The following is a 115,343-nucleotide window of genomic DNA, read 5'->3' as shown; positions in this document are numbered from 1 at the left end:
CAGGTGGAGCCGCGTCGCACACCGGGTCCACGATCCGTCGCAGTCCAGGAAGGCCTCCAGCGTCGGGATGAGCTCCGCGCGGTGGCGCCGGTCGTAGTCCCGCAGCGGGTCCAGCAGCCGGGCCGTGAAGGCGCGGCGTACGTCGTCCGGGACGAACGGCAGCAGCAGTACGTGCGAGGCGAGCTCGTGGTGACCGGCCGCGCACACCCGCCCCGGGCGGGCCGCGGCCACCCGGCGGGCGTGCCGGGCCTCCTCCAGGGCCCCGCGCAGCCCCTCCGCGGAGTGCACGGCCGCGCTGACGCCCAGCGTGAGCCGGCCGTCGCCGTCCAGGCCCGCCTGCAGGGGGTCACGTACGGACGCGAGCAGCAGGTCGGCGTGCAGGGCCGATTCGGGGCCCTTGTCCTCCCCGCCCTCCCCGGACAGCGAGGGCAGCGGTACGAGGGCGATGGCCTCGTCCCCGGCGTGGGCGACGGCGATCCGGTCCGAGGGTTCCGGCCCCGACACGGACGGGTCGACGAGGATCTCCTCCAGCAGCGACTGGGCCACCGGGCCGCCGGGGATGTCCCCGCCGTCCCAGTCCACCCGGGCCACGACGACCTGCCAGTGCGGCGCCGACCCGAGCCCGGGCAGCAGCACCGGGGCCGCCACCCGCAGGCGGGCGGCGATCTCGGCGGGCGGTGCACCCGTCTGGACCAGTTCCAGGACCTCCTGTGCGAGGCGGCGGCGCACGGTGCGGGCCGCGTCGCGCCGGTCCCGCTCGACGGCGATCAGCTGGGTGACGCCCTGGAGCAGGTCCAGGCGCTCGGCGGGCCAGTCGCCCGCGTCCGCCTCCACGGCCAGCAGCCAGTCCGACAGCACGCTCTCGCGGACGTCGCGGGAGCCGGGACCGGCCGCGCCGCGGCCGTGTCCCCTGATCGGGAAGAGCGAGTAGGTAATACCCTGGATGGAGATCCGGTGCGGTCCCCTGCGGCCCGTCCGGACCGCCGCGAGGTGCTCGCTCGCCAGTGCTGCGCACACGCCCGGCGCCAGCGGCTCGCCCGCCCCGGCGATCTGCCGGCCCGTGGGGGACAGCACCCAGGCCCGGAGATCGAGGTCGGTGGTGAGCAGATCCAACACCACGTCGGGGCCGCCACCGGCGGGCCCCGAGGTCATGAGGCGACGGTGCCGGTCCACGACGGCCGCGAGGTCCCCGGCACGCTCACCCGACACCTGGCGCACCACGTACTCGGTGATCGTGGCGAATGCAACGTCTTCGTTCACCGCGAACAGTGGCAGGCGGTTGCGCAAACAGGCCGAGACCAGATCGTCGGGGATGTCCCCGAGCTCCGCCTCGCCGGCGGCCAGCCCCGCCACGCCGGCGCTCGCGAGGATTCGTACGAACGGCTCTGAGTCGGCTGAATTTCGCCGCCAGGCCAGGCCGGTGAGGACGAGTTCGCCCCCGGAGAGGTATCGGCTGGGATCCCTCAGGTCGGTCGTCATGACCCCGCGGACCGTCCGGTCGAGTTCTTCCTCGCCGCCCAGCAGCCGCAGCCCCAGCGCCTCGGTTTCCAGCAGTGCGCGCAGCCGCATGATGTCGCCGCCGATCTGTCTCGAATGTTGCCGTTGGAAATCGGGCAGGTCGTCGCATCCTGCCTTTCATACGAATCTACAAGACGAGGGAGGCCCTCAGCCAACTCCTTCATGGTTTCGGTGACTGCACCCGGGGGACGCGCGGCTTGTGTACTGACTCCACACCGCGTTAACGGCAGATGAACGACCGGTCGAGGGACTTCGTCTCCTGGCTTGAAGTGAACGACACGAGGAAGAGGAAGAGAGCCGCTCATGGACTTCCTTCGTCCCGCCAGCTGGGAGGAGGCACTCGCCGCCAAGGCCGAGTTCCCCACCGCTGTGCCGATCGCGGGTGGCACCGACGTCATGGTCGAGATCAACTTCGACCACCGTCGGCCCGAGTACCTCCTCGACCTGAACCGCATCGACCTGCTGCAGGAGTGGGAGGTCGGCCAGGACGTCGTCCGGCTCGGCGCTTCCGTCCCGTACACACGGATCATGGAGGACCTCCGCGCGGAGCTGCCCGGTCTCGCGCTCGCCTCGCACACGGTCGCGTCCCCGCAGATCCGCAACCGCGGTGGTGTCGGCGGCAACCTCGGTACCGCCTCGCCGGCCGGTGACGCCCACCCCGCGCTGCTCGCGGCCGGCGCCGAGGTCGAGGTGGAGTCCGTACGCGGCTCCCGGCTGATCCCGATCGACGACTTCTACACCGGTGTGAAGCGCAACGCGCTCGCCGCCGACGAGCTCATCAAGGCCGTCCACATCCAGAAGGCCGACGGCCCCCAGCAGTACTCCAAGGTCGGCTCCCGCAACGCGATGGTCATCGCGGTCTGCGCCTTCGGCCTGGCCCTGCACCCGCAGACCCGTACGGTCCGCACCGGCATCGGATCGGCCGCGCCGACCCCGATCCGTGCGAAGACCGCCGAGGAGTTCCTGAACGCCGCGCTCGAAGAGGGCGGCTTCTGGGAGTCCGGCAAGGTCGTCACGCCCTCGATCGCCAAGCAGTTCGCCGACCTCGCCTCCGGCGCGGCCAACCCGATCGACGACGTCCGCGGCACGGCGAAGTACCGCCGTCACGCGGTCGGGGTCATGGCCCGCCGCCAGCTCGTCTGGACCTGGGAGCAGTACCGCGGTACCGGCAACGGCGGCCGCTCGCTGGAAGGGGCTGCGTGATCATGCGCGTCAATTTCACGGTCAACGGCCGCCCGCAGGAAGCCGACGACGTCTGGGAAGGCGAGTCCCTCCTCTACGTCCTGCGTGAGCGCCTGGGCCTTCCTGGTTCGAAGAACGCCTGTGAGCAGGGCGAATGCGGTTCCTGCACCGTCCGTCTCGATGGCGTGCCGGTCTGTTCCTGTCTGGTCGCGGCCGGTCAGGTCGAGGGTCGCGACGTCGTAACCGTCGAGGGCCTGGCGGAGTTCACCAAGCAGCGCGCCGAGCACGGCCACGGCGGTGCCTGCGGCACCGGCGGCGGCTGTGGCGGCGAGGGCGGCGTCCCGCTGGACGCGGCCAGGCAGTGGCAGGCGCACGGGCCCGACGGCGAGCCCGGCTCGCGGGCGGCCGACTCGCAGACCGGCGAGGGCGTCGAGCTCTCCACCATCCAGCAGGCGTTCATCGACGCCGGCGCGATCCAGTGCGGTTTCTGCACCCCGGGTCTGCTGGTCCAGGCCGACGCCCTGCTGGAGAGCAACGCCGACCCGTCCGACCAGGACATCCGTGAGGCCCTGTCCGGCAACCTCTGTCGCTGTACGGGCTACGAGAAGATCCTCGACGCCGTCCGCCTCGCGGCGGCCCGTCAGGGAGAGGCGGTCTGACCATGGGGCAGAACACGCGCACGGCTCCGGCGGGCACTCCGACCAACGTCACCCAGAAGCACACCAAGGGCGGCATCGGCGAGTCCACGCTCCGCCCGGACGGCACCCTCAAGGTCACCGGCGAGTTCGCGTACTCCTCGGACATGTGGCACGAGGACATGCTGTGGGGCCAGGCCCTTCGCAGCACCGTCGCCCACGCGGAGATCGTCTCCATCGACGTCTCCGAGGCCCTGGCCATGCCGGGCGTCCACTCGGTCCTGACGTACGACGACCTCCCGGCCGCGATGAAGAACTACGGCCTGGAGATCCAGGACACCCCGGTCCTCGCCCACGGCCGGGTGCGCCACCACGGTGAGCCGGTCGCCCTCGTGGCCGCCGACCACCCGGAGACCGCCCGCCGCGCGGCCGCCAAGATCAAGGTCGACTACCGGGAGCTGCCGGTCGTCACGGACGAGGCCTCCGCGCTCGCCCCCGACGCGCCGCTGATCCACGAGAACCGCCACGACCACCACTCCGCTCACGTCCCGCACCCGAACATCGTGCACCGCCAGCCGATCATCCGCGGCAACGTGGAAGAGGCCCGCAAGCGCGCCGACGTCATCGTCGAGGGCGAGTACACCTTCGGCATGCAGGACCAGGCCTTCCTCGGCCCGGAGTCCGGCCTCGCCGTGCCCGCGGAGGACGGCGGGGTCGACCTCTACGTCGCCACCCAGTGGCTGCACTCGGACCTCAAGCAGATCGCCCCGGTCCTCGGTCTCCCCGAGGAGAAGGTGCGCATGACGCTCTCCGGCGTCGGCGGTGCCTTCGGCGGCCGCGAGGACATCTCGATGCAGATCCACGCCTGCCTCCTGGCCCTGGCCACGAACAAGCCGGTCAAGATCGTCTACAACCGGTTCGAGTCCTTCTTCGGCCACGTGCACCGACACCCGGCGAAGCTCCGCTACGAGCACGGCGCCACCAAGGACGGCAAGCTCACGCACATGAAGTGCCGGATCGTGCTCGACGGCGGCGCCTACGCCTCGGCCTCCCCGGCCGTCGTCGGCAACGCGTCCTCCCTCTCCGTCGGCCCGTACGTCCTCGACGACGTCGACATCGAGGCGATCGCGCTCTACACGAACAACCCGCCCTGCGGCGCGATGCGCGGCTTCGGCGCCGTCCAGGCCTGCTTCGCCTACGAGGCCCAGATGGACAAGCTGGCCGCGAAGCTGGGCATGGACCCGGTCGAGTTCCGCCGGCTGAACGCCATGGAGATGGGCACGATCATGCCCACCGGCCAGGTCGTGGACTCCCCGGCCCCGGTCGCCGAGCTGCTGCGCCGGGTCAAGGCCCGCCCGCTGCCGCCGGAGCGCCAGTGGGAGACCGCCGGCGAGGGCGCGGACATCCGCGCGCTGCCGGGCGGCCTGTCCAACACCACCCACGGCGAGGGCGTCGTCCGCGGCGTCGGCTACGCGGTCGGCATCAAGAACGTCGGCTTCTCCGAGGGCTTCGACGACTACTCCACCGCCCGCGTGCGCCTCCAGGTCATCAACGGCGAGCCCGTCGCGATGGTCCACACGGCCATGGCGGAGGTCGGCCAGGGCGGTGTCACCGTCCACGCCCAGATCGCCCGCACGGAGCTGGGTGTCACGCAGGTGACCATCCACCCGGCCGACACGCAGGTCGGCTCCGCCGGTTCCACGTCCGCCTCGCGGCAGACGTACATGACCGGTGGCGCCGTGAAGAACACCTGCGAGGCCGTCCGCGAGGCCGTCCTCGAGATCGGCCGCCGCAAGAACGGCTCCTACCACCCCGCCTGGGCGACGGCCGAGCTGCTGCTGGAAGGCGGCAAGGTCGTCACCGACGGTGGCGAGGTCCTCGCGGACATCGCGGAGATCCTCGAGGGTGAGGACGCGATCGACATCGAGCTCGAGTTCCGGCACCGTCCGACCGCGGCCTTCGACCCGAAGACCGGCCAGGGCGACGGCCACGTCCAGTACAGCTTCGCCGCGCACCGCGCGGTCGTCGAGGTGGACACCGAACTCGGCCTGGTCAAGGTCGTCGAGCTGGCGACCGCCCAGGACGTCGGCAAGGCGCTGAACATGCTTTCCGTGGAGGGCCAGATCCAGGGTGGCACCACCCAGGGTCTCGGCGTGGCGATCATGGAAGAGATCATCGTGGACCCGAAGACCGCGAAGGTGCGCAACCCCTCCTTCACGGACTACCTGATCCCGACCATCCTCGACACCCCGACCATCCCGGTCGACGTCCTGGAGCTGGCCGACCCGAACGCGCCGTACGGTCTGCGCGGTCTCGGCGAGGCACCGACCCTGTCGTCCACCCCGGCCGTCCTCGCGGCGATCCGGCAGGCGACGGGTCTGGAACTCAACAAGACCCCGATCCGTCCGGAAGCCCTGACCGGGACCCTCTAGGACGACACGGTTCGGGGGCCGAGAGGCCCCACCCCCACAGACTCTCCGGGCGGTGTGACACGGGAACGTCACACTTGCCGGTCGCGCCGCCCGGAGTACACGAAGTACCGCACCGCTCGCGGTCCTTTACCGGCAGTACCAGGCAGTACCCCTGCAAGAAACGAAAAGTAGTACCAGCGGTCACCCCCGCACTACCCGCAGTACGCAGTGCACCATCGCGTCGCCTCGGGCCGTCACCCCGGGTCGTGCAGCCAACGCAATTTTCCCAAATCCCGCGTCTCCAATCTCCATGCGGGTGCCCCTTTGAACCTTGGGAGTCAGGCACCATGACCCAGTCGTCAGTGGAGCCCAAGACCACCGCGGAAGAAGCCGGCGACGGCTCTCTCACCCCCGCCGGACGGTCTTGGCTCGATCGGTACTTTCACATAACCCACAGAGGGTCCAACGTCGGCAATGAAATTCGTGGCGGAGTCACGACGTTCATGGCCATGGCGTACATCCTCCTGCTCAACCCGCTGATCCTCTCCGGCAAGGACGTCGCCGGAGACACCATGAGCCAGAAGGCCCTGATCACGGCCACGGCCTTCGCCGCGGCCCTGACCACCCTCCTGATGGGCTTCGTCGGCAAGGTGCCGCTCGCACTCGCCGCCGGACTCTCCGTCTCCGGTGTGCTGTCCTCGCAGGTCGCCCCCCAGATGACCTGGCCGCAGGCCATGGGCATGTGCGTGATGTACGGCGTCGTGATCTGTCTCCTGGTCGTCACCGGCCTCCGCGAGATGATCATGAACGCGATCCCGCTCGCGCTCAAGCACGCGATCACCATGGGCATCGGCCTGTTCGTGGCCCTCATCGGCCTGGTCAAGGCCGGCTTCGTCGGCAACGGCGGGGAGTTCGCTCCGCCCGTGACGCTCGGTGCCGCGGGTGAGCTCGCGGGCTGGCCGGTGTTCCTCTTCTGCGTGACCCTCCTCGCGATCTTCATGCTGCAGGCCCGCAAGGTCCGCGGCGCGATCCTGATCGGCATCGTGGGCGGCACCGTCCTGGCGGCCATCCTGAACGCCGTCGTGGACATCGACCCGAAGGCCTGGAAGAACGGCCCGCCGGAGCTCGCGGGCTCCGCCATCTCGATGCCCGACTTCTCGCTGTTCGGCAAGGTCGAGTTCGGCGGCTGGGGCGACGTCGGCGTCATGACGATCGGCATGATCGTCTTCACCCTGGTGCTCGCCGGCTTCTTCGACGCGATGGCCACCATCATCGGCGTCGGCACCGAGGCCAAGCTGGCCGACGACCAGGGCCGCATGCCGGGCCTGTCCAAGGCCCTGTTCATCGACGGTGCCGGTGGCGCCATCGGTGGCGTCGCGGGCGGCTCCGGCCAGACCGTCTTCGTAGAGTCCGCCACCGGCGTCGGTGAGGGTGCCCGCACAGGTCTCGCCTCCGTCGTCACCGGTCTCTTCTTCGCGGCCTGCCTCTTCTTCACCCCGATCACCCAGATCGTCCCGGGTGAGGTCGCGTCCGCGGCCCTGGTGGTCATCGGCGCGATGATGATGCAGAACGCCCGCCACGTGGACTGGGCCGACAGCGCGACCGCGATCCCGGTCTTCCTGACCGTCGTGATCATGCCGTTCACCTACCAGATCACCGCTGGTGTCGCCGCCGGTGTCATCTCCTACGTGGCCATCAAGGTCGCGCAGGGCAAGGCCCGCGAGGTCGGGGCCTTCATGTGGGTGCTGACCGGAATCTTCCTGGTCTACTTCGCCCTCCACCCGATCGAGGGATGGCTCGGCGTCAATTAACCGGGCAGTGATCGGACGCTGATCCTCCACGCATCCGATACTGGAATCCGAACCATCCGAGGAGGCCGCAATGCTTGACATCGCCGAAGAACTGAACCGGTGGGTCGAGCAGGGGCGTGACTTCGCCGTCGCCACCGTCGTGGCGGTCGGCGGGAGCGCCCCGCGGCAGCCCGGGGCCGCCCTCGCCGTCGACGGCGAGGGCACGGCCATCGGCTCGGTCTCCGGTGGATGCGTGGAGGGCGCGGTGTACGACCTGTGCCGGCAGGCGCTCGAGGACGGCAGGACCGTGCGCGAGCGCTTCGGCTACAGCGACGAGGACGCCTTCGCCGTGGGTCTGACCTGCGGCGGGGTCATCGACATCCTCGTCACCCCCATCCCCGCGGACTCTCCCGTACGGAAGGTGTTCGCGGCCGGACTGGCCGCCGCCGCCGGTGGGGAGGCGGCGGCGGTCGCCCGGATCGCCGAGGGCCCGGCCGAGCTGATGGGCGGCCTCCTGATCGTCCGTACCGAAGGCCCGTACGAGGGCGGCTTCGGCGGACACCCCGACCTGGACCGCACCATCGCCGAAGAGGCCCGCGCCATGCTCGACGCCGGCCAGACCGGCGTACTGGAGCTGGGCGCCGACGGCCGGCTCTGCGGAGAGCCGCTCACGGTGCTGGTCGAGTCCAGCGTCCCGCCCCCGCGGATGATCGTCTTCGGCGCCATCGACTTCGCCTCCGCGCTCGTGCGGATCGGCAAGTTCCTCGGCTACCGGGTGACCCTGTGCGACGCGCGGACCGTCTTCGCGACGAAGACCCGCTTCCCCGAGGCGGACGAGATCGTCGTCGACTGGCCGCACCGCTACCTGGAGTCCACCGAGGTGGACGGCCGGACCGTCTTGTGCGTGCTCACCCACGACGCGAAGTTCGACGTCCCGCTCCTCCGGCTGGCCCTGCGGCTCCCCGTCGCCTACATCGGCGCCATGGGTTCGCGCCGCACCCACGAGGACCGCAACGAGCGGCTCCGCGAGGTCGGCGTGACCGAGCTGGAACTGGCCCGGCTGCGCTCCCCGATCGGCCTGGACCTCGGCGCCCGCTCCCCGGAGGAGACCGCGCTGTCCATCGCCGCCGAGATCGTCGCCAGCCGCCGCGGCGGCAGCGGCGTCTCGCTCACCGGCGCGCACATCCCGATCCACCCCGACACCTCGAAGACGGTGATCGGCCGGATCGGCTCCGTCGCATGAGGCGCGGACGCCCGGGGGTGAGTACCGGGGCCCGGGGCCGGTAAACCGAAGTTCGGAAAAGGGTGCGCCCCGTAGGGGTTGCGCCCTTTTGGCGTTCCGCCTATTTTACCGGCCGGTAACAGGAGGCACCCTCTCCATCCCTTCCCCCCACCGGAGTTGAACGGATGTCACGTACCCTGCGCACCCTGGGCGTGCTGGCCGCGGCCACCCTGCTGACCGCCTTCGCACCCGCGCAGGCCGCGCCCGGAGGCGGACTGCGCGAGGTGCTCTTCGTCGGGAACAACTGGGAGGGGACCGCCGATGTCCTCGCCTCCACCGGCGATCTCGCCAGGATCGGCAGGATCAACGTCATACCGGACAAGGAGGAGCGGCTCCGGGAGATCTACCTCAACCCCGTGAAGCTCGGCTTCTTCCTGGGCATCCGCGCCACCGCGGGAGAGGGCCACGACCAGTTCGTGGACGACATGTACACCACCCCCGACGGCTCGGCCGTCGTCGCTTCCCGGCCCAGCTTCGCCGACGTCGTCTCCATCGACGTACGGACCGGCCGGGTCAACTGGCGCTTCCCCGTGGCCGGTTACCGCGCCGACCACATGGCCGTCTCGCCCGACGGCACCCGGGTCGCGGTGTCCGCCTCCACCGCCAACACCGTGCACGTCCTCGACATCGCGACCGGCCGGCAGGTCGGCTCCTTCGCCACCGGCGACAAGCCGCACGAGAACTCCTTCACCCGCGACGGCCGCTTCCTGTGGAACAGTTCCATCGGTGACGTGACCTCCGCCCTGGACGCGCCCTGGCTGGACTGGACGAAGGGCGACCGGAAGATCACCGTGGTCGACGCGCAGACCTTCGCCCCGGTCCGGGTGATCGACATGCGCGAGCGGCTGGACGCCTTCGGCCGCAAGGACCTCTCCGACGCCGTACGTCCCGTCTCCTTCAGCCCCGACGAGTCCAAGCTCTACTTCCAGGTGTCGTTCTTCAACGGCTTCCTGGAGTACGACGTGGCCACCGACCGGATCACCCGCCTCAAGACCCTCCCCACCAACCCCGCCACCAGCACCGACCGGACCAAGTGGGTCAACGACTCCCGCCACCACGGCATGTCCATGAGCCCCGACGGGGCCAAGCTCTGCATCGCGGGCACGATGGACGACTACGCCACCGTCGTGGACCGGGCCACGCTCACCGAGGGGCCGCTCGTGCCCGCCGACAAGCCGTACTGGGCCACCGTCGACGGCGACGGCACCGCCTGCGTCATCTCCGAGAGCGGCGCCGACCGGGTCACGGCCATCGACTTCGCCACCGGCACCAAGCGGGTGTCCGTCCCCGTCGGAGACCACCCGCAGCGCGTCCGCCTGGGACACGTCCCGACCGGCTGGAGCGGCCCCGGCGCCCGGTAGGGGGTAGCGTGGGAAGTGGCACCACTCGCATCGGGCCCCCGGCGGCGAACGATGGTGCCACCGCCCGCCGGTCGGCCGCGCCCCACGCTCTGTGCAAGGAGAGCCGCGCGCATGTCCAGACTGCCGCAATCACCGCAACCGCTTCCGTCCCCAGGGTCCCCTGCGTCGCGTACGTCCCGCCGAGGGCGAAAGGGCAAGGGCCGTGCCGCCCCGCCCGTCACCGTCCACAGCGCCGCGCTCGTGTGCGCGCTGCTCCTCGGGCCCTTCGGGGCTTTCGGGGCCCTCGCACTGCCGGCCCAGGCCCAGCCGTCTTCGCAGAGCATCGCCCAAGGCCGGTTCTCCGGCCCGCTCTTCGGCGACGTGGACGACCTCAAGGTGGGGGACTGCTTCAACACCGACGACGAACTGAAGGACTACGAGGGCGAGGACCGCAAGGCGCCCCTGTCGGTGGACGTCGTCCCCTGCGACGAGTCGCACCAGTCGGAGGCGTTCGCCGTCTTCGACCTGAGGGGCGGGCCGTACCCGGGCGACAAGGAGATCGACGCGATGGCCGAAGAGAAGTGCGCCGGCAAGGCGCTGACTGACTACGTGGGCGCCGACGCGAAGCTTCCCGAGACCATGACGGTCTACTACTACGCTCCGCGGGAGGGCAGCTGGTCCTCCAGCGATCGCGTCATCACCTGCTTCCTCGGCGACACCAACGGCCCCAGTACCGGTTCGGTCCGCGCGGCCGGCTCCTGAGCCCGCCACCGTCCGGTCAGCGCGCCACCGCCCGGTCAGCCGGGCAGGGAGATCCGCGCGGCCGACATGCCGAAGCCCGGGCTCCGGACGCCGGCGGACAGGCCGTTGCCCGGGCGGTGCAGGTCCTCCTCCCGGTAACGCCGGCACCCGCGGTGCCAGTTGAGGATCCCGGCGAGCCAGTCCCGGAGCTCGCCGACGTAGGCGTCGATCCCGGCGCGGGCGCCGGCGTCCAGCTTCCGGTCGTCGTAGAGCACCGGCAGCAGGCTTCCGGCGGTGTGCTCGAACTCCTCGGTGCGCTGGGTCATCAGCGCGTGGCAGATGTGCAGGGCCTCCGGGTAGCCGATGTCGAAGAAGTTCCGGGTGACGAGGACGTGGTTGTGCACCTCGCCCTCGACCTCCACCTCCTTCTGGTAGGAGAAGATGTCGTTCATCAGGCAGGCGGCGTCGGCCGCCGCGTTCTCCAGCGAACGCATGGTCCCCGACCGGTAGATCTCCTCGGGGATGCCGCGGCCCCCGTGGCCGAGCCGGCACATGTACATCGTGAGGTGCGAGCCGAAGGTGTGGCGGCGCATCTCGGCGTAGTCCACCGGGTCCGGGATGCGGTTCAGGATCTGGTTCTCCACCTCCCACACCCAGCTCTCCAGCATGCTGACGAGCGTGGCCCGGAACTCGGCGCGGACGGCCGCGGTCATGTCCCGGCTGGTGCGCACCCACAGGTCCGCGAGTGAACGTTCCATCGCCGTGACCGGCACCGGCTGATCGGAGTGGTCGACCGGAACCATCGACACCAGCCGGGCGGTGGTCGCCTTCGCGGCGGAGAGGTTACGGGACTGCGCGAAGACCACCGGGTAGTAGTCGTCCCCGTACGTGCCCCAGGTCAGCCAGCAGGCGTTGAGCAGCAGCGCCTCCGGCGTGGCGTCGGGGTCGATGCCGGCCGAGCACAACGCGAAGTCGTAGCCGCGCAGCCGCTCCTCGTTCCAGATCGCGGAACCCGGGTCGCCGGGCTGCGGTTCCAGCAGGCCCATGCGCCGGGCCCAGGCGATCGAGCCCTCGCGCGCGTGCTCCAGGTGCGGGCTCAGGGAGAGCGGGAACGGCATGTAGATGTCCGGGATCACGGACGGGCCGGTGCGTTCGTACGGGACGTGGGTGAAGGAGCGGCGGCGCATTTCCATCGAGCGCCTGGTGAAGACGGAGCCCAGGTCGAGGGCGGTGGTGCCGAGCCCGGTCGGGAGGAAGGGCAGGGTGAGCGGGGCGGTGGCCTTGGCGTGCTCGTTCATGTAGCGGCTGGAGACCGTGTGCCACTCGTGGCCGCCGGACTGCCAGTCCTGGAGGCCTTTGGTGTAGGCGAGGACGGCCGCGATCTCGCGCGGGTCCATGGCATGGTCGGTGAAGAGCTGGGGGAGCTCGGCGAGCGCGGTCTGCTCGAACTGCTGGAGGCGGGAGGTGAGCAGGTCGTTGGCCGCATCGGCGGCCTCCTGGGTGGTGCAGCCGAGGAAGGTCTCCAGGACCAGGACCGCGTTGGACAGCTCTCCCTCGTCGGTGACCTCGCGCTGGTAGGAGAAGATGTCGTTCCTGATGTGCACGGCGTCGGAGAAGGAGTCGCGCAGCACGCCGAGCGGGCGCGAGCGCGCCACGCGCGCCGGGACCTCGGCGGAGACGTACTCGATCAGGCCGGCCGACCAGGGGGCCCCGCCCACCTTGCGGCGCATCTCGATGTATTCGAGGGGGTTGGCCACGCGCCCGATGTTGATGTTGGCGAGCTCCCACATGGACTCGTCGAGGAGGTTCCTCGTGGACTCGGAGAACCGTTCCCTCCAGGCGGCGGACATCGCCGGAACCGTCCGCTCCCACAGGTCGGCGAGGCCCGCCTCGACCGGGTTGGTGGGTTCCGGGAAGCCGTCGGCCAGGTCCATCGGCATGAAGGCGGCCAGCCGGTCCAGGTACGCCCGGGCGCCGTCGCGGTCCTGCGAGCGCTTGTACGTCTCCAGGAAGTGGTCGTCGAAGAAGAACACCCAGACGTACCAGTCGGTGACCAGCGACAGCGCCTCGCCGTCGCAGTCGGGGTGGGTGTACGAGCACAGCAGCGCGTAGTCGTGCGAGTCGAGGTCGCGCTCCTCCCAGACGCCGGACCCCTCCAGCATCCCCAGGGCGCGCGCCCACTGCTTGGTGTGGACCCTCGCGTCCTCCAGATGAGGGTTCAGTCGCGCCGGATAGGGCACGTAGAAGTCCGGCAGTTGGAACGGCTGCGTCACGGCGGGTCCGGCCTTTCGTCCTGGGTGCGGGGACCGGTGCGCCCGGCCCCCGCACGAGATCAGCAGTGCCCTACCCCCGGTGGCCCTGGGACAAGGGGGAGTTCACTGCTTCAGGTGACAGACGGGTCGTTCCGGGGCGCGGTGGCCTGCCGGGGGATAGGTGCCGCCTTCGGTGCGTACTGCTCGGCCTGGAGCCGGAACATGGTCGCGTAGCGGCCGCCCCGCGCCAACAGCTCCTCGTGGCCGCCCTGTTCGACGACCCTCCCCTCGTGCAGGACGTAGATGACGTCGGCGAAGCGCACCCCCGACATCCGGTGCGTGACGAGGACGACCGCCCGCTGCGGCCCGGCCAGACCCCGGATGCTGTCGAAGGCGGCGACCTCCGCCTCCGGATCGAGCGCAGAGGTGGGCTCGTCCACGACGATGACGCGGGCGTCGCGGAAGCGGGTCCGGGCCAGGCCGAACTTCTGCCACTGCCCGCCGGACAGTTCCGAGGCGCCCCTGAACACCCGCGCGAGCAGCGTCTCGTAGCCGTGCGGCAGCTTCTCGACGATCCGGTCGGCCCCCGCGTAACGGGCGGCGGCGACCACCTCGGCCGCCTCGTCCACGGAGCGGTCCGGACCCTCGGCGCCGGGGCGGCCGATGGAGATGTTGGTCCGGGCGGTGACCGGCCAGCGCTCGAAGTCCTGGGTGAGGAGGGCGACCCGGTCGAAGACCTGCTCCCGGTCCGCCTCCCGCACCTCCACCCCGTCCCAGGTCAGCGATCCCGCATCGGGCAGGTGCAGCCCGGCGAGGAGTTTGACGAGGGTGCTCTTGCCGGAGCCGTTCTCGCCGACCAGGGCGACCACGCTGCCCGCCTCGATGGTGAGGGACACCCCGGCGAGGGCGGGCTCGGCCCGGTCCGGATAGCTGAAGTGCACGTCGCAGAGCCGGAGCGTGCCCAGCCGCTCGGGCAGCGGCAGTCCGCCGGACGGGATGGCGCGGCGGCCGGCCGCCGCGACGAACCGCTCCAGGTCCCGTACGTACAAGGACTCCTCGTGCAGCGTGTTGGTGGTGTTCACCAGGGCGCCGAGGCTCGCCGAGCCGGTGCGCACGGCGATCACGGCCGTCCCGGCCACGGCCAGGTCCATCCGGCCGGAGACGATGAGCGCGCCCATCGCCCCGTACGTGACGAGGGCGGCGGCCCCGGAGAGCGCGGCGGCGAGCAGCTCGGTGCCGGCCTTGTCCTTGGCGAGGCGGGTGGCCTCGCCCTCGGCGTGCTCGGCCATGTTGCGGTAGTGGCCGAGCAGATAGCGGCCGACGCTGTGCACGCGTACCTCGGGAGCCGACGTACGGGAGATCAGCAGCTGGCCGATGAGCCGGGCGGCCCGTACGTGCTCCACCCAGGTGATCACGGACAGGTAGCGGCGCTGGGCCACCCGCATGGCGCCCCAGCCGCGCGGGGCGGCGATCAGCAGCAGCATGGGCAGCAGCAACGGGTGCAGCACGGTCAGCACACCGGCGGTGGCGACCAGCGAGATGACCCCGCCGAGCGTGGCCACGCAGGCCCCCACCGTACGGCGGGCCGAGGGCGGCCCCCACTGGGCACTGTCGAGCAGCCGCCGGAACTCCCCGTCCTCGATGGCCTCGAGCTCCACCTCCACGGCTGCCTTCAGGTACTGCTCGTACGCGGCCCGCTCCACCTTGGGCTCCAGCCGCCCGGCGGCCGCCGTGGAGCGCGAGGCCAGCACGGCGCCCAGTACGGCGACCAGCGCGCCCGCGGCGAGCGCGGGCACGGCATCGTGGAGCCGGTCGGCGGCGCTTCCCGCGCCGAGCAGCGTACGGAGCACCTGGCTCAGTACTAGCAGCCCGACGGCGGAGGTGACCCCTTGCCCGGCCTCGCACACGGCGACGGTGAGCAGGGCCCGCCGGTCGGTGTCCCAGGCGAGGCGCAGGGTCCCGCCGACCATGCGGGGCATGGTGCGCAGGGTGGCCAGGAGCCGGCTCTCCAGCCGGGCGTAGTCGTGGTTGGACCAGCCGGCGTCGTAGCGCAGCGGACCGCCGAACAACCGCCGCTCGCTCTCGGAGACGGCGGGCTGAACGCTCTCGGGCCTTCGGAGGAGCCTCATGCGCGGCCACCTCCGCCCAGTGCCGGGTCGAACACCACATGAACGTGCACGGATCGCAAGTTTCCTCCCGAGGCGCAGCGGCTGCGAACTGACGCCGGAAGAACGGCCCTGCTCAGAGCGGCGTCACGGGCCACGGGGAGCGACCCGTCGCACGCAGTTGCGACCCCCTCCCGAACCCCAAGCCCCGCCCGGCCAAGCCCCCGTGACCGGGCGTTCGAACCACCCGGAGGTGGCGAGGCCCCCCTTCGAGGGATTGCGCGGCCGGCTGCGCCGGAGGGCGCCGAGAACACGACGGAGGCCGCCTCCCCGGGCGGGAGAGGCGGCCTCGGTGTGGTGCGGTGTCACCCCGGCAAACCCCTGGTCGGGTGTTTACTCCGCTTCGGCTTCCAGGTTGCCTTCCGTGTCCAGGTAGACCTGGCGGAGGGATTCGAGGATCTGGGGGTCCGGCTTTTCCCACATGCCGCGGGATTCGGCCTCCAGGAGGCGTTCCGCGATGCCGTGCAGGGCCCAGGGGTTGGCCTCCTCCAGGAAGGCGCGGTTCTCCGGGTCCAGGACGTAGGTTTCCGTGAGCTTGTCGTACATCCAGTCCGCGACCACGCCCGTCGTGGCGTCGTAGCCGAAGAGGTAGTCGACCGTCGCCGCCAGTTCGAAGGCGCCCTTGTAGCCGTGGCGGCGCATCGCCTCGATCCACTTGGGGTTGACCACGCGGGCGCGGAAGACGCGCGAGGTCTCCTCGACCAGGGTGCGGGTCTTGACCGTTTCCGGGCGGGTGGAGTCGCCGATGTACGCCTCGGGGGCCGTGCCGCGCAGGGCGCGGACCGTGGCCACCATGCCGCCGTGGTACTGGAAGTAGTCGTCCGAGTCCGCGATGTCGTGCTCGCGGGTGTCGGTGTTCTTGGCGGCCACCGTGATGCGCTTGTACGCCGTTTCCATTTCGGCGCGGGCCGGGCGGCCCTCCAGGCCGCGGCCGTACGCGTAGCCGCCCCAGACGGTGTAGACCTCCGCGAGGTCGGCGTCCGTGCGCCAGTCGCGGGAGTCGATCAGCTGGAGGATGCCGGCGCCGTACGTGCCCGGGCGCGAGCCGAAGATACGGGTCGTGGCGCGGCGTTCGTCGCCGTGGACCGCCAGGTCGGCTTGCGCGTGGGCCCGGACGTAGTTGTCCGCCGCCGGCTCGTCCAGGGACGCCGCCAGGCGGACCGCGTCGTCCAGGAGGCCGATCACGTGCGGGAACGCGTCGCGGAAGAAGCCCGAGATGCGGAGCGTCACGTCGATGCGGGGGCGGCCCAGTTCGGCGAGCGGGATGGGTTCGAGGCCCGTCACGCGGCGCGAGGCCTCGTCCCACACCGGGCGGATGCCCAGGAGGGCGAGGGCTTCGGCGACGTCGTCGCCCGACGTGCGCATCGCGCTCGTGCCCCAGAGGGAGAGGCCGACCGAGGCCGGCCACTCGCCGTTGTCCGTGCGGTAGCGGGTGAGGAGGGAGTCGGCCAGGGCCTGGCCCGTCTCCCACGCCAGGCGGGAGGGGACGGCCTTGGGGTCGACCGAGTAGAAGTTGCGGCCGGTGGGGAGGACGTTGACGAGGCCGCGGAGGGGCGAGCCCGAGGGGCCCGCCGGGATGAACCGGCCGTCCAGGGCGGCGAGGACGTGGGCGATCTCGTCCGTGGTGCCGGCCAGGCGGGGGACCACTTCGCGGGCCGCGAAGGAAAGGACGTCCGATACGGCCGCCGGGTGGTTCGCGGCGACTTCCGCCACCGCGGCCGGCCGCCAGTCCGCGTCCTCCATCGCCTGGACCAGGGCGCGCGCCTGCTCCTCGACGGCGTCCGCCGACGTACGGGTGGCCGCGGACTCGTCCAGGCCGAGGGCTTCGCGCAGACCCGGGAGGGCCGTCGTACCGCCCCAGATCTGACGGGCGCGCAGGATCGCGAGGACCAGGTTGACGCGGGCCGCGCCGGTCGGGGCGCCGCCGAGCACGTGCAGGCCGTCGCGGATCTGGGCGTCCTTGACCTCGCACAGCCAGCCGTCGACGTGGAGCAGGAAGTCGTCGAAGCCGTCGTCGTCGGGGCGTTCGTCCAGGCCGAGGTCGTGGTCGAGCTTGGCGGCCTGGATCAGGGTCCAGATCTGGGCGCGGATGGCGGGCAGCTTGGCCGGGTCCATCGCGGAGATCTGGGCGTACTCGTCCAGGTGCTGCTCCAGGCGCGCGATGTCGCCGTACGACTCCGCGCGGGCCATCGGGGGCACCAGGTGGTCGACCAGGGTGGCGTGGACCCGGCGCTTGGCCTGGGTCCCCTCGCCCGGGTCGTTGACCAGGAACGGGTAGATGAGGGGGAGGTCACCGAGGGCGGCGTCCGGGGCGCACGCGGCGGACAGGCCGGCGTTCTTGCCCGGCAGCCATTCGAGGTTGCCGTGCTTGCCCAGGTGGATCATCGCGTCGGCGCCGAAGCCGCCGTCCTCCGCGCGGGCCTGGATCCAGCGGTACGCGGCCAGGTAGTGGTGCGAGGGCGGCAGGTCCGGGTCGTGGTAGATCGCGATCGGGTTCTCGCCGAAGCCGCGCGGCGGCTGGATGAGGATGAGGAGGTTCCCGCGGCGCAGGGCCGCCAGGACGATGTCGCCCTCGGGGTTGGCGGACGTGTCCACGAACATGCTGCCCGGGGCCTCGCCCCAGTGCTCCTCGACGCTCTCGCGGAGGTCGGCGGGGAGTTCGGCGAACCAGCGCTTGTAGTCGGCCGCCGGGATGCGGACCGGGTTGCGGGCCAGCTGCTCCTCGGTCAGCCAGTCCTGGTCGTGGCCGCCCGCCTCGATCAGGGCGCGGATCAGCTCGTCGCCGTCGCCCGAGACCAGGCCGGGGAGTTCGGTGACGGGGCCGAAGTCGTAGCCCTCGGCGATGAGCGCGCGCAGGAGTTCGACGGCACTGGCCGGGGTGTCGAGGCCGACCGCGTTGCCGATGCGGGAGTGCTTGGTGGGGTACGCCGACAGGACCAGGGCGACCCTCTTGTCGCGCCGGTCGATGTGCCGCAGGCGGGCGTGGCGTACGGCGATGCCCGCGACCCGGGCGGCCCGCTCCGGGTCGGCCACGTAGGCGGGCAGGCCGTCCTCGTCGAGCTCCTTGAAGGAGAACGGGACGGTGATCAGGCGGCCGTCGAACTCGGGCACCGCGACCTGGGTGGCGGCGTCGAGGGGGGACAGACCCTCGTCGTTCTCCTCCCAGGCGGAACGGGAACCCGTCAGGCACAGGGCCTGGAGGATCGGCACCCCGAGCGCGGCGAGCGCGCCCGCGTCCCAGGACTCGTCGTCCCCGCCGGCGGAGGCGGTGGCGGGGCGGGTGCCGCCGGCCGCGAGGACGGTGGTGACGACGGCGTCGACCCCCTCCAGCTCGGCCAGCAGCTCCGGCTCCGGGGTGCGGAGGGAGGAGACGTAGAGGGGGAGCGCCTGGGCGTCGTGGGCCTCGATGGCGTCGCAGAGGGCGTGCACGAAGGCGGTGTTGCCGCTCATCTGGTGGGCGCGGTAGTAGAGCACGGCGACGCGCGGGCCGGTGGTCCGCTGAGCGGTGCGCTCCAGGGGGCCCCAGGTGGGGGCGGCGGCCGGGGGTTCGAAACCGTGGCCGGTGAGGAGGACCGTGTCCGAGAGGAAGCGGGCCAGCTGGCCGAGGTTGGCGGGGCCGCCGTGGGCGAGGTAGCCGTGCGCCTCGGCGGCGATGCCGATGGGGACCGTGGAGGCCTCCATGAGCTGCGCGTCGGGGGCCTGTTCGCCGGTCAGGACCACCACCGGGCGGGTCTGGTCGGGGGCGAGGAGGAGGTCGAGGCCGTCCTGCCAGGCGCGGAGGCCGCCGAGGAGGCGTACGACGACCAGGTCGACTCCGTCGAGGAGGCCGGGGAGGTCGTCGAGGGGAAGGCGGGAGGGGTTCGCGAACCGGTACGGGACGGGGCCGTCCGCCGTGTTCGCGGCGCGGGCGCTGAGCAGATCGGTGTCGGACGTCGACAGCAGCAGGATCATGCGGCGGCAGGCCTTCCTCGGGGTTTCCGCGCCCCGGGCAGTGAGGACAGCGGGAGTTCCTGACTCACCCTTCGGCCGGGGCCGGGGGGTTCACAGTGGCGGGACCGCGCCGGAATCGCACCGGGCTTCCTCCCATGTCGCCGTCCTCGGCGACGGCGGGCCGTGTGGTCCGCCGGGGGTCATCCTAGGGGGCCTTTGCCCTGGCCGGGCGTGGGGGTGGGGTCGGTGCGGCTCTGCCGGGTCGCTGCCGGGGCCCCCCCCGGGGGGGGGGGGGTGGGGGGGGGGGGGGGGCCGGGGGCGGGGGCGGGGGGGGGGGGGGGGGGGGGGGGTGTTGGGTGCGGCGCCGCTGCCGGGGCTCTGCCCCGGGCCCCGCGCCTCAAACGCCGGCGGGGCTGGTTTTGGCCGGCGTGGGCCTGGAGGTGACGGCCCCGCCTCGGGCCCCGCGCCTCGAACGCCGGCGGGGCTGGGGTTGGCCGGCGTAGGCCTGGATGTGACCACCGTGGGGCTGGATGTGTCCACCGTGGGGCTGGATGTGGTGGGTGGAGGGGAGGGGTTTGGCCGGTGGGGGTGGTGGGCGGATGGGGCTGGTCGGGTGGGGTGGGGTGGTGACGGACACAGGTCGGGGGAGGGGAATCGTGGGTATGCTCGCCGCCATGCCCCAGCCCCCTTCCGCCGCATCGCGGGATGAACCCGTCATACGGGAGCGCGGCGACGCCTGCCCCGGCGCGCTGCGGCTGCACCCGGCCGACGACGGGATGCTGGCCCGGATCCGGATACCCGGCGGGCTGCTCGACATCCGGCAGGCCGGGATGCTCGGGCTCGCCGCCGACCGGTTCGGCGACGGGCACCTGGAGCTCACCTCGCGCGGCAACGTCCAGTTGCGCGGGCTCGCCGACGGGTGCGGAGCCGGGCTCGCCGAGTTGCTCGACGGGGCCGGGCTGCTGCCGGCGCCGAGTCACGAGCGGGTGCGGAACATCGTGGCCACGCCCGTGTCCGACGCCGTCGTGCCCCGGGTCCGGGAACTGGACCGGCTGCTGTGCGCGAGCACCCGGGCGACCGCGCTGTCCGGGCGGTTCCTCTTCGCCCTCGACGACGGGCGGGGGGACGTCGCCGCCCTGGATCCCGATGTCACCGTGCTCGGCCGACGCGGCGACCGGGTGCTCGTGCGGCTCGGGGCGGCCGCCGATGCCGTGGAGGTGGCTGCCGCCGACGGGCCCCGGGCCGCGCTGCTGGCCTCCGCATACTTCCTCGACGCCGCCGACGCCGCCGGGAACCGGGCCTGGCGGGTCGCCGAACTTCCCCCCGAACACTCGCTGAACGCCGAGGAGTTCGGCCTCCGGCTGGCCGCCGCCGGGATCGGCGCCACGCACGTGCCCGACGTCGTGTGGCCGTACGCGCCGCCGCCCCGGCCCTCGGGCCCCGGCGGCGGCCCGCTGTGCGTGCTGCCTCCGCTCGGGCGCCTGAGCTCCGCCCAGTGGCGGCTGCTGGTCGAGGTTGCCGAACAGGGCGGGGGCGGGCTGCGCCTCACCCCGTGGCGCAGCATCGTCCTGCCCCGGCCCGGCGACGGCCACGCCCGCCTCGCGGGTGCCGGTCTGGTCGTCGCGTCCGACAGCCCCTGGCAGACCGTCACCGCCTGTACCGGCCAGCCCGGTTGCGCCAAGGCGCTGGCCGACGTACGGGCCGACGCCCGTGCCGTGGTCGACGAGTCGGCCGGTGCGCTGCCCGTGCACTGGTCCGGCTGCGAGCGCCGGTGCGGGCATCCGCGCGGTACCGCGTGGGTGGACCTGGTCGCCACCGGGAACGACGGCTACGCGCTGTCCGTGCACGGGGAGCCCGCCGTGCCGGTCTCCCGCACCGACCTGGCGGCCGCCCTCACGGCCGCACGCAACACCCCTCAGAATCCGCAGACGCAGTGAAGAAATGAGCGAGTACACAGTGTTTGAGTACGAGAAGGACGGCGCCGCGATCTACCGCCAGTCCTTTGCCACGATCCGCGCCGAGGCGGACCTCGCCGGGCTGCCCGCCTCCGTCGCCCAGGTCGCGGTGCGCATGATTCACGCCTGCGGGATGACCGACCTGCCCAAGGACCTCGGCTACACCCCGGACGTGGTGCTGCGCGCCCGCGCCGCCCTCACCGCCGGCGCGCCGATCCTGTGCGACGTACAGATGGTCGCGAGCGGGGTCACCCGCAAGCGGCTGCCCGCCGGCAACGACGTGATCTGTACCCTCTCCGACCCGGCGGTCCCCGAACTCGCCGCGAAGATGGGCACCACGCGCAGCGCCGCCGCCCTCGAAGTCTGGCGCGACCGCGGCCTGTTGGAGGGCTCGGTGATCGCCGTCGGCAACGCGCCGACCGCGCTCTTCCGGCTGCTGGAGATGATCGAGGAGGGCGCCCCGCGCCCCGCCGCGGTCATCGGCGTGCCCGTCGGCTTCATCGGCGCCGCCGAGTCCAAGGACGCCCTCGCCGAACACCCCTCGGCACTTGACCACTTGATCGTGCGGGGCCGTCGCGGCGGCAGCGCCATCGCGGCCGCCGCCGTCAACGCGATCGCGAGCGAGGAAGAATGAGCGACAACGCCAAGGGGCGCCTGTACGGGGTCGGGCTCGGGCCCGGAGATCCCTCCCTGATGACCCTGCGCGCCGTGGAGGTGATCGGCGAGGCCGATGTCGTCGCCTACCACAGCGCCCGCCACGGCCGTTCCATCGCCCGCTCGATCGCCGCGAAGCACCTGCGCGCCGACCACATCGAGGAGCCGCTGGTCTACCCGGTGACCACCGAGACCACCGACCACCCCGGCGGCTACCAGGGCGCGATGGAGGAGTTCTACGAGGCCGCCGCGGCCCGTCTCGCCGCCCACCTGGACGCCGGCCGGACGGTGGCCGTGCTCGCGGAGGGCGATCCGCTCTTCTACAGCTCGTACATGCACATGCACAAGCGGCTCGCGGACCGCTACGCGACCGAGGTCATCCCCGGCGTCACCTCCGTGAGCGCCGCCGCCGCCCGGCTCGGCACCCCGCTCGTGGAGGGCGAGGAAGTCCTGACGATCCTCCCCGGCACGCTGCCCGAGGAGGAGCTCACCGCCCGCCTCGCCGCCACCGATTCGGCGGTCGTGATGAAGCTCGGCCGGACCTTCCCGGCCGTGCGCGGCGCGATGGAGAACAGCGGCCGGCTCGCCGAGGCCCGCTACGTCGAGCGCGCCACCATGGACGGGGAGCGCACCGGCCGCCTCGCGGACACCGATCCCGAGTCCGTCCCGTACTTCGCCGTCGCCGTGGTCCCCAGCCGGATCGGCAACCCGGGCAGCGTCCCGTCCGGCCCCGGTGAGGTCACCGTCGTCGGCACCGGCCCGGCCGGACCGCTGTGGCTGACCCCGCAGACCCGGCGGGCGCTCGCGGACGCCGAGGTACTGGTCGGCTACACGACGTACCTCGACCGGGTGCCCGTCAAGCCGGGACAGGTCCGGCACGGCTCCGACAACAAGGTGGAGTCGGAGCGCGCCGAGTTCGCCCTCGACCTGGCCCGGCGCGGGCAGCGGGTGGCCGTGGTCTCCGGCGGTGACCCGGGGGTGTTCGCCATGGCCACCGCGGTCCTGGAGGTGGCCGGGCAGGCCGAGTACAAGGACGTGCCCGTACGGGTCCTGCCGGGGGTTACCGCCGCCAACGCGGCCGCCGCCGCGGCCGGCGCCCCGCTCGGCCACGACTACGCCACGATCTCCCTCTCGGACCGGCTCAAGCCGTGGGAGGTCATCGCGGAACGACTGCGCGCGGCCGCCTCGGCGGACCTGGTCCTCGCGCTGTACAACCCCGGTTCGCGGAGCCGGACGTGGCAGGTCGCCCAGGCCCGCGAGCTGCTGCTGGAACTGCGCGCGTCCGACACCCCGGTGGTCGTCGCCCGCGACGTGGGCGGACCGGAGCAGTCGGTGCGGATCGTGACCCTCGCCGAACTGGAGCCGTCGGAGGTGGACATGCGCACGCTGCTGCTGATCGGCTCCTCGCAGACGCAGGTCACCGAGCGGGCCGACGGCTCGCGGATCACGTGGACCCCGCGCCGCTACCCGTGACCGGATGAGGTGAACGGGTGGGGCCCGGTGCCCGGAGGCGGTGGACCGCCCCCGGGCCCCGGGCCCGTCCGGTTCACGAAGTCTCGGCGCTGTCCAGCCAGTTCAGGGCGGCCTCGACCGAGTCCGCCTCCGCGACGCCCTGCGGGACCGCCGGGCGGCGGACGACGAGGACCGGGATGCCGGCCTCGCGGGCGGCGGTGAGCTTCGGGGAGGTGGCCGAGCCGCCGCTGTCCTTCGTCACGAGTACGTCGATCCGGTGGCGGGCGAGCAGTGCGCGCTCGTCGTCGAGGGTGAACGGGCCCCGGTCCAGGAGGACTTCGAGGCGCGGCGGCACCGGCGCGGCCGGGGGGTCCACCGAACGCACCAGGAACCAGGTGTCGGTGAGGTGCGCGAAGGTGTGCAGGCCCATCCGACCCGTGGTCAGGAAGGCACGGGTGCCGAGGCGGGGCAGCAGGGTCGCCGCGTCCGCGAGGGAGTCCGCGAAGGTCCAGTCGTCGCCGGGACCCGGCGTCCAGCCCGGGCGGCGCAGCGCCAGCAGCGGGACACCCGAAAGCGCCGCCGCCCCCGCGGCGTTGAAGCTCATGCGCTCCGCGAAGGGGTGGGTGGCGTCGACCAGGTGGGTGACCCGGTGGGCACCGATCCAGGCCGCGAGACCCGCCGGGCCGCCGAAGCCGCCGATCCGGGTCTCGCCCGGCGGCAGTACCGGGGCGGAGACCCGCCCGGCCAGCGACGTGGTCACGCGGGGCGCCGTGCGCGGGCCGGCCGCCCCGGCGCCGGGGCCGGGGCTGCCGCCCGGGGCCGCGGGCCCGGCCAGCGCTTCCGCGAGGCGGCGGGCCTCGGTCGTACCGCCCAGGATCAGGACGTGCCGAGCCGGGCCCGACCCGGCCCGGCCGGGCGCCGGTTCAGCAGACATGCCGGTCGCGCTCGGGGGAGTACAGGTGGCTGTCGCGGAACTGCTCCGCGCCCAGCGTGCGCCCCACCACGATGACCGCGGTGCGGACCAGGCCGTGCTCCTTGACCTGCGCCGCGATGTCGGCGAGCGTGCCGCGCAGGATCAGCTCGTCGGGGCGGCTGGCCATCGCGACCACCGCCACCGGGCACTCGGCCCCGTAGTGCGGCAGCAGTTCGCCGACGACCCGGTCCACGTAGCGGGTGGCCAGGTGCAGCACCAGCAGCGCTCCGCTGCGGCCCAGCGTGGCCAGATCCTCGCCCGGCGGCATCGGCGTGGCCTGCTGGGCGATCCGGGTCAGGATCACGGTCTGGCCGACGGTCGGCACGGTCAGCTCCCGCTTCAGCGCGGCGGCCGCCGCCGCGAAGGCCGGGACGCCGGGGACGACTTCGTAGGGGATGCCGGCCGCGTCGAGGCGCCGCATCTGCTCGGCGACCGCGCTGAAGATCGACGGGTCGCCGGAGTGCAGCCGCGCCACGTCCTGGCCCGCCGCGTGGGCCCGTACGCACTCCTCGACGATCTCGTCCAGGTTCAGCTGCGAGGTGTCGACCAGCCGCGCGTCCGCCGGGCATTCGGCCAGCAGCTCGCGGGGGACGAGGCTGCCCGCGTACAGGCAGACGGGGGCGGCGGCCAGCGTCCGGGCACCGCGCACCGTGATGAGGTCGGCGGCGCCGGGGCCCGCGCCGATGAAGTACACGGTCATGCTTGATCCTTCTCGTTCGTCGCCTTTGTCACTGACCACTGGGTGACCGGCATCGCCTGCCGCCAGCCCGTGAAGCCGCCGACCGGCACGGCGTGCGCGACGGACAGCTTCACGAGTTCGCCGCCGTGCCGGCGGTAGCGCTCGGTCAGGACCGCCTCGGACTCCAGGGTGACGGTGTTGACCACCAGCCGGCCGCCCGGCGCCAGGGCCGCCCAGGCCGCGTCGAGCAGCCCCGGCGCGGTCAGTCCGCCGCCGATGAAGACCGCGTCGGGGGCGGGCAGTCCGGCGAGGGCGTCCGGCGCCGACCCGACGATCACGCGCAGGCCCGGCACGCCGAGCGCCGCCGCGTTGCGGGCGATGCGCTCCGCCCGCTCCGGTACGCGCTCCACCGCCACGGCCTGGCACGAGGGGTGCGTCCGCATCCACTCGATGCCGATGGAGCCGGAGCCGCCGCCGATGTCCCACAGCAGCTCGCCGGGGGCCGGCGCCAGCGCGCACAGGGTCGCGGCGCGGACCCGGCGCTTGGTGAGCTGGCCGTCGTGTTCGTAGGCGTCGTCCGGCAGGCCGGGGGTCGCGCCGAGCCGGGGGGCCGGGTGGGCGGGGTCCCGGCGGCACTCCACGGCCACCACGTTCAGGGGGTCGCCCGGCGGGTGGTCCCAGCCGTCGGCCACGCCCTCGTACGTGTCCTCGTGCTCGGAGCCGAGCTGCTCCAGCACCCGCATCCGGCTCGGGCCGAAGCCCCGCTCTCGAAGCAGAGCGGCGATCTCGTCCGGGGACGCCGCTCCGGCGCTGAGCACCAGCAGCCGCCGCCCCTCGTACAGCGCGGCCGCGAGCCGGGCCACCGGGCGGCCGACGACCGTGAGCACCTCGGTGTCCTCGACCGGCCAGCCCAGGCGGGCGCAGGCATAGGAGACGGAGGACGGGTGCGGGTGGACGCGCAGGGACCGCGGCCCGAGCTCCTCGGCGAGCGCGCGGCCGATGCCGTAGAACATCGGGTCGCCGCTCGCCAGCACCGCGATCCGGCGGCCCGCGTGCTCGGCCATCAGCTTCGGAACGGACGGGCGCAGCGGGCTCGGCCACGCCACCCGCTCACCGGGGCAGTCGGCGGACGGCAGCAGGTCCAGCTGGCGCGGCCCGCCGATCAGCACCTCGGCGCGGGACAGCGCGGACCGCGCGGCGGCGGTGAGCCCGGACCAGCCGTCGGCGCCGAGGCCGACGACCGTCACGGGTATGGGGGGCGGTGCGGAGCTCACTGCGCGGTACCTCGGAACGGGAAGGGAGCGGAAAGTGGGTGCGGACCCGCAGCCTACTGGCCTGCCCTTTCGGGCCGAGCCGCCGACCCCCGCCGCCGATGCCGGGACCAGGGGTCTACCCTCGGTAACCCACCGCGTCGCGAGGGAGCTGCCATGCCCGGCTGGAACGCCACGAACATCCCCGACCAGAGGGGCCGGACCGCCGCCGTGACGGGGGCCAACAGCGGGATCGGCTACGTGGCCGCCCGCGAGCTCGCCCGGCGCGGGGCACGTGTGGTGCTGGCCTGCCGCAGCGCCGCGCGCGGACGGTCCGCCGTGACCCGGCTGCGCGGCGAAATCCCGGGCGCCGAGGTGGAGTTCGCCGCGCTCGACCTCGCGGAGCTGGCCTCCGTACGGGAGTTCGCGAAGGGATTCACAGAGCGGCACGCCGCCCTGGACCTGCTGATCAACAACGCGGGCGTGATGGCCCTGCCGTACGGGCGGACGGCCGACGGTTTCGAGACGCAGTTCGGGGTCAACCACCTCGGGCACTTCGCGCTGACCGGACTGCTGCTGCCGCGGCTGCGGGCCGCCGCGCCCGGGGCGCGGGTCGTCAACGTCTCCAGCGGTTTCCACGTGCTGGGGAACGTGGACCCCGATGACCTGGGATACGAGCGCGGCTACCGGCGCTGGGTGGCCTACGGCCGCTCCAAGACGGCCAATCTGCTCTTCACGCACGAACTGTCCCGCCGCTTCACCGCCGCCGGCTCCGCCATCGTCGCGGCCGCAGCCCACCCCGGCTACGCCTCCACCAACCTCCACGCCGGCGCGACGCGGGACCGCGGCGCGCTCTCCGCGCGCGTGGTGGCCCTCGCCAACGACGTCATCGCACAGCCCGCCGCAGCGGGCGCGCTGCCCACGCTGTACGCGGCCACCGCGCCCGGCGTCCGGCAGGACGCGTTCATCGGACCGCGGTTCGGCTGGCGCGGCGCCCCGGCCGGCTCCTGGCGGGCGAAGTGGACCCTCGACGACGCCTCCGGTGAACGGCTCTGGGCCGCCTCCGAGAAGCTCACGGGAGTCTCGTACGGATCCCTGCCGCGCTGACCCGCCGGGCGGCCCGGCACCTCCGCACGCGGGCGCCCCGCGTGTGAGCCCGTCCGCCCCCGGTGCGCCTCAAGGCGCCCCGGGAGCGGACGTGACCCGCGGCCCCGGCGCCCGGACACTCGGCGGCATGGACGACGACGGCGAGGACAACCACCCAGCAGCCCGACCCGGCACACCCGGCCCGGTCGGTCCTGTCCGGGCCAGGAGCCCGGGGAGCGCGGGACGCTCCCCGGCACGCGTCGGCACACCGACCGGACCAGGGGCCCTTCAGGCGCGGTTCGGGGTCTTCGTGGCGCGTTCGTACAGGGCGCGGACGCCGTCGTCGAAGTAGCTGCTGTACGAGGTCTCGTCGTCCCCGCCGCCGTCGCGGCCGCCGATCACGCCGATCAGCGTGTGTCCGTCGGTCAGCACCGGGCCGCCGCTGGTGCCGTTCGGGACGTCCGCGCAGTCGATCCGCAGCTGCGTGGGCCCGGCCGCACGGGCGGTGTTGCGGCAGTCCAGCGGTTGTTCGGAGTCGTTCGGATAGCCCACGACCCGTGCGGGCGCGGGCAGTTCGGGCCGGAAGGCGATCGTCTGGGCTCCGGTGACGTCCTCCAGCCGCTGGCCGGGGTAGCCGGGGCGGCGCAGCCGGAGGAAGGCGACGTCGTGGTCGGGGTCCTGCTCCTCGGTCCAGCGTGGGTCCACGTCGATCCGGGTGGGCACCCACACGCCGTACGGGGCCACGCCGTCGCGGTAGCCGGGGGCGAAGGCGAGGTTGGTGCGGAAGCCCGCCCCGTACACGCAGTGCGCGGCGGTGGCGATGAGGTCGCCGCCCGGCGAGTGGACCACGACGGCCGAGCAGTGGTGGTCGGGGTCGCCGTCCGTGCCGGGGGAGAAGAGCGCGCCGATCGCGGGCTCGGCGGGCGCGGGCCGGGCCTCCAGGGGGTCGGAGGGCGCCCATCCGGCCGCCTTCCAGTTCACGGAGCCGCCGGCGAAGGCCTTGCCGTCCATCGGCGGGTTCGGGTCCTCCCGGACGATCCCGTCCAGCACGGCGGCCGCCGTCCGGTCGGCGCGCTCCGGGTCCTGCTGGTAGGTGCCCAGCGCCGGGTCCCCGTCCGCGCGGTGGGCGCCCACGCCCCACCGCTCCCACACGTACGCACCGCCCGCGACGAGCAGCGCGCAGAGGCCGAAGAACACGGAGGCCCGTAGGGCCGGCCCGCGCACCTTGCTGAACATGTGGTCCTACTCCCGCCCCGCAGACACCGTCGACTCTTCGTTCGATGGGGGAGCGGCGGCCCGGGTTCCGCGCCGAGTACGTGTCCGTCGTCACAGCGGCCCCCCGCCCGGCCGCCGCCGCGCCACCTCCCGGACTTCCGCACGCCATCCAACTGACCTAGTGTCCTGGCGACTTGAACCCCCCACAGAGTCGACAGGAGTCGAGAGCATGAGACTGCGCAACCGTAGGGCGGGCGCCCTCACCGCAGCACTGGCGGCCGCCGCCCTCGCGCTGGGCACGGCCCCGGCCGGCGCCGCGGGCACCTCGGGCGACCTCCCGTACGCGGGATCGACCGGTGTCGGCGTGCACAACGCCTACGAAAAGGCCAAGTACCCCTACTTCGCGGACGCGCTGGACTCGGGCGCCGCCATGCTCGAACTCGACGTCTGGACCAACTTCTTCGGCAGCTCCTGGCGGGTCTCCCACGACAACCCCTTCGGCAACGACAGCAACTGCGAGAACGCCACCAGCCCCGCCCAGCTGCGCACCAAGTCCCGCAACCAGAACCTCGCCGGCTGCCTCTCCGACATACGCAGCTGGCACGACGCCCACCCCGGCCACCGGCCCGTCGTCCTCAAGCTGGAACTCAAGGACGGCTTCGCCGCCAACCTCGGCCGCGGCCCGGCCGAACTCGACGCGCTGCTCACCGGAAAGCTCGGCGACGCCGTCTACCGCCCCGGACAGCTGGCCGCCGGCCACCCCGACCTCGACACCGCCGCCCGCGCCGGGGCCTGGCCGAGCCGCGCCGCGCTCGCCGGGAAGTTCCTCGTCGAGCTGATCCCCGGCACCGTGGAGGAGGGCAACGGCTCCGACACCCTGTGGACCGACCGCGAGTACGCCACGCACCTGCGCTCCCTCGCCGCCCAGGGCCGGCTCGGCCAGGCCGCCGCCTTCCCCGCCGTCCACCGGGCCGAGGCGGGCGACCCGCGCGTCACCCGCTACGCCGACGCCTCGCTGCGCCCCTGGTTCGTGATCTTCGACGGGGACGCGGGCGCGTACGCCTCGGGCTCCATCGACACCGGCTGGTACGACCGCAACCACTACCTGCTGATCGCCACCGACGCCCACAACGTCGCCCCGGCCATCGACTCCACCCGCCCGACCGAGACCCAGGCGCGCGACCGCCTCGCCCTCCTGGCCGGCCGCCACGCGTCGATCGTCTCCGCCGACTGGTACCCGCTGCCGCAGGTGCTGGCCACGGTGGTACCGCGCGGCTAGCCACAGGGAGGGGGCGGCGGACCGGAGCCGCCGTTTCCACGGGGGCCCGCCGTCGTTGAGCAGCCGGGTGCCCCCGCACGCTGCCACCAGACCGCAGGGACGCGGCGGTGATCCTCGACCCCGCCCGCCGGCGGCCCGCCGCCGCGCTCGCACCCCGGGACCCGGACCGGCCGCCGGCCGCCGTGGTCCCGGACGGGACCGACGACAGCGAGGAGCAGCAGCGATGACCGGACCGGTGGGTGCGCGCGAGGCGCGCGGGCGGCAGACCGCGGGGGTCCCGGAGGCGGCGGCGCCCCGCCGGTCCGAGCCGGGCTCCCGCCGGTGACCGGCACACCGCGCCCAGGTCCGGCCGGGCAGGACCGGGAACCGGCCTACGAGGCGCTCCCGTTCGACGGATTGTGGGAACGGCCCGGGATCGGGGTACCGCCGGAGAGCACGGCCGGGCTCCCGGCCCGGGGCTGGCGGCTGCCGTGGGACGCGCTCGACGCCGCCGAGGCCGCCGCCGTGCTGGAGCGGCTCGCCGCGCGGGACTACGCCTTCCACACCCCGGGCGCCGCCGGCGTACCCGTCCGGCGGCTCATCCCCGGGGCCCGCCTGCGCGCCGACGGCGAGCAACTCGCCCGCCTGCTCCGCCCGTACGCACCCCAGGCCGTCGTCAGCTTCGCTCCCACCCGGCACGCCTTCGGGGCCTGTGCGACCGTGCTGCTGCCCGCCGTGACCCGGCTGCCCGTCTGGTTCTGGCCCGCCGTCGACGGCCCGCCGTTCCCGGCCCAGGCCCGGACCCCCTCGCCGTCCGCGCCGTCTCCGCCCCCGGTCGGGGCCCGCCGGATCGCCGTCGTCGCCACCCCGGGGGCCTTCCGGACCCTGGCCCGCCACCCCCGCTGGCTGGCCGGCTTCGAGCACATCACCTTCCTGCACGGCTCCGCCGAACTGCCGTGCGAGGCCGTCGCATTGTGCGACGGCCGGCGCACCGCCCTGGTCGAGGTGCTCGGCTCCACCGAGACCGCCGCCGTCGCCCACCGCACCGGCTGGGACCCCGAAGGCCCGTGGACCCTGCTCGACGACCTCTCCTTCGCCGGCCCCCGCGAAGGCCGGGCGGTCCCGCTCACGGTGTCCGGCCCGCGGCTCCCCGCCCACGAGACGGACGACCTGATCCGGCCGCTCGGCGACCGGCAGTTCCTGCGCCTGGGCCGCCGCGTCGCCCACCCGGTCAGGCCCCCCGGCGCCCGGCACGACCTCGACGCCATCGCCGCCAGGCTCCGCGCCCTGCTCCCCGGAGCCGAGGTGACCTGCGTGCCCGCCGCCGACCCGCTGGGCGGCGACGCCTACGACCTGCGCGTGGCCGGGGGCGGCCCGCTGACGGAGGGCGGCGTACGGGCGCTCGCGCGCGGTCTCGGAGCCGAGCCGCGGCAGGTCCGCGTCGTCGACGGGACCCCGCGCGGCCCCCTCGGCCGGCCCCGGCGGCCGGAGGGGCCCCCGCCACCCCCGCATCCCACGAAGGGACGTACGACATGAGCAGGAACCCGGACGACGTCAAGACCGTGCACCTCACCCCCGAGGTCTACGCCTACCTCGTCGCCCAGGCCGAGCCGCCGAGCCCCGCCCAGGAGCAGCTGGTCGCGCGCACCCGCGCGCTCGGCGGTCCCGCCGTGATGCAGGTCCCGCACGAGCAGGCGGTACTCCTCACCCTGCTGGCCAGGCTGACCGGCGCCCGGCGGATCGTGGAAGTGGGCACCTTCACCGGCTACTCCACGATCGCACTGGCCGAGGGACTGGCGCCCGGCGGCCGCGTCATCACCTGCGATCTCTCCGAGGAATGGACCTCGATCGCCCGGCAGGCCTGGAAGGAGGCCGGCGTCGCCGACCGGATCGACCTGCGGATCGCGCCCGCCCTGGAGACCCTGACGGCGCTGCCGCCCGACCCCGTGATCGACCTGGGCTTCCTGGACGCCGACAAGCCCGGCTACCGGGCCTACTGGGACCAGCTGGTGCCGCGCGTCCGCCCCGGCGGGCTGCTCCTGGCCGACAACGTCCTCTACGGGGGCGAGGCCGTCCGCGCCGACGCCCGGGGCAACGCCCTGGCCATCCGCGAGTTCAACGCGCACGTCCGCGCGGACGACCGGGTCGAGTCGGTGCTGCTGCCCATCGCCGACGGCCTCACCCTCGCCCGCAAGCGCTAGGCCGTCTCTTTCGACCTAGGTCCGCGTGGCGGACTCCAGCTGCCGGTCCGGAGGGCCGGCGGCGTGCCGGTCCGCGGCCGCCAGGCTCGCCTCGATCTCGTCCAGCGCGCGGCGGGCCGTGGCGAGCCGCTCCCTGACGTCCGTCCCGTCCGCGTCGGGGCCCGCGGCCGGCGGCGGTACCCGGTCGGCCTCCGCCTCGATCTCGCGGGCCTCGTCCAGCGAGTTGAGGACGACCCCGATGAGGACGTTCACCAGGACGAAGGAGGCCAGCAGCGCGTACGAGGCGTAGTAGATGATGCTCAGGCGCGAGATCTGCAGGCCCGCACGGACGGCGTCGGTCAGGCCGTCGAGCGTGGTCAGCAGGAACAGCGTGAGCATGGCCCGGCCGACGGAACCGTAGTGCTGCGGGTCGGAGTCCGCGAAGCAGACCCAGCCGACCATGGCGTACACGTACAGCACCAGCGCACCGACGAAAAGGAAGCTGGCGGTGCCGGGCAGGCTGCGGCCGACGGCGATCAGCAGGATCCGCAGGTGCGGGAGGAAGCGCGCGGTGCGCAGGACGCGGGCCAGGCGCAGCAGCCGCAGGACGGTGGTGTTCTCGCGGACGAAGGGGACGAAGGCCGAGACCACGATCGCGAGGTCGAAGAGGTTCCAGGGGTCCTGGAAGAATGCTTTCGGCCGGTCCGCGTAGGCGCCCATCCGCAGCAGCATCTCCAGGGAGAACACCACCAGGCAGCACTCCTCCGCCGCCCGCAGCACCTGGCGGTACTCCTCCGCCAGGCCGCTGTACGTCTCCACCCCCATCAGCCCCGCGTTGAGCAGGATCACGCAGAAGACGACCATCCCGAAGGCGGGGGCCTCGGTGGCCACCCGGCATCGGGCTGCCAGCTTCATGCGGCCGCGTCCGGCCGGCTCCGGGACTGTCATCATGCTCCTCGTGCTGTCGGTCATGCAGGGCGGCGCGCCCGGCGGGGCGCGGCGGGTCCGTCCTTCTAACGCCACACACCCGATCGGGTTTCACCACCGGCGCACGTCAACGCGCCGGGGCGGCCGGGCCCCGAGCCGCCGTCAGGCGCGGGGTTTCGCCCGGACGTGCATGCGCTCGCCCTGGCGGCCGAAGAGGCTGAGGATCTCGACGGGGCGGCCGTCCGCGCTGCCGAACCAGTGCGGGAGGCGGGTGTCCCACTCGGCCGCCTCGCCGGGGCCGAGGACCAGGTCGTGCTCGGCGAGGACGAGCCGCAGCCGGCCGTCCAGGACGTACAGCCACTCGTAGCCCTCGTGCGTACGGAGATCGGGCTCGCTGCCGCGGTCCGGGATGATCATCTTGTACGCCTGGAGGGGGCCGGGGCCGCGGGTCAGCGCCACGGACGTGCCGCCGTTCGGCAGGGCGCGGGGGGCCAGCCGCACCCGGGGATCGCCCACCTCGGGGGCGCCGACCAGGTCGTCCAGGGGCACGCGGTAGGCGGAGGCGAGCGGCAGCAGCAGCTCCAGGCTGGGGCGGCGCTGACCGGACTCCAGCCGGGACAGGGTGCTCTTGGAGATGCCGGTCACCTCCGAGAGCGCGGCCAGGGTCAGCCCGCGCTGGGCGCGCAGCCGCCGGAGCCGGGGCGCGACCTCGTCGAGGACCGCCTGGTGGGGCGAGGGGGTGTCCTGGGCCGGGTCTTGTGCCGTGTCCTCGGGTGTGTCCATGCGGGCATTCCACCCCGCCGTCCCGGAATCGGCAACAAGAATTGCCATCGGAGCTCCACCGGGCGCACGCTCCTCGCCATGACCACACACCACGCCTCGGAACACGGACCCTCCGGACACGAAGCCTCCGGACAGGGACCCTCCACGCACGCACACGGGCACGGACAAGGGGGCCACCACTCCACCACCGACCTCGACTGGGAGGCCATGGCCGCCCACCTGGAGCGCAACGCCGAACTCCAGCTCCCGGTCCTCAGCCGCACCGCGACCCGCCTCGGCGAGCTGCTCGGCCCCGGGCACAAGGTCCGGCGCGTCCTCGACATCGGCAGCGGGCCGGGCGTGATGACCTGTGTACTGGCCGAAGCCTTCCCGGACGCGGAGGCCGTCGCCGTGGACGGCGCGCAAGGGCTCCTCGACCACACCCGGGCCCGTGCCGAACGGCTCGGCCTCGGCGCCCGGGTGGCCACCCGGCACGCGGAACTGCCCGAGGGACTCGACGACTCCCTGGGCGCGGCGGACCTGATCTGGAGCAGCAAGGCCGTGCACCACCTCGGCGACCAGCAGGCCGCCCTGGACGCGCTGGCCGGAGTGCTGAGGCCCGGCGGGCTGCTCGCCGTGGCGGAGGGCGGACTGCCGATGCGCTTCCTGCCGCGTGACATCGGCATCGGCCGGCCGGGCCTCCAGGCGCGGCTGGACGCCGTTCAGGAGCACTGGTTCTCGGTGATGCGGGACGAACTGCCCGGCAGCGCCGCCGTGGTCGAGGACTGGCCCGCGATGCTCGGACGCGCCGGGCTCACCGGGACCGGCGGTTTCACGTTCCTCCTCGATCTGCCGGCGCCGCTGGGCGAGGAGGCCCGCGCCTTCCTGCACGCCCATCTGACCCGGCTGCGCGAGGCGATGGGCGAGTCCCTGGACGCGGAGGACCGCAAGACCCTCGACGTACTGCTCGACCCCGAGGCGCCGGAGGGCATCATGCGGCGGCCCGACGCCTTCCTCCTGTGGGCCACCACGGTCTTCACCGGTACCCGCCCGGCCGGCGCCCCGTGAAGCCGACGGGGACGGCCCGCGTGACCCGCCCGGCGGCCGCCGGACAAGCGGAGCCCGGGCCTTCGGTCCGCTGGGTGCTCGCCGGCCTGTCGTCGTCGATGCTGCTGTCCTCGCTCGGCACCGGCATCGCCAACGTCGGGCTGCCCACCCTGGCGCAGGTGTTCGGCGCCTCCTTCCAGGAGGTGCAGTGGATCGTCCTCGCCTACCTCCTGGCCATCACCACCGTGATCGTCAGCGTCGGACGGCTCGGCGACCTCATCGGCCGACGCCGGCTCCTCCTGGCCGGCGTCCTGCTGTTCACGGCCGCCTCGGTGCTGTGCGGCGCCGCGCCCACGCTGTGGCTGCTGATCGCGGCCCGGGCCGCGCAGGGCCTCGGGGCCGCCGTCATGATGGCGCTGACCATGGCGTTCGTCGGCGAGGCGGTGCCCAAGGAGCGGACCGGCAGCGCGATGGGGCTGCTCGGCACCATGTCCGCGATCGGCACCGCTCTCGGCCCGTCGCTGGGGGGCGTGCTGCTCTCGGGGTTCGGCTGGCGGGCGCTCTTCCTCGTCAACGTGCTGCCGGGACTGGTGACCCTCCTGCTCGCCTCCCGCCACCTTCCCGCCGACCGGCGGCGGGAGTCCACCGCCGGCCGGCCCCGCTTCGACCACGTCGGCACCCTGCTGCTCGCCCTGACGCTCGGGGCCTACGCCCTCGCCGTGACGCTCGGGCGCGGCCGTTTCGGGGCGCTCAACCTGGCCCTGCTGCTGGTCGCCGCCCTCGGGACCGGGTTCTTCGTACGGGCCGAGGCGCGGGTGGCCGCCCCGCTGATCCGGCCGGCCGTGTTCCGGGACCCCGCCCTGAACGCGAGCCTGGCCATGAGCGCGCTCGTCTCGACGGTCATGATGGCGACCCTGGTGGTCGGGCCGTTCTACCTGTCCCGCACGCTCGGGCTCGGCGAGGCGCTCGTCGGCCTGGTCCTGTCGGTCGGCCCGGTGGTCGCCGCGCTGACCGGGGTGCCGGCCGGCCGCATCGTGGACCGTTTCGGCGCGTTCCGCATGACGGTCACCGGGCTCGCCGCCATGACGGCCGGCTGCCTCCTGCTGTCCGTGACCCCGCAGACGCTCGGCGTCCCCGGCTACCTCGCCCCCCTCGTCGTCGTCACCGCCGGCTACGCGCTGTTCCAGACGGCCAACAACACCGCCGTCATGGCGGACGTACCCGCGGACCGGCGGGGCGTGACGTCCGGCATGCTCAACCTCTCGCGCAACCTCGGGCTCATCACCGGAGCCTCGGTCATGGGCGCCGTGTTCGCCCTCGCCTCGGCGGCCGCCGACGTGGCGACGGCCGGCCCCGATGCCGTGGCCGCCGGGACGCGGATCACGTTCGCGGTCGCGGGTGCCCTCGTCCTCGCCGCGCTGGCCATGGCGGTGGGGAGCCGTACGCTCGCCCGGCGGGCTGCGGCGGGACCGCGGGCAGCGGGGCCAAGTCCGCTGCGCGGACGGTTCGTTGATCCACCGGTGGAGCGGACCGTCCGCGCATATGCTCGTGGATCCGCATCCGCATCCGCATCCACCACATCCGCATCCACATCCTCGCCGAGCGTAAGGGGACCGCGCCGTGAGCGTCCGCATCCAACCCACCTCCCAGGTCGACGACACGGCCGAGCTCGGCGAGGGGACCACGGTCTGGGACCTGGCGCAGATTCGGGAGAAGGCCCGGCTCGGGCGCGGGTGCATCGTGGGCCGCGGGGCCTACGTCGGGCCGGGAGTGCGCATCGGGGACCACGTCAAGCTGCAGAACTACGCCCTCGTGTACGAGCCGGCCGAACTCGGCGACGGGGTCTTCATCGGACCGGCGGCCGTGCTCACCAACGACTTCTACCCGCGGTCGGTCGATCCCGACGGCACGCTGAAGCGCGACGGTGACTGGGAGCCCGCCGGGGTCGTCGTGGCCGAGGGGGCCTCGCTGGGGGCCCGTTCGGTGTGCGTGGCCGGGGTGCGCGTCGGGCGCTGGGCCCTGGTCGCGGCCGGCGCCGTGGTCTCCCGGGACGTGCCCGATTTCGCGCTCGTCGCGGGCGTACCGGCCCGGCGGATCGGCTGGGTGGGCCGGGCCGGGGTCCGCCTGGTCGAGCGCGCGGACGAGCCGGGCGTGTGGGAGTGCCCGCGCACCGGAGTGCTGCACGAGGAGAAGGACGGGACGCTCACCGAACGGCACTGACGGAACTGACGCCATGTCGGCAATTTAGAGCACCGGCTTTTCCTCAAAACCACAATCAACGAACATCCATGGGCATACCGTGTCCCTGCACACGGGATCTGGACAGGCAACACGCCCTGTCCAGTGGGGGGTTGTACACGACGAGGGGCATCGCGGGCAGTGTCGTGCCGGCGCGGATCCACCGCGCCCGCTGACACTGCCGATCACGCCTGCCCCCGTCCGCGGCATCGCTGGGGGGTCCAGACGCAGCCGTCGGACGGCTCGTGCGCCGGCGCAGGGAACACGGCCGGGCACGCGCCCCGTCATGCAGTCCCCCTCCGCGGAATGACGACCGCCAGGTCCGTCCGAGGAGCGATCAGAGGGGATGGGTGTGTTGGAGCCGAACAGCTCGGACATGCGGATTGCGCCCAGCAGCCGGGAAGTCGGGGTGGGGACCCGATGACCGCCACACGATTAGGAGCACTTGCCGGCGCGGACGCGCCCCTGCACGCCCTCGCCGAGCGGCTGCTGGCACTGGCCGAGGCGGGGCTGCCCGCGATGTACCTGCCGGGCGCCGAGACCTTCGTGTTCACCCGGGTCGGAACGGTCGCGCCCGACGGCACCCGCCGCCTGGAGCAGCGGGGCACCAGCACCCGGTACGCGGCCATCACCGCGCTCGGCGCCCGCTTCCTGCCCGAGGAGCGGCAGCGCGCCCTGTTCGGCGGACGCACCGCCGAGGAGTTCACGGGGCTGCTGGTGCAGCGGCTGCCCGGGGTGGCGAACCTCGGGGACGCGGCGCTCATCGCCTGGGCCGCCGCCGAGACCGGCCACCCCAAGCTGTCCGACGCCCTCGCGCGGGTGGCCGAGCTGGACCTGCCCGGGCGGCCGCAGTACACGGTCGAGGCGGCCTGGGTGCTCTCCGCCCTCACCGCCGCCCGCGCCGCCGTGGACGTCGAGGGCCGCCTCGCGGCCGCCCGCGCCCGCCTGCTCGCGGCCAGGACCGGCGACGGCCCGCTCTTCGCGCACGCCACCGGCCCGGGCCTGGTCCCCGGATACCGCTCCCACGTCGCCTGCTTCGCCGACCAGACCTACCCGCTCCAGGCCCTGGCCCGGCTGCACGCGAGCGGCGGCGACCCGGAGGCCCTCGAGGCCGCCGACGCCTGCGCCACCCGTATCTGCGCCCTGCAGGGGGACGGGGGACAGTGGTGGTGGCACTACGACGCCCGCCACGGTGGCGTCGTCGAGGGCTACCCCGTCTACAGCGTCCACCAGCACGCCATGGCCCCCACGGCCCTGTTCGACCTCGCCGAGGCGGGCGGCACCGACTTCGGCGCGCACATCCGCCGGGGCCTGCGCTGGATGACGGACGTGCCCGAACTCGCCGGGCCCGCCGGCCCCCCGCGCGAGCCGATGATCCGCGAGGACTTCGGCGTGACCTGGCGCAAGGTCCACCGCGGCGACCCGAAGAAGGCCGTCCGCGCCGCCCGCGGGCTCACCACCCGCGTCGCGCCGCACACCCGGCTCACCCCGCTGGACCGGCTCTTCCGCCCCCTGTCGGTGGACCGCGAATGCCGCCCGTACGAGTTCGGCTGGCTGCTGTTCGCCTGGCTGGGGGGCCCGCAGAGATGACACGACGGCCATCCCTCTTCGGGGTCGGACTCGACCCCCTGACCATGGACGAGACCGTACGGCGCTGCCTGGACGCGGTGGCGCGCGGCGAACGGATCGAGATCGGCATGGTCAACGCCGCCAAGCTGGTCAACATGCGGCGCGACCCCCGGCTCGCCGAGGCCGTCGCCGGCTGCGACCTGGTCCTGGCCGACGGGCAGGCCGTGGTCTGGGCCGGCCGGATCCTCGGGGTCAGGCTTCCCGAACGGGTCGCGGGCATCGACCTGTTCATGCGGCTGCTCGCCGCCGCCGAGGAAGCCGGCATCTCCGTCTACCTGCTCGGCGCCCGTCCGGAAGTCCTGGACATGATGCTCCGGCAGATCGCCGAGCGCTTCCCGAAGCTGAACGTGGCCGGCAGCCGCGACGGCTACTTCGCCGACTCCGAGCAGGAGACGATCGCCGGCGCCATCGCCGACAGCCGCGCCCAGCTGCTGTTCCTCGGCATGACCTCGCCCAAGAAGGAGATCTTCACCGCCGGCCACGGCAAGCGCACCGGCGCCCACGTGGTCCACGGCGTCGGCGGCTCCTTCGACATCCTCGCCGGCATCACCAAACGAGCCCCCCTGGTCTGGCAGCGGATGGGACTCGAATGGTTCTACCGCACCCTCCAGGAGCCGCGCCGGCTCGGCAAGCGCTACCTCACCACCAATGCTGCCTTCCTCCTCATGACGGTCCGGGAACTCATCCGCCGCACACCGTCTGCCGGTTCCGCGAACAGGAGTCACTGATGCGCGTCGTCGTCGTGGGACAGGGATACGTCGGCCTCCCGCTGGCCATCAGGGCCGCCGAGGTCGGACACCAGGTGATCGGTTACGACGTGGACGCGCGGCGGGTCAAGAGCCTCGCCGCCGGCGAGTCGTACGTCGAGGACGTCACCTCCGAACGGCTGAGCCGGGCGCTGGAGCGCGGCACCTACCGGCCCAGCGAACTGGCCCGGGACTGCGGCGGATTCGACGTCGCCGTCGTCACCGTGCCCACCCCGTTACAGGAAGGCGCCCCCGACCTGCGCTACATCGAGGAGTCGGCGCACACGCTGGCCCGCTTCCTGCGCCCCGGCGCCACGGTCGTCCTGGAGTCCACCACCTATCCGGGCACCACCGAGGAGCTGTTCGCGCCCATCCTGGAGGACGGCTCCGGCCTCACCGCGGGAGTCGACTTCCACCTCGGCTACAGCCCGGAGCGGATCGACCCGGGCAACGCCGTCTGGGGCTTCCAGCAGACGCCCAAGGTCGTCTCCGGCGTCGACTCCGCCTCCCTGAAGGCCGTGGAGGCCTTCTACGGGGAACTCGTCGACACCACCGTGCCGGTGAGCTCCCCCAAGGAGGCCGAACTGGCCAAGCTGCTGGAGAACACCTTCCGGCACGTGAACATCGCGCTGGTCAACGAGATAGCCATGTTCGCCCGCCACCTCGACATCGACGTGTGGCAGGCGATCGAGGCCGCTTCCAGCAAGCCCTTCGGCTTCATGAAGTTCACCCCCGGCCCCGGCGTAGGCGGCCACTGCCTGCCCATCGACCCGTCGTACCTGTCCTGGCGGGTGCAGCGCGAACTCGGCCAGAGCTTCCGCTTCGTCGAACTCGCCAACGACATCAACAGCCACATGCCCGAGTACGTGACGCGCCGCGTCATCGACGCCCTCAACGCCAAACGCCGCTCGGTCAACGGCTCCCGCATCCTGCTGCTCGGGCTCGCGTACAAGAAGAACACCGGCGACGCGCGGGAGTCGCCCGCCGTGCGGATCTCCCAACTCCTCCTGGACATGGGCGCCAAGGTGCGCGCGGCCGATCCCCACGTCGTGGAGAGCATCAAGGTCGACGCCCGCCTCGTCCGCGTCGAACCCACCCGCAAGGAACTGGCCTCCGCCGACGTCGTCGTCCTGCTCACCGACCACGACTCCTTCGACTACGCCATGGTCACCGAGCACGCCTCCTTCGTCCTCGACTGCCGCAACCGGCTGTCCGGACCGACGGTGGAGGTGCTCTGAGCCCATGACCAGGATCATCTGCGTCGCCGGAGCGCGACCCAACTACATGAAGATCAAACCGGTCATGGACGCGCTGGAACGCCGCGGCGTCGACGTGGTCCTCGTCCACACCGGCCAGCACTACGACACGTCCATGAACGACGTGTTCTTCCGCGACCTCGGCATCCGCACACCCGACCGGTACCTGGGCGCCGGCTCCGGCAGCCACGCCCGGCAGACCGGCCGGGTCATGGCCGCCTTCGAGCCGCTGCTCGACGAACTGGCCCCGGACGCCGTGGTCGTGGTCGGCGACATCAACTCCACCCTGGCCTGCGCCCTGGTCACCGCGAAGGCCGGACCGCTGCTGGCCCACGTGGAGGCCGGGCTGCGCAGCCGCGACTGGAGCATGCCCGAGGAGGTCAACCGGGTCGCCACCGACCGGGTCAGCGACTACCTGCTCGCCCCCTCGCCCGACGCCGCGGCGAACCTGCGGGCGGAGGGCTACCGGGAGGACCAGATCCACGTCGTCGGCAACGTCATGATCGACACCCTCCTCGCCAACCTGGACCGGGCCCGTCAGTCGGACGTCCTTTCCCGGTACGGGCTGACCCGCGGCGGATACGGCCTGGTCACCCTGCACCGCCCGGCCAACGTGGACGATCCCGACGCCCTCGGCGGCCTGCTGAAGGCCCTGGGTGAGGTCGCCGGCCGCTGCCCCCTGCTGCTGCCCGTGCACCCCCGGGCCGCCGAGCGGCTGGCGGACACCGGCGTGCCCGGCGGCATCCGGCTGGTACCGGCCGCCGGATATTTGGACTTCATCGCCCTCCAGGACTCCGCCCGCCTGGTGCTCACCGACTCCGGGGGCATCCAGGAGGAGACCACCGCCCTCGGCGTGCCCTGCGTGACCCTGCGCGAGAACACCGAGCGTCCCGTCACCGTGGAGGAGGGCACCAACGTCCTGGCGGGCACGGACCCGGAGCGCATCGTCGCCACCGTGCACCGCGTGCTCGACGATCCGCCCCCGCCTCGCTGCCCCGCGCTGTGGGACGGCCGTGCGAGCGAGCGCATCGCCGAGGTCCTGCTGGCCGGCGGGTCCGCGCACACCCGGCTCAGGCCCACCGACCTCGCCCCGCGCGGGGCCGGCACCGCACCGCAGTAACCCGTACATCCGAGGGGGAAAGACCATGGATCTCGCCGAAATATGGCGGGTCATGCGCAGGCGCTGGTACGTGCTGCTGCCCGGACTGCTGCTCACGGCGGCGCTGGCCGCCGCCGTGCACCTGCTGGTGCCGGTGGAGTACCGGTCCCAGAGCACGGTGACGCTCCTGAACTCGTCGAAGGCCACGGTGGCCTTCGACGGCAACCCCTTCCTGAGTACGCAGGCCTCCCTCACCGGAATGGCCGACGGTCTCGCCCGCAACCTGAACTCCGACGGCTCGGCCGCCGAGTTGAAGGCGATGGGCGTGACCGGACTGCACGAGGCGAAGATCGCCGACAACGCCCAGGGGCCCTTCATGTGGCTGAGCGTCACCGGGACCGACCCGGCCGCCGTCCTGAAGTCGGACGAACTCCTCACCCAGTACGCCGAGAAGCGGCTGCGGGAGTTCCAGACCCAGCAGTCGGTGGCACCGGACGCCATGATCCGGATGACGACGATCGTGCCACCCCAGAAGCCGGAGGCGCAGACGAAGACCCGGCTCCAATACCTGGTGATGGCCGCCGTACTGGGCTTCGTCCTGAGCCTGGTCGCCACCTTCTTCGTCGAGGCACGCCGGCGGTCGTCCGGCAGGCACCGGCCGGCGGCCGGCGAGGCGGGGGCCGACCGGACCGCGGACACCGCCGCGCAACCGGCCGCGCATCCCGCCGCCGGCCCCGCCGGCGACCCGTCCGACACCCTGCGCATGACCGCCGCCCACCCCGCCGGATCGCCGTGACCGGCCCCGCGACGGACACCGGCACGACCCCGCCGGCAGCGCCCTCGCTGGGGCGCAAGGTCGGCTCCGCGGCCCGCTGGAGCCTGGTCAACACCGTCGTCATGCGGCTCGGCAACTTCGTCACCGGGATCATCCTCGCCCGCTTCTTCCTCGGCCCCGAGGCCTGGGGCGTGTACGGGATCGCCCAGACGGTGCTGCTGGTCCTGCTCTCCGCGAACGAACTCGGCGTCTCCCTCGCGATCGTGCGCTGGGAAGGCGACCCGCGCCGCTTCGCCCCGACCGTGCTCACCCTGAGCGCCGCCTCCAGCTGCCTGCTCTACGCGGCGCTCTTCGCGGCGGCCCCCGCCGTGGCGCGGGTGCTCGGCTCGCCCGAGGCCTCCGGGGTGCTGCGCGTGATGTGCCTGTGCGTGGTCCTCGACGGGCTCTCCCAGGTGCCCGCCGGCTTCCTGACCCGGGCGTTCGCCCAGGGCAGGCGGATGGCCATCGACGGGCTCAACTTCGTGCTCAGCACCGCGGTGACCCTGCTGCTCGCCGTCGAGGGCTGGGGCGCGATGAGCTTCGCCTGCGGAGCCGTCGCGGGCAACGTGGCCGCGCTCATCGGCTGCTGCCTCGCCGCGCCCGGCACCCTTCGGTTCGGCTGGGACCGGGAGCAGGCCCGGGCACTGCTCCGGTTCGGGCTGCCGCTCGCCGGGGCCAGCATGCTCGCCCTCGGCGTCGTCAACGTGGACACCATGGTGGTGGGCTCCGCCCTGGACCAGCTCGCCCTCGGGTTCTACGTACTCGCCTTCAACATCTCCGGCTGGCCGGTGCGGATCGTCTCCGAGGCCGCCCGCCGCGTGTCCTTCGCCGGGTTCTCCCGGCTGGCCTCCTCGCCGAAGGCGCTGGCGAGCGGCTTCGGCCGCGCCCTCGGCGTCGTGGTGGCGGCCACCGTCCCGCTCTGCGTCCTGCTCGCGGCCCTCGCCGGGCCCCTCGTGGAGCTCGTCTACGGTGAGCGCTGGCTGCCCGCCGCCCGGGCACTTCCCTGGCTGATGGCCCTCGGCCTGGTCCGCATCGGCTGCGAACTCGCCTACGACTGCCTCGTCGCCCTCGGCCGGCGCCGCTCGCTCATCGCCGTCCAGGGGCTCTGGCTGGTCGTCCTGGTCCCCGCCCTGGTCCTCGGCGCCCGTACCGGCGGGATCGTGGGCGTGGCCCAGGGGCACGTGCTCGTCGCCGGCGCCGTCGTGGTGCCGGTGTTCCTGATCGCGTTGCACCGCGGCGGCATCCCCCTGGGGACGGTCGCCCGGGCGTGTGCCTGGCCCTTCCTCGGCGGCGTGGTGATGACCGCGGTGATCCTCGGCCTGGAGCGGTACCTCGGCGACGGCGTCCTCGCGCTCCTCGCCACGGGAGCCGCCGGGACCCTCTGCTACGTCCTGTGCGTCCTGCCCGGCCGCTCCGTGCTCCGGGGGTAGGCGGCCGTGACACGGGACCGGAAGCGGTGGGCGGCCTGGCTGCTCGCGGGGGTGGTGCTGGCCGTCGTACTGACCTTGTACCAGGCGGACCGTACGGGTGTGGGAGAGCCCCCGGCCGGGCCCTCGGCGGGACCCTCGACCGGGTCCTCGTCCGCGGAGCCTGCCCCGCCCTCCGCGCCACCGCCGGCCACCGGCACGGCCGGCCCCTCCGCCACGGACGGCGCTCCCGCCCCCTCGGCCGGCACGGCGGAACCCGCACCCAAGGCCTGCGCCTCGCCCGGCGCCTGCGGCTTCCCCGACGCGAGCAGCACCGGCCCGCGGACCGCCCTGGAGCGGCACGACACGGGCAACATGTCGGTCAAGAGGAACGGCACGGTCATCAGGGGCTGGGACATCCGCGGTTCGCTCGACGTCTACGCCGACGACGTCACCGTCATCGACAGCCGGATCACCTCGGCCAACTGGTGGGGGATCAACCTGCGCCCCGGCTTCCGCGGGCTGAAGGTCCTGCACACCACCATCACCGCCGTGCCGGGCCAGGGACCCGACAACGGCGGAGTGAACTACGCCGTCTCGAACATGGGCGACGGCTCGGTCGAGGTCGGCTGGTGCGACATCTCGGTGTTCGGCAACGCCCTGTCCATGGGGCAGGGGGACCTGCACGACAACTACGTGCACGACATCGTCCCCTTCCGCAACCAGGGCGGTGAATGGCAGCACACCGACGCCGTCATCAGCGGAGGCGGGAACAAGGGGCGGCTGACCGTCCGGCACAACACCCTGCTGAACTCCGTACCGGTCGACAAGGGAGCCAGCGCGGCCCTCGGCCTCTTCGCCGACACCGGCGCCGTCTCCTCCGTCGTCGTCGACGGCAACTGGCTGGCCGGCGGGGCCTACGCCCTGTACGGCGGCGGCCCGGGCGCCACCGGCATCCAGGTCACGGACAACGTCTTCTCCACCCAGTACCACCCGGGCAGCGGGGCCTACGGCCCGGTCGCCGCCTGGAACGCGGGCGGCGCGGGGAACGTGTGGCGGGGCAACCGCATGACCGACGGCCGCCCCGTCGTGCCCGAACCCGTCCCCTGACCCCCTCCTCACCGCGGAGAGTTCATGATGCGCCGTATCGCCCGGGCACCCTGGGAGCTGCTCAAGCGGGCCTTCGGCTGGCTGGTGCTCTTCGAGGCCGCCAACAAGGTCCGGCTGTTCCCCTCGGCCGTCCGGCTGCGGCGCTTCGAGACGGCCGAGACCACCCGGCTCGCGGCCCTCCCGGGCCGGCCGCCCGCCGCCCTCGTCGCCACCGTCATCGCCACCCACCGACGCCCCGAAGCGCTGCGGGCGGCTGTCCGCTCGGCGCTGGAGCAGACCGTCGCCGACCAGGTGGTCATCGTCGTCGACGACGGCGCAGGGCTGCCCGAACTACCGTCCGATCCCCGGCTGTTCGCCGTATCGCTGGCCCGCAACACGGGCACCGCAGGAGTCGTGCGCAACGTGGGGATCCGGCTGACCCGGTCGCGGTACGTGGCCTTCCTGGACGACGACAACCTGTGGGAGCCCGACCACCTGGAGCAGGCCCTGTCGGTCCTGGAGCCGCCCGGCGGGCCCGACGCCGTGTACACCGCGCTGCGCAGGGTGCTCCCCGACGGAGCCGAGAAGGACGTGCTGTCGGTGCCCTTCGACCGCCGCCGCGCCGCCCGCGAGGCTTTCCTGGACACCAACGCCTTCGTCGCGCGCCGCACCCGGTCCCTGTACTTCAGCAGGCTGCGGCGCACCCCCGAGGTGCTGCCCCGCGAGGACTGGGAGCTCGTCCGCCGCTACAGCCGCCGCCACGAGGTGCGCCACCTGCCCCGCCCCACCGTCCGCTACCTGGTCAACCCCGAGAGCTTCTACACGGCCTGGGACGAGCGACCGTAGGGGATGTCTTGCGGATCGGGCCGGATGAGGGCGCGGGCGGCCGCCCTGCTCGCCGGCCGGCCGAGGGCCGCGCGGGAGGTCTCCCGCAGCAGTACGGCCGTACGGAACGCGGCCGTCGCCGCCGGACCGTGGCGGCGGCGGTAGAGCCGGACGCGGTTGAGGGTCAGCAGGGTCCACAGGCGCGGCGACACCTTCGAGTCCCCGCCGAGATGGGTGGCCGAGGCCGCGGGCTCCAGGCGGGTGACGAAGCCGCGGTCCCGGGCCCGCAGGCAGTACTCGGTCTCCTCCGAGTACAGGAAGAAGGATTCGTCCCAGGGCCCGCACGCGTCCAGGCAGGCCCGGGAGAGGGCCATCAGCGCACCGGTCGCCCAGTCCGCGACCGTCGCCCGCTCGTAGGCGGACGGGTCGGTGACCAGCTCGCTCCAGCGCGGGAAGCGCCCGGCCCGCCGGTTGCCCAGCACCGCCTCGCCGAGCGCACGGGTCACGCTGGACTCGCGGCGCAGCGAGTGGAGGAGCGTACGGCCGTCCTCCTCGTACAGCAGCGGCACGCTGATCCCGACGCGGCCGCCGCCGGCCCGCGGGGCGTCGAGCGCGTCCACGAGCCGCCCGGCGCAGCCCCGCCGCATCCGGATGTCCGGATTGCACACCAGGGCCGCCCGGAAGCCGCCCTCCCACCCGGCGGCGGCCTCCAGGGCGGCGTTCACCCCGGCCGCGTACCCGGCGTTGCGGCCGGTCTGGACGACGGTCGTCTCCGGGGCCAGGGAGCGGACCAGCTCCACGGTACCGTCGGCGGAGTCGTTGTCGGCGACGACGAGGCGCCAGTCGAGCCCCGCCATGCCGTCCGGCAGCGAGGCCAGGAACCCGGGGAGCACCGCGGCGCTGTTCCAGGTCACGACGAGGACGGCTACGGGACCGGAACCCGCGGCGGGGAGATTGGCGGTCGGGCGGTCGGAGGGCATGGGGACTCCACGGTCGGGGGCCGGTGCGCCGCGCGCCGGATGAAGCCGAGGCAGCTGCCTCCGGCGGCGATCGTCAGGAAGAACATCCCGGCGAACATCGGGAAGCTGAGGGCGTCGAAGGTGGCGCTGATGACCAGGGCGACGAGGGCGGAGGCGAAGAACGCCTGCCCGAGCTCCCGGTCGGACTCGGTGCGGGCCAGCCGGCGGATGGCTCCGCCCTGGTGGATGCCGGTGAAGAAGAGGACCACCAGCGCGACCAGGCCCAGCGCGCCCGTCTCCGCGAGCGTCAGCATGTACTGGTTGTCGGTGAAGAAGTAGAGCTCGGGGATGAAGGTCCCGAAGCCCCGCCCGAACAGCGGGCGTTCCTCGAGATAGGGGAGGATCACGCTGTACTTCAGGGTCCGGGCCTGGGTGCTGCTGTCCGAGTTGGTCAGGAACGAGGCGAACAGCGTGCCGATGGTCCCGATCAGCCCCGGAACGATCACCTTGAAGCAGGCCACGGCGCCCATCAGCAGACCGATCGCGGCCCACCGGCGCTGCGGCTTCCAGCGCAGCACCATCACCAGGACCACGATGAGCACCCCGATGATGGAGGTCCGCGACACCGTCAGCGGCAGGGCGCCGCCCATCAGCACCACGGGTCCCCAGCGGCGCACCCGGCTCAGGTGCCCGCGTACGGGGTCGAAGGCCTGCTGGACGGCGAAGGGCAGCAGCAGCGCGAGCATCCCGCCGAACTCCAGCGGCTGGGCCGTGGTGGAGCGGGGCCGGGTGAAGGCGCCGCGGTCCAGGGTGGTGATCTGCGGGACGCTCGACTGGAGTCCCGGGATGCCGATGTGGTCGGCGATGTTCGTCGCGGTGAAGAAGTCGTAGTAGCCGATCGCGGCCACCACCGCCCCCATCACGACGGCCCGGCGCAGCAGGACGTCGAGGCGCGCCCGGTCCTTGATCCCGGCGGAGACCAGCACCACCAGGGACACCCACACGAGCAGCGCGATCAGGCCGCGGTCCGCCGCGAGGATCTCCTTGTGCACGCTGCCGCGGCCGGCGTTCGCGATGTACGAGGCCAGTACCGCGACGGCCAGCAGGCACATCACCACCCGGGGCAGCCCGGTGCCGGGGGCCGGCCGGATCCGGCCGGTGAGCCAGGCCGCCAAGTACCAGAACAGGCCGAGCAGGGCGAACACGTTGGCCGGGGTGCCCACGCCGCCCATGCCCGGCAGGGTCAGGTTGGAGGGGATGAAGAAGGCCAGCGCCAGATAGCCGGTGAGCAGCCGGGTGGTGTCCAGGTTCAGGGCCCGCAGCCCCCGGTGGACGCGCCGGCTGCGCGACGGAACAGGGGGGCCGGCCGGGGGCCCGGCCGCCTCGCGCCGGCGGCGGCGCGCCACCAGCACGCTCTCGGCGACGAAGGAGAGCGTGAACCCGGCGGCCGTGCCCAGGATGATGACGCCCAGCACCTGCTGGTAGCGGCTCTTGAGCTGCGGCACCGGGGTCTGCGGCAGCACCACCGGGGCGGTCTGCACGAAGTACGCGGGCTGCACCTTGGCCGCCGCCTGGAGCGCGTTGAGCTGCTCCCCGGCGAAGGCGGTCAGCGTACTGGTCTCGCCCAGCACCTTCGCCCGGTCGGTGCCCGTGACGGTCAGGGTGATCAGCGGGCCCGAGGTGTTCGCGGCGAACCCGACCGTGTAAGGGTCGGTCACGCCCAGGCCGTGCAGGTCCCGCGCCGCGTCCGCCCCCGACAGGGTCCTGATCAGCACGTCGGCGGTCACGACCAGCGAACCCCCGGCGTTCGAGATGGGGTTGCCGAAGGCGGGCGGCAGCTGGGAGCTGGCCGTGGAGTCGAGGAGTGCGACCGAGCTCTGGGACTGGTACGCCACCGGCACCGACCGGTACAGGTGCAGCGCCGCGAGCAGCCCCAGCAGGGTCAGCGGGAGCATCACGTACCAGCGGCGGCGCAGCACCGCGCCCATTTCACGGATGCTCACGAACACCCCTGCCGGGCAACGGATTTGATGGCGGGCCTACCCGTGTCCTGCGAGGATCGGTCACGATGGAAGGGATCCCCGTGTCGCCTGGTGAGTTGGTCCGCGCGCTGCGTCGGCGCTGGTACGTCCTGCTCGTGGTGGTGCTGCTCGCGGCCGCCGGGGGAGCGCAGGTCCTGCGCCCCGACCCGACGTACGTCAGCTCGGCGGTGGTGGTGCTCAAGCCGCCCGTGACCGGCAGCCAGCCGAACCAGCTCGCCAACCTCCAGCCACCGCTCGCCGCCGTCTCGTACGCGGTGATACAGCAGCTGCTCGCGCCCGACGGCGCGGCCGAGCTGAGGGCCGCCGGCGTCGAGGGCACCTACCGGCTGGTGCCGCGGAACAGCGGCACCAGCGTCACCCCACGCCACCTGATCCCCTCCCTGCAGGTCCAGGCGGAACAGTCCGACCCGGCCGCCGCCGACGCGGCCGTGCGCACGGTCATCGAGGTCTACGCCAGGCACCTGTCGGACCTGGAGACGCGACAGGGGGTCCCGGAGCCGGCACGGATGAGCGTCGACCTCCTGGTGCCGCCGACCGCCGTGGAGCGGACCGGTGACCGCGGCCGGGGCCTGGCCGGGGTGGCGCTGCTCGCGGCGGTCGGCGGCGTGGCGGCGGCCCTGTGGACCGACCGGCTCCTGACGCGCCGGGACCGACGCCGGCGCCGAAGCACCGACACCGGTCCCCAGACCCCGGCACGGGATGGCCGCGCGCCGCAGGCCGCGTCCCGCTGAGCCCTGCTGGTGGTCCATCAGATCCCTCGGCGCTTCCAGGACTGCCACCACAGCCACTCGCGGCCCCGGTCGGCGACCGCCGAGAGCACCAGCGGCTGGAGGTAGGGCATGGCCCGCGCCCCGATGCTCCGCCGCCGGCGCAGCGCCCGGTACTCGCCGAGCGAGGTGTAGCCGCCGGGCAGGCACTCGGCGGCGAACGCTTCCAGCTCCTCGACCGGCACCACCGCGGTACGCCCCCGGTCGTAGGCCCGGTAGGCGCGCCGCAGCGCGTACCGGGCCAGCCGGGTGCGCGCCGCCAGCGACAGCCGGTCCGCCCCGGGCAGCAGATCGGCGCACTTGTCGAGCACCGAGTCGAAGGCGACCAGGCGCTGGCGCAGGTCGTCGAGCTGCCCGCCGAAGTCCGTCGTGGACATGTTGCCGCCGTGGACCCGGTAGAAGGCCTGGTCGGCGCCCCGGATGTAGCCCACGTCGGCGTGCGCCGCGAGCCGCATCCACATCTCGATGTCCCCGGCGTGCGGGAGCTGCGGATCGTAGCCCCCGACCTTGCGCTGCAGGCTGGTGCGGACCACCACCTCGGGCGAGGTGATGCACCCGGTGCCCTCCCGGAAGCGCCGGTCCAGCCACCACCGTCCGGGGTAGACCACCGATCCGGTGCTCCGCGTACGGGCCGCGGGCAGCGGGCCGCCGTGGCGGAAGCGCAGCGGCCTGCCGTAGCAGAAGCCCGCCTCCGGATGCGCGTCGAGCAGGGCGGCGGCCCGTACCAGCGCCCCCGGGACCAGCCGGTCGTCCGCGGAGAGCAGGGCCACGTAGTCGCCGTCGGCCCACTCCAGCAGGCCCTCGTTGTAGGTGGCGATGTGCCCCATGTTGCGCTCGTGGACGCGGACCTCGATCCGCGGGTCGGCGGCCGCCAGGGCCCGCGCGACCGTCGCGGAGTCGTCGGGCGAGGCGTCGTCGATGATCAGCACCCGGACGTCGACGCCCTCCTGCTCGTCCAGGACGCTCTTGACGCAGTCGGCCAGGAAGTGGCCGTACTTGTAGCAGGGGATCACGACGCTGACCGTGCTCACTGGGCGGTCACCTCCGAGGAGGCCGCAGACGGGGCGGCGGCGGGCGGGGTGGTGGTGAACACCGGGCCGACCCAGTAGTTCACCGAGCCGAAGGTGTTCGCGGGGAAGGCCGTCGTGGAGCCGTACGCGTAGAGCCCGTTGCCGCCGCCGCTGCCGTCGGCCGGGGCGACCAGCGGATAGGAGCGATGCGCACCGGTGAAGTAGCCGCCGTCCACCGAGTAGTTGCCGTTCGGCGCGTGGTACGAGGCCACGTACGAGGTGCCGGCCGTGACGGGCACCGGAGTGGCGAACTTGAGCTGCTGCCAGCCGGACAGGGTCTCGCTGCCGAAGGTGCCGGTGGCCAGCAGCGTGCCGGAGGCGGACCACAGGCTGCCGGTGTGCGTGCCGGTGTTGCCAGGGCCCTTGTAGAAGGTGACTCCGGTGACGTAGCCGTTCACCGCGGACTGGAACCGGGTGCCCAGCTCCACCGAGTTGGCGTCGTCGCCGGCATGGGAGGTGCTCGGCGTCGCACCGCTGCCCCACAGCGTGCACGGGCAGTTCACCGCCGGCGGCGAGGCGCTGGTGGTGAAGTTCCAGGTGACCGGCGCGGCCATGGTGTTGCCCCACAGGTCGGCGGCCTGCACGGACGCCGTGTAGGTGGTGTTCAGGGCCAGTTCCGTGGACGGCGTGAAGGTCGCGCTGTTCGCCGCGCCGAGGGTTTTCGTGCCCGGCACGGTGGCGCCGCCGGAGTCCTTCAGCGTGAACACCAGCGTGTCCGCGTCGACGGCCGTGCTGAAGGTCGCCGTGGCCGTCGCCGTGATCGGGGTGCCGGTCGCCGCGGACTGCGGCGAGGTCGATGTGACGGTCGGCGGGGTGGTGCTCGCGGTGGAGGTGTCCAGGACCGCGTCGACCCAGTAGTTGCTGCCGTTGGAGGCGGTGGCCGGGAAACCGCCCGTGGCGCTGTAGCGGTAGACGCCGTTGCCGCCGTCGGTGCCGCTCTTCAGCGCGGTGAGCGGGGCCAGCCCCGCGTCCCCGGCGGCGAAGGTGGTGTCGAAGGAGTAGCCGCCGTGCGGCGCGAAGTAGGAGGCTATGTACGTGGTGTTCGCCTTCACCGGCACCGGTGAGGGGAAGTTCAGCTGCTGCCAGCCGGACGCCGTCTCGTTGGTGAAGGTGCCGGTGGCCAGGCGCTGGCCGGTACTGCTCCACAGGCTTCCGGTGTGCGGGCCGGTGTTGGCGGGGGACTTGTAGAACCGGACGCCTGTGATCGAGCCCGCCACCGAGGAGCGGATCTTCACGCCGAGCTCGACGGCGCTGCCGTCACCGGCGTTGACAGTGCCCGGCACCGCCGCGGCCGGCCAGACCGTGCAGGGGCACTGCTGGGGGCCGACGGTCAGCGGCACCGTGGTGGTGGCGCCGATGTTCACGCTGTCGTCCACCGCGCGCACCTTGATCTGCACGGGCCCCGGAGTGGCCGGGGTCCACTGGTAGCTCCAGGAACCGAGGCCCGTGGCCGCCTTCCAGGTGGTGCCGCCGTCGGTGGAGACCTCCACGCGGGCCACGACGCCGCCACCGGAGTCGGTGGCCGTGCCCGTGACGGTCACGGGCCGCAGCGCCGGTACGGTGGCGTTCGCCGCCGGGCCGGTCACCGTGACCGCCGGACCCACGGTGTCCGTGGAGGCGGTCGAGGCGACCAGGTCGCCCTGCAGGGACTTGGGCTGGACCCCCATGTCGGCGAACACGTTCACCGTGGCCTGCTGCATGCGCTTGTCCTCGGTGACCACGGTGTCGTCGGGATTGCTCGTGGGCATGTTCGTCAGGCCCCACGACCACTGCACCGTGCCCGCGCCGAAGACCAGCGCGTGCGAGGTCTGGTCCCGGAAGGCGACCAGGCTGTGCGTCGCGGTGCCGTTCCCGTACGTGTTGCCGTAGTCCTTCAGGAGCTTGTCGTCGGTGATGTCCACGGTGGTGGACGACAGCCGGATCTGCCCGGCGGGGCGGGTGGCGTTCTCCGTGTCGCTGTCCCACTCGTAGCCGAGCGTGCCGGTCGGGAAGGTGGCGGTCTGGGACGGAGTCAGGTTCGCGACCGTGGTGTGGCGCCACAGCCGCAGCTTGGCGAAGGTGCCCGGCACGGTGATCGCGTCGCTGCGGTAGCCGTTCACGCTGAACAGCGAGCCGGTGAGCTGGTTCTGCGGCTGGAAGGGCCGCCCGCCCGAGGCACTGGCCGGGTCCATGAAGGTGCCCGTCCAGATCCCGCTCGGGTCGGGTATGCCGTTCGGCTGCGGGAAGGACAGCTTGGTCTCCTTGTAGCTGACCAGGGTCCGGTTGGCGGTCGCCGCGCCGTCGATGCTCGGCGCGAGGCGGGTCTTCCAGAAGACCTCGTTGCCGCTGAAGTACGTCTGGTGGACGCCGGCGCGGCGCGCGTCGAGGGCGTTGGTGAACTGCTCCTGCGTCCAGTACTCGTCGTGGCCCGAGGACATGAACACCCTGTGGTTGCGCAGCAGCGGGCCGCGGGTCGCCGTGTCGATGCCGGTGATGTAGCTGACGTCGTAGCCGTTGCGCTCCAGCCACGCGATCATCTGGAACTCGGATCCGAAGATCCCGTTGTCCCCGCCGATGTCCAGGGGCCGGTTGTAACTGACCTCGTACGCCCGCCCGTCCGGGGCCGGCCCCCCGCCGCCGTAGAGGTCCTGGCCGCCGTAGTCGTTGTACGCCTGCCAGGTCTCGTCGCTGGTCTGCACGACGATGTCGGAGTGGCTCGCGTCGTTGCGGACGACGAACGGGTAGGGCATGACCCCGCCGCCGTCCGCCTGGTCGAAGTTGGCGAGGTACAGGCCCGAGACGGCGTCGGCCGGCACGGTCCACGTCGCCGTGACGGGCCAGTTGCCGCAGTCGACCAGGCCGGTGGCGGGCTTCGTGGTGCAGCTGCGCGGGTTCCCGCCCGCCGGGACGTTCGCCGGGTACGTCGTGGCCGCCTGGGCCGGGGTCGACAGCAGGCGGGCCCCGTTGCCGGCGTAGTGGCCCAGCCGGTAGACGGAGACGCGGTACGGGGTCGGCGACTGGACCTTGAACTGGACGGTGTCGCCCGCCTGGACGCTCGTCTGCGCGCTGAACCCCTTGATCTCGCCGTACGCGTTGGGCGCGAACCACTCGGACATCGGGGTGCCCGGCTTGGAGTTCTCGCACACGACGGCGTTCGAACCGGGACCGCAGGGGTCGGCCGCACCGGCCTCCGCGGACGGGGGTAGGACCGTGGCGAGCAGCGTCGCGACCACGGTGAAGAGACCGTACCGGAGCAACCTTCTCCGTCTGTTCATCTGGACCTCGTCTTGTACGTGAGCACAGGGGCGTCAGCGCAGCGCGTCGGTGAGCGCGTCCACGACCCGCTGCTGCTGGGCAGCGGTGATCTGCGGGAAGAGCGGGAGGGAGAGCATCCGCTCCGCGGCCCGCTCGGCGTGCGGGAAGTCACCGCGGCCGTACCCCAGGTGGGCGAAGGCCGGAGTGAGGTGGACCGGAGCCGGATAGTGCACGCCCGCGCCGATGCCCTCCGCGTTGAGCTTGCCGACGACGGCGTCCCGGTCGGCTCCCGAGACCCGTACGACGTACAGGTGCCACACGTGGACGTTGCCCCGCGCCGTGACCGGCAGGGTCACGCGGCCTGCGGCCGCCAGGTCGCCCAGCAGCGCGTCGTACCGGGCGGCGGCGGCCCGGCGGGCCGCGTTCCCGTCGGCCAGCAGGGCCAGCTTCGCCCGCAGGACCACGGCCTGGAGACCGTCCAGCCGGCTGTTGAAGCCGGCCACGTCGTGGCGGTACTTCGCCGTCCCGCCGTGGTTGGCCAGCGCCCGCACGAGGCCGGCCGTTTCCTCGTCGTCGGTCACCACCGCACCCGCGTCCCCGTACGCGCCCAGGTTCTTGCCCGGGTAGAAGCTGGTCGCGGCGATCCCGCCGCTGCCGGGGGAGCGGCCGTCGCGGGTCGCGCCCTGGCTCTGTGCGGCGTCCTCGACGATCCGTACGCCCGGGGGCAGCGCCGCGGACAGTTCCGCGGTGGCCGCGCACTGCCCGTACAGGTGGACCGGCACCACGGCGCGCGTGGCCCCGCCCACCGCGTCCAGTGCGGCCTGCGGGTCCATCAGGAGGGTGTCGGGGAGGCAGTCGACCAGGACTGGGCGGGCGCCGATGCGGGCGGTGGCGCCCGCGGTGGCGATGAAGGTGTTGGCCGGCAGCACCACCTCGTCGCCGACGCCGACCCCACTGGCACGCAGGGCCAGTTCGAGGGCGTCCGTGCCGTTGGCGACGCCCACGCAGTGCCCGACCCCGGCGAAGTCGGCGTACTCGCGCTCGAAGGCGCGGACCTCCTCACCGCCGATGAAGGCGGTGTCCGCGAGCACGCGGTCGAACCCTGCCCGTAAGGCGTCGGCCACCTCGGCGTGGGCCGCCTTCAGGTCGACGAGCGGTATCTGGTTCATATGACTGGGCTCCCCATCCGTGTGTCCGGCACCGGTGTGTGCGGCGTCCGTGCGTCTGGCATGCGTGCCTCCGGCTGCGGGCCGGTTCCGTCCTCCCGGCCGGCTGCCCCGGCGTGCCCCTTGCCCCCGGCGTGCCCCCCGCCCCCGGCGGCCCGTGCCGCGTCGCGGGCCAGCTCGTCGAGCGCCGGGCGCCCCGCCGCGCGCAGCCGGCGGGCCGGGCTGCCCGCCCAGACCTCGCCGGGCGGCACATCGGCCAGGACCGTGCTTCCCATTCCCGTCAGCGACCAGGCGCCGACCTGCGCGTACTCGCGGACCAGCGAGCCCGCCCCCACGTACGCCCCGCGGCCCAGCCGCACCCCGCCGCCGAGGCGGACCCCCGAGGCGAGCGTGGCGAAGTCCCCGACCGTGTCGTCGTGGGTGAGGACCACGTGCGGCATCACCGCCACGTGCGCGCCGACCCGGACGGCGGCGGTCAGCACGCAGTGCGCGAGCAGCACCGAGCCGGCACCGAGGACCGAGGACCCGGACACCACCGCCGTCGGGTGAACCACCGTCGCGTACCGGCTCTCGGGCAGCCCCAGGCGCCGTACGAGCCGGGCGCGTACGGCCTGGTCGCGCGGACTGCCCACGCACACCACCACCCGGGCGGCCGGCAGCTCGTGCACCCGGTCGCAGCCGCCCAGCACCGGCACGCCGTCGACGTTCCGGCCGTGCAGGGCCGGGTCGTCGTCGAGGTGCCCGGCGAGCCGCCACCGCGGGGCGCGGCCGTGCGCCGCGTCGGCGGCGGCCGCGTCCCGTACGGCCTGGGCGGTCTCCCGGGCGAACCCGCCCGCGCCGACGATCAGCAGCTCGTCGGTCCCGGTGCCGGTCCCGGTGCCGGTCTGCGGCCCGCTCATCCGCCGGCCGCTTCGCGCAGCGCCGCCACCACCCGGTCCTGCTCGGCCTCCGTCATGGTGTGGAACAGCGGCAGGATCAGGGAGTCGCGGCTGATCCGCTCGGTCACCGGCAGCGGGGCCGCGCCGTGCCCCGCGTAGGCCGGTTCCAGGTGCGAGGCCATGATCCCGCGCCGGGCCGAGATCCCGGCCTGCGAGAGCCGGGCCAGCAGCTCGTCCCGGCCGACCGGGAAGTCCTCGGCCGGCAGCACCCAGTACGACTGGAAGTTGCCCTGGCCGTAGTCGGGGTCCCGGACCGGCCGCAGCCCCGGGATCGCGCCCAGCAGCTCCGTGTAGCGGGCGGCGAGCGCCCGCCGCCGGGCCACGATCGCGTCCAGCTTGCCGAGCTGCACCAGACCGACCGCGGCCTGGATGTCGGTCATCCGGTAGTTGTAGCCCACCTCCAGATAGCTCTCGAGGATCGGCTTTCCGCTCGCGTGCCGCTGCGCGGCGGACACGTTCATGCCGTGCTCGCGCAGCCGGCGCAGCCGCTCCGCCCACCGCGCGTCGTCCGTGGTGAGCATGCCGCCCTCGCCGGTGGTGATCACCTTGCGGGGGTGGAAGGACCAGGCGGCGAGCAGCGCGCCGTGGCCCACGGACTTGCCGCCCACCGTCGCGCCGATCCCGCAGGCCGCGTCCTCCACCAGCGGAAGGTCCCACTCGGCGCAGGCCGCGCGCAGGGCGTGGACGTCCGCGGGCACCCCGCCCTGGTGCACGGCGAGGACCGCCTTCGTACGGGGCGTCCGGACCGCGTCGACGGTGGCCGGGGTCAGATTGCCGGTGGACTCCTCGACGTCCGCGAACACCGGCCGGGCTCCGACGTAGCGCACCGCGTTGGCCGTGGCGATGAACGACAGCGAGGGGACGACCACTTCGTCGCCCGGCCCGAGCTCCAGCGCGATGAGCGCGAGGTGCAGGGCGGTGGTGCACGAGCTCACCGCGATGCCGTGCTCGGCGCCCACCCGGTCGGCGAAGGCCCGCTCGAACTCGGCGACCCGGGGGCCCTGGGCGACCCAGCCGGAGAGCACCGCGTCGGCGGCGGCCCGCGCCTCCTCGTCACCGAGCCAGGGCACCATGACCGGGATGCGCGCGTCCGCGGGCGCGGCGCCCGGGGCGCTCACCGGCCGGCCTTCGGGGCGGCGGGCGCGGCGGCGTCGGGGGCCGCGCCGGCCGTCGCGGCATCGGCGGCGCGCTCGGCCCGCCACCAGTCCACCAGGTCCCGCAGCCCGCCGCGCAGGTCGATCTCCGCCGTGAAGCCGAGGCGCTCGGCGGCCCGTGCGGTGTCGGCGAGCCGGCGGGTTACCCCGTTCACGGCGCGGGCCGGTCCGTGCACCGGCGCCAGCCCCTCCGCACCCATCGCCTCCAGCAGGCCGAGCGCGAGGTCGAGGAGGCTGGTCTCCGTCCCGCTCGCGACGTTGAACACCTCGTCGGTCAGGTCCGACTCCGCGGCCAGCAGATTGGCCCTCGCGATGTCCCGGACGTCGACGAAGTCCATGGTCTGGGTGCCGTCGCCGAGGATCAGCGGCGGTTCGCCCGAGGCGATCCGCTCCATCCAGCGGATGAGCACCTCGGTGTACAACCCGTGGATGTCCATGCGGGGGCCGTACACGTTGAAGTAGCGCAGCGCGACGTAGTCCAGCCCGTACATGGAGTGGAAACTGCGCAGCATCCCCTCGTTGAAGGCCTTCGCCGCCCCGTAGAAGGTGTCGTTGTTGTACGGGTGGTGGCGCTCGGTGGTCGGGAAGGTCTCGGCGAGCCCGTACACCGAAGCCGAGGAGGAGGCGATCACCTTGCCCACGCCGGCGGCGGCCGCCGCCTCCAGCACGTTGAACGTGCCGTCCACCAGCACCTCGTTCGCCAGCCGGGGCTCCTCCGCGCACTGGGTGATCCGGATGGCGGCGAGGTGGAACACCAGGTCGGCCCCCTCGGTCGCCTTGCGGACCGTCGCCACGTCGCGGATGTCGCCCTCGACGACCTCCACCACGCCGCCGGCCAGCGCGCGGTCCAGGTTGGGGGCCCGCCCCCGTACGAAGTTGTCGAGCACCACGACCTCGCGTGCCCCCTTGTCCACCAGCAGGTCCACCACGTGCGAGCCGATGGTGCCCGCCCCGCCGGTGACCAGAATCCTCTTGCCCTCTACGCTGCTCAACGCCCTGCCCCCACTGAGTCGGTCATGGTTTTCCGTGTGAACGCCCGCGTGTGAATGCCCGCCGTGCGAACGCCCGCCGTGCGAACGCCCGCCGTGTGAACGCCCGCCGTGCGAGCGGTCCGGCAACGCTCAGCGCCCGGTGCGCAGTCCGACGACCGCGCCGCGGAACTCCAGGCTCCTGGAGGCCGCTTCGAGGATGTCCAGCACCCGCAGCCCGGCCCGGCCGTCGGTCAGCGCCGGCCTCCGTGTCCCGATGGCGTCCGCGAACTCCTCGACCATGCTGCGCAGCGCTTCCTTCTCGCCGATCGCGGGCGCGACCATGTCGCCCGTCCGGTACGAGACGAGCATGTCGCGGCGCTCGTCCGCGCCGATCTCCTGCGGGGCGGACAGGTCCACGCCGCGGTCGAAGACCGCCACCCGCTGGGCGGGGTTGAGGTCGTCCCAGACCAGGGTGCGCTTGGAGCCGCCGACCATGGTCGTGCGCACCTTCGTCGGGGAGAGCCAGTTGACGTGCACGTGGGCGATGGCGCCGGTGTTGAGCTGGAGGGTCAGATAGGCGACGCAGGACTGCCCGGCCCCGATGGGGTCGGCTCCGTGCGCGGCGACGGCGACCGGCTGGACGTGGTCGGGGAGGATGAAGTCGAGGATCGACAGGTCGTGGGGGGCCAGGTCCCACAGGACGTCGATGTCCTTCTGCACCAGACCCAGGTTGATCCGTACCGAGTCGACGAACTGGATCTCGCCCAGCTCGCCGGAGCGGACCATCTCCCGGATGCGGGCCACGGCCGGGGTATAGCAGTAGGTGTGGTCGCACATCAGCGTGAGACCGCGTTCCTCGGCCTCGGCCACCAGCCGCAGCCCGTCCTCGTACGTGGCGGCGAGCGGCTTCTCCACGAGGACGTGCTTTCCGGCCCGCAGGGCGGCCAGTGCGACGTCCAGATGGGTCCCGGCCGGTGTGGCCACCGCCACCGCCTCCACGGCCGGATCGGCGAGGACCGCCGCGTAGTCCGAGGTCGCCTGGACGGTGGAATACCCGCCGAGCACCTGCCGGGCCCGGTCCACGTCCAGATCGCAGAGCCAGCGGAGCCGGAAGCGGGGACTGGACTGGAAGTTGCGGACGAGGTTGGGACCCCAGTAGCCCGCGCCGACCACGGCGACGCCTAACGGGCCTCCGGGCTCCCGGCCGCCCGCGTCCTGCACCGCGTCCTGCACCGCATCCCGCACTGGATCCTTCACGGCGTTCCCCTTCCTTCCGCGACGCCACGCCGGCTGGCGTGTCGACAACTCATGGCCGGGACGCGTGCGATGGATGGAAGTGCCGTCGGCGGCGGGCCGGACGCGTGCGCGACCGTGCGTGACCCGCTCAACGGTGATGGACCCCCCACGACCGATGCCCTGCGTAATGCGCCTGCTTCCGCCCCCCGGCGTTCCGGATTGATCCCCACCCCGCCGAAGCGCGCCGAATCCGGTCGGCGACGTTCAATCTAGACCACCGGGCGTACCCCCGGGCGGAGTTGGGGGAATCACCCGGTGCAGGTGTTCGAGCGTGCATACTGCCCGGGTGACCAGCATCGTGATACCGGCCCACAACGAGGGCCGGGTCATCGGCCGCCTCCTCGACGCGCTCCTGGCCGGCGCCGCGGCCGGGGGCACCGGCACCGGCGGCGACGTGGACATCGTCGTCGTCTGCAACGGCTGTACGGACGACACCGCCCGGGTGGCGGCCGCGCGCGGGCCCCTGGTGCGGGTGGTCGAGATCCCGACTCCTTCCAAACACGCGGCACTTCGGGTCGGCGACGAGCACGCGCGGGGCTTCCCCCGGGTCTACGTGGACGCCGATGTGGTCGTGGGGGCCGCCGACGTGCGGGCCCTGGCGGGCGCGTTGTCCCGGAGCCCGGACCTGCTGGCCGCCGCCCCGGACCGCGAGATCCCGCTGACCGGGTGCGCGTGGCCGGTACGGGCCTACTACGGGGTGTGGCAGCGGCTGCCGGCCGTCCGCGAGGGGCTGTTCGGCCGGGGGGTCATCGCGGTGTCGGAGGCCGGCCACGCCCGGATCGCCGCCCTGCCCCCGCTGATGGCCGACGACCTGGCCGCCTCCCAGGCGTTCGGGCCGGGGGAGCGGCGCGTGGTCGACACCGCCCGGGTGGTGGTGCATCCGCCGCGCACCTGGTCGGACCTGGTCAGGCGGCGGATCCGCGCGGCCACCTCCTCGGCGCAGTTCGAGCGCTTCCAGGAATCGGGGCGGGGAGGGGCGGCGGCCGCACCGTCCGCGCGCACCGGCACGGCCGACCTGCGCGCCCTGCTCAGGGACCGGCCGCGGCTGCTCCCAGGCGTCGTGGTGTTCGCGGCGGCGGCCCTCGCCGCCCGGCGGGGAGCGCGCAAGGCCATCCGGAACGGGGACTTCTCCACCTGGCTGAGGGACGAGAGCAGCCGTACCGGGAGCTCCTGACCATGTACCTCGCGGACCGCTCCGCTCCCGCCCGGCCGAAGAACGGGCCGGGCCGCGGACCCGTACGGGCGCGCGCGCTCACCCCGGCCGTCCTCGCGCTCGGCACCGTCAGCCTGATCACCGACGTCTCCTCCGAGATGGTCACCGCCGTCCTGCCCCTGTACCTCGTCGCCGGACTGGGCCTGAGCCCCCTCGGCTTCGGCGCGCTCGACGGCGTCTACAACGGAGTCAGCGCCCTGGTGCAGCTGACCGGCGGGCACCTCGCCGACCGGGTCCGCAACCACAAGCTGATCGCCGGAATCGGCTACGGCCTGTCCGCCCTGTGCAAGCCGCTGCTGCTGTTCGCCCACGGCCTCGGCCCGGTGGGCGTGGTCCTCGCCCTGGAACGCACCGGCAAGGGGCTGCGCACCGCGCCGCGCGACGCGCTGATCTCCCTGTCCGCACCCGCCGGATCGCAGGGGCGGGCCTTCGGCGTGCACCGGGCCATGGACACCACCGGGGCACTGCTCGGCCCGTTCGCGGCCTTCCTGATCCTGAGCGCGGTGGCCGACGGATACGACACCGTCTTCGGCGTGAGCGCGTGCGTGGCCGTCCTGGGCGTGGTGGTCCTCGTGCTCTTCGTACCGGGAACCCCGGGCGCGGGTGCAGCCGCCACCATGGGCGGCGCGCCGGAGCCGGCCGGGGTGCGGCCGCCCGCCCCGCGTCCGCGCGAGGCACTGGCCCTGCTGCGGCTGCCCCGGCTGCGCGCCCTGGCGGGCTGCGCCGCCCTGCTGGGCCTCACCACGGTCAGCGACGCCTTCGTCTACCTGATGCTGCAACGGCGCACCGGCATCGGCGAGCAGTGGTTCCCGCTCCTCCCGCTCGGCACCGCCGCGGTGTTCCTGCTGCTGGCCGTACCCGCCGGGGTCCTGGCCGACCGGATCGGGCGGCGCACCGTGTTCCTGACCGGGCACGCGCTCCTGCTGGCCGCCTACGGGCTCCTGCTGTGGGCGCCCGGCGGGCAGCCGGCCCTGCCGTACCTGGTCCTCGTACTGCACGGCCTGTTCTACGCCGCCACCGACGGAGTGCTGCCCGCCGCCGTCGCCGCCGCCGTTCCGGGACGGCTGCGGGCCACCGGCCTGGCCCTCGTCGGCACCGGGCAGGCGCTGGCCCGTTTCGGGTGCTCGCTGGCCTTCGGCGGGGCGTGGACGCTCTGGGGCCCCGGTCCGGCCCTCGCCGGCGCGGCGGCGGGCCTGCTGTGCTCGGCCGTCGTGGCCGCCTTCGTGCTGCGGCCGGCCACCCCTTCGGTGCCGGTCGCCCCTTCGGCTCCGGTCGACCCCTCGGCTCCGTCCGCCCCCGACGCTTCCCCACGCCCGCGAGGAACCCGATGACGCTGTCACGCCGCCTGCTCGTACTCGCCGCGGCGGTGCTGCTGCTCGCCGGCCTCGCCGCCACGCTGGTGCTGCGCGGCGCCTCCCGCGCCGCCCAGCCGCAGGCCGGCCACCCGGCGGTCGCCGCGGGCCGGGTCACGCTCGCCCAGCGGGACGCGCTGGCCTTCCTCAGCGCGGACAGCGGCCCGCACCGCGGCGCCCTGGTGTCGGTTCCGGCCGGGAAGCCCGAGGCCGGACGGACCGCCTCCGAGCTGACCTGCCGGCGCTTCCACGCCGCCGCGGGCACCGGCGTGTGCCTGCGCTCGACGCCCGGAGCGCTCGCCCAGGACAACCGCGCCCTGATCGTCGACGCCGAGCTGCGCACGCGGCGCGAATTCCCCCTCGCGGGCACGCCCAGCCGGGCCCGCGTGTCCCCGAGCGGCCGGTTCGCCGCCTGGACCGTCTTCGTGTCCGGCGAGTCCTACGGCTCCGCGTTCTTCTCCACCCGTACCGCGATCGTGGACACCCGCAGCTGGGAACTCGTGCCCAGTCTGGAGGAGTTCACGATCCTCATGGACGGCCGGGAGTACCGCGCGGCGGACGTGAACTTCTGGGGCGTCACCTTCTCCAAGGACGACGACACCTTCTACGCCACCCTCGCCACGGCCGGCCAGACCCATCTCGTCAGGGGCTCCCTCTCCCGCCGCACGGTCACCACCCTCGCCCAGAACGTCGAGTGCCCCTCCCTCTCCCCGGACGAGACCCGCATCGCGTACAAGAAGCGCGTGCAGCGCGGGGCCTCGCTGTGGCGCGAGCACGTGATGGACCTCGCGACGCTCCGCGAACACGCCCTGGCCGAGAAGCGCAGCGTGGACGACCAGGCCGCCTGGCTCGACGACCGCACCCTCGCCTACGCCCTGCCCGCCGACGGCGTCGTCGACAGCACGGACCTGTGGACCGTCCCCGCCGACGGCTCGGGCACCCCGCGCCTCCTGACCCCGTCCGCCGGCTCCCCGGCCCGCCTCGGCTGACCTCCCCCGCGCGGGGTGCGCCGCCCGTGGACCCGCACCGGCGGTGAGGGGACCGTTACGGCACGCGCCTTCCGAAAATCTGCACATCGTGTGCGTGACCGGGACGGCCGGCCTCCACAACTCCCGTACGAGCGCCAGCCGTAGCCTTGCATTCGTGGTGTTTTGCCCCGATCGGTTCCATGTAAGGAACAGGCGGCGCGTATGTGTTACTCGATCTTGTGAAGAAGCCGTCACTTTTCAGTGAATGATGCTCCACGGTGGGCGTCAGAGGTGCCCATCCGGCCGTGATGGGACGTCAACGGGATTGGCCGGGCCACCCGTTCGCGTGCTTTCATCATGCGCACTGCGGCGGTGGTGAATGACGGCCGGGTTTTTCGGGCCCCCAACTGCCGCAGGAAGTTATTCCTCCCCCCAATGAAAGGTGCGCGCCATGCGTAACGACATCGAGACCCGTGAGATCGACGACACCGAGCTGGACGCCGTCTCCGGCGGCCTCATCAACGTGTCCGGCGGCCTGGCCGGCGCCGTGACCAGCGACGTCAACGACGTCGTCGGCCTCGTGGGCTCCCTCAGCACCGTCCAGACCGCCACGGGCATCGTCTCCCACGTCCCCGGCCTGGTCTCGGGCATCACCGGCGTTTCGGTGAACACCGGTCGCGCCGGTCTCTGATCGGGAAATACCCAGAAACCCCGGAGTGCACTGCCGCGGCTCCGGGGTTCCTGGCTGCCCGCACGCCCGACCGTACGAATGCAGTTGAAGGAATAGTCCGTGCAGTTTCGCCAAAAGGCGCTTTCCAAGCTGCAATCGCCCGAAGAGCTCGACGTGCCGGTGCGTTTCGCCCGCCCGCAGGGCCGGCTCGTCCTGGCCGTCACGGTGGTCGTCATGGCCGCCGCCTGCTTCTGGGCCTTCACCGGCACCGTGTCCTCCAAGCTGACCGCGCCCGGCATCCTCACCCACGCCGAGGGCAGTTACGTGCTCCAGAGCCCCGTCGCCGGTCAGGTCACCGGCATCCTCGCCGAGGAAGGCCGGCTGCTGGCCGCCGGAACGCCCTTGTTCAACGTCCGTACGGAGCAGGGCGACCGTCCCGTGCGCGTGGTCACCGCCGGCCGGCTGACCACCCTCGTCGCGAAGGTCGGCTCGGTCGTCACGACCGGTGCGGACGTCGCCACGGTGGAGCGCGTGCAGGGTCCGGACGACCCGCTGGTGGCCGTGCTGTACGTGCCGGGCGGCAGCGGCCCGGCGATCCCCGTGGGCGCCTCCGTCGACCTGAGCGTCCAGTCCGTCCCGCAGCAGCAGTTCGGCATGCTGCGCGGCCGCGTCAAGGCGGTCGGCCGAGCGCCCCAGACGCAGGCGCAGATCAGCGGCTTCCTCGGCGACCGCGGCCTCGCCGAGCAGTTCTCCCGCCAGGGCAACCCGGTCGCCGTGCTCGTCCAGCTGGAGCGCTCCTCCACCACCAGGTCCGGCTACCGGTGGTCCTCCACCGACGGGCCCCCGTACGCCGTCGACTCGGCGACCCCCGTCGCCGGAGCCGTCCATCTCGCGGCCCGCCGCCCCGTCGACTGGCTGCTGCCGTGACCGCCCCGCAGGCTCCGCAGCTCCCGCCCGCCGGACGCCGCCGCCACCGCCCCGAACCCAAGGGCGGCAGCCGCCGCAGACCGCCCGCGCCCGCCCCCCGGGGCAGGACGCCCCGCCCCGTGCGCACCCCCACGGTGCTCCAGATGGAGGCCGTGGAGTGCGGCGCCGCAGCCCTCGCCATGGTGCTCGGCCACTACGGCCGTTTCGTCCCCCTCGAAGAACTGCGCATCGCCTGCGGCGTCTCCCGCGACGGCTCCCGTGCCAGCAACCTCCTGAAGGCCGCCCGCAGTTACGGACTGGCGGCCAAGGGCATGCAGATGGACCTGGCCGCGCTCGCCGGGGTGCGCGCCCCGGCCGTGCTCTTCTGGGAGTTCAACCACTACGTCGTCTACGACGGCATGGGCCGCCGCCTCGGCCGCCGCGGCGTGTACGTCAACGACCCCGGCAAGGGACGCCGCTTCGTACCGATGGAGGAGTTCGACACCAGCTTCACCGGCGTCGTCCTCACCTTCGAGCCCGCCGAGGGCTTCCGCCGCGGCGGCCGCAAGCCGGGCGTCCTGGGCGCCATGCCCGCCCGCCTGCGCGGTACTTCGGGCACCATGGCCGCCGCCGTGGTCTCCAGCCTGCTGCTGGTGGCCGTCGGCGTGTCCGTACCGGCCCTGAGCCGCACGTACATCGACATGTTCCTCATCGGGGAGCAGACGTCCCTGCTGGGCGTGCTGTTCGCGTCGATGGCCGTCGCCCTCGTCCTCACCGCGACGCTCACCGCGCTCCAGCAGGCCAATCTGCTGCGCGGGCGGATCATCTCCTCCACCCTGGGCAGCGCCCGCTTCCTGCGGCACCTGCTCAGGCTCCCCGTCACCTTCTACGCGCAGCGCAGCCCGGCCGATCTGGTCCAGCGCCTCCAGTCCAACGACGCGGTCGCCGAAACCCTCGCCCGGGACCTCGCCGCCGCGGGCGTGGACGCCGTGGTCGTCGTGCTCTACGCCGTGCTGCTGTGGACGTACGATCCGCAGCTCACCCTCGTCGGGGAACTGATCGCGCTCCTCAACGTGGTGGCCCTGCGGATCGTGATCCGCCTGAGGGCCACCGGCACCCAGAAGCTGCGCGCCGAGAGCGCCCGGCTGACGAACACCTCCTACAGCGGCCTGCAGCTCATCGAGACGATGAAGGCCACCGGCGGCGAGAACGGCTTCTTCCGCCGCTGGGCCGGACAGCACGCGGTCACCCTCGACGTGCAGCAGCGGCTCGGCGTGCCCAGCGCGTGGCTGGCGATCGTCGCGCCCACGCTGGCGGCGCTCAACAGTGCGCTGATCCTGATGATCGGCGGCCTGCGGGCGGTGGAGGGCCACCTCACCGTCGGTCTGCTCGTCGCCTTCCAGGCCCTGGTCACCAGCTTCACCGCACCGATCTCCCGGCTCGGCGGCGTCGCCGGCAGGATCCAGGACTTCGCCGCGGACGTCGCCCGCCTCAAGGACGTCGAGAACTTCCCCGCCGACCCGGTCCACTCGCGGCGCGAGCCCGCCGTCGGCACCCGACGCCTCAAGGGCCACGTGGAGCTGGAGAACGTCACCTTCGGCTACAGCCCGCTGGACGCCCCGCTGCTCAAGGACTTCTCCCTGTCGGTCGGCCCCGGCCGGCAGGTCGCGCTCGTCGGCGGCTCCGGCAGCGGCAAGTCCACCGTCTCCCGGCTGATCTCCGGCCTCTACGCCCCCTGGGAGGGCACCGTCCGCATCGACGGGATGCGGCTGGAGGACATCCCGCGCGGCGCGCTGGCCGCCTCCGTCTCCTTCGTCGACCAGGACGTCTTCCTCTTCGAGGGCACCGTCCGCGACAACGTCACCCTGTGGGACCCGTCCATCCCCGACGAGGCCGTCACCGCCGCCCTCGAGGACGCCGCCGTCCTCGACGTGGTCGCCCGCCGCCCCGGCGGCATCCACAGCCGCGTCGAGCAGGACGGCCGCAACTTCTCCGGCGGCCAGCGCCAGCGCCTGGAGATCGCCCGGGCGCTGGTGCGCCGCCCCAGCGTCATGGTCCTCGACGAGGTGACCAGCGCCCTGGACGCGGTGACCGAGCAGATCATCATCGACAACCTGCGCCGGCGCGGCTGCGCCTGCGTGGTCATCGCCCACCGGCTGAGCACGGTGCGCGACAGCGACGAGATCCTCGTACTCGACCGGGGGACGGTCGTGGAGCGCGGCCGGCACGAGTACCTGGTCGCGGCGCAGGGTCCGTACGCCGAACTGGTCAAGGAGCACTGAGGTGACGTACGCGCCCCACCACGACACCGTCACCGCCTTTCCCGGCCCGGCGGGCGGGGCCCCCGACCCGGTCGTCGCCGCGCTGGGCGGACTGGGCGCGCCGGTCGACTGCACGGGACTGCGCAGCCTGTCCCTGGAGGGCCCGCTCGTGCTGTGGCTCGTCGTGCGGGGCGAGCTGGACCTCTTCGCCGTCGACGCCGCCCAGGCCGGGCACTGGCACTTCCTGGGGCGGCTGGAGCCGGGCACCCTGCTGCTGGGTCCGGCCGAGGGACCGGACCACACCCTCGTCGGCCGGCCCCTCCAGGGATGTCTGCTGCGCCGCATCGAACTGCGTGAGCTGTACCGCCCGGACTACGGCGACCGGTTCGCGGGCGACGGGTTCCAGGGCGACCCGTTCGCGGGCGACCCGTACCAGGGCGGACAGTGGTACGCGGACCAGGCGCACTACGGCGCGGCCCCCGCCGCCCGGCCGAGCCCGCTCGAGGACGCCTTCGCGCGCGGCATCGGCCGCGGCCTGCGCGTGCTCTACCAGGCGCAGCCGGACGGCAGCGCCGGCCCCACCGGCCACGGCGGGGCCGACGACGACATCCTGTGGATGCAGATCACGCCCGGCAGCGTGCAGTACGGCGCCGTGTACGAGGCGGAGGCGGTCGGCACCCTCCTCGTCGACGCGGCGGTGTGGCAGGGCATGGTCGACCAGCAGTACCGGCTGCTGTACGCCCTGGACCGCTGGATCGAACGGCTCGAACGCGCCCACGAGGACCGTACGGCGGCCGGCATCGAGGCCGGCCGGGCGGCCAGCACCCAGGCGGACCGGACCCTGCTGGCGTCCATCGGCCGCTCCGGGCGGGACACCCACCGGGCCGCGAGCGCCGATGCCACCTTCGCCGCCTGCCGCCTGGTGGCCGCGGCGGCCCGCATCACCCTGTCGGAACCGGACGGGCCCGGCGACCCGTCGGACCAGCTCGACCCGGTCGAACGCATCGCCCTCGCCTCACGGATCCGCACCCGGCCGGTCCGGCTCGCCCGACGCTGGTGGCGGGAGAACAGCGGCCCGCTGGTGGGCCGGCGCGAGGAGGACGCAGCCCCCGTCGCCCTGCTGTGGCGGCGAGGCGGCTACGAGGCGGTCGACCCCGCCACCGGCACGCGCGAGCGCATCGGCAAGGCCAACGAGGCCGCCTTCGCACCGCACGGCGTCATGCTCTACCGCCCGCTGCCCGACGGCCGGGTAAGCCTGCCGGCGCTGCTCCGCTTCAGCGTGCGGGGCACCTTCCCGGAGCTGCGCAGCATCATCCTGGGCGGGCTGGTCGCGGTGGTCCTGGGCGCGCTGGTGCCCGTCGCCACCGGCGAGGTCCTCGGCCGGTACGTCCCGCAGGCCGAGAGCGGCCTCATCGTGCAGACCGGGGTGGCCCTCATCGCCACCGCCGTCGTCTCGGCCGCCTTCATGCTGCTGCAGAACACCTCGATCCTGCGCATGGAGGGCCGGATCGAGGCCACCTTGCAACCGGCGGTGTGGGACCGGCTGCTGCGGCTGCCGACCACGTTCTTCGCCGGCCGCTCCACCGGCGAGCTGGCCGGCGCGGCGATGGGCATCAGCGCCATCCGCCGCGTGCTGTCCGGCATCGGCTCGGTGTGCGTACAGGCGGGCACGGTCGGCACGATGAACCTCGTGCTGCTGCTCGTCTACAGCGTGCCGCTGGCGATGGCGGCGCTCGCCATGCTGGTCGTCATCGCGGCGGTGTTCCTGGGCCTGGGGCTGTGGCAGCTGCGCTACCAGCGCCGGCTGATCACGCTCGGCAACAAGCTCAACAACCAGGCCTTCCAGACCCTGCGCGGCCTGCCCAAGCTGCGCGTCGCCGCGGCGGAGAGCTTCGCGTACGCCGCCTGGGCCCGGGAGTTCGCCCGCACCCGCGACCTCCAGCAGCGCATCGGCCGGATCCAGAACACCATCACGGTGCTGGGCGCCGTCTACCTGCCGCTGTGCACCCTGGTGATGTTCATGCTGCTGGCCGGGCCGGCCCGCGGCGCCATGTCCGCGAGCGAGTTCCTCACCTTCAGCACCGCGCTGACGATGCTCCTGTCCTGCGTCACGCAGCTGACGGGCGCCCTCATCTCGGCCGCCGAAGTACTGCCGATGTTCGAACAGATCAAGCCGATCCTCCGGGAAGCCCCCGAGGCGGGCCGCTCCAGCACCCGGCCGGGCCGCCTGACGGGCGCCATCGAGGCCAAAGGCCTGTCCTACCGCTACTCGGACGACGCCCCGCTCACCCTGGACGACATCAACCTCACCATCAGGCCCGGGGAGTTCGTCGCGATCGTCGGCGCCAGCGGCTGCGGGAAGTCGACCCTGCTGCGGCTGCTCATCGGCTTCGACAAGCCGGTCTCCGGCAGCGTCCTGTACGACGGCCAGGACCTGGCGGCGCTCGACCAGGCGGCCGTGCGCCGCCAGTGCGGAGTCGTCCTCCAGAACGCCCAGCCGTTCACCGGCTCGATCCTCGACTGCATCTGCGGCGCCGGAACGTTCTCCCTGGAGGAGGCCTGGGAAGCCGCCGCGCTCGCGGGCCTGGCCGAGGACATCAAGGCCATGCCGATGGGCATGTACACCATGCTGTCCGACGGCGGCGGAACCGTCTCGGGCGGCCAGCGCCAGCGCCTGATGATCGCCCAGGCCCTCATCCGCAAGCCGCGCATCCTCTTCTTCGACGAGGCCACCAGCGCACTGGACAACGACGCCCAGCGCGTCGTCATCGAATCCACCCGCGCCCTGCAGGCCACCCGCATCGTGATCGCCCACCGCCTGTCCACGATCATGGACGCCGACCGTGTGATCGCCATGGCGGACGGCCGCATCGTCCAACAGGGCCCCCCGGCCGACCTCCTGGCCGACCCGACGGGCCTCTTCCACGACCTGGTCCGCCGCCAGCTGCGCTGACGGCGTACGTCTACGGCGTCTGCGCCGGAGTGAACTTCGCGAGGATCAGCAGGGTGTCGACGAGGTCTTCGGCGGGCGCGCCGGTGGCCAGGCGGCGCAGCTGCTGGCCGAAGACCAGGGCGACGGCCGCGCCCGCCAGCCGTTCGGGGTCCGCCGCGCCGAGCTGGGTCAGGATCCGGGTGGCCAGCAGGTCGTAGGCGGCGAAGCATTCGGCCGCGGCGGCGCGCAGCCGTTCGTCGCGGCCGGCCTGCACGTACAGCTCGAAGGGCGCGATGTGGCGGCTGTCGAAGGCGTTGCCGCCCGCGACCTGCGCCACCACCTCGGCCGCCTGCCCTATGTCGAAGCGCTCGTCGGTGCAGGCGTCGGCGAGCTCCGTGAAGTGCCGGGTCTCCTCGGCCACGAAGTGCAGCAGGCTCTCGCGCAGCAGCTCGTGCTGGGTGGCGAAGTGGTAGGTGACGGAACCGAGGGAGACGCCGGCCTCCTTGGCGATCCGCCGGTTGGTGACGGCGGCGATGCCGTCCTGCCCGATGATCCGCAGTACGGCGTCGATGATGCTCTGGCGGGTGTCGGAAGCAGGGGGCATGTCGACATTCTGCCCCATCCGCCGCCGCCGTGACGTCCCGTGCGGGGGCAGGGAGTTGGGGGGCCCGTGGTGTGGACACGGGGCGGAGCGATCTCTACTGTTCGTTCGAACGAACAGCAGAGGGCAGTCGCACGGGAGGCATCGTGGACATATCCGGATCGAACGTTCTGCTCACCGGGGCTACCGGAGGCATCGGCTCAGCCCTGGCGGCGCGGCTGGCGGCGCAGGGAGCCCGCCTCACGGTCACCGGCCGCCGCGAGGAGGCCCTGAAAGCCACCGCCGACGCCTGCGGCGCCCGCACCGTGGTCGCCGATCTGGCCCTCCGGTCCGACGTGGTCCGGCTCGCCGAGACCTGCGCCGAGACGGACGTCCTCGTCGCGAACGCCGCCCTGCCCGCCAGCGGCGACCTCCTGGACTACACCGAGGAGCAGCTCGACCGCGCCCTCGACGTCAACCTGCGCGCGCCCGTCCTGCTGTCCCGGCTGCTCGCGGAGCACATGGTGGCCCGCGGCCGGGGCCACATCGTGCTGGTTGGCTCGATCTCCGGCAAGGCGGCGACCAAGTCCACCTCCCTCTACAACGCCACGAAGTTCGGGCTGCGCGGGTTCGCCCTCGCGCTGCGCCAGGAACTCAGGGGCACGGGGGTGGGGGTGTCCCTCGTCCAGCCGGGCTTCGTCCGCGACGCGGGGATGTTCGCGGCCACGGGCGCCACCCCGCCGAACGGCATCAGGACCGTGACGCCCGCGCAGGTCGCCGACGGCGTCGTACGAGCCGTCCGCCGCGACCGGTGCGAGGTCAACGTGGCACCGCCGGAACTGCGGCTGCTGAGCGCCATCGCCGGGCAGTTCCCCGGGTTCGCCGAGCGCGTCCAGGCCCGCGCGGGCGTCGACGGCTCGGTGCGCCAGATCGTCGAGGCCCAGCGCTCGCGCCGCTAGGGCCTGTCGTCACACTCCCCTCGTCGCCCGGAGGGCGGCGCCGCGGCGTCTGGTGCGCGCTCTCGGCGTGCCGGGGGGAAGGGATGGTCCACTCCACCCCGGGCTTCGAGGCGAGGACCGGGGATCCGCTGAGCAAGCGCACGCCGGCCGTGTTCTTCGACGTGCTGCGCACGTTGGCGGAGGGCGGGGTCACCGTCGTCGCGGAGGCGGCGTTCCAGGACAAGGTGTGGCGGCCGAACCTGGAGCCGCCGGCGGAGATCGCGGACATCCGCGTGGTGCGGTGCACCGTGGACAGCGCGGTGGCGCACGAGCGGATCGTGCGCCGGGCCGAGCAGAGCGCCCGGCGGGCGGCCCACGCCGACCAGGAGCTGCTGCAGGCCATCGCCGACGGCGAGCGCCCGCTGGAGTCGTGGATGCCGATCGCGATGGACGTGCCGACCCTCGTCGTGGACACGAGCGACGGCTACCAGCCGGGCCTCGAGGAGATCGTGTCCTTCGCCGGACGGCCGACGGCCGGCCGTGCGACGTGAGCCTCCGCCGCGGCGGCCGGCTACTTCGTGCCCGGAGTCCACTTCATGCCGAGCCGGTACGCCCGGGAGATCACGTCCTGGACACCGGGCCCGTCCTGCGGCGTGAACCACCGCACCTCGCGGCCGATCACGAGCTCGCCCTTCTGCCGCTTGATCAGGGCGATGGCGCAGGCGTGTGCCTGGGGCGGACAGTCGTCGAGGCTGACCCGGAACCGGTCACCGCGGTCGGAGGTGAGCGTCACCACGGCATCGAGGCCGCGGAAGTCCCCCGACCCCTCGTAGATGTAGACGAAGAGCAGGAGCTTCTGGAACTCGGCGCGATGGTCCAGGTTGATGACGAGGTTCTCGCCCGCCGCACGAGCCCCGGTCCGATCGTCCGAGTCCAGCGCCACGTAGGGGAAGCGGTCCACGGCACCGAACGCGTTCCCCAGGGCCTGCACCACGGTCTTGGTGCCGTCGGTGCACCGGATCATGCAGCCCAGGTCGAGGTCCACGTTCCCGGCCGTGGCCGATCGCCATGACGCCCGTATCCGGCCGAAGAACCCCCGGGCCTCGCCGGCTGCCCGCGCGGCCGCCGCCTGCGGTGACGTCCAGTTCAGATTGACCTTGATCAGCCCCGAGGACACCCCGTGCTTGTCCAGTGAAACCGTGGGCGACGCTTTGGTCAGACTCACCGTGGCGGGCTGGGCCATGTGACACCTCTCGCAGAGATCCATGTGCAGGGAAGTACCGGGACGGGGGCGAACGCAGGGAACGGCGCGTCCCGGCCGCCTGACCAGGGAAACCCTTCTGCCGGAGCCGGGCGCCGACTTTCCCCGAGCCGAGACCGATTCGTCACATCCGACCGTTCACGGGGAGCAACCCCGCCCGGACACCTCCCGGTTGGGGCGGCCCGCCGGCCGCGGGAGCGGGAGGCCGGGCAGGCGGAGGCAGCGGGGCCGGCACATCGGCGGGGGCGCGGGACGCATCGGGTGAATCTCGCTGGTGGGGCCGCGAACGTCCCCGTTAGCATCCGACGGTGACGATGCCGCCGGACGAAACCTTCCAGGACGCGGTGCGTCGAGCCGACGTCGACTGGCTGGCCGGCCACGTGGACGCGCAGCTCTGCCCGCCGGCCGTCTTCGGACGACTCATCCGGCATGGAGATCCCCGCCTGCGACATCTGGGGCTGCTCCTCCTGACCGAGCGCGTCACGTCGGGCCGGACGGACGACGAGCCCGAGATGGCCGGGCTCGCGGCGCTGCTGCCGGCATCGGTGGAGGGATCGCCGGAGGCGGCGCTCGTCCTGGCGCGGCTCCATGAACGACTGGGGCCGTATCTCCGCGGGCTGCGCCGGCCGTCGTGGCGTACGGCCGAGCTGCCGGTACGGGTACGGATCGCCTGGCTGCGCGCCGAGCTGCTGAACGAGCCGACGGTGATCCGGAAGGAACCGCCGGGCGAACTGCTGTACCAGGCCGTGCGGGAAACGACCGTGACCAGCGCGCACCGGCCTGAGCAGCTCGTGAACGAGCTGGTGGACAGCGGTGACCCGGTGTTGCAGGCCGCGGCGCTGCGGCTGGCCCGGCAGGGGCTGCACGCCGGTCTGCTGGCTCCCGTTCCGGTCCGCGCCCACCTGATCGGCCTGCTCGATGCCGACAGCGCAGACGTCGTAGCCGCCGCACTGGAGGAACTCACCGAGCCCTGGGCGGCGTTGGATCCCCTGCCCGCGGCACGCCTGGCTCCCTTCCTCGACGCCGATTCGGTGAGGACGAGGCCCGAGGTGGCCGATGCCGCACTCGCGGCTGCGGCCCGTCACGGCCACCGCGGCCTGCTGCGGCAGGTCATCGACGATCCTGATCTGCCACCGGGTCTTCGGCGGCGTGCGATGGAACGGCTCGGGGACCTGGCGGACCGCAGTGACATCGGCGCATTGACGGCCATCGCCGCACGGGACCCGTTGCTGTTCGGCGGGCCGGCGGTGACATGCCTGCGGGGGCTCCACCGGCGCGGGCACTTCCCGGACGGTCCGCACGTCCCGTCCGTCATCGGCCTGGCGCTGGCCGATCACTCGATTCCGCCCCACGACGTCGCGACGATCCTGTTCACCTGCCGGCAGGTGATGTTCCGTGAACTGGTGGATGCGGCCGCCGGCGATCCGAGCTGGCCGCGGCGGCTCACGCTGCTGGTCGCCCTGGCCGAACAGGGGGCGGGGGAACTTCCGATCGGGGACGCGATCACGCGGGTCCTCCCCTCGGCTCCCGTGGCGGGCCCCTTCCTCGAGGCGATCCGCGCGTTGCGCCATGTGGATGCCGAGGACGACGTGATCGCTCTGCTGCCGTCGGCTCCCGCAGCGGCCCTGGACGCTCTGGAGGCCATCGGCGGGCACCGGACGACGACGGCGCTGAGGGAAGGGCTGGGTCTCGCCACCGAGGGGACCGCGGGTGCGATCGCACCGCATCTCCGCGGGGTGCGCAACCGCGCCCTTGAGGTGCTGTGGCATCTGACCCACGATCCGTCCCAGCGGCGCTCCGTCCTCGTCCGCCTCGACCCCGCCGATCTGCCGGCTCGCATCGCGGCGGACCTCGGTGGCCCGGACGAGCAGGAACTGGCCCTCCTGAGTTCCCATCTCGACCCGGACGAGCCGGTGGCGGCCCTGTGCAGACTGGCCGCCCACGGCGGCGCCGGCACCCTGCCGGTCATCGCGGACCTGCTCCTGCGCATCGTGGCCGACCTGGCGGCGTCCCGGGACCCGGTCGGCGCCGCCGCCCCGCGACGGGAGAAGGTACAGCCGGCCGGGGAGCCCGTGGTCCCCCAGGAGATCCTGGAGGCCGTACACGGCCTGGGCCGTCGGCTGTACGAGAGGGGCCGGATCAGGCCGTCCTGCCTGCTCGACGCGACGACCGCACGAGAGGCCGGAGACGCGCTCGTCGCCACCATGGCACTGGATCTGCTGGACCGGCACGGGCTGTCGAGCGGCGAGCAGGCGATCCTGCTCGAACTCCTGCTCCGGGCCCCCTACGCACGCACCCGCGCGCGGGTGCACCGCCTGCTGCGTCACCGCGACCGGCACGTGCGCAAGCACGTCATCGCGTTGCTCGCCCGCGACGCCGCGGGGGAGGATGCCCAGGCGTTGTCGGCGACCTTGATCGCGATGACCGCGGCCCAGGACATCCAGACCGTACGGCAGGCCCTGCTCGCCCTCGGTCACGCCCGGGCCCGCTGGGCCTCCACCGCGATCGCCGCATGTCTCGGCCATCCGAACATGAACATCAAGAAGACCGCCGCCGAAGTGCTGGTCCGGGTGGGTACGCCCCCGGCGGTACCGGCGCTGCTCCACCGGCTCGGGCACCACGACAATCCAGGCCTGCGGGCCACGCTCATCGAGGCCCTGCGCGCCATCCTCGGCGACGCCTACCCGGCGACCGTCCTCGCCGCCGCCGAACACAGCGAGGACGGCCGGGCCCGCGAACTCCTCCTGGAAGGCCTCGACCACACCCTGCCGGCACGCTCGGTCCTCGCACTGGACGCCCAGGCAGCACGGGTCGTACCGGCCCTGCTCGCTCTGGTCGCGACCGGCCGGGTCCGCCTCGCCTCCGGGACGATCGAGGACCTGTCGACGGCCCTGGCCCGGCACGGGATCACCACGTCCGCCGCGCCACGGCCGGCGGTGGACAGCACCGTGGACCCGGACGTCCGGTCGCTGACGGCGGAAGGCTGGGATCCGTCGGTCGCCCTGCGCATCGCCGCCCGGCACGAGCTGCCGGACCCCGCCCGGCTCCGGGTACTGCGGCCCATGCTGGCGGACTGGCTTCGCCTGGCCGCCTCCGAACCCGCCGTCCGGGGCCGCGTACTGCGCCTCATCCTCCGGCTCTGCCCTGCACCGTGGACGACCGGGGAACTGACGGCCTTCGCCCGGGACACCAGGGTCCTCCTCGACGGGCTCGCCGAGGCCTCGGCCGAAGACCGGCAGGACCTCATCGCGGTACTCGAAGCGGTCGCGCCGACTCTGCCGGCGGCCCGGAAACCGGCTGTCGCCGACGCGGTACGCGCGCTGCCCCCCGCGCCCGCGGGAAGCCGGTCCACACTGGCGCTGCTCCGCAGCCTCGACGCCGTGCTGGTCCGCGCCGACCTCGAGCAGGCACTCGCTTCGGCCCGGCTGGGCGCCGACCCCTGGCAGGCCGAGACCGTTGTGCTGCGGGAGGCGTTCGCCGCCCCGCCGTCCCCCGCGGGCACCGGACCGGCCGAGACCGTGGCCTGGCGCGCCGCGCTGGTGGCCGCAGTGCGCACACCGAACGCCCTGGAGGAATTCCGCCGCCTGTGCCGGCAATACGACGGCATCCCGAACTCCCGGGACCGCCTGACCCTCCTCATCGATGCCTACGCCTCTGCCGGCGACGAGGTCCGCACCGCCCTCATCGACTGGATGACGGATGTCCAGCCCCTCGACGCACCACCCTGGACCCTCACCGAAAGCACCCACGCGCCGGCGCCGCGAGCGCGGACCGTGCACCCCGACGACCTCGACCAGCCCCGTTCGGCCGCACTGCGCGAACGCCTGCTGGCCATGCTGCAGGCATCCGATCCGGACCGCCGGCACACCGCGGCCCTGGCGCTCTCGGAGTGGCCCGAGCCCGAGGCCGCGCTTCCCGTGCTCCGAGCGTTTCTGCGGGGCCGCATCGACATACCCGTCGGTGCCGGCCTGGCCCGCGCACTGCGCGCCATCGGTGAGACGGAACTCCGCGCCGACGACGTCCTGCACGACAGGGTCGCCCTCGTCGCCGGCCGACTCGACCCGTGGGACCTGGAACCGCTGATCCCGCTGCTGCTGGAATGGTGGGAGCACGATCCCGCGCCCGGCAGCTCCGCAGCCGCGCGGGCGCTGCGCCGGGTTCCCGCCGACGTGCTCGCGGAGCACCTCGGAGCCCGCCTCGCCGCCGGCGCCTGGGGCTTCCTCGACCTGCTCCGCGGGCGCCCCCTGCTGCGCACCCCTGCGCTGACCGAGACCTGCCGGCGGCTGAGCGCCGAAGGCCGCGACGACCTCGCGGACAGGCTGCTGCTCGTCGAGGGCCCGCTCCGCCGCCCGGACGCCGCACGCCAGGACGCCGCCGCGCTGGCAGCGCTCCGCGACCGTTCCCCGGCCGAGCCGACAGGAACGCCTCAACCCGCTTCCCGCCACACACTGTTGGCCCTGGCCCGTACCGGCGATCCGGTGCACATACGCCGAGCACTCACCCGACTGTCCGAGGGGCACAGCAGCGCCGACCCGGACCGGGACCCCGCCCTACGCGACCTGATCGGTGAGCTGCTGCGTCACCCCAAGCCCAAGGTCCGCCTGCACGCCCAGCGAACGTCGCGGGCGATGCTGGACCGGCAGACCTACCTGCACCACACGTCGCTCCTGCTGAACGACCCCCAGCCGGACCTGGTGCGCAGGGCGATCCGAACCCTCTGCCACGCGAACTGGGCCCCCGCGATCCCTGCCGTCACCGCAACGCTGGAACACTCCCACCCCGCCGTCCGCAAGGCCGCGGCCGAGGGGCTCATCGCAATGGGAGCACCGGCGATCCCCGCTCTCAGACATGCCGCAGTCCACGCCCGTCCCGACAAACGGCCCCTCTACACAGAGGTTCTCGAACAGATCACGACGAAGGAGAGCCGCTGACCTGGCGGGCCGGTCCCCAGGCGGACCACGCGGCCAAGGGCGCCCGGCGTGCCGCGCGCGGCTAACACCCGTCGCCGAGGTTGATCCCCGACGCGGCGGCCGAGTACACGACGTACAGCTGGATCAGTTCCATCGGAATCGCGAGGACGCTGAACCACACGGTGGTGCCGGCGAGGAGACCCGGCCAGGTCTCCCCGAGCCGGAGACCGTACTGGCCGCTCAACCGCCGCGCGAGCAGCAGGCACACCCCCACCGCCGCCACGCCGGCGACCACGCCGCCCCACCCGGCGGCATACTCCGCCATGGGGAAGGGCAATGCCCGACAGGCTGCCCGCTGCTGGTCGGCCCACTCGTGCTGGATCTCCTGCGTGTGCAGGGAGATCGCCACACCGGCCACGATCAAGAGCGGCACCATCAGTGCTGCCGTCACGGTGCCGAACGTGACGGCACGCGGGCGCGCGCTGCCGTCGCTCGGGGCGGGGGAGGGCGAGTTGGCGGCCATCAGTATCAATCCGGTTCCGGGCGGACGATGCGGATACGCTGCTCGCCCCCGTTCCTGTTCGCGATGTGTTCCCGGCTGTCCAGGCTCACGTGGTCACGGGATCGGCCCGCATGAGGTCCTTCTGCTGCTGCGGAGTTAGGCCGCCCCACCAGGCGTGGACGAGCTGCGGGTCCTTCCCGACGGGAATGTCAGCCCGGAGTATCTCGAATTCGACGTGGGACGCCTCGACAAGGATCTCGTTGTGCGCCTGTGAGGTGTCGGAGACGTTGATGGTCTTCGCGAGCTTGTCCAGTTCGGCGGAGGCCTTCGTGTCCGCCGGGGAGGCTTCGCGCAGGGCTTCGTCTATGAGTGCGTTGACCGTGGATATGTGTCCCTGTTCCTTGGTGTAGGCGTCGCGGACGTTCTGCGGGACGTTCGGTCCGGTGGGCACGGCGCCGGTGTAGCTGCCGACGGCGCGGCCGTCCTGGATGCTCAGCCCGTTCTCGTTCGCCAGCTCGATCGCGTGGAAGAGGGTGCGCTGGGCGTAGCCCATGGAATGGGCGAGGGCGTCGAGGACCATGGCGACGCCCTTCATGATGTCGCCGCCGGATTCAAGGCGGTCGGCGAGGTCTTCCAGGCGCTTGCCGGCCGTTTTGCCGGTGGCGTCCGCCCAGTGGTCGTCGAGCGGCTTCTTGCCCTGTGCGCGGATGTCCTCGCAGGCGGAGGAGGAGCGCCGGGCGAGGTCGACCCAGTCGTCCGCGGCCTTTTGCCACTGGTCCACCCGGGAGGCGTACAGGTCGTGGTAGTTGACCACCGGTCAGTTCCTCCCGAAGTCGGCGAGGCCGCTCTGGAGCCGGTTGAACGCGTCCCTCGCCTGTGCGTCCGTGGTGTCGTAGGCGTTGGCCGTGGTGTGGAGGTTGTCGGCCATGGTGTTCATCTGCTTCCCCAGGTCGACCATGTGGTCCTCCCCCCCTTAAATAGCAGAGAGCAGCCTAGCGTTGATCTTGAGCGAAAAGCGCTGCCAGTGAGCGCGGCAGCGGCCGGTTACCGTCCCTGCTGCACCCCTAACCGGCCTTGGGTGAACCGAACAGCTGCCCAGGCGACCGCCGCGGGCCGGCAAGCTCCACGCGGACCACGGCTACAAGCCCATAAACGGGGGGCAGGGCCCCGACCACGCGTCGCGGTCCGGGCCCTGCCCCGTGCGGTGCCGCCCTGCGGCGGCGGTGCGTCAGCTCTGTGCGGTGCCGTCGCTCGTCTGCCCGGCGGCAGTCTCGGCTGCGCGGGCCTTCTCGCGCATCTTGCGCACCAGCTCCGCCTTCTTGTCGGCGGCGCTCTGGCGGTCGAGGTTGCGGTGCGGACCGTTGTTCTGCCGTTCGGCGCGGGACTGCCTCTTGCGCTGGCCGCCGCCCTGGCCCACGGGGTTGTTGATGTTCTTGCTGTCGGTCACGGGTTCTCCCGGTAATGATGTGAAGTGATCTACGGATTCATCGGTGGGGGACGGGCGCGGCGACGTCGAAGTACGTTAGCGGGGGCCCGTCACGCTCTCACTCGTAAATCGGCTTGGAAGAACATGACAAAGACGTTACCCGGTCACGTCGGCCATGCACACCAAGCGTTCCCCGCCCGGGCGCCGGCCGGCCCTCCGCCGAGCGCCCCGGGCGGGGGAGTGCCTCGGTGGGTGCCTGCGCGCGCGGTCTACAGCCAGTCGCGCTTCTTGAAGACGACGTAGAGGCTGACGCAGACCACCGCCATCAGCAGGATCGCGAAGGGGTAGCCGGCTGCCCACTTCAGTTCCGGCATGGTCTCGAAGTTCATGCCGTAGATGGTGCCCACCAGGGTGGGGGCGAAGAGGATGGCGGCCCAGGAGGAGATCTTCTTGATCTCCTCGTTCTGTTCGAAGCCGGCTTCGGCGAGGGCGCGCATTTCGGCGTTCTGTTGTTGGGAGACCAGGGTGGCGTTGACCGTCAGGATTTCGGTGAGGGCCTGGCGGAAGCCGTCGACGCGTTCGCTGGTGTGGGTGACGTGGTCCGCCACGTCGCGGAGGTAGCGCTGGAGTTCCTCGTCCGTGCCGTATTTCGCGAAGCCGGCCATCAGGCCGTGGAGCATGCCGACCAGGGGGCGGGTGGCGCGCTGGAACTCGACCATTTCCCGGGAGAGTTCGTAGATGCGGCGGGAGACCGCCGGGTCGCCGCGGAAAACCTCCGTCTCGATTTCGTCGATGTCGGTCTGGACGCCCTCGACGACCGGGGCGTAGCCGTCGACCACCGCGTCGAGGATGGCGTACAGAGCGGCCTCAGGGCCGAGGGAGAGGAGCTCCGGGGTGGCCTCCATGCGTCGGCGGACGCTGGAGAGGTCCGGGGCTCCACCGTGGCGGACGGTGATCAGGAAGTCCGGGCCGACGAAGACGTGGAGCTCGCCGAACTCCACCTCCTCCTGGGCGTCGAGGTAGCGGGCGGCGCGCAGGACGACGAAGAGGGTCTCGCCGTAGCGCTCCAGCTTGGGGCGCTGGTGGGCCTCCAGGGCGTCTTCGACGGCCAGTTCGTGGAGGTTGAACTCGGTGGCGAGGGAGTGGAGTTCGGGTTCGGTCGGGCGGTGCAGGCCGATCCACGCCATGCCGTCGGGCTCTTCGCGCAGCTGCCGGAAGGTGTCGGAGAGGGTGGCGGGGGAGGCGACGCGGCGGCCGTCGCGGTAGACGGCCGAATCGATCACGCTGCGGTGGTTCGGGGGAGTGGCGGCGGCAGGGGCGGGCTGCGAGGGGGGAGGCTGGGTGCCCGGCGGGGGCGTGGCGGCCTGGGAGGCGGGGCGGCGCCACGGCGGGCGCTTGGCGCCGGACGGCGGGGTGTGGCGGTCTGGGCGCTCCGACATCGCAGGTCAGCTCCCGGTCGAACGAACGTCTGTTTACGGGCAAGGTGCAGGATATAGGGCGGAAAGGGTGTGCACGGTGCGTACGAGTGCGCCGGGTTTCCGTTGCGGACAGGGAGCGGCCGCTGGGGCGGTTAGTTTGCTGGCATGGCCTCCAGGACGACGCATCCCGTACTCGACACCCGGACTCTGAACCGTGCCACGCTGGCCCGCCAGCTGCTCCTGAGCCGCGCCGAGACGTCAGCCGCGGACGCCGTCGGGCATCTGCTCGGGCTGCAGGCGCAGAACGTGAAGCCCCCGTACTACCAGCTCCACGCCCGCCTCGCCCGCTTCCGCCCCGTCGAGCTCGCCGGGCTCATGGAGTCCCGCGAGGTGGTCCGGATGGTCACCATGCGCTCGACGATCCATGCCCACACCGTGCACGACGCCCTGACGCTGCGTCCGCTCGTCCAGCCCGCCCGTGACCGGGAGGTGAACCACTTCCGCAAGGGCCTCGCCGGGGTGGACCTGGACCGGCTCGCCGAGCGCGCCCGCGCCTTCGTCGAGAGCGAGCCGCGCACCATGGCAGAGATCCGCGGGGAACTGCTCAGGCACTGGCCCGACGCCGACCCGCAGTCCCTGTCCGTCGCGGCCCGCTGCCGGCTGCCGCTGGTCCAGGTCACGCCCCGCGGGGTGTGGGGGCGCAGCGGGCAGGTGCGCCTCACCACCCTCGAGGAATGGGTCGGAGGGCGCCCCGCCGGCGAGGCGGCGGAGCAGTCCGTGGACGATGTCGTCCTGCGCTACCTCGGCGCCTTCGGGCCCGCCTCCGTCAAGGACATGCAGGTGTGGGCCGGGCTCACCCGACTGCGCGAGGCCTTCGAGCGGCTGCGGCCCGGACTGGCCGTCTTCCGGGACGAGAACGGCGTGGAGCTGTTCGACCTGCCCGACGCTCCGCGGCCCGATGCGCGGACGCCGGCGCCGCCCCGCTTCCTCCCCGAATTCGACAACCTCCTGCTCTCGCATGCCGACCGTAGCCGTGTGGTCCCTCCGGAGGTCAAGGGGCGTACGTGGACGGGCAATCAGGCCCACTGCACCCTGCTCGTCGACGGCTTCGTCGCGGGCCTCTGGAAGGCGGAGGAGGGAAACGGGGTCACCGTGGAGCTGTTCCGGGAGGTTCCGGCGGCATGGAGGGAGGAGATCGTCGCCGAGGGAGAGCTGATGATCTCCGCGATGGCCGGTTCGGGGGGCGAGCCCGGACGGGGCTCCGTACGCTTCGGGCCGATTCGCGGCTGACCCCGCCGCAGGCCGTCCGTGCCAGACTGCGGACACTCGGTACCACCTGAACTCGTCGTCCCGATCAGGAGAGAGCAATGCGGATTCCGATGACCGTCACGGACTTCCTCGACCGGGCGGAGCTGGGCTTCGCCTCCAGCCCCGGTGTCGTCGACGAGCCGAGTCAACCGGCCCCGCCCGTACCGGAGTCGACGTACGGGCGGCTGGGCGAGCGGGTACGGGCGTGGCAGGCGGGCTTCGACGCGCTCGGTGTCGGCGAGGGCGAACGCGTGGCGGTGGTCAGCCACAACTCGGCCCGCATGCTGGAGCTGTTGTTCGCGGTGCCGATGAGCGGCCGTATCTGCGTACCCGTCAACTTCCGCCTCATGCCGGAGGAGGTCGAGTACGTGGTCCACCAGAGCGGGGCCTCGGTCCTGCTCCTCGACCCCGAGCTGGACGAGGCGCTCTCCGGCGTCACGGCACGCCACCGGTTCGTCCTGGGCGAGCAGACCGATCAGGAGCTGATGCGGTTCGGCATCGAACCGCGCCCGTGGTCGCACCCCGACGAGGACGCCACCGCGACGATCAACTACACGTCCGGCACCACCGCCCGGCCCAAGGGCGTCCAGCTGACGCACCGCAACATCTGGGTCAACGGGCTCACCTTCGGGCTGCACACCCGTGTGTGGGAGCGCGACGTCTACATGCACACGCTGCCGATGTTCCACTGCAACGGCTGGGGCATGCCGTACGTGATGGCCGGGCTCGGGGTCAAGCAGGTGGTGCTCCGCAAGGTCGACGGCGCCGAGATCCTGCGCCGCGTCGACGAGCACGGGGTCACGCTCATGTGCGGCGCGCCCGCCGTGTGGAACGCGGTGCTCGACGCGGCGGCGACGTGGGAGGGCGAGATCCCGGGCCGGGACAAGGTGCGCATCGTCTGCGCCGGGGCGCCGCCGCCGAGCAGGACGATCCAGCGGGTGGGCGAGGAGCTCGGCTGGGAGTTCACGCAGATCTACGGCCTGACCGAGACCTCGCCGCTGCTCACCTTCAACCGGGCCCGGCCGGCCGACGCCGGGCTGCCCGCCGAGGAGCGGGCGCGCAAGCTGTCCCGGGCGGGCCTGCCCGCGCTCGGCGTCAAACTGAGGGTTTCGGGGTCCGGCGAGGTGCTGGCCCGGTCGAACGTCGTGCTCGACGGCTACTGGGACAAGCCCGAGGAGACCGCGGCGGCGCTCCAGGACGGCTGGTTCCACACCGGCGACGGCGGCACGCTGGACGAGGCCGACGGCCACCTGACGATCTCCGACCGGAAGAAGGACGTGATCATCACGGGCGGCGAGAACGTGTCGTCGATCGAGGTGGAGGACACGATCTTCAGCCATCCGGCGGTCGCGGAGGTCGCCGTCATCGGTGTGCCCGACGAGAAGTGGGGCGAGACGATCAAGGCCCTCGTGGTCCTCGCCGAGGGCGCGACGGCCGAGGAGGCCGACATCATCGCCCACTGCAAGCAGCGGATGGCCGGCTACAAGGCCCCGACGTCCGTCGAATTCCGCGAAGCCATCCCGCGCACGGCCACCGGCAAGATCCAGAAGTTCAAGCTGAGGGAGCCGTACTGGTCGGGGCTGGACCGCGAGGTCAACTGACCGGGGGCGTCGCCCGCCCCGGACCGGGGCGGGCTGCCGTACGGGCTCGGCCGCCGTACGAGCCCGCTGCCGTACGGGCTCGGCCGCCGTACGGGCTCGGCCGCCGTACGGCCCGGCCGCCGTACGGGCTCGGCCGCCGTACGGCCCGGCTCCCGTACGGGCTCGCTCCCTTACGCAGGCAGGTGCGCCTCGATCGCGGCGATGACCTCCGGGGCCTCGGGCTCGGTGCGCGGGCGGAAGCGGGCCACGACCTCACCGGCCGGGGAGATCAGGAACTTCTCGAAGTTCCACTGGATGTCCCCCGCCTCGCCCTCGGCGTCGGGCACCTTCACGAGCTCCTGGTAGAGGGGGTGCCGGTTCTCCCCGTTGACCTCGGACTTCTCCAGCATCGGGAAGGTGACGCCGAAACCGGCCGCGCAGAAGGTCTGGATGTCCTCGGCGTTGCCGGGCTCCTGCCCTCCGAACTGGTTGCAGGGCACGCCGACGACGGTGAAGCCCTTCCCCTCGTACTTGAACTGCAGCCGGGCCAGTCCCGAGTACTGCGGGGTGAGCCCGCACTGCGAGGCGGTGTTCACCAGCAGGATCGCCTTGCCCTTGTGGGCCCCGAGGGTGGTGGGCTCGTCGGACAGGGTGGTCAGCGGGATGTCGTACAGGCTCATCGGGCTCTCCTGGCAGGAAGGGCAACGGCTGGCAAGCAGCGGATAACGCCTCCGAGCGTAGGCGATGCCGGTACCGGTGCCGGTGCCGATCTCCATGCCGCGTCCGGGACGGTTCCTACGCCCCGCTGCCGATCAGTTCGTCCGCCGGGTCGTTGACCGGCTGCGGCATGCCCGTGAGGTCCATGACGAAGAGCGGTATCCCCAGATCGTCCGCGCGGGCGCGGGCGTCCTCCGTGTACCCGGCGAGGGAGAAGTAGACGCTGGTCGCGGAAGCCGTGAGTCCGTTCAGCCAGACGCACTCCACCGCCCGCAGCCCGGCCGGCGCGGTGGTCGGGTCCACCTGCGCCACCAGCCCCGGAGCCCGCAGGTCCACGGCGGCCGAGGGGATGGGGCGCGCGTCGGGCTGCCGTACGTCCTGGAAGCCGAGCCAGCGCAGGTACAGCGCGGCGGTGGCCACCGCGTCCCGGGCCGTACGGATGGTCACCGGCCGGAACGCGGGGCGGGGCACCGGCGCGGTCGGCGGGACCGGTACGTGGGCCGGCCGGGCCTCCCGAAGGCCGTCCCGCCCGGAGTCGGGCCGTGCGTCCGGCCGCGCGTCCGGCCCTGCGCCGGGCCGTGCGCCGGGCGCGTGCGGCTCCGGCCCGCCCCCGCCGTCCCGAGTAGAATCGGGTCGGGCCGTCGCCGCGGGATCCGCCGAGGCCGCCCCGCGGTCAGGGCCCGTACCGGCTCCCCCCGCCGGACGCACCACATCCACCGGGTGCACCGGGAGCCGCACCACCGTCCCGCACGAGCCGCACCCCACCTCCGGATGCGGCCACTCGCTCTCCCGCCCGCAGGCCCCGCAGCGCACCGTCACCCAGGCGTCCGACCACGTCTGGTGGGTCAGCGGCACGGGCGGCGCCGCCAGATCCAGCGGCGGACGCACCGGGCTCCCGCAGGCGCAGGGGAAGACCGGAACGGTGTAGCCGTTCTCGCGCAGGCACGCCGGGCAGCGCACCGGTACCGCTTCCGCCATGAGAGCCGAACCCCCTCCGTCGCTGTGCGTAGGTACATGCTCCACCACCGGCGACCGCCGGGGCGAGCGTGATCGCGGATTCAGAGCCGATCCGACCCGCCGATGCGGACATTTGTGCAACTCGTCAAACGAGATGCGGCTTTTGGTGGGTTCCGAGGTACCGAACCGCCTTGACGTGCGCGAGGCGGCCGCTTAGCTTGTTCCGTATAGCAGAACAATAATTCCGGATGACGGAAAAAGTCTGACCGCCAGACCCGCAGGAGACCCTGATGCCTCGTATGACAGCCGCAGCCGCTGCAGTTGAGATCCTCAAGCTCGAGGGTGTCGAACAAGCGTTCGGCGTGCCCGGCGCTGCGATCAACCCCTTCTACCGCGAGCTCAAGAACGTGGGCGGCATCAGCCACACGCTCGCCCGTCACGTCGAGGGCGCGTCCCACATGGCCGAGGGCTACACCCGGGCCAAGGCGGGCAACATCGGCGTCTGCATCGGCACCTCGGGTCCGGCCGGCACCGACATGATCACCGGCCTGTACTCCGCGATCGCGGACTCGATCCCGATCCTCTGCATCACCGGTCAGGCCCCGGTCTCGAAGCTCCACAAGGAGGACTTCCAGGCCGTCGACATCGCGAGCATCGCCAAGCCCGTCACCAAGGCCGCCACCACGGTCCTCGAGGCCGCGCAGGTCCCCGGTGTCTTCCAGCAGGCCTTCCACCTGATGCGCTCCGGCCGTCCGGGCCCGGTCCTCATCGACCTGCCGATCGACGTCCAGCTGACCGAGATCGAGTTCGACCCCGAGACCTACACCCCGCTGCCGGTCTACAAGCCGCAGGCCAGCCGCGCCCAGGCCGAGAAGGCCCTGAGCTTCCTGCTGGAGGCCGAGCGTCCGCTGATCGTCGCCGGTGGCGGCATCATCAACGCTGACGCGTCCGACCTGCTGGTCGAGTTCGCCGAGCTGACCAACATCCCGGTCATCTCCACCCTGATGGGCTGGGGCACCATCCCGGACGACCACGAGCTGGCCGCCGGCATGGTCGGTGTACAGACCGCTCACCGCTACGGCAACGCGACCTTCCTCGAGTCGGACACCGTCATCGGTATCGGCAACCGCTGGGCCAACCGTCACACCGGTTACAACCTGGACGCCTACACCAAGGGCCGCAAGTTCGTCCACGTCGACATCGAGCCGACCCAGCTGGGCAAGATCTTCGCCCCGGACTTCGGCATCGCCTCCGACGCCAAGGTCGCCCTCGAGCTGTTCATCGAGGTCGCCAAGGAGCTCAAGGCCGAGGGCAAGCTCCCGGACTTCTCCGCCTGGGCCGCCTCCGCGCAGGAGCGCAAGGCCACCCTGCAGCGCCGTACGCACTTCGAGAACATCCCGATGAAGCCGCAGCGCGTCTACGAGGAGATGAACCGGGTCTTCGGCCCGGAGACCCGCTACGTCACCACCATCGGTCTCTCCCAGATCGCGGCCGCGCAGTTCCTGCACGTCTACAAGCCGCGCCACTGGGTCAACTGCGGCCAGGCCGGCCCGCTCGGCTGGACCATCCCGGCCGCGATCGGCGCCGCCACCGCGCAGCCCGAGACCCCGGTCGTCGCGCTCTCCGGCGACTACGACTTCCAGTTCATGATCGAAGAGCTGGCCGTCGCCGCGCAGCACAAGGTCCCGTACGTCCACGTCCTGGTGAACAACGCCTACCTGGGTCTGATCCGTCAGGCGCAGGGTGGTCTCGGCATCAACTTCGAGGTCAACCTCGAGTTCGAGAACATCAACACCCCGGAGATCGGCGTCTACGGCGTCGACCACGTCAAGGTCGCCGAGGGCCTGGGCGTCAAGGCCATCCGCGTCACCGACCCGGAGAAGCTGGGCGAGGCCTTCGAGGAGGCCAAGAAGCTGTCCCAGGAGTTCCAGGTTCCGGTCGTCGTCGAGGCCATCCTGGAGCGCGTCACCAACATCGCGATGAGCAAGACGGTCGACATGAGCGACGTCACCGAGTTCGAAGAGCTCGCGACCGAGCCGGGCCACGCCCCGACCGCGATCAAGGCCCTCAAGGTCTGATCACCCGCATGACCCGAGCGGCCCCCGCTCCTCCTTCTCAGGAGGAGCGGGGGCCGCTCCGCGTTCGCCGCCGGGGGCCCGCCATCTCCCCCTCGAGGCGCCGGCGCGGGGCGGTGGTTGCCCGCCCGCCTCTCTGGGTGCGGGTGGGTGAGTACGTGAGTACGTCGCCCCGTGCCGCGGCGGGCGCGGCCTTCGCGGGGTGAGACCCAGGCGGCACCCGCCGCCCGCGGCTCGGGGCGATGCAGTTGCCTTAACGACCGAGCCGCTGATTCCCGGAAGCTAGACCGTCTCTCCCTGGGATGCCCGGCTCCAGTGCAGCTCGCGCACTGCATCCGCCGCCTCACTGCGTACATCGGACTGGGGGTGCTGGAGGTACCTCTCAACGACTGGGAGTGCCGCTTGGTCGTGAGTCGAGCCCAGGACGCCCAGGACGTACTCCAGGAGCAACGGTTCGAAGCCATCCGCACCGACAGCGAGCGGCTCCACCACCCGATAGGGAAGCTCGTAGTGCGTGGAGGCCGTGCAGACCGCGTGCAGTGCGGACTCCCGCACCTGGTAGCCCTCACTCAGAGAGCGCGACGGTCACAAGGCGCTCGACGGCCCGCTCGGCGTCGTCCTGCGTCAGGCGACCCGTCTCCAGGACGTCGCTTACGACATCGAGGCAGAAGTCCCGGTGGGACGCATCGGAGCCGTTCAGCTCCGTCCAGGCTGATTCGATCAATGCCGTCAGCGCCTGATATCCATCCACGGCCAGAGCATAGGAGACGGTCCGGCGCCGGCCGACCTACCCAGCGGTTCACGGTCGGGGCACGCTGACGCGCGCCTTCTCGCCTCTCATGATCTGCGGCCGGCGACCGTCGATGACACTCGCCGTCGTTCGGCAGTCGTCACAGGGTCATCCGTCTCTGGCAGCCACCAGTAGTCGGAGGGCGCCATGCCGGCTTCCTGGACCCCGCACAGCGTCGCGTCGTAGGCCCCGAAGGCATGGGAGACGTCGGAGGGAAGGCTGTCAGCGACAGCTGCCTCCTAGCGTATGTTCAAGGGCTGGTGCGGCGGTCGCGAGATCTCGAACCACTCGCCGCCACCATGCGTCGTGGCGTAGCACCAGGGGCAGGACCAGATCTGCTCCGCCCAAGCCGTCAGCGGCACAGGCCACTGCCGCATCGCTTCTCCGCACACGTCACACTCCACGGGCGGACCTTTTCACACACGGGCAACAGTCTCCCCGACTCAAAGGCAACTGCACTGGGCGGGGTGCCGGCTGGACCGGGTCAGAGCAGGTTTGGGGGTTTCCCGGCAGTCCATCGTCCTTCCGTGTCGGGCCGGCCTGTCAAGGGCGCTCCCTGCGGTCGCGTCACTACGTGATCGCCTTCGGCGACCCTTGACAGACCGACCCGCCCCGGAAAGCCGAAAGACTGCCGGGAAGCCCCCAAAAGAACGGTCACGGGGCAGGAAGACAGCAACGGGTCCGCCAGAGACGAGGCGAGGGGCCGGGCGTCGGCCGACCGGGCATCCGGGCCCACCGATCCCTGCCCAGGGCCGGCGGCCCGGCTACCCGCACCAAAAGGCGACCAGAAGCCCCTGCGGAGCCCCCAGGCGCAGCAGATCGCTACGCGCTCCTCCCGTCTCAGCGTCCGGCGACCGTCCGGGACCGATACCCACACCGAAGGGTGGAATGAGCGGCCTGGGGAGCGGATGGGCGCAGCAGATCGCTACGCGCTCCTCCCGTCTCAGCGTCCGACGGCCGTCCGGGGCCGATACCCACACCGAAGGGTGGAATGAGCGGCCTGGGGAGCGGATGGGCGCGGCAGATCGCTACGCGCTCCTCCCGGTTTGGCGTCCGGCGGTCGTCTTGAGACGGTCAGGTTGGTCATGCAGCCGCACAGCGGACCTCTCCGCCCATCACGGCCCCAGGCGGCCGTCAGTCGCCGAGACCAGAAGAGCGCGTAGCGATCTCATGCGCCCACGCGCTCCCTGGGCTGCTCTGTTCGTTCTCTGGTGCGGGTATCAGCCACAGGCGGGCCGCTGGACGCCAGGCAATGAGGAGCGCGTAGCGATCTGCGGCGCCTGGGGCTCCGCAGGGCGCACTGGCCGCCTTTCGGTGCGGGTATCAGCCACCGGCGGGCCGCTGGACGCCAGGCGATGAGGAGCGCGTAGCGATCTGCGGCGCCCATCCGGTCCTCAGGCTGCTCAATCCACCTTTTGGTGCGGGTAGCCGGGCCCCTGGCGCTGGGTCAGGAATTCAGGGGGCCGGATGCCCGGTCGGCCGATGCCCGGCCCCTCGCCTCGTCTCTGGCGGACCCGTTGCTGTCTTCCTGCCCCGTGACCGTTCTTTTGGGGGTTTCCCGGCAGTCTTTCGGCTTTCCGGGGCGGGTCGGTCTGTCAAGGGTCGCCGAAGGCGATCACGTAGTGACGCGACCGCAGGGAGCGCCCTTGACAGGCCGGCCCGACACGGAAGGACGATGGACTGCCGGGAAACCCCCAAACCTGCTCTGACCCGGCCCAGCCGGCACCCCGCCCCCGGACCCCGACCAGCGCCCCGGGAGGCGGGTGGGCAACCACCGTCCGGCCCCCGGCCCCTCCCCGGCTGGAGGCCCCCTCGAGGCCTCCAGCCGATGAAGCCGGGAACGACAAAGCGCCGAGTCACGGGACCGTCCGTGACTCGGCGCTCTGGTTGTTACCGCCCGACGGGGCGAGGCTGGCGCGACAGGACGTTCGCACCGCCGGGCGGAGTGAGTGGGGAGGTGTTCTCCTCTATATACAGGGGACTCTGTGCGTAGCCCCTGTATATAGAGGAGTGGCTGGGACCGTGGCGGTCGGCGACGAGAACTCCGGCTTCGTCTCCCTCAGGTCAAGAGACGGGCCTCGGAACCCATTACCACCGCACTGGCTCGCACGCCCGCCACGGTCCTCGTCCTGCCCTTACTGCGTACCACCCCTCATCCGGGTAAGCAGCTCGGGCTAGTACCCGGGGCCTGACCTCCCGTCAGACCCCCGGTACAGCTGTGCGGCTCAGGCGTCGCGCAGGGCGCGCACGGCCTCCTCGACGCGACGGCCGTAGTCGGCGTCGGCGGCGTGGAAGTGAGCCAGGTTCTTCTCGATGACGTCCTCGAGGGTGACCTGAGACAGGCCGCCGGCGATGTTCGCCACCAGACGCTGCTTCTCGGCCTCCGACATCAGGCGGTAGAGCTCACCGGCCTGGAAGAAGTCGTCGTCCTTGGTGTGGGCCGGGGCCTCGTGGGTACCCGTGTAGCCGGAGACGGCCTTCGGGGCGCCCAGCGCCAGACCGGTCTCGGCCGGGCCCTGGTACGAGTTGGGCTCGTAGTTCTTGTCGTGGCGCGAGCCGTTGCGCAGCGCCATGACACCGTCGCGGCCGTAGTTGTCGGCCTTCGTCGCCTTCGGGGCGTTGACCGGCAGCTGGGTGTGGTTCACACCGAGGCGGTAACGCTGGGCGTCGGCGTACGCGAACAGACGGCCCTGGAGCATCTTGTCCGGCGAGGCGGTGATGCCCGGGACGAAGTTGTTCGGGGAGAAGGCGGACTGCTCGACCTCGGCGAAGACGTTGTCCGGGTTGCGGTCGAGGACCAGACGGCCCACGCGCTGCAGCGGGTAGTCGGCGTGCGGCCACACCTTGGTGAGGTCGAACGGGTTGAAGCGGTAGTCCGCGGCCTCGGCGGCGGGCATGATCTGGACGTAGAGGGTCCAGCTCGGGTTCACGCCGCGCTCGATCGCCTGGAGCAGGTCGGTCTGGTGCGAGTTGGCGTCCTTGCCGACGAGCTCGGCGGCCTGCTCGGCGGACAGGCAGCGGATGCCCTGGTTCGTCTTGAAGTGGTACTTGACGAAGAAGGCCTCGCCCTGGGCGTTGGTCCACTGGTAGGTGTGGGAGCCGTAGCCGTTCATGTGACGGTACGACGCCGGGATACCGCGGTCACCCATCAGCCAGGTGATCTGGTGCGTCGCCTCGGGGGCGTGCGCCCAGAAGTCCCAGACGTTGTCCGGCTCCTGCTTGCCCGTGAAGGGGTCGCGCTTCTGGGAGTGGATGAAGTCGGGGAACTTGATCGGGTCCTTGATGAAGAACACCGGGGTGTTGTTGCCGACGAGGTCGTAGTTGCCCTCTTCGGTGTAGAACTTCAGCGCGAAGCCGCGCGGGTCGCGGACCGCGTCCGCGCCACCCAGCGAGTCGGCGACGGTGGAGAACCGCAGGAAGGTCTCGGTCTTCTTGCCGACCGTGTTCAGGAACGCGGCGCTGGTGTACGCGGTGACGTCGTCGGTCACCTCGAAGTAGCCGTACGCGGCCGAGCCGCGGGCGTGCACCACACGCTCCGGGATGCGCTCACGGTTGAAGCGGGCAAGCTTCTCAAGGAGCTGCTGGTCCTGGACCAGGAGCGGGCCACCGACGCCGGCGGTGGCGGAGTTCTGGTTGTCGGCGACCGGGGCGCCGGACTCGGTCGTCAGCGTGCGCTTCGACATGGTGACCTTCCATACGGTAACTGCTGACGAAAAGAGCCTTCCGTCATGCGGAACAGAGCCTAATTTCGGCGAGAACTAAACGTCAACAGTTTGTTGAACAAAGATGGTGAGAGGTAATCCGGACGGTGCCGGCGCTTGGGCGCGACAGGACAGGTGTCAGCACCGGCACCATCCGGAAACTCAGGCCCCCGTCAGGGGGAGGTGCGGCCCGGCATGCGGGCCGCGGGCTCAGATCTGAGCGCCGGAGAGGCGCTCGACCGCGCGGAGCAGGGCGGAGTGGTCCAGGCCGCCGTCACCCTGGGCGCGCAGCGAGGCGACCAGCTGGGCGACGACCGCGCCGACCGGAAGGGCGGCACCGACGTTGCGGGCGGCGTCGGTGACGATGCCCATGTCCTTGTGGTGCAGGTCGATCCGGAAACCGGGCTTGAAGTCGCGGTTCAGGAAGTTGTCCTTCTTGCGGGTCAGGACCGTGGAGCCGGCCAGACCGCCGTTGAGGACGTCCAGTGCGGCCTGGAGGTCGACGCCGGACTTCTCGAGGAAGACGACGGCCTCGGCGCACGCCTGGATGTTCACCGCGACGATGAGCTGGTTGGCGGCCTTCACCGTCTGGCCGGAGCCGTGCGGACCGCAGAGCACGATGGTCTTGCCGAGGGCCTGGAGGACCGGGAGGGCCTCGTCGAAGTCGGCCTGCTCGCCACCCACCATGATCGACAGGACGGCCTCGATGGCGCCGGCCTCGCCGCCGGACACCGGGGCGTCGATGACGCGGATGCCCTTCTCGGCGGCGTTCTTCGCGAGGTCGATCGAGGTCTGCGGGGTGATCGACGACATGTCGATGATCAGCGCGCCGGACTTCGCGTTCTCGAGGATGCCGTTCTCACCGTAGGAGATGGCCTCGACCTGCGGGGAGGCGGGCACCATCGTGATGATGACGTCGGCGTCCTTGACGGCCTCGGCGATCGAGCCGGCCGCGGTACCGCCGGCGGCGGCCAGGCGGTCCAGCTTGTCCTGCTCCAGGGTGAAGCCGGTGACCGAGTAACCGGCCTTCAGGAGGTTCTCGGCCATGGGGGAGCCCATGATGCCGAGACCGATCCACGCGATCTTGGGGAGGTTGCTCATGATGAGGGTCCTTCTCTTAATGCTTTGTACGAAAAGTTCGTGACGTGCCTGGCGGATCGCCTGGACTTTGTCCGCCTACTTGGCGGCGCGGGCCTCGGCCGGCAGCCACGCGAAGGACGCGGCGGCGTCGGCGGCCTTGTACTCCAGGCCTACGTAGCCCTCGTATCCGGCCTTCTTCAGCTGGTCGAGCAGCTCCTCGAGGGGCAGCTCGCCGGTGCCGGGGGCACCGCGGCCCGGCTTGTCCGCGATCTGGACGTGCCCGGTCTTGGCGGCGTACTTTTCGATGACCTCGGAGAGGTCCTCATCGTTCATCGCCAGGTGGTACAGGTCGAGCAGGAACTTGGCGTTCCCGAGACCGGTGGCCGCGTTGACCTTGTCCACGATCTCGATGGCGGCCGGGGCGCTCACCAGCGGGTAGAGCGGCGACTCGGGCTTGTTCAGGGTCTCGATCAGGAGGATCGCGCCGACGCGGTCCGCTGCGCGGGCCGCCACGACGAGGTTCTCCAGGGCGAGCTCGTCCTGGACCGCCGGGTCCACGCCCTCGACGCGGTTGCCGTAGAGGGCGTTCAGCGCCTTGCAGCCCACCGACTGGGCGAAGTCCGCCGCGATGTCGATGTTGGCGCGGAAGCGCTCCGACTCCTCACCGGGAACCGAGACCGCACCGCGGTCCGGGCCCGGCAGCTGGCCGGCGTAGAAGTTCAGGCCCACCAGCTGGGTGCCGGCGTCCTCAAGAGCCTTCTTGAGGGCGTCGAGCTCCTCCTGGGCGGGAGTGGGGGTCTCGATCCAGGGCCACCACAGCTCGACCGCCGTGAAGCCGGCCGCGGCGGCAGCCGCAGGTCGCTCCAGGAGCGGGAGTTCCGTGAAGAGGATCGAAAGGTTTACATCGAAGCGCTGGTCCGTGTATCCCATGAGGGGTGTGCGCTCCTTCCGTATTGCGGAAGTTAGTTTCTGCTTGATGGAAGACTGCATCGAGGTTCGCGCGGCTGTCAAGTACGGACTCCCGAAAAGTCCTGAGTGCCAGGTAGCTTGGCCAGCGTGCGATTGAGAGTGGAGTTCACGACCGAGCCCTTCGATCTCGAAGAGGCCCCCGCCCATGCCGTGGCCGCTCGCGAGGTCATCCAGAAGGCCCAGCTGGACGCGGTGGACGTCGGCCCGTTCGGCAACACCGCGGAAGGCGAGGCCGACCGGGTGCTGGACGCGGTGGGCGCGCTGCTGCGCAATTCCCTGGAGGCCGGCGCCACGCGCGTGTCGCTCCAGGTCAATGTGCTGGGGGAGGACACGCCATGACCGAACCCCGCGACCACCCCTTCGTCGCCGCGGTCAAGCCGCTGGTGGACGCGATGGGCGGCGAGCTGATGGATCCGGCCCAGGCGCAGCCCGACGACGTCGTGCTCAGCTGGGAGGGCGAGGACGTGCTGGCCGTGCGGCTGCCCCAGCTGTCGGACTCGCTGGACCACATCCTGGCCGCGCTGGAGCGCCGGCACGGCGTACCGTTGGCCCAGCTCGACCGGAAGACCAAGCAGGACGTCGTGCGGATACTGGAGGCGCGGGGCGCCTTCTCGGTCCGGCACGGCGTGGAAACGGTCGCGGGCGCCCTGGGCGTAAGCCGCTTCACGGTGTACAACTACCTCAACCGGGAAAATCCGAACAAGACCCCGCAAGAGTGAAGCCCAGAGTGAGTCAACTCTGACCCACAGTGACGAGCCGCCGCCCAATTCATCCGGGCGGCGGCTTTTGTGTACGGGAAGTTTCAACAAAGTGTTGACGCCGTGTTGTGGAGGGCGTTAGCTATGCGCAGCCCGTCAAAGCAACAACAGGCCACGGAGGCCTACCGTGACTTCGAGTCCGACCCCGGGTCTCACCCGGTTCAACGCCTTGGACGACAGCGCGGCCACGGCCGAGCTGCACGAGGTGTGCGCCAGCTCGGCATGGGTGAGCAAGCTGCTCGCCCAGCGCCCCTTCGCCAACGCCGAGTCCCTGTTCGCCGCGAACGAGTCCGCCATGGCGGAGCTCACCGCGGAGGACCTGGGCGAAGCGATGGGAGGCCACGCGCCGATCGGCCGCCCGAAGCCGGGAGACCCGACCTCCGCCCGCGAGCAGCGTGGCATGGCCGGTGCCTCGGAGGAGCTCAAGAACGAACTCCTCGAACTGAACCTGGCGTACCAGGAGAAGTTCGGCCACGTCTTCCTCATCTGCGCCACCGGTGCGACCGGTGAGTTCATGCGGGACGCGGTCAAGGTCCGGATCGACAACTCGCCGGAGCAGGAGCGAGAGATCGCTCGCGGTGAGCTTGTCAAGATCAACAAGATCCGCCTGACCCGACTCGTAGAAGGAGAGTGAGCATGAGCACTGAGACCACCGCGTCGGTGTCCACGCACATCCTGGACACCAGCATCGGCAAGCCCGCCGAGGGCGTCGCCATCTCCCTGTCGGCCCGTACGGGCCTCGACGGTGAGTGGGCGGCCCTGGGCGGCTCCGCCACCGATGCGGACGGGCGCTGCAAGGACCTGCCGGCCCTGCCGGAGGGCACCACACACGTGCGTCTCGACTTCGAGACCGAGACGTACTTCTCCAAGAAGCAAGCCGAGGCGCAGCAGGACGCCCCCCGCGTAAGGGACAGCGGTGCGTTCTTCCCCGAGGTCACCATCACGTTTGCGGTGAACCCGGGCGAGCATTACCACGTACCGCTGCTGCTCAACCCGTTCGGCTACTCCGTTTACCGAGGGAGCTAGCATGGCCACGATTCTGGGCCAGAACCAGTACGGCAAAGCAGAGAACCGCGTCGTCAAGATCACGCGGGACGGCGACACGCACCACATCAAGGACCTGAACGTCTCGGTCGCCCTCTCCGGCGACATGGACGACGTCCACTACTCCGGCTCGAACGCCAACTGCCTTCCGACGGACACCACCAAGAACACGGTGTACGCGTTCGCCAAGGAGTACGGCATCGAGTCCGCCGAGCAGTTCGGCATCCACCTGGCGCGCTGGTTCGTCACCAGCCAGGAGCCGATCAAGCGTGCGCGTATCCGCATCGAGGAGTACGCCTGGGACCGGATCGCCACGTCCGACGCCAACTCCAAGTTCATCGGCGCCGACGAGGTGAACCACTCCTTCGTCCGCAAGGGCATGGAGACCCGCGTCACCCAGGTCACGTACGACGGTCAGAACTGGGAGGTCATCTCCGGCCTCAAGGACCTGGTCGTCATGAACTCCACGAACTCCGAGTTCTGGGGTTACGTGAAGGACAAGTACACGACCCTGCAGGAGGCGTACGACCGCATCCTGGCCACCCAGGTGTCGGGTCGCTGGCGCTTCAACTGGTCGGACGACGAGCAGCGGATGCCGAACTGGGAGAAGTCCTACGCCGAGACCAAGAAGCACATGCTTCAGGCCTTCGCGGAGACCTACTCCCTCTCGCTGCAGCAGACCCTGTACCAGATGGGTTCGCGCATCATCAACCACCGTTCGGAGATCGACGAGGTCCGCTTCTCGCTCCCGAACAAGCACCACTTCCTGGTCGACCTTGAGCCCTTCGGCCTCAAGAACGACAATGAGGTGTACTTCGCCGCGGACCGTCCGTACGGTCTCATCGAGGCCACGATCCTCCGCGACGGTGTGGATGCCCGCATTCCCGTGGACATGACCAACCTCTAAGGGTCCGGTCGAAGCTCGGTACGTGTCGTCCCGGGGCTCCGCAGTGGCCCCGGGACAGCGCGACACCCTTCAATTTCATGATCATGCTCATGAATCGGCACCCGGTAGCAACATATGGGGCGGCAGTACTGTCAGCTGCCAAGGCCCCCGGCTCCGGCACTCAAATCCCCAGGGTTTTGCCGTGCCCGCACCGCCACGAAAGCACAAGGATGTGTCATGGCAGCTTCCTCCTCGCATGACGGCTCGGTTGAGCGCATCGTCATCGAAAACTGTGCGATTGCAACCGTCGATTCAAATGACACCGAGTACGCCTCGGGTCACGTGGTCGTCGCCGGAAACAAGATCGAGTTCGTCGGCGCGGGCGATGCCCCCGAGAACCTCGAGAACGTCGTCCGCCGCATCGACGGCACCGGGCACCTCGTGACCCCCGGTCTGGTCAACACGCACCACCACTTCTACCAGTGGATCACGCGCGGCCTGGCCACCGACCACAACCTCTTCGACTGGCTCGTCGCGCTGTACCCGACGTGGGCGCGCATCGACGAGCAGATGGCCTACACGGCCGCCCAGGGCTCCCTCGCCGCGATGGCCCGTGGCGGTGTCACCACTGCGATGGACCACCATTACGTCTACCCCCGGGGTGCGGGCGACCTCTCCGGCTCGATCATCCGCGCCGCCTCCGAGATGGGTGTCCGCTTCACCCTCGCCCGCGGTTCCATGGATCGCAGCGTGAAGGACGGCGGCCTGCCGCCGGACCACGCGGTCGAGACCCTCGAAGGTGCCCTCGCGGACACCGAGGCGACCGTGAAGAAGTACCACGACGCCTCCTTCGACGCGATGACCCAGGTCGCCGTCGCCCCGTGCTCCCCCTTCTCGGTCTCCACCGAGCTGCTGAAGCAGGGCGCCGAGCTGGCCCGCCGCCTGGGTGTGCGCATGCACACGCACGGCTCGGAGACCGTCGAGGAAGAGAAGTTCTGCCACGAGCTCTTCGGCATGGGCCCGACCGACTACTTCGAGTCGACCGGCTGGCTCGGCGAGGACGTGTGGATGGCGCACAGCGTCCACATGAACGACTCCGACATCGCCGCGTTCGCCCGTACCAAGACCGGTGTCGCGCACTGCCCGTCCTCCAACGCCCGTCTGGCCGCCGGCATCGCCCGCGTCCCGGACATGCTGGCCGCCGGTGTCCCGGTCGGCCTCGGGGTGGACGGCACCGCCTCCAACGAGTCCGGTGAGCTGCACACCGAGCTGCGCAACGCGCTGCTGATCAACCGCCTGAACCCGGTCCACCGCGAGCGTGCACTGAACGCGCGCCAGGCCCTGCGCCTGGGTACGTACGGTGGCGCTCAGGTCCTCGGCCGCGCCGACAACATCGGTTCGCTGGAGGTCGGCAAGTGCGCCGACCTCGTGCTGTGGAACGTGAGCACCTTCCTCCACTCCTCGATCGCCGACCCGGTGACCGCGCTGGTCTTCGGTGCGGCCGCCCCGGTGACCGCCTCGTTCGTCAACGGGAAGCAGATCGTGGAGAACAACCGACTCCTCTTCGCAGACGAGGACGCGATCGCCGTGTCCACGCGGGAAGAGGCCCAGCGCCTCGCGCGGATTTCCGCGCAGGCCTGACCCACGGAGTCCGGCCGGGGGGGACGGCCCCCGGCCGGCAGCCGCGGACCCGAGCGGGGTCCGTCGGCAGCCGCTTCCGGGAGCGCCCGAGGAATTCCACGGGCGCTCCCGGGTGCGGTGGCTCTTACCGCCGCACGGCATCACGACAGCGCTGCCGCGTGGCTTCGTCCTGCGCGAAAACAGCAGCAGAACCGTTTGGGCGAACCGTTCTGCCGTCGTTTCGACGCCCCTTGGGAAACGCATTCGCTTCACCACAACTCCATACAGGCTCGACTCGCACAGCTTTCGCACCACCTCCCTGAACCCACGTCGCTGGCGGCGTGTTTAAACAACGACCGGAGGAAGCCGTGGCCCTGCCGCCCAGGTTTCGCAAAGACGCAGTCGCAGTACCGGAGGGCTCCGGGGAGAAACACCCGGTCGACGAGACCCTTCCCCCGCTGAAGATGTTCACCAGCGGCCTCCAGCACGTCGCCGCCATGTACGCGGGTGTCGTCGCACCCCCGATGATCGTCGGCCCCGCCGTCGGTCTGTCCGCCACCGAGACCGCCTTCCTGATGGGCGCCTCGCTCTTCACCGCGGGGCTCGCCACCCTCCTCCAGACCCTCGGCTTCTGGAAGATCGGCGCCAAGCTCCCCTTCGTCAACGGTGTTTCCTTCGCCGGTGTGACCCCGATGATCGCCATAGGCAAGGGGGAGGGGGACAACGCGATCCCCATCATCTTCGGCGCGATCATCGTCGCCGGAGTCATCGGCTTCTTCGCCGCCCCCTACTTCGGCAAACTGGTCCGGTTCTTCCCACCGGTCGTCACGGGCACGGTCATCACCCTGATCGGCGTCTCGCTCCTGCCCGTCGCCTTCAACTGGTCGCAGGGCGGGAACCGCACCGCCACCGACTACGGCTCGATGCAGAACATCGGCATGGCGGCGCTCACGCTCGTCATCGTCCTGCTGATGCGCAAGTTCCTGCGCGGCTTCCTGCAGCAGATCTCGATCCTGCTCGGCCTGGTCGCCGGTACGCTCATCGCCCTGCCGCTGGGCATGACCAATTTCGACGCCGTCAAGAACGCCTCGGTGGTCGGCTTCCCGACCCCGTTCCACTTCGGCGCCCCGCAGTTCCAGGTCGCCGCCATCATCTCGATGTGCATCGTCATGCTCGTCTGCATGACCGAGTCCACGGCCGACATCCTGGCCCTGGGCAAGATCGTCGGCCGGCCGGCCGACGCGAAGGTCATCGAGGGCGGTCTGCGCGCCGACACCCTCGGCAGCGCGCTCAGCCCGCTGTTCAACGGCTTCATGTGCAGCGCCTTCGCCCAGAACATCGGGCTCGTCGCCATGACCAAGGTGCGCAGCCGGTTCGTCGTCGCGGCCGGCGGCGGCATCCTGATCCTGCTGGGGCTGTGTCCGATGGCGGCCTCCGTCATCGGCGTGGTCCCGCTGCCGGTCCTCGGCGGCGCCGGCATCGTCCTCTTCGGGTCGGTCGCGGCCAGCGGCATCCAGACCCTGGCGGGCGCGGCCATGGAGAAGGGCGAGAACGCCCTGATCGTCGCCGCCTCGGTGGGCATCGGCCTGATCCCGATCGCCGCGCCGGAGTTCTACCACGCCTTCCCGAAGGACCTGCTGGTCGTCCTCGACTCCGGCATCAGCACCGGCTGCGTGGTGGCCATCGTGCTGAACCTCGCCTTCAACCACCTCGGCGCCAAGAAGGGCGCGGCCGCGGCCGCAAGCCCGGAGCCGGTGCCGGTGCACTGACCCGGTGCGCTGCCCGGGTGGGCCGACCCGGTGCACTGATCCGGTGCGCCGACTCCCGGCCCGGCCGGACGCTTCACGGCGGTGCGCACGCCACCCACTGCGGGTGTGGCGTGCGCACCGCCGCGTCCGTATGCGGTTCCCGGCCTGCGGCCGCGGCTTACGGAGCCGGCGTCAGGAACATGCCCGTCTGGTCCGCCCCGGCGGTGTTCTTGCAGCCGACCGCGGAGTTCGCGGGCTGCGCGACCGCCAGGGACAGGCAGCGTCCGGCGGCCAGCTGGCCGAAGTGGTTCGGGTGCATGGACTCCTGGATGAGGCCCTGCGACTCGTTGTTGTCGATCCAGCGAGCCCACTCGCTCGTCTGGGCCGACGCGGGCACCGTGGAACTCACCTGCTTGCTCGCCTTCGCGCACACCTCGCGCCCCTGCAGCATGTCCCGCAGGTCCAGGAACTGCACGCCCTTGGCGGCGGCGACACCCTTGAGCCGGCCCGCTATCTGCGGCACGAGGGAATCCCGCGCCCAGTCCGAGTCCCGGTTCCAGAAGGGGCAGCCGCCGGTGTTGAGGCGGCTCCAGTCGCTTTGCGTGTACCGGTTCTCCGCGCCGCGCGGGATCGGCGAAGGGTAGGACTGGAGCACGATCCGGTAGGAGGAGTCGGCGTACCCGGCGCCGCGCATCACGGCCCGCACCTCGTCCACCGACTTGCCGACGTTCGCCATGACCGAGTCGATCTTCGCGTCGACCTCGGCCTGCTGGTCGTCGTAGCAGTACGAGTACCAGAGGGTGAAGTCGAGCGCGCATTCCTTGATGATGTCGGCGAAGCCGAGGTCGTTGCCGCCGATGGACAGCGCGATGACCTTGACGTTGTTGCTCGCGGCGACGGCGGCGAGCTGATCGGCCTGCGGGGCCTCGCCCTTGAAGGCGACGCCGCCGCTGGAGGCGCGGAACACGTTCGCGGACGTCGCCCCGGAGCAGGCCAGGTTCACGGCCTTCTCGGCGAGGGCGCCCGCGCTGATCACCTCGGCGGAGTCGGACCGGTGGCAGCCGCCCGCGGTGGTCCCGTACACCTTGGCGGGATCGTAGGTGCTGCCGCTCACCCAGGCCCGGTCGGTCCCGTTCCGGCTGCCGGTGTTGGTGAGGCTGTTGCCCTTCCAGCGCCCGGCCTCACCGGATATGTAGCTGTCGCCCATGGAGACCACGGCGGTCGGCCCGGCTCCGGGGCTGGCCGCGGAGGTCCCTGCCCCGGCGGCCAGCAGCGCCCCGACGGCGAGCGGCAGAATCATCCCGGCCCCACCCAGTCGTCGCACGCGACGGCGGGCCCGGTCCTTGCTGGCGGTGCGGAATCCGATCACGGCGGAACTCCTGCGTTCGGCCATGCGGGAGCCGGTGACGAACTCCGGTGCATGGCTGGGAAAGTGGGGGTACCGCCGGCCGGTGGCATCGGAAAGGTGACACGCGCCCACTTGTTACCGCTAGGTACAGGCAAGTTACGAACAAGTAACAACCGACCGGTCGTTCGGGACAGACCCGCTCGGAAGTGGCCGAATCCCGCTGTTCCCCAACCGGCCATTCCCGTCCGCCGCGGCGCACTCGCGGCGCGCTCCGGCCTGGCGCCGCCGCGGAAGACCTCCTGCAGCGGCTGCTGGGCCCCTCGCCGGTTGTGACCCCGGCGTGAAAACGCCTCCGCCCCCGGCGCGTGGGCGGCAGGGGCGGAGGCGGTGGTTTTCGACTGCTGTGCGGGACAGCCGAATTCGGTGTCAGCCGACGAGCTGGTCGTATGCGGGGAGGGTCAGGAAGTCGGCGTAGTCGGCGTCCAGGGAGACCTGGAGGAGGAGGTCGTGTGCCTGCTGCCACTTGCCGGCCGCGAAGGCCTCTTCGCCGATCTCGGCGCGGATGGCGGCCAGTTCCTCCGCCGCGATCTTGCGGGTCAGCTCGGCCGTGGCCCGCTCGCCGTTCTCGAAGACGACGCCCGCGTTGATCCACTGCCAGATCTGCGAGCGCGAGATCTCGGCGGTGGCCGCGTCCTCCATCAGGCCGAAGATGCCGACGGCGCCGAGGCCGCGCAGCCAGGCCTCGATGTAGCGGGTGCCGACCTGGACCGCGTTGCGCAGGCCCTCGTACGTCGGCTTCGCGTCCAGGGAGTCGATCGCGATGAGCTCGCCCGGGGCCACCGAGACGTCCTCGCGCAGCCGGTCCTTCTGGTTCGGCTTGTCGCCGAGCACCGCGTCGAAGGAGGCCATCGCGATCGGGACCAGGTCGGGGTGGGCGACCCAGGAGCCGTCGAAGCCGTCGTTCGCCTCGCGGTCCTTGTCGGCCTTGACCTTCTCGAACGCGACCTTGTTGATCTCGGCGTCCTTGCGGGACGGAATGAAGGCCGCCATGCCGCCGATCGCGTGCGCGCCGCGCTTGTGGCAGGTGCGGACCAGCAGTTCGGTGTAGGCGCGCATGAACGGGGCGGTCATCGTCACCGCGTTGCGGTCCGGCAGGACGAACTTCTCGCCGCCGTCCCGGAAGTTCTTGACGATCGAGAAGAGGTAGTCCCAGCGGCCCGCGTTCAGGCCGGCCGCGTGGTCGCGCAGCTCGTAGAGGATCTCCTCCATCTCGTACGCGGCGGTGATGGTCTCGATGAGGACCGTCGCGCGGACGGTGCCCTGCGGGATGCCGACGTAGTCCTGGGCGAAGACGAAGATGTCGTTCCAGAGGCGCGCCTCCAGGTGCGACTCCGTCTTCGGCAGGTAGAAGTACGGGCCCTTGCCCAGGTCGATCAGGCGCTGCGCGTTGTGGAAGAAGTACAGGCCGAAGTCGACGAGCGAGCCGGAGGCCGGGGCGCCCTCGAACTGCAGGTGGCGCTCCTGGAGGTGCCAGCCGCGCGGCCGCATGACGACGGTCGCCAGCTCGGCGGCGGGCTTAAGGGCGTACGACTTGCCGGTGCGCGCGTCGGTGAAGTCGATGCGACGCTCGTAGGCGTCGATGAGGTTGAGCTGGCCAAGGACGACGTTCTCCCAGGTGGGAGCCGATGCGTCCTCGAAGTCGGCGAGCCAGACCTTGGCGCCCGAGTTCAGGGCGTTGATGGTCATCTTGCGGTCCGTCGGACCGGTGATCTCCACACGGCGGTCGTTCAGCGCGGCCGGAGCCGGGGCCACCTTCCAGTCCCCCTCGCGGACCTGTGCGGTGTCCGGGAGGAAGTCGAGGGTGGAGGTCCGGGCGATCTCGGCGCGGCGCTCGGCGCGGCGGGCCAGCAGCTCGGCGCGGCGGGGGGCGAACCGCCGGTGGAGCTCGGCCACGAAGGCGAGGGCCGCTTCGGTGAGGACTTCGTCCTGCCGGGGCAGGGGCTCGGCGTCGACGATGGCCAGCGGGGACGGCGCTGGTGCGGACATATCTGTCACTCCTTCAGCGGCGGTGCCTGGCGGCCGCGTGGGAATGCTCGCGCGAGACGGCACGCAGTGCCGTCGGGTGTGGAGAGTTCCGGGATACGGTCGCGGGCGCCGTCTATGGGTTCAGGGCGCTTCTGACCAGTGGATAGTAATTTCCTCATGGTGGAAGTTCAATGGTTTGTTGATGTCAAGATTCTCTGAGTCGACAGATTCCGCTCCTCGGTGGCCCTCAGTGCCACCGTCGTCACGCCGTGCTCAGACAAGTCGTGCCAGGTCGGGCGGGGTGTCGATGTCATAGGCCTCCGCGATGTCCGCGCACTCCACCAGGACGAGCTCACCCGCATGCCGGGTGAGATGCACCCGCGCGCCCTTGTCGCCGGTCGCCGTCGCAGCGATGTCCGCCCACCGGTCCGCGCCGAACAGCACCGGATGACCGCGCTCCCCGTCGTACGCCGCCGCCACCAGACTCGCGGGGGAGCGGTACGCCTCCCGCACCCGGGCCACGGCCGCCGGCCCGATGCCCGGCTGGTCCACCAGCGAGACCAGGGCCGCGCGGGCCCGCGTACTGGCCAGCGAGGCGAGGCCGACCCGCAGAGAGGAGCCCATCCCCTCCGCCCAGTCCGGGTTGTCCACGACCACGCAGCCGGCCAGGTCCGCCCGCTCGCGTACCTCGGCGGCGGACGCGCCGAGCACCACGTGCACCGGGCCGCAGCCCCCCTCGCGCAGCACCCGTACGGCGTTCTCCACCAGCGGGCGGCCCCGGTAGGGGAGCAGGGCCTTGGGCCGCCCGCCGAGGCGCCGGCCGCCGCCGGCCGCGAGGAGCAGGCCCGCGATCACCGGTGCGTCGGCAGACCGGGCCGGATCGGATGGAGTGCCTGAGCGGGCCGGACCCGGGGCGCCGGTGTGGCCGGAGGGGGAGGACATGCCGCCGATTCTCGCTCCTGTTCCGGGGCCGTGGTCGTGGTGGCCGTGGCCGGGACCGGCGGGCGCCGCCTCAGCGCGCGCCGTACGGAGGCCAGCGCCGCCCCGATCCGCAGTGGCTCGGAGATCCGGTTCTCCGCGGCGGCCAGCAGGGCACGTTCGTCACGGTCGGTCAGCATCTCGGCGTCTCCTTGCCAATCGGGGGCCAATACGGCGAGTCTGGTCCTCGATTGGCCTGGCGGGCAGAGCCAATCAGGGGAGGTTGGCATGGCAAACGGGCGAGTGGTCCAGACAGCGGACAGAACCATCGGCAGCCGCCAGCTCGCGGCCCTGCTCCCCGCCGAAGTGCTGGCCCGGCCCGGCTACCGGGCGCTCGCCGACGCCGTGCGCACGCTGATCCTCGACGGCCGGATCGCCCTGCACGTCCGGCTGCCCGCCGAACGCGAGCTCGCCGAGGCCGTCGGCGCCAGCCGGGCCACCGTCACCGGCGCCTACGACCTGCTGCGCGAGAGCGGCTACGTCCGCAGCCGGCGCGGCTCCGGCACCTGGACCGAGCTCCCCGACGGGCACGGGGCGGTCGGCGCGTCCGCCCTCATCGGAGGTGGCACCGGCGGCCGGCCCGACGGCGACCCCGGGATCGACCTGGCCATCGCCGCCATGGGCGCCCCGGCCGGCAGCCTCGCCGAGGCCTTCGCCTGGGCCGCCCCGCGCCTGCCCGAACTCGCCCGCTCGCCCGGCTACCACCCCTTCGGCCTGCCCGACCTGCGCACGGCCGTCGCCGACCGGTTCACGCGGCGCGGGCTGCCCACCCGCCCCGAGCAGATCCTGATCACCGCGGGCGCCCAGCAGGCCTTCGCCCTCGTCGTCGGCCTGCTCTGCCGGGCCGGGGACCGGGTGGTCACCGAGAACCCCACCTACGCCAACGCCCTCGACGCCCTGCGCCACGCGCGGGTGCGCACCGGCTCCATCGCCGTCTCCGACGCGGGCTGGGACATGGAGATAGCCGAGTCCACCCTGCGCCAGACCGTGCCCAGGCTGGCGTACGTGATCCCCGACTTCCACAACCCCACGGGCGCCCTGATGCCGCCGGAGCAGCGGCTGCGGCTGCTCGCGGCCACCCGCGCCACCGGCACCTGGCTGGTGGTGGACGAGACGATCGCCGACATCGCCCTGGACGTCCCCGCGCCCGCGCCCCTGGCCTCCCTCGCCCCGCGCGGCGGCGCCGACCACGTGATCACCATCGGGTCGCTCAGCAAGACCCACTGGGGCGGCCTGCGGGTGGGCTGGATCCGGGCCACCGCCAAGATGATCACCGAGGTGACGGCCCTGCGGGTCTCCGCGGACATGACCGGCTCGGTCCTCGACCAGCTGGTCGCCCTCCCGCTCATGGAGAGCCTGGAGCGGTCCCTGCCCGGGCGCCTCGCCGAGCTCCGGAGCCGGCGCGAGGCCCTGGTGCGGTCCCTCCAGCGGCACACCCCCGAATGGTCCTGGCAGCTCCCGCCGGGCGGGCTCTCGCTCTGGGTGGACCTCGGCGAGCCCGTGAGCTCCGCCCTGTCCGAGCGCGCCGCCGACGCGGGGGTCCACATCGGCCGCGGGGCCCGCTTCGGGGTGGACCCGGGCACCTTCGAACACCGGCTGCGGATCCCGTACACCCTCCCCGAGGCCCGCCTGGACGAGGGCGTGCGCCGACTCGCGGCGGCCTTCCACGAGGGGGTCCCCCTGACCCCGGCCGTGGAGCGCCCTCACTGGGTGGCCTGAGCGGCCGGGACGGGAGCCTACGGCGTGCGGATCAGGCGGCGGGTGGCCGCCGCCGCGACCGCCGAGGTGCGGGAGTCGACGCCGAGCTTGGCGTAGACGTGCACGAGGTGGGACTTGACCGTGGCCTGGCTGAGGAAGAGCTTCTTGGAGATCTGCTGGTTCGACAGGCCGTCCGCGACCAGCTGCAGCACCTCCAGCTCCCGCTTCGTCAGCGCCTCCGCCGGGGTCCGCATCCGGTCCATCAGGCGCAGCGCCACCGCCGGTGCCAGCGCCGACTGGCCCGCCGCGGCCGTACGGACCGCCGCCGCCAGTTCCTCCGGCGGGGCGTCCTTGAGCAGGTAGCCCGAGGCGCCGGCCTCCACCGCCGCCAGGATGTCCGCGTCCGTGTCGTACGTGGTCAGCACCAGCACCCGGGGCGCCCCGGGCCGGGCGGTGATCGCCGCCGTCGCCGCCGAGCCGTGCATCCCCGCGCCGAACTGCAGGTCCATCAGGACCACGTCCACCGGCTCGGCGGCGGCCAGCTCCACCGCCCGTTCGGCGGTCGCGGCCTCGGCGACGACCGTGAAGTCCGGCTCGGTGTCCAGTACGGCGCGCAGCCCGGCCCGGACCACCGGGTGGTCATCGGCGAGCAGCAGGCGGATGGTCATGGCCGGGCCTCCACGGGCTCCAGGGGTTCCAGGGGTTCCAGCGGCAACGGCAGGGTGACGGCCACGGCGGTGCCCTGGCCGGGCGCGGACTCCACGGTGAACAGCCCGCCCAGGGTCTCGGCGCGCGAGCGCATCGCCGGAAGACCGAAGCCTCCGCCGCCGGGACGGGGCGCGCCCGGTGCGCCCGGCGCCGCCGAGGAGGGATCGAAGCCGTGCCCGTCGTCCACGATGTCCAGCGTGACCGAGGCGTCCATGAAGGTCAGGGTGATCTCGGCACGCCCGGCGCGGGCGTGCCGCACCACATTGGCCAGCGCCGACTGCGCGATCCGCAGCAGGGCCACCTCGTAGGGCGTGGGCAGCACCCGCGGCCTGCCGCTCAGCGAGAACCGCACCCGCGGCCCCGGCACCCCGGAGCACAAGCGCTCCAGCGCCCCGGCGAGCGACCCGTGCTCCAGGTCCGGCGGCGTGAGGGCCCGTACGAACCGGCGCGCCTCGGCGAGGTTCTCCTGGGCGGCCTCCCGGGCCCGGGCGATGTGCGCGAGCGCCGCCGCGGAGGAGGCGCCGGCGGCCTCAGCCCCCGGGCGGCCCTCGGAGAGGGACCGCTCGGCGGCCCGCAGCAGCAGCTGGATCGAGGACAAGCCCTGCGCCAGGGTGTCGTGGATCTCCCGCGCGAGCCGCTCCCGCTCGGCGAGGATCCCCGCGCCCCGCTCGGCGGCGGCCAGCTCGGCCCGGGTCGTGATGAGCTCCTCGATCAGCTCCCGGCGGCGCTCGCTCTCGCGGTACAGCGCCTGGTAGCCCAGTACGGTCGCCACCGCCACGGCCCCGCCCAGCAGTGGCCCGAGGAAGGCCCCGGGGGGAACCGCGCCGCCGTGCGCGAGGCCGTTGTGTCCCAAGAAGCCGCCGATCGCCGCGCAGGCGGTCACCGCGACGGCCGCGATCCCCCAGCGCAGCCGCAGCAGGTGCAGCTCCAGGAAGTACAGCGGGAAGGCGATCCACAGCCCGTCGGGGGAGACCGCCAGCAGCGCCGCCCAGGCCGCGCCGAGCCCGGCCAGCCACACCGCCGCCGCGCGCGCCGAGCGGTGCACCGAGGGGGCCCGTACGCCGCCCGCGTACACGGCGGCCAGCACGGCGCACACGGCCACCACCCACCCGGCCCGGGGCGCGGAGTCGGCGACGGCCCGCCCGGCGGCCAGCCCGAGCAGCCCGAGCAGCAGCGCGTGCAGGCACAGCCGCAGCACCTTCGATACGGGGGTGGGGGCGCGGGGGACCGGGGGATCCGCGGCGGGGGCGGGAGCAGGGGCGCGTGCAGTCATGGCCCGACCAGCGTAAGCGGGCCCCGGACGCCCCCGGTCAACCGAAAGTTCGATGTCCGCGTGCACCCTTCGATACCAGGATCGCTACCGTGGCGCGATGCCTCCGCTTCCCGCCGAAGACCAAGGTGGGGACCATGTTCGTCGCATGGAGAGATCTACGGTTCGCCAAGGGCCGGTTCGCCCTCATGGGCTCGGTCGTACTGCTCATCACCCTGCTGGTCGGCCTCCTGTCCGGGCTCACCTCCGGCCTGGCCCGGGAGAACGTCTCGGCCATCACCGGCCTGCCCGCCACGCACCTGGCCTTCGCCGCGCCCGCCGGTGACCAGAAGGTGTCCTTCACCAACTCCCAGGTCCCCGAATCGGCCTGGCAGGCCTGGCGGGCCCGGCCCGGGGTGGCGTCCGCGGAGCCGCTCGGCATCCGCACCACCAACGCCGCCGCGGACGGGCGCACCGCGGCCGTCTCCGTCTTCGGCGTCGACCCGGCCGGGAAGCTCGGCCCGCGCGGCGGCGGCCTCGGCCGGGGCCGGGCGGTCCTCACCGAGAAGGCCGCGAAGGAGCTCGGCGGGCTCACCGCCGGCGCGAAGCTCAGGATCGGCCCGCTGGAGCTGACCGTGGCCGCCGTGTCCGGTACCGCCTCCTACAGCCACACCCCGGTCGTCTGGACGGATCTCGACGACTGGCAGCGCCTCGGCAACCCGGGCCCCTCCGCCGACGCCCTCGCCACCGTCGTCGCCGTGTCCGCGGCCGACGGCGGCGGCCTGGACCTCGACGCCGCCGGCGAGGCCTCGGGCACGAAGGCCCAGACCGTGGACGAGGCCCTGGGCGCGATCGGCTCGTACCAGGCGGAGAACGGCTCGCTCCAGCTGATGCGCGGCTTCCTCTTCGCGATCTCGGCCCTGGTGATAGGGGCCTTCTTCACCGTGTGGACGATCCAGCGCAGCGGGGACATCGCCGTGCTGAAGGCACTGGGTGCCTCCACCCCCTACCTCCTCAGGGACGCCCTCGGGCAGGCCGTGGTCATGCTCGCCATCGGCACCGGCCTGGGCACCGCGCTCGCCGTCGGCTTCGGCGCGCTGATCAGCGGCGGGAACGTGCCCTTCGTCCTCGACCCCGCCACCGTGCTCGTACCGGCCGCGATCATGATCGTGCTGGGCGTGCTGGGCGCGGCCCTGTCCATCCGGCGGATCACCGCCGTAGACCCGCTGACCGCCCTCGGGAGCGCCCGATGACCCTCCTCGTCCACGACGTCACCCTGACCTACCCGGACGGCGACGGCCGGCTCACCGCCCTCGACGCCGTCGGCCTGGAGGTGCCCGCGGGCACGCTGACGGCGGTGATCGGACCCTCGGGCTCCGGCAAGTCCAGCCTGCTCGCGGTGGCCGCCACCCTGGTCACCCCGGACGCGGGCCGGGTCGTCGTCGCGGGCCAGGAGACCTCCGGGCTCGGCGCCGCCGAGAAGTCGGCCCTGCGCCGGGAGAAGATCGGCATCGTCTTCCAGCAGCCGAACCTGCTCGCCTCGCTCACCGCCGCCGAGCAGCTCCAGGTCATGGCGCACCTCTCCGGCCGCCCCTCCAAGGCGCTGCGCCGGCGCGCGCTCGAGCTGCTGGACGCCGTGGGGCTGGCGGACAAGGCCGACAAGCGGCCCCATCAGCTCTCCGGCGGCCAGCGGCAGCGGATCAACATCGCCCGCGCCCTGATGAACGAGCCCGCCGTGCTGCTGGTCGACGAGCCGACCAGCGCCCTCGACCACGAGCGCGGCGCGGCGGTGCTCGACCTGCTGGTCACCCTGACCCGCGAGCGCTCCACCGCCACGGTGCTGGTCACGCACGACCACGCGCACCTGGACCGGATGGACCGTACGGCCACGATGGCCGACGGCCGCCTCACCGAGGCCCCCGCTGCCGCCGTTCAGGGGGCGGCGCGGGCGGAGGGGGCCAGGCAGGCGCGCTAGCCGCGCAGACCGGGGCGGGGGCAGCGCATACGGGCCCTGCGCGCGGCTGCGCCCCGCCGGGTCCTTGACCGCTCGGCGGGGCGCAGCGCTGCGTACGCGGGGAGGTGCCCAGAGGGCCTAGGCAGGGCTCTGGTTGGCCAGGGCGACCGACAGCTCCTCGGCGACCCCCTGGAGGATCGGCACGAAGGACTCGGCCACCGCCTCGGTCACCCGGCCCGCCGGACCCGAGATGGAGATCGCGGCGGCGGTCGGCGAATTGGGCACCGACACGGCGAGGCAGCGGACCCCTATCTCCTGCTCGTTGTCGTCGACCGCGTAGCCCGCCCTGCGGACCTGCTCCAGCGCGTCGAGGAAGCCCTCGGGCGTGGTGATGGTCTTCTCGGTGGCCGCCGGCATCCCGGTGCGGGCGAGGAGGGCCCGTACCTCCTCGGCGGGAGTGTAGGCCAGCAGCGCCTTGCCCACGCCGGTGGAGTGCGGCAGCACGCGCCGGCCGACTTCGGTGAACATGCGCATGGAGTGCTTGGACGGGACCTGGGCCACGTAGACGATCTCGTCCCCGTCGAGCAGGGCCATGTTCGCCGTCTCGCCGGTCTCCTCGACGAGGCGGGCGAGGTAGGGGCGCGCCCAGGTGCCCAGCAGCCGCGACGCGGACTCGCCGAGGCGGATCAGGCGCGGGCCGAGGGAGTACCGTCGGTTGGGCTGCTGGCGGACGTAGCCGCACGCGACGAGCGTGCGCATGAGACGGTGGATGGTCGGCAGCGGCAGTCCGCTGGCGGCGGAGAGCTCGCTGAGGCCGACTTCGCCTCCGGCGTCGGCCATGCGTTCAAGCAGATCGAAGGCGCGCTCAAGGGACTGGACGCCACCGCTGGCGGCAGTGGGCTTGGCGGAAGCGTCGGTGGTGCTGGCGCTGGACGTCGGCACGGCGCGGTCCTTTCGGTGCTGGCAGGCAAGGAAGCAGCCTACCGGTCGGTCGGCGTCGGCCCTAGAGCCGGGGCGACAACCGTCCCCGCCGGTCAGAGGCGGTTTGTCCGGGGGCGGACGTCCTCGGGAAGTTACCTCCCCGGTACATGGTGGCGGTAGCTACATTCTGGATAGTGAAATCTTAATTCCATCCTGTGGAAACATCCAATTGCGGTCCCTGCGTGTCAGCAGTCCGTCCGGGCGCTCTTGACTGGCCCCGGATCGGGGTGAAGACTCCGTCAACAGAACGTTGAATTTCGCTCTGTGGAAGTAGATGGGGAGGTTCCGGTGGCCGACGTGGCTGTGGAACTGGTACTGCGCTCGACGCGCGTCATCACCCCCGAGGGGACGCGCGCCGCCTCGGTGGCCGTCGCCGGCGGGAAGATCACGGCCGTGCTGCCGCACGACGCCGAGGTACCGGCCGGAGCCCGGCTGGAGGACTTCGGCGACGACGTCCTGCTCCCCGGCCTGGTCGACACCCACGTCCACGTGAACGACCCGGGCCGCACCGAGTGGGAAGGGTTCTGGACGGCCACCCGCGCCGCCGCGGCTGGAGGCATCACCACGATCCTCGACATGCCGCTCAACTCCCTGCCCCCCACCACCACGACGGAGAACCTGCGCGTCAAGCAGGAGGTCGCCCGCGCCAAGGCGCACGTGGACGTCGGCTTCTGGGGCGGCGCCCTGCCGGACAACGTCAAGGACCTGCGACCGCTGCACGACGCCGGCGTGTACGGCTTCAAGTGCTTCCTGTCGCCCTCCGGCGTGGACGAGTTCCCCGAGCTCGACCAGGACCAGCTCGCCGCCTCCCTCGCCGAGATCACCGGCTTCGGCGGCCTGATGATCGTGCACGCCGAGGACCCGCACCACCTCGATGCCGCGCCCGTCGTCCCGGGCCCCAAGTACGCCGACTTCCTCGCCTCCCGTCCCCGCGACGCCGAGAACACCGCGATCGGGAACCTGATCGCCCAGGCGAAGCGGCTGAACGCCCGCGTCCACGTCCTGCACCTGTCCTCCTCCGACGCGCTGCCGCTGATCGCCGCCGCCAAGGCCGAGGGCGTCAAGATCACCGTCGAGTCCTGCCCGCACTACCTCACCCTCACGGCCGAGGAAGTCCCGGACGGCGCCAGCGAGTTCAAGTGCTGCCCGCCCATCCGCGAGGCCGCCAACCAGGACCTCCTGTGGGACGCGCTCGCCGACGGCACCATCGACTGCATCGTCTCGGACCACTCGCCCTCCACGGCGGACCTGAAGACCAGCGACTTCTCCACCGCCTGGGGCGGCATCTCCTCCCTCCAGCTCGGCCTGCCGGCCATCTGGACCGAGGCGCGCCGCCGCGGCCGCACCCTCGAGGACGTCGTCCGCTGGATGTCCGCCGCCCCGGCCGCCCTCGCCGGCCTGGCGCAGAAGGGCGCGATCGAGGTGGGCCGCGACGCCGACTTCGCCGTCCTGGCCCCCGAAGAAACGTTCACTGTGGACCCGGCCGAGCTCCACCACCGCAACCGGGTCACGGCGTACGCGGGCAAGACCCTGCACGGCGTCGTGAAGTCCACCTGGCTGCGCGGTACGCAGATCGCCGACCACGGCACCCCGACCGAGCCCACGGGCCTCCTCCTCGAAAGGCAGAACTGACAGTGGCGATTCCCTCCTTCACCGGTAACGCGAACCCGTACGGAGGCGGCGACCCGTACGCGGACTACCGCACCGCGGACTTCCCGTTCACCCAGTACGCGAACCTCGCCGCCCGTGAGCTGGGCGCCGGTGTCATCGAGGCCAACGACGAGTTCTTCGCCCAGCGCGAGAACCTGCTGATCTCCGAGGCCGCCCACTTCGACCCCGAGCACTTCGGTCACAAGGGCAAGGTCATGGACGGCTGGGAGACCCGCCGCCGCCGCGGCGTCTCCGCCACCCAGCCCTGGCCGACCGCCGAGGACCACGACTGGGCGCTGGTGCGCCTGGGCGCCCCCGGCGTCATCCGCGGCATCGTCGTCGACACCGCCCACTTCCGCGGCAACATGCCGCAGGCCGTCTCCATCGAGGCCACCAACTGGGAGGGCGCCCTCGCGCCGACCCCGGCGGAGCTCCAGGGCGACGACGTCAAGTGGACGACCATCGTCCCCCGCACCCCGGTCGGCGGCCACGCGGCCAACGGCTTCGAGGTGAACGTCGAGCAGCGCTTCACGCACCTGCGCGTCAACCAGCACCCCGACGGCGGCATCGCCCGCCTGCGCGTCTACGGCGAGGTCCTGCCGGACCCGAAGTGGCTGGCCGCGCTGGGCTCGTTCGACGTGGTGGCCCTGGAGAACGGCGGCTCCGTCCAGGACGCCTCCAACCGCTTCTACTCCCCGCCGACCAACACCATCAACCCGGGCCGCTCCCGCAAGATGGACGACGGCTGGGAGACCGCCCGTCGCCGTGACAACGGCAACGACTGGATCCGCTACCAGCTCGTCACCGAGTCCGAGATCCGCGCCGTCGAGATCGACACCGCCTACCTCAAGGGCAACTCCGCGGGCTGGGCCTCGCTCTCCATCAAGACGGGCGAGGAGGGCGAGTGGGAGGAGTTCCTGCCGCGCACCCGCCTGCAGCCCGACACCAACCACCGCTTCGTACTGGACGCGCCGGCGGTCGGCACGCACGTCCGGATCGACATCTTTCCGGACGGCGGCTTCTCCCGCCTGCGCCTGTTCGGCTCCCTGACGGAGGCCGGCGCGGCCGCGCTGACCGCCCGCCACCAGGAGCTGGGCGGCTGACGCCGTCCACCGCGGACTGCCCCGGGGGCCGACACCCCCGGGGCGCGCACGGCCCCGAGGGGGCGCACCGTCCACGACGGCGCGCCCCCTCGGGCGTCTCCTCACCCCACCCCGATCAGGCCGCGTGACCGCCGTCCACGGCGAACTCCGCCCCGGTGACGTACGCGGCTCCCGGCCCGGCGAGGAACGCCACCATGTCGGCCACCTCGGCCGCCGTGCCGAAGCGGCCCAGGGCCGTCATCTCCGCCTGGGGGCCGGCGTAGGGCCCGTCGGCGGGGTTCATGTCGGTGTCCACGGGCCCGGGGTGCACGAGGTTCGCGGTGATCCCGCGTCCGCCGAGTTCCCGGGCCAGCGCCTTGGTCAGCCCGGTCAGTGCCGCCTTGCTCATCGCGTACAGGGTGCCTCCCGGCCCGGGGACCCGCTGGGTGATGCAGCTGCCGATGGTGATGATCCGCCCGCCGGAGCCCATCCGCCCGGCCGCGGCCTGGGTGGCGAGGAACGCTCCGCGCACGTTCACGTCGAGCACCCGGTCCACGTCGGCGAGCCCGAGTCCCTCCAGCGGCCCGAGCACCCCGATCCCGGCGTTGTTCACGAGCACGTCGATCCGCCCGAACCGCCGTACGGTCTCCCCGACGGCGTTCACCACCTCGTCGGCGTCCCCGGCGTCGGCCCGAAGGGCCACGGCCCGCCGCCCGAGCGCCTCGACCTCCTTGACGACGCCCGCCGCGGCCGCGGCGTCGGAGACGTACGTGATCGCCACGTCCGCCCCGCCCTCGGCCAACCGCACCGCGGCAGCGGCCCCGATCCCCCGGCTCCCCCCGGTCACGAGCGCCACCATGCTGCTGCCGGTCATGTGTTTCCTCCCCTTTCGTGGCCAAACTTCGTTGCGCGTTCAATGAAACGGGAGTGGGGCGCTCTCCGCTGGCAGGAATCCGGCACGGCGTTCCGGAGGCCGGGCCCCCGCACCGCAACGCCCTCGCGGTACCGCGTGGCGCGGCGATGAGTTTCCGGGGGTCCGGGAGTCTGAACCCGTGTAAGGACGGACGAGCAAGGAGCGCGGAGCCATGGGGAAGCTGACCCTGACCACCTTTGTGACCCTCGACGGGGTGATGCAGGCACCCGGCGGGCCGGACGAGGACCGCAGCGGGGGGTTCGAGTACGGCGGGTGGCTGGTGCCGTTCGCCGACGAGGAGATGGGGCAGTTCATCACCGAGGTCTTCGGCCGGGTCGAGGCGTTTCTGCTCGGGCGGCGCACGTACGAGATCTTCGCCTCGTACTGGCCGCAGCACGACGACCCCGCCGACCCGGTCGCGGGCAACCTGAACCGGCTGCCCAAGTACGTGGCCTCGACGACGCTCAAGGAGCCGCAGTGGGGGCCGGCCACCGTGCTCGACGGGGAGCAGCTGCAGAGCGAGATCGTGCGGGTGAAGGACACGCTGGAGGGGGAGCTCCAGGTGCACGGCAGCGGCGCGCTCGCGCAGTGGCTGCTGGCCCGGGACCTCGTGGACGAGATGAACCTGCTGGTGTTCCCGGTGTTCCTCGGTGCCGGGCGCAGGCTGTTCCCGACGGGCGGGCTGCCGACGGCCTTCGAGCTGACCGCTTCCCGTACGACGTCGGCCGGCACGGCCATCCATTCGTACCGGCCGAAGGGCCGGGCCACCTTCGGCTCGTTCGTCGACTGAGCAGAAGGGCCGGC

At 72.4% G+C, this 115,343-nt stretch carries 90 protein-coding genes, 1 pseudogene and 1 riboswitch (1 of these 92 only partly in view); of the genes and pseudogenes, 52 read left to right on the top strand and 39 right to left on the bottom strand.

Annotated elements, in window-relative coordinates; all coding sequences use genetic code 11:
* On the bottom strand, positions 1–1,569 hold the 5' portion of the coding sequence (locus tag ACIP5M_RS13065; protein WP_401195789.1) for a PucR family transcriptional regulator. The gene continues 111 nt to the left of window position 1, outside the view; 1,569 of the gene's 1,680 nt are visible here — the first part of the coding sequence; the start codon lies at positions 1,567–1,569; its stop codon lies off the left edge, out of view.
* 252 nt (positions 1,570–1,821) lie between these two features.
* On the opposite strand from ACIP5M_RS13065, the gene ACIP5M_RS13060 reads away from it, so the two are divergent.
* The 7 genes from ACIP5M_RS13060 to ACIP5M_RS13030 all read left to right on the top strand — a co-directional run bounded on the left by ACIP5M_RS13060 (position 1,822) and on the right by ACIP5M_RS13030 (position 10,920).
* Complete coding sequence (locus ACIP5M_RS13060; RefSeq protein ID WP_401195788.1) at positions 1,822–2,721, top strand: FAD binding domain-containing protein; 900 nt, start codon at positions 1,822–1,824, stop codon at positions 2,719–2,721.
* A gap of 2 nt (positions 2,722–2,723) precedes the next feature.
* A complete protein-coding gene (locus ACIP5M_RS13055; RefSeq protein ID WP_401195785.1) occupies positions 2,724–3,359 on the top strand; it encodes a (2Fe-2S)-binding protein in 636 nt (211 codons plus the stop codon).
* Positions 3,360–3,361: 2 nt separating this feature from the next.
* Positions 3,362–5,767: a xanthine dehydrogenase subunit D gene (gene pucD / locus ACIP5M_RS13050; protein WP_401195783.1), complete on the top strand. Its 2,406-nt coding sequence runs from the start codon at positions 3,362–3,364 to the stop codon at positions 5,765–5,767.
* Positions 5,768–6,093: 326 nt separating this feature from the next.
* Positions 6,094–7,557: an NCS2 family permease gene (locus ACIP5M_RS13045; RefSeq protein WP_401195781.1), complete on the top strand. Its 1,464-nt coding sequence runs from the start codon at positions 6,094–6,096 to the stop codon at positions 7,555–7,557.
* Between the two features lie 70 nt (positions 7,558–7,627).
* Complete coding sequence (locus ACIP5M_RS13040) at positions 7,628–8,779, top strand: XdhC family protein (protein ID WP_401195778.1); 1,152 nt, start codon at positions 7,628–7,630, stop codon at positions 8,777–8,779.
* 164 nt (positions 8,780–8,943) lie between these two features.
* A complete protein-coding gene (locus ACIP5M_RS13035; RefSeq protein ID WP_401195776.1) occupies positions 8,944–10,179 on the top strand; it encodes a YncE family protein in 1,236 nt (411 codons plus the stop codon).
* Between the two features lie 240 nt (positions 10,180–10,419).
* The gene (locus tag ACIP5M_RS13030; RefSeq protein WP_401195774.1) at positions 10,420–10,920 is read left to right on the top strand and encodes a septum formation family protein; all 501 of its coding nucleotides are present in this window, start codon (positions 10,420–10,422) and stop codon (positions 10,918–10,920) included.
* 35 nt (positions 10,921–10,955) lie between these two features.
* On the opposite strand, the gene ACIP5M_RS13025 is transcribed toward ACIP5M_RS13030, so the two are convergent.
* From ACIP5M_RS13025 to cobN, 3 genes are all read right to left on the bottom strand, one after another.
* Positions 10,956–13,172 (bottom strand): germacradienol/geosmin synthase, encoded by a 2,217-nt coding sequence (locus tag ACIP5M_RS13025; RefSeq protein WP_401195772.1) that lies wholly within the window; start codon positions 13,170–13,172, stop codon positions 10,956–10,958.
* A 110-nt stretch (positions 13,173–13,282) separates the two neighbouring features.
* The gene (locus tag ACIP5M_RS13020; RefSeq protein WP_401195771.1) at positions 13,283–15,280 is read right to left on the bottom strand and encodes an ATP-binding cassette domain-containing protein; all 1,998 of its coding nucleotides are present in this window, start codon (positions 15,278–15,280) and stop codon (positions 13,283–13,285) included.
* A 369-nt stretch (positions 15,281–15,649) separates the two neighbouring features.
* Positions 15,650–19,267: a cobaltochelatase subunit CobN gene (gene cobN, locus ACIP5M_RS13015; protein ID WP_401195768.1), complete on the bottom strand. Its 3,618-nt coding sequence runs from the start codon at positions 19,265–19,267 to the stop codon at positions 15,650–15,652.
* Positions 19,268–19,320: 53 nt separating this feature from the next.
* A riboswitch (cobalamin riboswitch) is annotated at positions 19,321–19,399 on the bottom strand.
* 509 nt (positions 19,400–19,908) lie between these two features.
* Here cobN and ACIP5M_RS13010 point away from each other — a divergent pair.
* The 3 genes from ACIP5M_RS13010 to ACIP5M_RS13000 are packed head-to-tail and all read left to right on the top strand — an operon-like array spanning position 19,909 to position 23,328.
* Positions 19,909–21,183 carry a cobalamin biosynthesis protein CobG gene (locus ACIP5M_RS13010; RefSeq protein WP_401196311.1) on the top strand — a complete coding sequence of 425 codons (1,275 nt, stop codon included), beginning with the start codon at positions 19,909–19,911 and terminating at the stop codon, positions 21,181–21,183.
* A 4-nt stretch (positions 21,184–21,187) separates the two neighbouring features.
* Entirely contained in the window at positions 21,188–21,835 is a 648-nt protein-coding gene (locus ACIP5M_RS13005; protein ID WP_401195766.1) for a precorrin-8X methylmutase, read from the top strand.
* On the top strand, positions 21,832–23,328 hold the full coding sequence (locus ACIP5M_RS13000) for a precorrin-2 C(20)-methyltransferase (RefSeq protein WP_401195764.1): 1,497 nt from the start codon (positions 21,832–21,834) through the stop codon (positions 23,326–23,328). Before ACIP5M_RS13005 ends, ACIP5M_RS13000 begins: the two co-directional genes overlap by 4 nt.
* A gap of 73 nt (positions 23,329–23,401) precedes the next feature.
* On the opposite strand, the gene ACIP5M_RS12995 is transcribed toward ACIP5M_RS13000, so the two are convergent.
* The 3 genes from ACIP5M_RS12995 to cbiE are packed head-to-tail and all read right to left on the bottom strand — an operon-like array spanning position 23,402 to position 26,233.
* Positions 23,402–24,241 (bottom strand): cobalt-precorrin-6A reductase, encoded by an 840-nt coding sequence (locus ACIP5M_RS12995; RefSeq protein ID WP_401195762.1) that lies wholly within the window; start codon positions 24,239–24,241, stop codon positions 23,402–23,404.
* Positions 24,231–24,980: a precorrin-4 C(11)-methyltransferase gene (cobM, locus tag ACIP5M_RS12990; RefSeq protein WP_401195759.1), complete on the bottom strand. Its 750-nt coding sequence runs from the start codon at positions 24,978–24,980 to the stop codon at positions 24,231–24,233. Before cobM ends, ACIP5M_RS12995 begins: the two co-directional genes overlap by 11 nt.
* Complete coding sequence (gene cbiE, locus ACIP5M_RS12985) at positions 24,977–26,233, bottom strand: precorrin-6y C5,15-methyltransferase (decarboxylating) subunit CbiE (protein WP_401195757.1); 1,257 nt, start codon at positions 26,231–26,233, stop codon at positions 24,977–24,979. Before cbiE ends, cobM begins: the two co-directional genes overlap by 4 nt.
* Positions 26,234–26,386: 153 nt before the next feature.
* Here cbiE and ACIP5M_RS12980 point away from each other — a divergent pair, with 153 nt between their 5' ends.
* Entirely contained in the window at positions 26,387–27,316 is a 930-nt protein-coding gene (locus tag ACIP5M_RS12980) for an oxidoreductase (protein ID WP_401195754.1), read from the top strand.
* Between the two features lie 267 nt (positions 27,317–27,583).
* Here the strand turns inward: ACIP5M_RS12980 and ACIP5M_RS12975 are convergent, their stop codons facing one another.
* Complete coding sequence (locus tag ACIP5M_RS12975) at positions 27,584–28,531, bottom strand: trypsin-like serine peptidase (protein WP_401195752.1); 948 nt, start codon at positions 28,529–28,531, stop codon at positions 27,584–27,586.
* Positions 28,532–28,739: 208 nt separating this feature from the next.
* Between ACIP5M_RS12975 and ACIP5M_RS12970 the strand changes: the two genes are divergently transcribed.
* From ACIP5M_RS12970 to ACIP5M_RS12960, 3 genes are all read left to right on the top strand, one after another.
* A complete protein-coding gene (locus tag ACIP5M_RS12970; RefSeq protein ID WP_401195751.1) occupies positions 28,740–29,789 on the top strand; it encodes a phosphatidylinositol-specific phospholipase C domain-containing protein in 1,050 nt (349 codons plus the stop codon).
* Positions 29,790–30,110: 321 nt separating this feature from the next.
* A complete protein-coding gene (locus ACIP5M_RS12965) occupies positions 30,111–31,304 on the top strand; it encodes a hypothetical protein (RefSeq protein WP_401195749.1) in 1,194 nt (397 codons plus the stop codon).
* Positions 31,301–31,969, top strand: coding sequence for an O-methyltransferase (locus tag ACIP5M_RS12960; protein WP_401195748.1), 669 nt, complete (start codon positions 31,301–31,303; stop codon positions 31,967–31,969). The genes ACIP5M_RS12965 and ACIP5M_RS12960 overlap by 4 nt, the downstream gene beginning before the upstream one ends.
* 15 nt (positions 31,970–31,984) lie before the next feature.
* Here ACIP5M_RS12960 and ACIP5M_RS12955 read toward each other — a convergent pair whose 3' ends face one another.
* Both ACIP5M_RS12955 and ACIP5M_RS12950 read right to left on the bottom strand, forming a co-directional pair.
* Complete coding sequence (locus tag ACIP5M_RS12955) at positions 31,985–32,899, bottom strand: ion transporter (RefSeq protein WP_401195746.1); 915 nt, start codon at positions 32,897–32,899, stop codon at positions 31,985–31,987.
* A 138-nt stretch (positions 32,900–33,037) separates the two neighbouring features.
* Positions 33,038–33,658 carry a helix-turn-helix domain-containing protein gene (locus ACIP5M_RS12950; RefSeq protein WP_401195744.1) on the bottom strand — a complete coding sequence of 207 codons (621 nt, stop codon included), beginning with the start codon at positions 33,656–33,658 and terminating at the stop codon, positions 33,038–33,040.
* A gap of 78 nt (positions 33,659–33,736) precedes the next feature.
* Between ACIP5M_RS12950 and ACIP5M_RS12945 the strand changes: the two genes are divergently transcribed.
* The 11 genes and pseudogenes from ACIP5M_RS12945 to ACIP5M_RS12895 all read left to right on the top strand — a co-directional run bounded on the left by ACIP5M_RS12945 (position 33,737) and on the right by ACIP5M_RS12895 (position 45,807).
* A complete protein-coding gene (locus ACIP5M_RS12945) occupies positions 33,737–34,705 on the top strand; it encodes a class I SAM-dependent methyltransferase (protein ID WP_401195741.1) in 969 nt (322 codons plus the stop codon).
* Between the two features lie 98 nt (positions 34,706–34,803).
* Positions 34,804–35,961, top strand: a pseudogene (locus tag ACIP5M_RS12940) (MFS transporter); the annotation flags it as partial.
* A gap of 343 nt (positions 35,962–36,304) precedes the next feature.
* Positions 36,305–36,904: an acyltransferase gene (locus ACIP5M_RS12935; protein ID WP_401195739.1), complete on the top strand. Its 600-nt coding sequence runs from the start codon at positions 36,305–36,307 to the stop codon at positions 36,902–36,904.
* 438 nt (positions 36,905–37,342) lie between these two features.
* Positions 37,343–38,512, top strand: coding sequence for a hypothetical protein (locus tag ACIP5M_RS12930; protein ID WP_401195737.1), 1,170 nt, complete (start codon positions 37,343–37,345; stop codon positions 38,510–38,512).
* A complete protein-coding gene (locus ACIP5M_RS12925) occupies positions 38,509–39,279 on the top strand; it encodes a WecB/TagA/CpsF family glycosyltransferase (RefSeq protein ID WP_401195734.1) in 771 nt (256 codons plus the stop codon). Before ACIP5M_RS12930 ends, ACIP5M_RS12925 begins: the two co-directional genes overlap by 4 nt.
* Positions 39,279–40,535: a nucleotide sugar dehydrogenase gene (locus ACIP5M_RS12920; protein WP_401195731.1), complete on the top strand. Its 1,257-nt coding sequence runs from the start codon at positions 39,279–39,281 to the stop codon at positions 40,533–40,535. The genes ACIP5M_RS12925 and ACIP5M_RS12920 overlap by 1 nt, the downstream gene beginning before the upstream one ends.
* A 4-nt stretch (positions 40,536–40,539) precedes the next feature.
* Entirely contained in the window at positions 40,540–41,673 is a 1,134-nt protein-coding gene (gene wecB / locus ACIP5M_RS12915; RefSeq protein ID WP_401195729.1) for a non-hydrolyzing UDP-N-acetylglucosamine 2-epimerase, read from the top strand.
* A gap of 25 nt (positions 41,674–41,698) precedes the next feature.
* Complete coding sequence (locus ACIP5M_RS12910) at positions 41,699–42,448, top strand: chain length determinant protein (protein WP_401195726.1); 750 nt, start codon at positions 41,699–41,701, stop codon at positions 42,446–42,448.
* Entirely contained in the window at positions 42,445–43,896 is a 1,452-nt protein-coding gene (locus tag ACIP5M_RS12905) for an oligosaccharide flippase family protein (protein WP_401195724.1), read from the top strand. Before ACIP5M_RS12910 ends, ACIP5M_RS12905 begins: the two co-directional genes overlap by 4 nt.
* 6 nt (positions 43,897–43,902) lie before the next feature.
* Positions 43,903–44,982 carry a hypothetical protein gene (locus ACIP5M_RS12900; RefSeq protein WP_401195722.1) on the top strand — a complete coding sequence of 360 codons (1,080 nt, stop codon included), beginning with the start codon at positions 43,903–43,905 and terminating at the stop codon, positions 44,980–44,982.
* Between the two features lie 24 nt (positions 44,983–45,006).
* Positions 45,007–45,807, top strand: a complete 801-nt coding sequence (locus ACIP5M_RS12895; protein WP_401195720.1) for a glycosyltransferase family 2 protein — start codon at positions 45,007–45,009, stop codon at positions 45,805–45,807.
* On the opposite strand, the gene ACIP5M_RS12890 is transcribed toward ACIP5M_RS12895, so the two are convergent.
* Positions 45,780–46,766: a glycosyltransferase family 2 protein gene (locus ACIP5M_RS12890; protein WP_401195717.1), complete on the bottom strand. Its 987-nt coding sequence runs from the start codon at positions 46,764–46,766 to the stop codon at positions 45,780–45,782. The two genes, ACIP5M_RS12895 and ACIP5M_RS12890, sit on opposite strands and share 28 nt — an antisense overlap.
* Positions 46,712–48,748, bottom strand: a complete 2,037-nt coding sequence (locus tag ACIP5M_RS12885) for an O-antigen ligase family protein (protein ID WP_401195714.1) — start codon at positions 48,746–48,748, stop codon at positions 46,712–46,714. Before ACIP5M_RS12885 ends, ACIP5M_RS12890 begins: the two co-directional genes overlap by 55 nt.
* A gap of 65 nt (positions 48,749–48,813) precedes the next feature.
* Here ACIP5M_RS12885 and ACIP5M_RS12880 point away from each other — a divergent pair, with 65 nt between their 5' ends.
* Positions 48,814–49,518, top strand: a complete 705-nt coding sequence (locus tag ACIP5M_RS12880; RefSeq protein ID WP_401195711.1) for a hypothetical protein — start codon at positions 48,814–48,816, stop codon at positions 49,516–49,518.
* A gap of 17 nt (positions 49,519–49,535) precedes the next feature.
* On the opposite strand, the gene ACIP5M_RS12875 is transcribed toward ACIP5M_RS12880, so the two are convergent.
* The 7 genes from ACIP5M_RS12875 to ACIP5M_RS12845 all read right to left on the bottom strand — a co-directional run bounded on the left by ACIP5M_RS12875 (position 49,536) and on the right by ACIP5M_RS12845 (position 59,344).
* Positions 49,536–50,585, bottom strand: a complete 1,050-nt coding sequence (locus ACIP5M_RS12875) for a glycosyltransferase (RefSeq protein WP_401195709.1) — start codon at positions 50,583–50,585, stop codon at positions 49,536–49,538.
* The gene (locus tag ACIP5M_RS12870; protein ID WP_401195707.1) at positions 50,582–53,878 is read right to left on the bottom strand and encodes a DUF4082 domain-containing protein; all 3,297 of its coding nucleotides are present in this window, start codon (positions 53,876–53,878) and stop codon (positions 50,582–50,584) included. The genes ACIP5M_RS12875 and ACIP5M_RS12870 overlap by 4 nt, the downstream gene beginning before the upstream one ends.
* Before the next feature lie 33 nt (positions 53,879–53,911).
* Positions 53,912–55,027, bottom strand: a complete 1,116-nt coding sequence (locus ACIP5M_RS12865) for a DegT/DnrJ/EryC1/StrS family aminotransferase (RefSeq protein ID WP_401195705.1) — start codon at positions 55,025–55,027, stop codon at positions 53,912–53,914.
* The gene (locus ACIP5M_RS12860) at positions 55,024–55,923 is read right to left on the bottom strand and encodes a NeuD/PglB/VioB family sugar acetyltransferase (RefSeq protein WP_401195702.1); all 900 of its coding nucleotides are present in this window, start codon (positions 55,921–55,923) and stop codon (positions 55,024–55,026) included. Before ACIP5M_RS12860 ends, ACIP5M_RS12865 begins: the two co-directional genes overlap by 4 nt.
* On the bottom strand, positions 55,920–57,080 hold the full coding sequence (locus tag ACIP5M_RS12855; RefSeq protein ID WP_401195700.1) for a DegT/DnrJ/EryC1/StrS family aminotransferase: 1,161 nt from the start codon (positions 57,078–57,080) through the stop codon (positions 55,920–55,922). Before ACIP5M_RS12855 ends, ACIP5M_RS12860 begins: the two co-directional genes overlap by 4 nt.
* Entirely contained in the window at positions 57,077–58,108 is a 1,032-nt protein-coding gene (locus ACIP5M_RS12850) for an NAD-dependent epimerase/dehydratase family protein (protein ID WP_401195697.1), read from the bottom strand. The genes ACIP5M_RS12855 and ACIP5M_RS12850 overlap by 4 nt, the downstream gene beginning before the upstream one ends.
* Before the next feature lie 129 nt (positions 58,109–58,237).
* Positions 58,238–59,344 (bottom strand): Gfo/Idh/MocA family protein, encoded by a 1,107-nt coding sequence (locus ACIP5M_RS12845; protein ID WP_401195694.1) that lies wholly within the window; start codon positions 59,342–59,344, stop codon positions 58,238–58,240.
* A 325-nt stretch (positions 59,345–59,669) separates the two neighbouring features.
* Here ACIP5M_RS12845 and ACIP5M_RS12840 point away from each other — a divergent pair, with 325 nt between their 5' ends.
* The 7 genes from ACIP5M_RS12840 to ACIP5M_RS12810 all read left to right on the top strand — a co-directional run bounded on the left by ACIP5M_RS12840 (position 59,670) and on the right by ACIP5M_RS12810 (position 69,706).
* Positions 59,670–60,557, top strand: coding sequence for a glycosyltransferase (locus ACIP5M_RS12840; protein WP_401195692.1), 888 nt, complete (start codon positions 59,670–59,672; stop codon positions 60,555–60,557).
* 2 nt (positions 60,558–60,559) lie between these two features.
* Positions 60,560–61,927 carry an MFS transporter gene (locus ACIP5M_RS12835; RefSeq protein ID WP_401195689.1) on the top strand — a complete coding sequence of 456 codons (1,368 nt, stop codon included), beginning with the start codon at positions 60,560–60,562 and terminating at the stop codon, positions 61,925–61,927.
* The gene (locus tag ACIP5M_RS12830) at positions 61,924–62,937 is read left to right on the top strand and encodes a TolB family protein (protein WP_401195686.1); all 1,014 of its coding nucleotides are present in this window, start codon (positions 61,924–61,926) and stop codon (positions 62,935–62,937) included. The genes ACIP5M_RS12835 and ACIP5M_RS12830 overlap by 4 nt, the downstream gene beginning before the upstream one ends.
* 430 nt (positions 62,938–63,367) lie before the next feature.
* On the top strand, positions 63,368–63,607 hold the full coding sequence (locus ACIP5M_RS12825; RefSeq protein ID WP_401195684.1) for a hypothetical protein: 240 nt from the start codon (positions 63,368–63,370) through the stop codon (positions 63,605–63,607).
* Positions 63,608–63,706: 99 nt separating this feature from the next.
* Positions 63,707–64,513, top strand: coding sequence for a hypothetical protein (locus ACIP5M_RS12820; protein WP_401195682.1), 807 nt, complete (start codon positions 63,707–63,709; stop codon positions 64,511–64,513).
* The gene (locus tag ACIP5M_RS12815) at positions 64,498–66,774 is read left to right on the top strand and encodes an NHLP family bacteriocin export ABC transporter peptidase/permease/ATPase subunit (protein ID WP_401196308.1); all 2,277 of its coding nucleotides are present in this window, start codon (positions 64,498–64,500) and stop codon (positions 66,772–66,774) included. Before ACIP5M_RS12820 ends, ACIP5M_RS12815 begins: the two co-directional genes overlap by 16 nt.
* 1 nt (position 66,775) lies before the next feature.
* On the top strand, positions 66,776–69,706 hold the full coding sequence (locus tag ACIP5M_RS12810; protein WP_401195680.1) for an NHLP bacteriocin export ABC transporter permease/ATPase subunit: 2,931 nt from the start codon (positions 66,776–66,778) through the stop codon (positions 69,704–69,706).
* Between the two features lie 10 nt (positions 69,707–69,716).
* On the opposite strand, the gene ACIP5M_RS12805 is transcribed toward ACIP5M_RS12810, so the two are convergent.
* Positions 69,717–70,289, bottom strand: coding sequence for a TetR/AcrR family transcriptional regulator (locus ACIP5M_RS12805; protein ID WP_401195677.1), 573 nt, complete (start codon positions 70,287–70,289; stop codon positions 69,717–69,719).
* A 143-nt stretch (positions 70,290–70,432) separates the two neighbouring features.
* Between ACIP5M_RS12805 and ACIP5M_RS12800 the strand changes: the two genes are divergently transcribed.
* Complete coding sequence (locus ACIP5M_RS12800) at positions 70,433–71,224, top strand: SDR family NAD(P)-dependent oxidoreductase (RefSeq protein WP_401195674.1); 792 nt, start codon at positions 70,433–70,435, stop codon at positions 71,222–71,224.
* Positions 71,225–71,307: 83 nt separating this feature from the next.
* Positions 71,308–71,754, top strand: coding sequence for an ATP-binding protein (locus ACIP5M_RS12795; protein WP_401195672.1), 447 nt, complete (start codon positions 71,308–71,310; stop codon positions 71,752–71,754).
* 20 nt (positions 71,755–71,774) lie between these two features.
* Here the strand turns inward: ACIP5M_RS12795 and ACIP5M_RS12790 are convergent, their stop codons facing one another.
* Positions 71,775–72,446 carry a hypothetical protein gene (locus ACIP5M_RS12790; protein ID WP_401195669.1) on the bottom strand — a complete coding sequence of 224 codons (672 nt, stop codon included), beginning with the start codon at positions 72,444–72,446 and terminating at the stop codon, positions 71,775–71,777.
* Between the two features lie 332 nt (positions 72,447–72,778).
* Here ACIP5M_RS12790 and ACIP5M_RS12785 point away from each other — a divergent pair, with 332 nt between their 5' ends.
* On the top strand, positions 72,779–77,395 hold the full coding sequence (locus ACIP5M_RS12785) for a HEAT repeat domain-containing protein (RefSeq protein WP_401196305.1): 4,617 nt from the start codon (positions 72,779–72,781) through the stop codon (positions 77,393–77,395).
* A gap of 61 nt (positions 77,396–77,456) precedes the next feature.
* On the opposite strand, the gene ACIP5M_RS12780 is transcribed toward ACIP5M_RS12785, so the two are convergent.
* From ACIP5M_RS12780 to ACIP5M_RS12760, 5 genes are all read right to left on the bottom strand, one after another.
* Positions 77,457–77,825: a hypothetical protein gene (locus ACIP5M_RS12780; protein ID WP_401195668.1), complete on the bottom strand. Its 369-nt coding sequence runs from the start codon at positions 77,823–77,825 to the stop codon at positions 77,457–77,459.
* A gap of 157 nt (positions 77,826–77,982) precedes the next feature.
* Entirely contained in the window at positions 77,983–78,690 is a 708-nt protein-coding gene (locus ACIP5M_RS12775) for a hypothetical protein (protein WP_401195665.1), read from the bottom strand.
* 3 nt (positions 78,691–78,693) lie between these two features.
* Positions 78,694–78,834: a hypothetical protein gene (locus ACIP5M_RS12770; RefSeq protein WP_401195663.1), complete on the bottom strand. Its 141-nt coding sequence runs from the start codon at positions 78,832–78,834 to the stop codon at positions 78,694–78,696.
* Between the two features lie 270 nt (positions 78,835–79,104).
* Positions 79,105–79,323: a DUF6243 family protein gene (locus tag ACIP5M_RS12765; protein WP_401195660.1), complete on the bottom strand. Its 219-nt coding sequence runs from the start codon at positions 79,321–79,323 to the stop codon at positions 79,105–79,107.
* 248 nt (positions 79,324–79,571) lie between these two features.
* Positions 79,572–80,741 (bottom strand): magnesium and cobalt transport protein CorA, encoded by a 1,170-nt coding sequence (locus tag ACIP5M_RS12760; protein ID WP_401195657.1) that lies wholly within the window; start codon positions 80,739–80,741, stop codon positions 79,572–79,574.
* Positions 80,742–80,885: 144 nt separating this feature from the next.
* Between ACIP5M_RS12760 and ACIP5M_RS12755 the strand changes: the two genes are divergently transcribed.
* Both ACIP5M_RS12755 and ACIP5M_RS12750 read left to right on the top strand, forming a co-directional pair.
* On the top strand, positions 80,886–82,010 hold the full coding sequence (locus ACIP5M_RS12755) for a winged helix DNA-binding domain-containing protein (RefSeq protein WP_401195656.1): 1,125 nt from the start codon (positions 80,886–80,888) through the stop codon (positions 82,008–82,010).
* Positions 82,011–82,087: 77 nt separating this feature from the next.
* Entirely contained in the window at positions 82,088–83,629 is a 1,542-nt protein-coding gene (locus ACIP5M_RS12750; RefSeq protein ID WP_401195653.1) for an AMP-binding protein, read from the top strand.
* A 170-nt stretch (positions 83,630–83,799) separates the two neighbouring features.
* Here the strand turns inward: ACIP5M_RS12750 and ACIP5M_RS12745 are convergent, their stop codons facing one another.
* Positions 83,800–84,288: a glutathione peroxidase gene (locus ACIP5M_RS12745; protein ID WP_401195651.1), complete on the bottom strand. Its 489-nt coding sequence runs from the start codon at positions 84,286–84,288 to the stop codon at positions 83,800–83,802.
* Between the two features lie 115 nt (positions 84,289–84,403).
* Entirely contained in the window at positions 84,404–85,303 is a 900-nt protein-coding gene (locus ACIP5M_RS12740) for a hypothetical protein (RefSeq protein ID WP_401195648.1), read from the bottom strand.
* Between the two features lie 269 nt (positions 85,304–85,572).
* Here ACIP5M_RS12740 and gcl point away from each other — a divergent pair, with 269 nt between their 5' ends.
* Positions 85,573–87,360 carry a glyoxylate carboligase gene (gcl, locus tag ACIP5M_RS12735; RefSeq protein ID WP_401195646.1) on the top strand — a complete coding sequence of 596 codons (1,788 nt, stop codon included), beginning with the start codon at positions 85,573–85,575 and terminating at the stop codon, positions 87,358–87,360.
* Positions 87,361–87,922: 562 nt separating this feature from the next.
* Here gcl and ACIP5M_RS12730 read toward each other — a convergent pair.
* The 4 genes from ACIP5M_RS12730 to ACIP5M_RS12715 all read right to left on the bottom strand — a co-directional run bounded on the left by ACIP5M_RS12730 (position 87,923) and on the right by ACIP5M_RS12715 (position 93,858).
* Positions 87,923–88,108, bottom strand: a complete 186-nt coding sequence (locus ACIP5M_RS12730; protein ID WP_401195645.1) for a hypothetical protein — start codon at positions 88,106–88,108, stop codon at positions 87,923–87,925.
* Positions 88,109–90,372: 2,264 nt separating this feature from the next.
* On the bottom strand, positions 90,373–91,830 hold the full coding sequence (locus ACIP5M_RS12725) for a catalase (protein ID WP_401195642.1): 1,458 nt from the start codon (positions 91,828–91,830) through the stop codon (positions 90,373–90,375).
* Positions 91,831–92,058: 228 nt separating this feature from the next.
* Positions 92,059–92,949 (bottom strand): 2-hydroxy-3-oxopropionate reductase, encoded by an 891-nt coding sequence (locus ACIP5M_RS12720; protein ID WP_401195640.1) that lies wholly within the window; start codon positions 92,947–92,949, stop codon positions 92,059–92,061.
* Positions 92,950–93,024: 75 nt separating this feature from the next.
* Complete coding sequence (locus ACIP5M_RS12715; RefSeq protein WP_401195637.1) at positions 93,025–93,858, bottom strand: TIM barrel protein; 834 nt, start codon at positions 93,856–93,858, stop codon at positions 93,025–93,027.
* A 126-nt stretch (positions 93,859–93,984) separates the two neighbouring features.
* Between ACIP5M_RS12715 and ACIP5M_RS12710 the strand changes: the two genes are divergently transcribed.
* The 7 genes from ACIP5M_RS12710 to ACIP5M_RS12680 all read left to right on the top strand — a co-directional run bounded on the left by ACIP5M_RS12710 (position 93,985) and on the right by ACIP5M_RS12680 (position 99,974).
* Complete coding sequence (locus ACIP5M_RS12710; protein WP_401195635.1) at positions 93,985–94,236, top strand: thiamine-binding protein; 252 nt, start codon at positions 93,985–93,987, stop codon at positions 94,234–94,236.
* Positions 94,233–94,616, top strand: coding sequence for a helix-turn-helix domain-containing protein (locus tag ACIP5M_RS12705; RefSeq protein WP_401195632.1), 384 nt, complete (start codon positions 94,233–94,235; stop codon positions 94,614–94,616). The genes ACIP5M_RS12710 and ACIP5M_RS12705 overlap by 4 nt, the downstream gene beginning before the upstream one ends.
* 166 nt (positions 94,617–94,782) lie before the next feature.
* Entirely contained in the window at positions 94,783–95,289 is a 507-nt protein-coding gene (uraD, locus tag ACIP5M_RS12700; RefSeq protein ID WP_401195630.1) for a 2-oxo-4-hydroxy-4-carboxy-5-ureidoimidazoline decarboxylase, read from the top strand.
* A gap of 2 nt (positions 95,290–95,291) precedes the next feature.
* Positions 95,292–95,681: a hydroxyisourate hydrolase gene (gene uraH, locus ACIP5M_RS12695; RefSeq protein WP_030715205.1), complete on the top strand. Its 390-nt coding sequence runs from the start codon at positions 95,292–95,294 to the stop codon at positions 95,679–95,681.
* A gap of 1 nt (position 95,682) precedes the next feature.
* Positions 95,683–96,606, top strand: coding sequence for a factor-independent urate hydroxylase (gene pucL / locus ACIP5M_RS12690; protein ID WP_401195627.1), 924 nt, complete (start codon positions 95,683–95,685; stop codon positions 96,604–96,606).
* Positions 96,607–96,822: 216 nt separating this feature from the next.
* Positions 96,823–98,226 (top strand): 8-oxoguanine deaminase, encoded by a 1,404-nt coding sequence (locus ACIP5M_RS12685; protein ID WP_401195625.1) that lies wholly within the window; start codon positions 96,823–96,825, stop codon positions 98,224–98,226.
* Between the two features lie 347 nt (positions 98,227–98,573).
* On the top strand, positions 98,574–99,974 hold the full coding sequence (locus ACIP5M_RS12680; protein ID WP_401195622.1) for a nucleobase:cation symporter-2 family protein: 1,401 nt from the start codon (positions 98,574–98,576) through the stop codon (positions 99,972–99,974).
* A gap of 157 nt (positions 99,975–100,131) precedes the next feature.
* Here the strand turns inward: ACIP5M_RS12680 and ACIP5M_RS12675 are convergent, their stop codons facing one another.
* The 3 genes from ACIP5M_RS12675 to ACIP5M_RS12665 form a co-directional block, all read right to left on the bottom strand.
* Positions 100,132–101,322: a GDSL-type esterase/lipase family protein gene (locus ACIP5M_RS12675; protein ID WP_401195620.1), complete on the bottom strand. Its 1,191-nt coding sequence runs from the start codon at positions 101,320–101,322 to the stop codon at positions 100,132–100,134.
* A 405-nt stretch (positions 101,323–101,727) separates the two neighbouring features.
* On the bottom strand, positions 101,728–103,347 hold the full coding sequence (aceB, locus tag ACIP5M_RS12670) for a malate synthase A (protein WP_401195618.1): 1,620 nt from the start codon (positions 103,345–103,347) through the stop codon (positions 101,728–101,730).
* Between the two features lie 252 nt (positions 103,348–103,599).
* Positions 103,600–104,268 carry an NTP transferase domain-containing protein gene (locus ACIP5M_RS12665; RefSeq protein WP_401195616.1) on the bottom strand — a complete coding sequence of 223 codons (669 nt, stop codon included), beginning with the start codon at positions 104,266–104,268 and terminating at the stop codon, positions 103,600–103,602.
* 264 nt (positions 104,269–104,532) lie between these two features.
* Here ACIP5M_RS12665 and ACIP5M_RS12660 point away from each other — a divergent pair, with 264 nt between their 5' ends.
* Positions 104,533–106,023 carry a PLP-dependent aminotransferase family protein gene (locus ACIP5M_RS12660; protein ID WP_401195613.1) on the top strand — a complete coding sequence of 497 codons (1,491 nt, stop codon included), beginning with the start codon at positions 104,533–104,535 and terminating at the stop codon, positions 106,021–106,023.
* A 17-nt stretch (positions 106,024–106,040) separates the two neighbouring features.
* On the opposite strand, the gene ACIP5M_RS12655 is transcribed toward ACIP5M_RS12660, so the two are convergent.
* Both ACIP5M_RS12655 and ACIP5M_RS12650 read right to left on the bottom strand, forming a co-directional pair.
* Positions 106,041–106,670 carry a response regulator gene (locus ACIP5M_RS12655; protein WP_401195611.1) on the bottom strand — a complete coding sequence of 210 codons (630 nt, stop codon included), beginning with the start codon at positions 106,668–106,670 and terminating at the stop codon, positions 106,041–106,043.
* A complete protein-coding gene (locus ACIP5M_RS12650) occupies positions 106,667–107,983 on the bottom strand; it encodes a sensor histidine kinase (RefSeq protein WP_401195608.1) in 1,317 nt (438 codons plus the stop codon). Before ACIP5M_RS12650 ends, ACIP5M_RS12655 begins: the two co-directional genes overlap by 4 nt.
* Positions 107,984–108,117: 134 nt before the next feature.
* Between ACIP5M_RS12650 and ACIP5M_RS12645 the strand changes: the two genes are divergently transcribed.
* On the top strand, positions 108,118–109,212 hold the full coding sequence (locus ACIP5M_RS12645) for an ABC transporter permease (RefSeq protein WP_401196303.1): 1,095 nt from the start codon (positions 108,118–108,120) through the stop codon (positions 109,210–109,212).
* Positions 109,209–109,934: an ABC transporter ATP-binding protein gene (locus tag ACIP5M_RS12640; protein ID WP_401195606.1), complete on the top strand. Its 726-nt coding sequence runs from the start codon at positions 109,209–109,211 to the stop codon at positions 109,932–109,934. Before ACIP5M_RS12645 ends, ACIP5M_RS12640 begins: the two co-directional genes overlap by 4 nt.
* Before the next feature lie 117 nt (positions 109,935–110,051).
* Here ACIP5M_RS12640 and ACIP5M_RS12635 read toward each other — a convergent pair whose 3' ends face one another.
* Positions 110,052–110,855, bottom strand: a complete 804-nt coding sequence (locus ACIP5M_RS12635; RefSeq protein WP_401195604.1) for an IclR family transcriptional regulator — start codon at positions 110,853–110,855, stop codon at positions 110,052–110,054.
* A 336-nt stretch (positions 110,856–111,191) separates the two neighbouring features.
* Between ACIP5M_RS12635 and allB the strand changes: the two genes are divergently transcribed.
* Positions 111,192–112,526 (top strand): allantoinase AllB, encoded by a 1,335-nt coding sequence (allB, locus tag ACIP5M_RS12630; RefSeq protein WP_401196301.1) that lies wholly within the window; start codon positions 111,192–111,194, stop codon positions 112,524–112,526.
* 2 nt (positions 112,527–112,528) lie between these two features.
* Entirely contained in the window at positions 112,529–113,647 is a 1,119-nt protein-coding gene (gene alc / locus ACIP5M_RS12625; protein ID WP_401195601.1) for an allantoicase, read from the top strand.
* Positions 113,648–113,762: 115 nt separating this feature from the next.
* Here the strand turns inward: alc and ACIP5M_RS12620 are convergent, their stop codons facing one another.
* On the bottom strand, positions 113,763–114,500 hold the full coding sequence (locus tag ACIP5M_RS12620; protein WP_401195599.1) for an SDR family oxidoreductase: 738 nt from the start codon (positions 114,498–114,500) through the stop codon (positions 113,763–113,765).
* Between the two features lie 211 nt (positions 114,501–114,711).
* Here ACIP5M_RS12620 and ACIP5M_RS12615 point away from each other — a divergent pair, with 211 nt between their 5' ends.
* The gene (locus ACIP5M_RS12615; protein ID WP_401195596.1) at positions 114,712–115,329 is read left to right on the top strand and encodes a dihydrofolate reductase family protein; all 618 of its coding nucleotides are present in this window, start codon (positions 114,712–114,714) and stop codon (positions 115,327–115,329) included.
* The last annotated feature ends 14 nt before the right edge of the window (positions 115,330–115,343 follow it).

This window comes from Streptomyces sp. NPDC088762, from assembly GCF_044750905.1.
In the GTDB taxonomy this organism is placed as follows: domain Bacteria; phylum Actinomycetota; class Actinomycetes; order Streptomycetales; family Streptomycetaceae; genus Streptomyces.
Note: the sequence above shows the minus strand (reverse complement) of the source record. Positions and strands in the feature narration are given on the sequence as shown.

Coding starts and splice junctions, on each gene's coding strand:
- ACIP5M_RS13060 (WP_401195788.1), top strand. CDS start 1,822: ATGGACTTCCTTCGTCCCGCCAGCTGGGAGGAGGCACTCGCCGCCAAG.
- ACIP5M_RS13055 (WP_401195785.1), top strand. CDS start 2,724: ATGCGCGTCAATTTCACGGTCAACGGCCGCCCGCAGGAAGCCGACGAC.
- pucD (WP_401195783.1), top strand. CDS start 3,362: ATGGGGCAGAACACGCGCACGGCTCCGGCGGGCACTCCGACCAACGTC.
- ACIP5M_RS13045 (WP_401195781.1), top strand. CDS start 6,094: ATGACCCAGTCGTCAGTGGAGCCCAAGACCACCGCGGAAGAAGCCGGC.
- ACIP5M_RS13040 (WP_401195778.1), top strand. CDS start 7,628: ATGCTTGACATCGCCGAAGAACTGAACCGGTGGGTCGAGCAGGGGCGT.
- ACIP5M_RS13035 (WP_401195776.1), top strand. CDS start 8,944: ATGTCACGTACCCTGCGCACCCTGGGCGTGCTGGCCGCGGCCACCCTG.
- ACIP5M_RS13020 (WP_401195771.1), bottom strand. CDS start 15,280: ATGAGGCTCCTCCGAAGGCCCGAGAGCGTTCAGCCCGCCGTCTCCGAG.
- cobN (WP_401195768.1), bottom strand. CDS start 19,267: ATGATCCTGCTGCTGTCGACGTCCGACACCGATCTGCTCAGCGCCCGC.
- ACIP5M_RS13010 (WP_401196311.1), top strand. CDS start 19,909: ATGCTCGCCGCCATGCCCCAGCCCCCTTCCGCCGCATCGCGGGATGAA.
- ACIP5M_RS13005 (WP_401195766.1), top strand. CDS start 21,188: ATGAGCGAGTACACAGTGTTTGAGTACGAGAAGGACGGCGCCGCGATC.
- ACIP5M_RS13000 (WP_401195764.1), top strand. CDS start 21,832: ATGAGCGACAACGCCAAGGGGCGCCTGTACGGGGTCGGGCTCGGGCCC.
- ACIP5M_RS12995 (WP_401195762.1), bottom strand. CDS start 24,241: ATGTCTGCTGAACCGGCGCCCGGCCGGGCCGGGTCGGGCCCGGCTCGG.
- cobM (WP_401195759.1), bottom strand. CDS start 24,980: ATGACCGTGTACTTCATCGGCGCGGGCCCCGGCGCCGCCGACCTCATC.
- ACIP5M_RS12980 (WP_401195754.1), top strand. CDS start 26,387: ATGCCCGGCTGGAACGCCACGAACATCCCCGACCAGAGGGGCCGGACC.
- ACIP5M_RS12975 (WP_401195752.1), bottom strand. CDS start 28,531: ATGTTCAGCAAGGTGCGCGGGCCGGCCCTACGGGCCTCCGTGTTCTTC.
- ACIP5M_RS12970 (WP_401195751.1), top strand. CDS start 28,740: ATGAGACTGCGCAACCGTAGGGCGGGCGCCCTCACCGCAGCACTGGCG.
- ACIP5M_RS12960 (WP_401195748.1), top strand. CDS start 31,301: ATGAGCAGGAACCCGGACGACGTCAAGACCGTGCACCTCACCCCCGAG.
- ACIP5M_RS12955 (WP_401195746.1), bottom strand. CDS start 32,899: ATGATGACAGTCCCGGAGCCGGCCGGACGCGGCCGCATGAAGCTGGCA.
- ACIP5M_RS12950 (WP_401195744.1), bottom strand. CDS start 33,658: ATGGACACACCCGAGGACACGGCACAAGACCCGGCCCAGGACACCCCC.
- ACIP5M_RS12945 (WP_401195741.1), top strand. CDS start 33,737: ATGACCACACACCACGCCTCGGAACACGGACCCTCCGGACACGAAGCC.
- ACIP5M_RS12930 (WP_401195737.1), top strand. CDS start 37,343: ATGACCGCCACACGATTAGGAGCACTTGCCGGCGCGGACGCGCCCCTG.
- ACIP5M_RS12925 (WP_401195734.1), top strand. CDS start 38,509: ATGACACGACGGCCATCCCTCTTCGGGGTCGGACTCGACCCCCTGACC.
- ACIP5M_RS12920 (WP_401195731.1), top strand. CDS start 39,279: ATGCGCGTCGTCGTCGTGGGACAGGGATACGTCGGCCTCCCGCTGGCC.
- wecB (WP_401195729.1), top strand. CDS start 40,540: ATGACCAGGATCATCTGCGTCGCCGGAGCGCGACCCAACTACATGAAG.
- ACIP5M_RS12910 (WP_401195726.1), top strand. CDS start 41,699: ATGGATCTCGCCGAAATATGGCGGGTCATGCGCAGGCGCTGGTACGTG.
- ACIP5M_RS12895 (WP_401195720.1), top strand. CDS start 45,007: ATGATGCGCCGTATCGCCCGGGCACCCTGGGAGCTGCTCAAGCGGGCC.
- ACIP5M_RS12890 (WP_401195717.1), bottom strand. CDS start 46,766: ATGCCCTCCGACCGCCCGACCGCCAATCTCCCCGCCGCGGGTTCCGGT.
- ACIP5M_RS12880 (WP_401195711.1), top strand. CDS start 48,814: ATGGAAGGGATCCCCGTGTCGCCTGGTGAGTTGGTCCGCGCGCTGCGT.
- ACIP5M_RS12870 (WP_401195707.1), bottom strand. CDS start 53,878: ATGAACAGACGGAGAAGGTTGCTCCGGTACGGTCTCTTCACCGTGGTC.
- ACIP5M_RS12865 (WP_401195705.1), bottom strand. CDS start 55,027: ATGAACCAGATACCGCTCGTCGACCTGAAGGCGGCCCACGCCGAGGTG.
- ACIP5M_RS12860 (WP_401195702.1), bottom strand. CDS start 55,923: ATGAGCGGGCCGCAGACCGGCACCGGGACCGGCACCGGGACCGACGAG.
- ACIP5M_RS12835 (WP_401195689.1), top strand. CDS start 60,560: ATGTACCTCGCGGACCGCTCCGCTCCCGCCCGGCCGAAGAACGGGCCG.
- ACIP5M_RS12830 (WP_401195686.1), top strand. CDS start 61,924: ATGACGCTGTCACGCCGCCTGCTCGTACTCGCCGCGGCGGTGCTGCTG.
- ACIP5M_RS12825 (WP_401195684.1), top strand. CDS start 63,368: ATGCGTAACGACATCGAGACCCGTGAGATCGACGACACCGAGCTGGAC.
- ACIP5M_RS12805 (WP_401195677.1), bottom strand. CDS start 70,289: ATGCCCCCTGCTTCCGACACCCGCCAGAGCATCATCGACGCCGTACTG.
- ACIP5M_RS12795 (WP_401195672.1), top strand. CDS start 71,308: ATGGTCCACTCCACCCCGGGCTTCGAGGCGAGGACCGGGGATCCGCTG.
- ACIP5M_RS12790 (WP_401195669.1), bottom strand. CDS start 72,446: ATGGCCCAGCCCGCCACGGTGAGTCTGACCAAAGCGTCGCCCACGGTT.
- ACIP5M_RS12785 (WP_401196305.1), top strand. CDS start 72,779: ATGCCGCCGGACGAAACCTTCCAGGACGCGGTGCGTCGAGCCGACGTC.
- ACIP5M_RS12770 (WP_401195663.1), bottom strand. CDS start 78,834: ATGGTCGACCTGGGGAAGCAGATGAACACCATGGCCGACAACCTCCAC.
- ACIP5M_RS12760 (WP_401195657.1), bottom strand. CDS start 80,741: ATGTCGGAGCGCCCAGACCGCCACACCCCGCCGTCCGGCGCCAAGCGC.
- ACIP5M_RS12755 (WP_401195656.1), top strand. CDS start 80,886: ATGGCCTCCAGGACGACGCATCCCGTACTCGACACCCGGACTCTGAAC.
- ACIP5M_RS12750 (WP_401195653.1), top strand. CDS start 82,088: ATGCGGATTCCGATGACCGTCACGGACTTCCTCGACCGGGCGGAGCTG.
- ACIP5M_RS12745 (WP_401195651.1), bottom strand. CDS start 84,288: ATGAGCCTGTACGACATCCCGCTGACCACCCTGTCCGACGAGCCCACC.
- ACIP5M_RS12740 (WP_401195648.1), bottom strand. CDS start 85,303: ATGGCGGAAGCGGTACCGGTGCGCTGCCCGGCGTGCCTGCGCGAGAAC.
- gcl (WP_401195646.1), top strand. CDS start 85,573: ATGCCTCGTATGACAGCCGCAGCCGCTGCAGTTGAGATCCTCAAGCTC.
- ACIP5M_RS12725 (WP_401195642.1), bottom strand. CDS start 91,830: ATGTCGAAGCGCACGCTGACGACCGAGTCCGGCGCCCCGGTCGCCGAC.
- ACIP5M_RS12720 (WP_401195640.1), bottom strand. CDS start 92,949: ATGAGCAACCTCCCCAAGATCGCGTGGATCGGTCTCGGCATCATGGGC.
- ACIP5M_RS12715 (WP_401195637.1), bottom strand. CDS start 93,858: ATGGGATACACGGACCAGCGCTTCGATGTAAACCTTTCGATCCTCTTC.
- ACIP5M_RS12705 (WP_401195632.1), top strand. CDS start 94,233: ATGACCGAACCCCGCGACCACCCCTTCGTCGCCGCGGTCAAGCCGCTG.
- uraH (WP_030715205.1), top strand. CDS start 95,292: ATGAGCACTGAGACCACCGCGTCGGTGTCCACGCACATCCTGGACACC.
- pucL (WP_401195627.1), top strand. CDS start 95,683: ATGGCCACGATTCTGGGCCAGAACCAGTACGGCAAAGCAGAGAACCGC.
- ACIP5M_RS12685 (WP_401195625.1), top strand. CDS start 96,823: ATGGCAGCTTCCTCCTCGCATGACGGCTCGGTTGAGCGCATCGTCATC.
- aceB (WP_401195618.1), bottom strand. CDS start 103,347: ATGTCCGCACCAGCGCCGTCCCCGCTGGCCATCGTCGACGCCGAGCCC.
- ACIP5M_RS12665 (WP_401195616.1), bottom strand. CDS start 104,268: ATGTCCTCCCCCTCCGGCCACACCGGCGCCCCGGGTCCGGCCCGCTCA.
- ACIP5M_RS12660 (WP_401195613.1), top strand. CDS start 104,533: ATGGCAAACGGGCGAGTGGTCCAGACAGCGGACAGAACCATCGGCAGC.
- ACIP5M_RS12655 (WP_401195611.1), bottom strand. CDS start 106,670: ATGACCATCCGCCTGCTGCTCGCCGATGACCACCCGGTGGTCCGGGCC.
- ACIP5M_RS12650 (WP_401195608.1), bottom strand. CDS start 107,983: ATGACTGCACGCGCCCCTGCTCCCGCCCCCGCCGCGGATCCCCCGGTC.
- ACIP5M_RS12645 (WP_401196303.1), top strand. CDS start 108,118: ATGTTCGTCGCATGGAGAGATCTACGGTTCGCCAAGGGCCGGTTCGCC.
- ACIP5M_RS12640 (WP_401195606.1), top strand. CDS start 109,209: ATGACCCTCCTCGTCCACGACGTCACCCTGACCTACCCGGACGGCGAC.
- ACIP5M_RS12620 (WP_401195599.1), bottom strand. CDS start 114,500: ATGACCGGCAGCAGCATGGTGGCGCTCGTGACCGGGGGGAGCCGGGGG.
- ACIP5M_RS12615 (WP_401195596.1), top strand. CDS start 114,712: ATGGGGAAGCTGACCCTGACCACCTTTGTGACCCTCGACGGGGTGATG.